Origin of the sequence: Phycicoccus mangrovi (genome assembly GCF_018729305.1) — a bacterium.
GTDB classification, from domain to species: Bacteria; Actinomycetota; Actinomycetes; order Actinomycetales; family Dermatophilaceae; genus Phycicoccus; species Phycicoccus jejuensis.
In genome coordinates this window covers 112,538-223,032 of record NZ_JAHHWP010000009.1, presented here as the reverse complement: position 1 = coordinate 223,032, position 110,495 = coordinate 112,538, and the positions used below count along the sequence as shown (strand labels likewise).

General features: G+C 73.9%; 117 protein-coding genes (2 of these 117 running past the window's edge). 58 read left to right on the top strand and 59 right to left on the bottom strand.

The window, feature by feature from the left end; translation table 11 throughout:
• Together KMZ30_RS07905 and zwf are read left to right on the top strand one after the other, a co-directional pair.
• Positions 1-874 carry the 3' portion of an HAD-IB family hydrolase gene (locus KMZ30_RS07905; RefSeq protein ID WP_215511859.1) on the top strand. 506 nt of this gene lie to the left of the window's left edge, so 874 of the gene's 1,380 nt are visible here — the last part of the coding sequence; its start codon lies off the left edge, out of view; its stop codon occupies positions 872-874.
• Positions 875-1,098: 224 nt separating this feature from the next.
• Positions 1,099-2,532 (top strand): glucose-6-phosphate dehydrogenase, encoded by a 1,434-nt coding sequence (gene zwf, locus KMZ30_RS07900; protein ID WP_215511860.1) that lies wholly within the window; start codon positions 1,099-1,101, stop codon positions 2,530-2,532.
• Between the two features lie 36 nt (positions 2,533-2,568).
• Here zwf and KMZ30_RS07895 read toward each other — a convergent pair whose 3' ends face one another.
• The gene (locus KMZ30_RS07895) at positions 2,569-3,696 is read right to left on the bottom strand and encodes a diacylglycerol/lipid kinase family protein (protein WP_215511861.1); all 1,128 of its coding nucleotides are present in this window, start codon (positions 3,694-3,696) and stop codon (positions 2,569-2,571) included.
• Positions 3,697-3,741: 45 nt separating this feature from the next.
• Between KMZ30_RS07895 and KMZ30_RS07890 the strand changes: the two genes are divergently transcribed.
• The 5 genes from KMZ30_RS07890 to serS all read left to right on the top strand — a co-directional run bounded on the left by KMZ30_RS07890 (position 3,742) and on the right by serS (position 8,377).
• Positions 3,742-4,287 carry a DinB family protein gene (locus KMZ30_RS07890; protein WP_215511862.1) on the top strand — a complete coding sequence of 182 codons (546 nt, stop codon included), beginning with the start codon at positions 3,742-3,744 and terminating at the stop codon, positions 4,285-4,287.
• Positions 4,284-5,636, top strand: a complete 1,353-nt coding sequence (locus KMZ30_RS07885; protein WP_215511863.1) for a cation:proton antiporter domain-containing protein — start codon at positions 4,284-4,286, stop codon at positions 5,634-5,636. Before KMZ30_RS07890 ends, KMZ30_RS07885 begins: the two co-directional genes overlap by 4 nt.
• Positions 5,626-6,348 (top strand): type 1 glutamine amidotransferase, encoded by a 723-nt coding sequence (locus KMZ30_RS07880; RefSeq protein ID WP_215511864.1) that lies wholly within the window; start codon positions 5,626-5,628, stop codon positions 6,346-6,348. Before KMZ30_RS07885 ends, KMZ30_RS07880 begins: the two co-directional genes overlap by 11 nt.
• 58 nt (positions 6,349-6,406) lie before the next feature.
• The gene (locus KMZ30_RS07875; RefSeq protein ID WP_215511865.1) at positions 6,407-7,042 is read left to right on the top strand and encodes a LysE family translocator; all 636 of its coding nucleotides are present in this window, start codon (positions 6,407-6,409) and stop codon (positions 7,040-7,042) included.
• Positions 7,043-7,108: 66 nt separating this feature from the next.
• Positions 7,109-8,377, top strand: a complete 1,269-nt coding sequence (gene serS / locus KMZ30_RS07870; RefSeq protein WP_215511866.1) for a serine--tRNA ligase — start codon at positions 7,109-7,111, stop codon at positions 8,375-8,377.
• A gap of 28 nt (positions 8,378-8,405) precedes the next feature.
• On the opposite strand, the gene KMZ30_RS07865 is transcribed toward serS, so the two are convergent.
• Positions 8,406-8,768, bottom strand: coding sequence for a YciI family protein (locus tag KMZ30_RS07865; protein ID WP_215511867.1), 363 nt, complete (start codon positions 8,766-8,768; stop codon positions 8,406-8,408).
• A gap of 117 nt (positions 8,769-8,885) precedes the next feature.
• The gene (locus KMZ30_RS07860) at positions 8,886-9,494 is read right to left on the bottom strand and encodes a GrpB family protein (protein ID WP_308279604.1); all 609 of its coding nucleotides are present in this window, start codon (positions 9,492-9,494) and stop codon (positions 8,886-8,888) included.
• Positions 9,495-9,579: 85 nt separating this feature from the next.
• Here KMZ30_RS07860 and KMZ30_RS07855 point away from each other — a divergent pair, with 85 nt between their 5' ends.
• The 11 genes from KMZ30_RS07855 to KMZ30_RS07805 all read left to right on the top strand — a co-directional run bounded on the left by KMZ30_RS07855 (position 9,580) and on the right by KMZ30_RS07805 (position 20,864).
• The gene (locus KMZ30_RS07855) at positions 9,580-11,001 is read left to right on the top strand and encodes a sensor histidine kinase (RefSeq protein ID WP_215511868.1); all 1,422 of its coding nucleotides are present in this window, start codon (positions 9,580-9,582) and stop codon (positions 10,999-11,001) included.
• Complete coding sequence (locus KMZ30_RS07850; RefSeq protein ID WP_308279606.1) at positions 10,998-11,693, top strand: response regulator; 696 nt, start codon at positions 10,998-11,000, stop codon at positions 11,691-11,693. Before KMZ30_RS07855 ends, KMZ30_RS07850 begins: the two co-directional genes overlap by 4 nt.
• 52 nt (positions 11,694-11,745) lie before the next feature.
• Complete coding sequence (locus KMZ30_RS07845) at positions 11,746-12,627, top strand: ABC transporter ATP-binding protein (RefSeq protein WP_215519991.1); 882 nt, start codon at positions 11,746-11,748, stop codon at positions 12,625-12,627.
• Positions 12,627-14,000, top strand: coding sequence for an ABC transporter permease (locus KMZ30_RS07840; protein ID WP_215519990.1), 1,374 nt, complete (start codon positions 12,627-12,629; stop codon positions 13,998-14,000). The genes KMZ30_RS07845 and KMZ30_RS07840 overlap by 1 nt, the downstream gene beginning before the upstream one ends.
• 43 nt (positions 14,001-14,043) lie before the next feature.
• Positions 14,044-15,099, top strand: coding sequence for an iron-siderophore ABC transporter substrate-binding protein (locus KMZ30_RS07835; protein ID WP_215511871.1), 1,056 nt, complete (start codon positions 14,044-14,046; stop codon positions 15,097-15,099).
• Complete coding sequence (locus KMZ30_RS07830; RefSeq protein ID WP_215511872.1) at positions 15,096-16,148, top strand: FecCD family ABC transporter permease; 1,053 nt, start codon at positions 15,096-15,098, stop codon at positions 16,146-16,148. The genes KMZ30_RS07835 and KMZ30_RS07830 overlap by 4 nt, the downstream gene beginning before the upstream one ends.
• Positions 16,148-17,215 (top strand): FecCD family ABC transporter permease, encoded by a 1,068-nt coding sequence (locus KMZ30_RS07825; RefSeq protein ID WP_215511873.1) that lies wholly within the window; start codon positions 16,148-16,150, stop codon positions 17,213-17,215. The genes KMZ30_RS07830 and KMZ30_RS07825 overlap by 1 nt, the downstream gene beginning before the upstream one ends.
• Positions 17,212-18,054 (top strand): ABC transporter ATP-binding protein, encoded by an 843-nt coding sequence (locus tag KMZ30_RS07820; RefSeq protein ID WP_215519989.1) that lies wholly within the window; start codon positions 17,212-17,214, stop codon positions 18,052-18,054. The genes KMZ30_RS07825 and KMZ30_RS07820 overlap by 4 nt, the downstream gene beginning before the upstream one ends.
• A complete protein-coding gene (locus KMZ30_RS07815) occupies positions 18,051-18,878 on the top strand; it encodes a siderophore-interacting protein (RefSeq protein ID WP_215511875.1) in 828 nt (275 codons plus the stop codon). Before KMZ30_RS07820 ends, KMZ30_RS07815 begins: the two co-directional genes overlap by 4 nt.
• 337 nt (positions 18,879-19,215) lie before the next feature.
• A complete protein-coding gene (locus KMZ30_RS07810) occupies positions 19,216-20,010 on the top strand; it encodes an HAD family hydrolase (protein WP_215511876.1) in 795 nt (264 codons plus the stop codon).
• A gap of 56 nt (positions 20,011-20,066) precedes the next feature.
• Positions 20,067-20,864: a DUF1206 domain-containing protein gene (locus tag KMZ30_RS07805; protein ID WP_215511877.1), complete on the top strand. Its 798-nt coding sequence runs from the start codon at positions 20,067-20,069 to the stop codon at positions 20,862-20,864.
• Here the strand turns inward: KMZ30_RS07805 and KMZ30_RS07800 are convergent.
• Entirely contained in the window at positions 20,849-21,577 is a 729-nt protein-coding gene (locus KMZ30_RS07800; RefSeq protein WP_215511878.1) for a phosphatase PAP2 family protein, read from the bottom strand. The two genes, KMZ30_RS07805 and KMZ30_RS07800, sit on opposite strands and share 16 nt — an antisense overlap.
• On the bottom strand, positions 21,577-22,344 hold the full coding sequence (locus KMZ30_RS07795) for a phosphatase PAP2 family protein (protein WP_215511879.1): 768 nt from the start codon (positions 22,342-22,344) through the stop codon (positions 21,577-21,579). Before KMZ30_RS07795 ends, KMZ30_RS07800 begins: the two co-directional genes overlap by 1 nt.
• Before the next feature lie 75 nt (positions 22,345-22,419).
• Between KMZ30_RS07795 and KMZ30_RS07790 the strand changes: the two genes are divergently transcribed.
• The 3 genes from KMZ30_RS07790 (at position 22,420) to KMZ30_RS07780 (ending at position 24,673) form a co-directional block, all read left to right on the top strand.
• A complete protein-coding gene (locus KMZ30_RS07790) occupies positions 22,420-23,226 on the top strand; it encodes a TrmH family RNA methyltransferase (RefSeq protein WP_215511880.1) in 807 nt (268 codons plus the stop codon).
• A 121-nt stretch (positions 23,227-23,347) separates the two neighbouring features.
• Positions 23,348-23,905, top strand: a complete 558-nt coding sequence (locus KMZ30_RS07785; protein WP_215511881.1) for a DUF4240 domain-containing protein — start codon at positions 23,348-23,350, stop codon at positions 23,903-23,905.
• A 132-nt stretch (positions 23,906-24,037) separates the two neighbouring features.
• On the top strand, positions 24,038-24,673 hold the full coding sequence (locus KMZ30_RS07780) for a VOC family protein (RefSeq protein ID WP_030527091.1): 636 nt from the start codon (positions 24,038-24,040) through the stop codon (positions 24,671-24,673).
• A 156-nt stretch (positions 24,674-24,829) separates the two neighbouring features.
• Here KMZ30_RS07780 and KMZ30_RS07775 read toward each other — a convergent pair whose 3' ends face one another.
• From KMZ30_RS07775 to KMZ30_RS07740, 8 genes are all read right to left on the bottom strand, one after another.
• Positions 24,830-27,148, bottom strand: coding sequence for a heavy metal translocating P-type ATPase (locus KMZ30_RS07775; RefSeq protein ID WP_215511882.1), 2,319 nt, complete (start codon positions 27,146-27,148; stop codon positions 24,830-24,832).
• Between the two features lies 1 nt (position 27,149).
• Positions 27,150-27,461 (bottom strand): metal-sensitive transcriptional regulator, encoded by a 312-nt coding sequence (locus tag KMZ30_RS07770; protein ID WP_215519988.1) that lies wholly within the window; start codon positions 27,459-27,461, stop codon positions 27,150-27,152.
• 55 nt (positions 27,462-27,516) lie between these two features.
• Entirely contained in the window at positions 27,517-27,921 is a 405-nt protein-coding gene (locus KMZ30_RS07765) for an MmcQ/YjbR family DNA-binding protein (RefSeq protein ID WP_215511884.1), read from the bottom strand.
• A 178-nt stretch (positions 27,922-28,099) separates the two neighbouring features.
• Positions 28,100-28,555, bottom strand: coding sequence for a GNAT family N-acetyltransferase (locus KMZ30_RS07760; RefSeq protein WP_215511885.1), 456 nt, complete (start codon positions 28,553-28,555; stop codon positions 28,100-28,102).
• 11 nt (positions 28,556-28,566) lie between these two features.
• On the bottom strand, positions 28,567-30,015 hold the full coding sequence (gene purB, locus KMZ30_RS07755; protein WP_215511886.1) for an adenylosuccinate lyase: 1,449 nt from the start codon (positions 30,013-30,015) through the stop codon (positions 28,567-28,569).
• A 73-nt stretch (positions 30,016-30,088) separates the two neighbouring features.
• Positions 30,089-30,604 (bottom strand): low molecular weight protein-tyrosine-phosphatase, encoded by a 516-nt coding sequence (locus tag KMZ30_RS07750; protein WP_215511887.1) that lies wholly within the window; start codon positions 30,602-30,604, stop codon positions 30,089-30,091.
• A gap of 53 nt (positions 30,605-30,657) precedes the next feature.
• The gene (gene bioD, locus KMZ30_RS07745) at positions 30,658-31,365 is read right to left on the bottom strand and encodes a dethiobiotin synthase (protein WP_215511888.1); all 708 of its coding nucleotides are present in this window, start codon (positions 31,363-31,365) and stop codon (positions 30,658-30,660) included.
• Complete coding sequence (locus tag KMZ30_RS07740) at positions 31,362-32,492, bottom strand: 8-amino-7-oxononanoate synthase (protein WP_215511889.1); 1,131 nt, start codon at positions 32,490-32,492, stop codon at positions 31,362-31,364. Before KMZ30_RS07740 ends, bioD begins: the two co-directional genes overlap by 4 nt.
• A 113-nt stretch (positions 32,493-32,605) precedes the next feature.
• Between KMZ30_RS07740 and KMZ30_RS07735 the strand changes: the two genes are divergently transcribed.
• On the top strand, positions 32,606-33,550 hold the full coding sequence (locus KMZ30_RS07735; RefSeq protein WP_215511890.1) for a hypothetical protein: 945 nt from the start codon (positions 32,606-32,608) through the stop codon (positions 33,548-33,550).
• The gene (locus KMZ30_RS07730) at positions 33,547-33,921 is read left to right on the top strand and encodes a GntR family transcriptional regulator (RefSeq protein ID WP_215511891.1); all 375 of its coding nucleotides are present in this window, start codon (positions 33,547-33,549) and stop codon (positions 33,919-33,921) included. The genes KMZ30_RS07735 and KMZ30_RS07730 overlap by 4 nt, the downstream gene beginning before the upstream one ends.
• Positions 33,922-34,028: 107 nt before the next feature.
• On the opposite strand, the gene KMZ30_RS07725 is transcribed toward KMZ30_RS07730, so the two are convergent.
• The 7 genes from KMZ30_RS07725 to KMZ30_RS07695 form a co-directional block, all read right to left on the bottom strand.
• The gene (locus tag KMZ30_RS07725; protein ID WP_215511892.1) at positions 34,029-35,348 is read right to left on the bottom strand and encodes a S53 family peptidase; all 1,320 of its coding nucleotides are present in this window, start codon (positions 35,346-35,348) and stop codon (positions 34,029-34,031) included.
• A 16-nt stretch (positions 35,349-35,364) separates the two neighbouring features.
• Complete coding sequence (locus tag KMZ30_RS07720; protein WP_215511893.1) at positions 35,365-37,512, bottom strand: hypothetical protein; 2,148 nt, start codon at positions 37,510-37,512, stop codon at positions 35,365-35,367.
• A gap of 113 nt (positions 37,513-37,625) precedes the next feature.
• Positions 37,626-38,942 carry an adenosylmethionine--8-amino-7-oxononanoate transaminase gene (locus tag KMZ30_RS07715; RefSeq protein ID WP_215511894.1) on the bottom strand — a complete coding sequence of 439 codons (1,317 nt, stop codon included), beginning with the start codon at positions 38,940-38,942 and terminating at the stop codon, positions 37,626-37,628.
• A gap of 115 nt (positions 38,943-39,057) precedes the next feature.
• Positions 39,058-39,612, bottom strand: a complete 555-nt coding sequence (locus KMZ30_RS07710) for an NADPH-dependent FMN reductase (protein ID WP_215511895.1) — start codon at positions 39,610-39,612, stop codon at positions 39,058-39,060.
• Between the two features lie 106 nt (positions 39,613-39,718).
• A complete protein-coding gene (bsaP, locus tag KMZ30_RS07705; RefSeq protein WP_226901863.1) occupies positions 39,719-39,931 on the bottom strand; it encodes a biotin synthase auxiliary protein BsaP in 213 nt (70 codons plus the stop codon).
• Between the two features lie 38 nt (positions 39,932-39,969).
• Positions 39,970-40,983 (bottom strand): biotin synthase BioB, encoded by a 1,014-nt coding sequence (gene bioB / locus KMZ30_RS07700; RefSeq protein WP_215511897.1) that lies wholly within the window; start codon positions 40,981-40,983, stop codon positions 39,970-39,972.
• A gap of 118 nt (positions 40,984-41,101) precedes the next feature.
• The gene (locus KMZ30_RS07695) at positions 41,102-41,827 is read right to left on the bottom strand and encodes an AIM24 family protein (RefSeq protein ID WP_215511898.1); all 726 of its coding nucleotides are present in this window, start codon (positions 41,825-41,827) and stop codon (positions 41,102-41,104) included.
• A gap of 119 nt (positions 41,828-41,946) precedes the next feature.
• Between KMZ30_RS07695 and KMZ30_RS07690 the strand changes: the two genes are divergently transcribed.
• On the top strand, positions 41,947-42,489 hold the full coding sequence (locus KMZ30_RS07690; protein WP_215511899.1) for a hypothetical protein: 543 nt from the start codon (positions 41,947-41,949) through the stop codon (positions 42,487-42,489).
• Between the two features lie 390 nt (positions 42,490-42,879).
• Here KMZ30_RS07690 and KMZ30_RS07685 read toward each other — a convergent pair whose 3' ends face one another.
• From KMZ30_RS07685 to KMZ30_RS07640, 10 genes are all read right to left on the bottom strand, one after another.
• The gene (locus KMZ30_RS07685) at positions 42,880-43,269 is read right to left on the bottom strand and encodes a GatB/YqeY domain-containing protein (protein WP_215511900.1); all 390 of its coding nucleotides are present in this window, start codon (positions 43,267-43,269) and stop codon (positions 42,880-42,882) included.
• The gene (locus KMZ30_RS07680; protein WP_215511901.1) at positions 43,260-44,102 is read right to left on the bottom strand and encodes a M56 family metallopeptidase; all 843 of its coding nucleotides are present in this window, start codon (positions 44,100-44,102) and stop codon (positions 43,260-43,262) included. The genes KMZ30_RS07685 and KMZ30_RS07680 overlap by 10 nt, the downstream gene beginning before the upstream one ends.
• Before the next feature lie 147 nt (positions 44,103-44,249).
• Positions 44,250-44,690, bottom strand: coding sequence for a BlaI/MecI/CopY family transcriptional regulator (locus tag KMZ30_RS07675; protein ID WP_036829083.1), 441 nt, complete (start codon positions 44,688-44,690; stop codon positions 44,250-44,252).
• Positions 44,691-44,692: 2 nt separating this feature from the next.
• The gene (gene cydC / locus KMZ30_RS07670; protein ID WP_215511902.1) at positions 44,693-46,333 is read right to left on the bottom strand and encodes a thiol reductant ABC exporter subunit CydC; all 1,641 of its coding nucleotides are present in this window, start codon (positions 46,331-46,333) and stop codon (positions 44,693-44,695) included.
• Entirely contained in the window at positions 46,330-47,919 is a 1,590-nt protein-coding gene (gene cydD / locus KMZ30_RS07665; protein ID WP_215511903.1) for a thiol reductant ABC exporter subunit CydD, read from the bottom strand. The genes cydC and cydD overlap by 4 nt, the downstream gene beginning before the upstream one ends.
• A gap of 16 nt (positions 47,920-47,935) precedes the next feature.
• Complete coding sequence (gene cydB / locus KMZ30_RS07660; RefSeq protein ID WP_215511904.1) at positions 47,936-48,967, bottom strand: cytochrome d ubiquinol oxidase subunit II; 1,032 nt, start codon at positions 48,965-48,967, stop codon at positions 47,936-47,938.
• 19 nt (positions 48,968-48,986) lie between these two features.
• Positions 48,987-50,444: a cytochrome ubiquinol oxidase subunit I gene (locus KMZ30_RS07655; RefSeq protein WP_215511905.1), complete on the bottom strand. Its 1,458-nt coding sequence runs from the start codon at positions 50,442-50,444 to the stop codon at positions 48,987-48,989.
• A gap of 132 nt (positions 50,445-50,576) precedes the next feature.
• Complete coding sequence (gene galE / locus KMZ30_RS07650; RefSeq protein ID WP_215511906.1) at positions 50,577-51,596, bottom strand: UDP-glucose 4-epimerase GalE; 1,020 nt, start codon at positions 51,594-51,596, stop codon at positions 50,577-50,579.
• A gap of 31 nt (positions 51,597-51,627) precedes the next feature.
• Positions 51,628-52,014 carry a phage holin family protein gene (locus tag KMZ30_RS07645; protein WP_215511907.1) on the bottom strand — a complete coding sequence of 129 codons (387 nt, stop codon included), beginning with the start codon at positions 52,012-52,014 and terminating at the stop codon, positions 51,628-51,630.
• A 58-nt stretch (positions 52,015-52,072) separates the two neighbouring features.
• Positions 52,073-52,915, bottom strand: coding sequence for an aldo/keto reductase (locus tag KMZ30_RS07640; RefSeq protein ID WP_215511908.1), 843 nt, complete (start codon positions 52,913-52,915; stop codon positions 52,073-52,075).
• Between the two features lie 162 nt (positions 52,916-53,077).
• Here KMZ30_RS07640 and hisC point away from each other — a divergent pair, with 162 nt between their 5' ends.
• Together hisC and KMZ30_RS07630 are read left to right on the top strand one after the other, a co-directional pair.
• On the top strand, positions 53,078-54,196 hold the full coding sequence (gene hisC / locus KMZ30_RS07635; RefSeq protein ID WP_215511911.1) for a histidinol-phosphate transaminase: 1,119 nt from the start codon (positions 53,078-53,080) through the stop codon (positions 54,194-54,196).
• Between the two features lie 370 nt (positions 54,197-54,566).
• Positions 54,567-55,628, top strand: a complete 1,062-nt coding sequence (locus KMZ30_RS07630; RefSeq protein ID WP_215511912.1) for an NAD-dependent epimerase/dehydratase family protein — start codon at positions 54,567-54,569, stop codon at positions 55,626-55,628.
• Positions 55,629-55,730: 102 nt separating this feature from the next.
• Here KMZ30_RS07630 and KMZ30_RS07625 read toward each other — a convergent pair whose 3' ends face one another.
• Complete coding sequence (locus KMZ30_RS07625; RefSeq protein WP_215511913.1) at positions 55,731-57,137, bottom strand: hypothetical protein; 1,407 nt, start codon at positions 57,135-57,137, stop codon at positions 55,731-55,733.
• 125 nt (positions 57,138-57,262) lie between these two features.
• On the opposite strand from KMZ30_RS07625, the gene KMZ30_RS07620 reads away from it, so the two are divergent.
• From KMZ30_RS07620 to KMZ30_RS07605, 4 genes are read left to right on the top strand one after another with little or no spacing between them, the layout of a single operon-like run.
• On the top strand, positions 57,263-57,934 hold the full coding sequence (locus KMZ30_RS07620; RefSeq protein ID WP_215511914.1) for a glycosyltransferase family 2 protein: 672 nt from the start codon (positions 57,263-57,265) through the stop codon (positions 57,932-57,934).
• The gene (locus KMZ30_RS07615; RefSeq protein ID WP_215511915.1) at positions 57,931-58,632 is read left to right on the top strand and encodes a TIGR04282 family arsenosugar biosynthesis glycosyltransferase; all 702 of its coding nucleotides are present in this window, start codon (positions 57,931-57,933) and stop codon (positions 58,630-58,632) included. The genes KMZ30_RS07620 and KMZ30_RS07615 overlap by 4 nt, the downstream gene beginning before the upstream one ends.
• Entirely contained in the window at positions 58,629-59,804 is a 1,176-nt protein-coding gene (locus tag KMZ30_RS07610) for a molybdopterin-dependent oxidoreductase (protein WP_215511916.1), read from the top strand. The genes KMZ30_RS07615 and KMZ30_RS07610 overlap by 4 nt, the downstream gene beginning before the upstream one ends.
• On the top strand, positions 59,801-60,226 hold the full coding sequence (locus KMZ30_RS07605; protein WP_215511917.1) for a hypothetical protein: 426 nt from the start codon (positions 59,801-59,803) through the stop codon (positions 60,224-60,226). The genes KMZ30_RS07610 and KMZ30_RS07605 overlap by 4 nt, the downstream gene beginning before the upstream one ends.
• Here the strand turns inward: KMZ30_RS07605 and KMZ30_RS07600 are convergent.
• Positions 60,193-61,986: an alpha/beta hydrolase gene (locus KMZ30_RS07600; RefSeq protein WP_215511918.1), complete on the bottom strand. Its 1,794-nt coding sequence runs from the start codon at positions 61,984-61,986 to the stop codon at positions 60,193-60,195. The two genes, KMZ30_RS07605 and KMZ30_RS07600, sit on opposite strands and share 34 nt — an antisense overlap.
• 157 nt (positions 61,987-62,143) lie before the next feature.
• Here KMZ30_RS07600 and pdhA point away from each other — a divergent pair, with 157 nt between their 5' ends.
• From pdhA to KMZ30_RS07580, 4 genes are read left to right on the top strand one after another with little or no spacing between them, the layout of a single operon-like run.
• Positions 62,144-63,343, top strand: coding sequence for a pyruvate dehydrogenase (acetyl-transferring) E1 component subunit alpha (gene pdhA / locus KMZ30_RS07595; RefSeq protein ID WP_308279608.1), 1,200 nt, complete (start codon positions 62,144-62,146; stop codon positions 63,341-63,343).
• Positions 63,340-64,311 (top strand): alpha-ketoacid dehydrogenase subunit beta, encoded by a 972-nt coding sequence (locus tag KMZ30_RS07590; protein ID WP_215511919.1) that lies wholly within the window; start codon positions 63,340-63,342, stop codon positions 64,309-64,311. The genes pdhA and KMZ30_RS07590 overlap by 4 nt, the downstream gene beginning before the upstream one ends.
• Positions 64,312-64,326: 15 nt before the next feature.
• A complete protein-coding gene (locus KMZ30_RS07585; RefSeq protein WP_215511920.1) occupies positions 64,327-65,805 on the top strand; it encodes a dihydrolipoamide acetyltransferase family protein in 1,479 nt (492 codons plus the stop codon).
• Between the two features lie 3 nt (positions 65,806-65,808).
• Positions 65,809-67,257 carry a Rossmann-fold NAD(P)-binding domain-containing protein gene (locus tag KMZ30_RS07580; protein WP_215511921.1) on the top strand — a complete coding sequence of 483 codons (1,449 nt, stop codon included), beginning with the start codon at positions 65,809-65,811 and terminating at the stop codon, positions 67,255-67,257.
• A 147-nt stretch (positions 67,258-67,404) separates the two neighbouring features.
• On the opposite strand, the gene KMZ30_RS07575 is transcribed toward KMZ30_RS07580, so the two are convergent.
• Positions 67,405-68,562: an RNA polymerase sigma factor gene (locus KMZ30_RS07575; protein ID WP_215511922.1), complete on the bottom strand. Its 1,158-nt coding sequence runs from the start codon at positions 68,560-68,562 to the stop codon at positions 67,405-67,407.
• Entirely contained in the window at positions 68,559-68,966 is a 408-nt protein-coding gene (locus tag KMZ30_RS07570) for a YciI family protein (RefSeq protein WP_215511923.1), read from the bottom strand. Before KMZ30_RS07570 ends, KMZ30_RS07575 begins: the two co-directional genes overlap by 4 nt.
• Before the next feature lie 211 nt (positions 68,967-69,177).
• Here KMZ30_RS07570 and KMZ30_RS07565 point away from each other — a divergent pair, with 211 nt between their 5' ends.
• Complete coding sequence (locus KMZ30_RS07565) at positions 69,178-70,395, top strand: DDE-type integrase/transposase/recombinase (RefSeq protein WP_215511924.1); 1,218 nt, start codon at positions 69,178-69,180, stop codon at positions 70,393-70,395.
• A 51-nt stretch (positions 70,396-70,446) separates the two neighbouring features.
• Here the strand turns inward: KMZ30_RS07565 and KMZ30_RS07560 are convergent, their stop codons facing one another.
• Complete coding sequence (locus KMZ30_RS07560) at positions 70,447-71,400, bottom strand: DMT family transporter (protein WP_215511925.1); 954 nt, start codon at positions 71,398-71,400, stop codon at positions 70,447-70,449.
• An 86-nt stretch (positions 71,401-71,486) separates the two neighbouring features.
• Here KMZ30_RS07560 and KMZ30_RS07555 point away from each other — a divergent pair, with 86 nt between their 5' ends.
• Both KMZ30_RS07555 and KMZ30_RS07550 read left to right on the top strand, forming a co-directional pair.
• The gene (locus KMZ30_RS07555) at positions 71,487-72,689 is read left to right on the top strand and encodes an acyl-CoA dehydrogenase family protein (protein ID WP_030527045.1); all 1,203 of its coding nucleotides are present in this window, start codon (positions 71,487-71,489) and stop codon (positions 72,687-72,689) included.
• 272 nt (positions 72,690-72,961) lie between these two features.
• Positions 72,962-74,173, top strand: a complete 1,212-nt coding sequence (locus KMZ30_RS07550; protein ID WP_051750232.1) for an MFS transporter — start codon at positions 72,962-72,964, stop codon at positions 74,171-74,173.
• Here the strand turns inward: KMZ30_RS07550 and KMZ30_RS07545 are convergent.
• From KMZ30_RS07545 to KMZ30_RS07530, 4 genes are all read right to left on the bottom strand, one after another.
• On the bottom strand, positions 74,154-75,998 hold the full coding sequence (locus KMZ30_RS07545) for an MDR family MFS transporter (RefSeq protein WP_215511926.1): 1,845 nt from the start codon (positions 75,996-75,998) through the stop codon (positions 74,154-74,156). The genes KMZ30_RS07550 and KMZ30_RS07545 overlap by 20 nt on opposite strands.
• Positions 75,995-76,471: a MarR family winged helix-turn-helix transcriptional regulator gene (locus KMZ30_RS07540; RefSeq protein WP_226901864.1), complete on the bottom strand. Its 477-nt coding sequence runs from the start codon at positions 76,469-76,471 to the stop codon at positions 75,995-75,997. The genes KMZ30_RS07545 and KMZ30_RS07540 overlap by 4 nt, the downstream gene beginning before the upstream one ends.
• 151 nt (positions 76,472-76,622) lie before the next feature.
• Positions 76,623-77,099 carry an SRPBCC family protein gene (locus KMZ30_RS07535; RefSeq protein WP_215511927.1) on the bottom strand — a complete coding sequence of 159 codons (477 nt, stop codon included), beginning with the start codon at positions 77,097-77,099 and terminating at the stop codon, positions 76,623-76,625.
• Positions 77,099-77,947 (bottom strand): maleylpyruvate isomerase family mycothiol-dependent enzyme, encoded by an 849-nt coding sequence (locus KMZ30_RS07530; RefSeq protein ID WP_215511928.1) that lies wholly within the window; start codon positions 77,945-77,947, stop codon positions 77,099-77,101. The genes KMZ30_RS07535 and KMZ30_RS07530 overlap by 1 nt, the downstream gene beginning before the upstream one ends.
• Positions 77,948-77,975: 28 nt before the next feature.
• Here KMZ30_RS07530 and KMZ30_RS07525 point away from each other — a divergent pair, with 28 nt between their 5' ends.
• The 5 genes from KMZ30_RS07525 (at position 77,976) to KMZ30_RS07505 (ending at position 83,230) form a co-directional block, all read left to right on the top strand.
• The gene (locus KMZ30_RS07525; RefSeq protein ID WP_308279609.1) at positions 77,976-80,000 is read left to right on the top strand and encodes a bifunctional copper resistance protein CopD/cytochrome c oxidase assembly protein; all 2,025 of its coding nucleotides are present in this window, start codon (positions 77,976-77,978) and stop codon (positions 79,998-80,000) included.
• 250 nt (positions 80,001-80,250) lie between these two features.
• Positions 80,251-81,057, top strand: a complete 807-nt coding sequence (locus tag KMZ30_RS07520) for a nitrilase-related carbon-nitrogen hydrolase (protein ID WP_215511930.1) — start codon at positions 80,251-80,253, stop codon at positions 81,055-81,057.
• Between the two features lie 167 nt (positions 81,058-81,224).
• Positions 81,225-82,604: an FAD-binding oxidoreductase gene (locus KMZ30_RS07515; protein ID WP_030527036.1), complete on the top strand. Its 1,380-nt coding sequence runs from the start codon at positions 81,225-81,227 to the stop codon at positions 82,602-82,604.
• Between the two features lie 87 nt (positions 82,605-82,691).
• A complete protein-coding gene (locus tag KMZ30_RS07510) occupies positions 82,692-82,871 on the top strand; it encodes a hypothetical protein (protein ID WP_215511931.1) in 180 nt (59 codons plus the stop codon).
• A 104-nt stretch (positions 82,872-82,975) separates the two neighbouring features.
• Positions 82,976-83,230 carry a DUF6458 family protein gene (locus KMZ30_RS07505; protein ID WP_215511932.1) on the top strand — a complete coding sequence of 85 codons (255 nt, stop codon included), beginning with the start codon at positions 82,976-82,978 and terminating at the stop codon, positions 83,228-83,230.
• A gap of 137 nt (positions 83,231-83,367) precedes the next feature.
• Here the strand turns inward: KMZ30_RS07505 and KMZ30_RS07500 are convergent, their stop codons facing one another.
• A complete protein-coding gene (locus KMZ30_RS07500; RefSeq protein ID WP_215511933.1) occupies positions 83,368-85,239 on the bottom strand; it encodes an acyl-CoA dehydrogenase in 1,872 nt (623 codons plus the stop codon).
• Positions 85,240-85,417: 178 nt separating this feature from the next.
• Between KMZ30_RS07500 and KMZ30_RS07495 the strand changes: the two genes are divergently transcribed.
• Both KMZ30_RS07495 and KMZ30_RS07490 read left to right on the top strand, forming a co-directional pair.
• A complete protein-coding gene (locus tag KMZ30_RS07495; protein ID WP_215511934.1) occupies positions 85,418-86,392 on the top strand; it encodes an ADP-ribosylglycohydrolase family protein in 975 nt (324 codons plus the stop codon).
• 51 nt (positions 86,393-86,443) lie between these two features.
• Positions 86,444-86,986 carry a hypothetical protein gene (locus KMZ30_RS07490; RefSeq protein ID WP_207024050.1) on the top strand — a complete coding sequence of 181 codons (543 nt, stop codon included), beginning with the start codon at positions 86,444-86,446 and terminating at the stop codon, positions 86,984-86,986.
• A 25-nt stretch (positions 86,987-87,011) separates the two neighbouring features.
• On the opposite strand, the gene KMZ30_RS07485 is transcribed toward KMZ30_RS07490, so the two are convergent.
• Both KMZ30_RS07485 and KMZ30_RS07480 read right to left on the bottom strand, forming a co-directional pair.
• On the bottom strand, positions 87,012-88,352 hold the full coding sequence (locus KMZ30_RS07485) for a D-alanyl-D-alanine carboxypeptidase/D-alanyl-D-alanine-endopeptidase (protein WP_215511935.1): 1,341 nt from the start codon (positions 88,350-88,352) through the stop codon (positions 87,012-87,014).
• A gap of 181 nt (positions 88,353-88,533) precedes the next feature.
• Positions 88,534-91,071, bottom strand: a complete 2,538-nt coding sequence (locus KMZ30_RS07480; RefSeq protein ID WP_215511936.1) for a glycoside hydrolase family 32 protein — start codon at positions 91,069-91,071, stop codon at positions 88,534-88,536.
• A gap of 431 nt (positions 91,072-91,502) precedes the next feature.
• On the opposite strand from KMZ30_RS07480, the gene KMZ30_RS07475 reads away from it, so the two are divergent.
• On the top strand, positions 91,503-92,759 hold the full coding sequence (locus KMZ30_RS07475) for a tyrosine-type recombinase/integrase (protein ID WP_215519987.1): 1,257 nt from the start codon (positions 91,503-91,505) through the stop codon (positions 92,757-92,759).
• On the opposite strand, the gene KMZ30_RS07470 is transcribed toward KMZ30_RS07475, so the two are convergent.
• The 17 genes from KMZ30_RS07470 to KMZ30_RS07390 all read right to left on the bottom strand — a co-directional run bounded on the left by KMZ30_RS07470 (position 92,756) and on the right by KMZ30_RS07390 (position 102,526).
• Positions 92,756-93,034, bottom strand: a complete 279-nt coding sequence (locus KMZ30_RS07470) for a hypothetical protein (RefSeq protein WP_215519986.1) — start codon at positions 93,032-93,034, stop codon at positions 92,756-92,758. The genes KMZ30_RS07475 and KMZ30_RS07470 overlap by 4 nt on opposite strands.
• 58 nt (positions 93,035-93,092) lie before the next feature.
• Complete coding sequence (locus KMZ30_RS07465) at positions 93,093-93,467, bottom strand: helix-turn-helix domain-containing protein (protein ID WP_215519985.1); 375 nt, start codon at positions 93,465-93,467, stop codon at positions 93,093-93,095.
• Between the two features lie 348 nt (positions 93,468-93,815).
• A complete protein-coding gene (locus KMZ30_RS07460; protein ID WP_215519984.1) occupies positions 93,816-94,619 on the bottom strand; it encodes a hypothetical protein in 804 nt (267 codons plus the stop codon).
• Entirely contained in the window at positions 94,616-94,777 is a 162-nt protein-coding gene (locus KMZ30_RS07455; RefSeq protein WP_215519983.1) for a hypothetical protein, read from the bottom strand. The genes KMZ30_RS07460 and KMZ30_RS07455 overlap by 4 nt, the downstream gene beginning before the upstream one ends.
• Entirely contained in the window at positions 94,774-95,232 is a 459-nt protein-coding gene (locus tag KMZ30_RS22295; protein ID WP_215519982.1) for a WhiB family transcriptional regulator, read from the bottom strand. Before KMZ30_RS22295 ends, KMZ30_RS07455 begins: the two co-directional genes overlap by 4 nt.
• Entirely contained in the window at positions 95,229-96,833 is a 1,605-nt protein-coding gene (locus KMZ30_RS07445) for a DNA cytosine methyltransferase (protein ID WP_308284316.1), read from the bottom strand. The genes KMZ30_RS22295 and KMZ30_RS07445 overlap by 4 nt, the downstream gene beginning before the upstream one ends.
• 88 nt (positions 96,834-96,921) lie before the next feature.
• Entirely contained in the window at positions 96,922-97,368 is a 447-nt protein-coding gene (locus KMZ30_RS07440; protein WP_215519981.1) for a hypothetical protein, read from the bottom strand.
• On the bottom strand, positions 97,365-97,718 hold the full coding sequence (locus KMZ30_RS07435) for a hypothetical protein (protein WP_215519980.1): 354 nt from the start codon (positions 97,716-97,718) through the stop codon (positions 97,365-97,367). The genes KMZ30_RS07440 and KMZ30_RS07435 overlap by 4 nt, the downstream gene beginning before the upstream one ends.
• Positions 97,715-97,987 carry a hypothetical protein gene (locus KMZ30_RS07430; RefSeq protein ID WP_215519979.1) on the bottom strand — a complete coding sequence of 91 codons (273 nt, stop codon included), beginning with the start codon at positions 97,985-97,987 and terminating at the stop codon, positions 97,715-97,717. Before KMZ30_RS07430 ends, KMZ30_RS07435 begins: the two co-directional genes overlap by 4 nt.
• On the bottom strand, positions 97,984-99,156 hold the full coding sequence (locus tag KMZ30_RS07425; RefSeq protein ID WP_215519978.1) for a recombination directionality factor: 1,173 nt from the start codon (positions 99,154-99,156) through the stop codon (positions 97,984-97,986). The genes KMZ30_RS07430 and KMZ30_RS07425 overlap by 4 nt, the downstream gene beginning before the upstream one ends.
• A 3-nt stretch (positions 99,157-99,159) precedes the next feature.
• Entirely contained in the window at positions 99,160-99,408 is a 249-nt protein-coding gene (locus KMZ30_RS07420) for a hypothetical protein (RefSeq protein WP_215519977.1), read from the bottom strand.
• Positions 99,409-99,497: 89 nt separating this feature from the next.
• Entirely contained in the window at positions 99,498-100,331 is an 834-nt protein-coding gene (locus KMZ30_RS07415; protein WP_215519976.1) for a DUF2303 family protein, read from the bottom strand.
• 3 nt (positions 100,332-100,334) lie between these two features.
• Entirely contained in the window at positions 100,335-100,733 is a 399-nt protein-coding gene (locus KMZ30_RS07410; protein WP_215519975.1) for a YfdP family phage-associated protein, read from the bottom strand.
• Between the two features lie 26 nt (positions 100,734-100,759).
• Complete coding sequence (locus tag KMZ30_RS07405; RefSeq protein WP_215519974.1) at positions 100,760-101,725, bottom strand: hypothetical protein; 966 nt, start codon at positions 101,723-101,725, stop codon at positions 100,760-100,762.
• Positions 101,722-101,967: a hypothetical protein gene (locus KMZ30_RS07400; RefSeq protein ID WP_215519973.1), complete on the bottom strand. Its 246-nt coding sequence runs from the start codon at positions 101,965-101,967 to the stop codon at positions 101,722-101,724. The genes KMZ30_RS07405 and KMZ30_RS07400 overlap by 4 nt, the downstream gene beginning before the upstream one ends.
• Before the next feature lie 128 nt (positions 101,968-102,095).
• On the bottom strand, positions 102,096-102,305 hold the full coding sequence (locus KMZ30_RS07395; RefSeq protein ID WP_215519972.1) for a helix-turn-helix domain-containing protein: 210 nt from the start codon (positions 102,303-102,305) through the stop codon (positions 102,096-102,098).
• Complete coding sequence (locus KMZ30_RS07390) at positions 102,302-102,526, bottom strand: helix-turn-helix domain-containing protein (protein ID WP_215519971.1); 225 nt, start codon at positions 102,524-102,526, stop codon at positions 102,302-102,304. The genes KMZ30_RS07395 and KMZ30_RS07390 overlap by 4 nt, the downstream gene beginning before the upstream one ends.
• Before the next feature lie 213 nt (positions 102,527-102,739).
• Here KMZ30_RS07390 and KMZ30_RS07385 point away from each other — a divergent pair, with 213 nt between their 5' ends.
• The 13 genes from KMZ30_RS07385 to KMZ30_RS07325 form a co-directional block, all read left to right on the top strand.
• Positions 102,740-104,287 carry a DnaB-like helicase N-terminal domain-containing protein gene (locus KMZ30_RS07385; RefSeq protein ID WP_215519970.1) on the top strand — a complete coding sequence of 516 codons (1,548 nt, stop codon included), beginning with the start codon at positions 102,740-102,742 and terminating at the stop codon, positions 104,285-104,287.
• A gap of 223 nt (positions 104,288-104,510) precedes the next feature.
• A complete protein-coding gene (locus tag KMZ30_RS07380) occupies positions 104,511-105,275 on the top strand; it encodes a hypothetical protein (protein WP_215519969.1) in 765 nt (254 codons plus the stop codon).
• A gap of 39 nt (positions 105,276-105,314) precedes the next feature.
• Complete coding sequence (locus KMZ30_RS07375) at positions 105,315-105,533, top strand: hypothetical protein (RefSeq protein ID WP_215519968.1); 219 nt, start codon at positions 105,315-105,317, stop codon at positions 105,531-105,533.
• Complete coding sequence (locus KMZ30_RS07370; RefSeq protein ID WP_215519967.1) at positions 105,530-105,886, top strand: hypothetical protein; 357 nt, start codon at positions 105,530-105,532, stop codon at positions 105,884-105,886. The genes KMZ30_RS07375 and KMZ30_RS07370 overlap by 4 nt, the downstream gene beginning before the upstream one ends.
• Entirely contained in the window at positions 105,883-106,086 is a 204-nt protein-coding gene (locus tag KMZ30_RS07365) for a hypothetical protein (RefSeq protein WP_215519966.1), read from the top strand. Before KMZ30_RS07370 ends, KMZ30_RS07365 begins: the two co-directional genes overlap by 4 nt.
• Positions 106,083-106,271: a hypothetical protein gene (locus KMZ30_RS07360; RefSeq protein WP_215519965.1), complete on the top strand. Its 189-nt coding sequence runs from the start codon at positions 106,083-106,085 to the stop codon at positions 106,269-106,271. Before KMZ30_RS07365 ends, KMZ30_RS07360 begins: the two co-directional genes overlap by 4 nt.
• Positions 106,268-106,576 (top strand): hypothetical protein, encoded by a 309-nt coding sequence (locus KMZ30_RS07355; protein WP_215519964.1) that lies wholly within the window; start codon positions 106,268-106,270, stop codon positions 106,574-106,576. The genes KMZ30_RS07360 and KMZ30_RS07355 overlap by 4 nt, the downstream gene beginning before the upstream one ends.
• 129 nt (positions 106,577-106,705) lie before the next feature.
• Positions 106,706-106,957 carry a hypothetical protein gene (locus KMZ30_RS07350; RefSeq protein ID WP_215519963.1) on the top strand — a complete coding sequence of 84 codons (252 nt, stop codon included), beginning with the start codon at positions 106,706-106,708 and terminating at the stop codon, positions 106,955-106,957.
• Positions 106,958-106,969: 12 nt separating this feature from the next.
• The gene (locus KMZ30_RS07345; RefSeq protein ID WP_215519962.1) at positions 106,970-107,293 is read left to right on the top strand and encodes a hypothetical protein; all 324 of its coding nucleotides are present in this window, start codon (positions 106,970-106,972) and stop codon (positions 107,291-107,293) included.
• A 173-nt stretch (positions 107,294-107,466) separates the two neighbouring features.
• Entirely contained in the window at positions 107,467-107,853 is a 387-nt protein-coding gene (locus KMZ30_RS07340) for a hypothetical protein (RefSeq protein WP_215519961.1), read from the top strand.
• On the top strand, positions 107,822-109,234 hold the full coding sequence (locus KMZ30_RS07335; RefSeq protein ID WP_215519960.1) for a terminase large subunit domain-containing protein: 1,413 nt from the start codon (positions 107,822-107,824) through the stop codon (positions 109,232-109,234). Before KMZ30_RS07340 ends, KMZ30_RS07335 begins: the two co-directional genes overlap by 32 nt.
• A gap of 11 nt (positions 109,235-109,245) precedes the next feature.
• The gene (locus tag KMZ30_RS07330) at positions 109,246-109,428 is read left to right on the top strand and encodes a hypothetical protein (protein WP_215519959.1); all 183 of its coding nucleotides are present in this window, start codon (positions 109,246-109,248) and stop codon (positions 109,426-109,428) included.
• Positions 109,425-110,495, top strand: partial view of a phage portal protein gene (locus KMZ30_RS07325; RefSeq protein WP_215519958.1) — the 5' portion only. Its footprint extends 201 nt past the window's final position; 1,071 of the gene's 1,272 nt are visible here — the first part of the coding sequence; the start codon lies at positions 109,425-109,427; the stop codon falls past the right edge of the window. The genes KMZ30_RS07330 and KMZ30_RS07325 overlap by 4 nt, the downstream gene beginning before the upstream one ends.

The following is a 110,495-nucleotide window of genomic DNA, read 5'->3' as shown; positions in this document are numbered from 1 at the left end:
CATCGACCTCGCCGAGTCCTTCGCCTACTCCGACTCGATCTACGACCTGCCGCTGCTCTCGGCGGTCGGCACGCCGGCCGCGGTCAACCCCGACCCGCGGCTCACCGTCTACGCGCTCGCCCGGGGGTGGCCCATCGTGCACTTCGACGTCTCGCCCGGAGTCGTCAAGATCCCGGTCCTCGGGGTCGAGCTCCAGCGGCTGCTGTTCCTCGCGAGCCCCCCGCTGCTCACGCCGTACGCGCGCTTCGACGTCGGCGGCACGGAGCACGTCCCGCGCACCGGGCCGGCGATCCTCGTCGGCAACCACCGCAGCTACTTCGACATCCCCGCGATGATCCAGATGATGCGCCGCACCGGACGCACGGGGCGCATCCTCGCGAAGAAGGAGCTCTTCGACGTCCCGGTCGTCGGGGCGCTCGCGACCGCCCTCGGCGGCATCCCCGTCGACCGCGCCGGCGGTGGTCAGGAGTCCTTCGAGACCGCGGCCGTCGCCCTCGAGGCCGGCGAGCTCGTCTGCCTCCTGCCGCAGGGCACGATCCCGCGCGGCGAGCGGTTCTACGACCCGGTCCTCAAGGGACGCACCGGCGCCGCCCGGCTCGCCGCAGCGACCGGCGCCCCCGTCATCCCCTTCGGGATCTGGGGCAGCGAGAAGGTCTGGCCGCGCAGCTCGGCGACCCCCCGGATGCTTGCGCTCACCGACCCCCCGACGGTCCGGGTGCGGGTCGGCGAGCCGGTCGAGGGGCTGGGGGGCACCCCCGCGGCCGACACGAGGAGGATCATGGCGGCGATCGTCGACTGCCTCCCGCCGGAGGCCCGCGAGCAGCGCACCCCGACGGCCGAGGAGATCGCGCTCGCGACACCGCGCGGCCGCTGACGACGCGTCGGGAGGGCCGGCGCCGACCGGTCCGCGAGCGCCTGACGCGGGAGGCGAGGCCACGCGGGCCCCTGCGCCGGCGCGGACCCGCCTCCGGTCAGGACGCCACCGACGGTCACCGCCGGCGGCGATGGGGACAACTCCCCTGGTGACGAAATATATTCCGCACCAATGGAAATGCGCAAACGCTGGTGTCGGGCGGCCTCGGGCGACAGGGTGGGACCATGACCGCGCCCACGACCGTCATCCTCTTCGGCGCCACCGGGGACCTCGCGCAGCGCAAGCTCATCCCCGGGCTGCTGCACCTCTTCCAGTCGCGCCTGCTCGACGACCTGCGCGTCGTCGGGACCTCGCTCGACGACAAGACGCCGGAGGAGTTCCGCGACTTCGCCCACACCGCGATCCGCGAGCACAGCACCCGCGAGATCGACGAGGCCGACTGGCGCGAGTTCGTCCAGCGGCTCGACTACGTCCCGCTGTCGGCCGGACCGGACGCGCTCGCCGATGCGGTCGGGCGGGCCGAGAAGGAGCTGCCCGGCGAGGTCGAGCTGCGGCTGCACTACCTCGCGGTCCCGCCCAAGGCGGCGCTCGCGGCCGTGCAGACCATCGCCGACGCCCGGCTCGTCGAGCGCAGCCGCGTCGTCATGGAGAAGCCGTTCGGCCACGACCACGCGAGCGCCGTCGCGCTCAACGCCCAGCTGCACGAGGTGTTCGACGAGGACCAGATCTTCCGGATCGACCACTTCCTCGGCAAGGAGCCGGCGCAGAACATCCTCGCGTTCCGTTTCGCCAACGGCCTCTTCGAGCCCATCTGGCACCGGAACAACATCTCCCACATCCAGATCGACGTCCCCGAGACGCTCGGCCTCAGCCAGCGCGCCGACTTCTACGAGGCGACGGGTGCCTACCGCGACATGGTCGTCACGCACCTCTTCCAGATCCTCGCCTTCACCGCGATGGAGCCGCCGACGGCGCTGGAGCCGCTGGCCATCAGCCGCGAGAAGAACAAGGTCTTCCGCTCGATGCAGCCGATCATGCCGTCCGACGTCGTGCGCGGGCAGTACACCGGCTACCACCAGGAGCCCGGGGTGGCGGCGGACTCCGACACCGAGACCTTCGTCGCGCTCAAGTGCTACGTCGACAACTGGCGCTGGGCCGGCGTCCCGTTCTACCTGCGCACCGGCAAGCGGATGGCCGAGGGCGCGCGCATCATCTCCATCGCCTTCAAGGAGCCGCCGCAGTCGATGTTCCCGAAGGGCTCGGGCGTCGGCGACCAGGGGCCGGACCACCTGACCTTCGACCTCGCGGACCGGTCCCGGATGTCCCTGTCCTTCTACGGCAAGCGCCCCGGGCCGGGCTTCCGGCTCGACAAGCTCTCCATGCAGTTCTCGATGCAGGAGACGAGCTGGGCCGGGGCGGTGCTCGAGGCGTACGAGCGGCTCATCTACGACGCGGCCCGCGGCGACCGGACCCTCTTCACGTCGGCGACCGGCATCGAGCGGCTCTGGGAGATCAGCCAGCCGATCCTCGACAACCCGCCGCCGGTGCACCCGTACGCGCAGGGGACGTGGGGCCCGAACCAGATCCACCAGCTCATCGCGCCGTTCACGTGGCGGCTGCCGTTCGAGCGCACCTGGCGCGAGCACACGAAGGGCTGAGCGCCGGCCGGCGCGGCCGGCGCCGGCGACCTCGGGTCAGGCGCCGGCCGGCCGCCCGTTCTCGGTGCGGACGACGAGCACACGCGGCTGCACCTCGACCGAGAGGCGGCTCGCCTCGCCGATGATGTCGCCGTCGACCTGGACCCGCTGCGGCTCGTCGACCTGCACGGTCGCCGTCTGGCACTTGTGCCGCGCGAGGTTGGCGTTGGTCCGGTCGCTACGGGTGATGACGCGCGCCGCGACCGACGCCCACGCGGCCACCCCGCGGGGCGCGAGGACGATGACGTCGAGCATGCCGTCGTCGGGCTCGGCGTCGGGGAGCAGGTCGATGCCGCCGGTGATCTTGCCGCAGTTGCCGATGACGACCATCCGCGCGCGCTGCGTGGCCGGCGGGCCGCCGTCGACGGTCAGCGTGACCTTGAAGCGCTCGGTGAGCATGTGGCGCAGGCCCGCCGGGACGTAGGCGCCCCAGCCGATGCGTGACTTCAGCTGCTCGGAGGTCGAGTCCATGATCGCGGCGTCGAGGCCCATCCCGGCCATGACGAAGAAGGCGTGCCGCTGCGCGCCGGCGCTCGAGCCCTCGCCGGCGCCCTCCTCCAGCTCGAGGTCCTCGGGGTCGAGGGTCAGCCAGGCGGCGTCGACGTGCCGGTTGCGCCCGGTGAGGGCAACGACCATCGCGCGCTCGAGGTCGTCGACGGGCATCTCGAGGTTGCGGGCCAGGAGGTTGCCGGTGCCGCCGGGCAGCAGCCCGAGCGGGACGCCGGAGCCGACCATCTCCTGGGCGACGGCGCGGACGGTGCCGTCGCCGCCCAGCGCGCAGACGAGGTCGACGCCGCTGTCGAGGGCCTCGCGGGTCTGGCCGAACCCGACGTCGTGGACGGTCGTCTCGTGCAGCTCCGGCGGGGCCCAGTCCTGCGCCTCGCAGACGCGGGCGAGGGTGGCGCGGACGGCGTCGAGGTCGTCGAACTTCGTCGGGTTGACGACGACGGCCACCCGCTTGCGCGGCGGCGGGGCGTCGTCGACCCCGCGGAAGCTGTCACGCGAGGGGCGCTGGGCCGCGACGTGCCGCCCCGGCTCGCGCGCGGACAGCACGAGGTAGACGCCGACGACGGCGAAGAGCACCGCCACCGCGACGCCGACCCAGGTCCACGCTTCGCCAGACACACACCGGAAGGTACAGGAGGCCCGGCACGCCCGTAGTCTGCGGGGATGACCGAGAACGCCGACGCCGCCCTGGTGCCCGACACCAAGGACTGGACGTGGGTGCTCGAGCGCCCGTGCCCCGACTGCGGCTTCGACCCGCGGGCCGTCGCCTCCGACGACATCGCCCGGCTCGTGACCGCCTTCACGGACCCGTGGGCGTCGGTGCTCGAGCGTCCCGACGCCGCCGTCCGGCCGGACCCGGCCACGTGGTCGCCGCTCGAGTACGCCTGCCACGTGCGCGACGTCTGCCGCCTCTTCGACCAGCGGTTGGAGGCCATCCTCGCGCAGGACGACCCGACGTTCGACAACTGGGACCAGGACGCCACTGCCGTCGCCGAGCGCTACGGCGAGCAGGAGCCGGCCCCCGTCTCCGCGGAGCTGCGGGAGGCCGCCGCCGGCCTCGCCGACCGGTTCGCCGGCGTCGAGGACGTCGCGTGGTCACGCACCGCCACCCGCTCGGACGGCGCCCGGTTCACGACCCTGTCCTTCGGCCGCTACGGCCTGCACGACCTCGCGCACCACCTCGTGGACGTCGGGGTCGCCCTCCCGTGAGTCCCGAGCTCGTCTACGTCCTGCTGGGTGGGGCGCTCCTCCTCGCGGCCGTCCTCCCGCAGGCCCTGCACCGCTGGGCCCTCTCGGCCCCGATGGTCCTCGTGGCGGTCGGGCTCCTCGTGGGGACGACCGCGGTCTCCGGCGACGTCGTCATCGACCCCGTCGCGCTGCGCCCGTGGATCGAGCACCTCGCCGAGTTCACCGTGCTCGTCGCGCTCATGGGTGTCGGCCTCGCCCTCGACCGCCCGCTGCGGCCGCGGCTGCGCGCGTCCTGGGCCTCCTGGGAGCCGACCTGGCGGCTGCTCGGCATCGCGATGCCGCTGACCATCGGCGCGGTCGCCCTCCTGGCCTTCGGTCCGCTCGGGGTGGCGTTCCCCGCGGCCCTGCTGCTCGGGGCGGCGCTGGCGCCGACCGACCCCGTCCTCGCCTCGGACGTCCAGGTCGAGGGGCCCACCCTCGAGGGGGACGACGACGACCTCGACGAGGACGACGAGGTGCGGTTCGCGCTGACGAGCGAGGCCGGCCTCAACGACGGCCTCGCGTTCCCGTTCGTCTGGGCGGCGGTCTTCCTCGCCGGCGCGGCCCCGGCCGGCGGCGTGCTGCGCTGGGTCGGCTGGGAGCTCGTGGGGAAGGTCGTCGTCGGCGTCGCGGTCGGCTGCCTCGTCGGCTGGGTGCTGGCCCGCCTGGCCTTCCGGGCGTCGCGGCGCTCGCTGCGGCTGGCCGAGGTCGGCGAGCCGCTCCTCGCCCTCTCGGCCCTCCTGCTCGCCTACGGCGCGGCCGAGTTCGCGCACGGCTACGGCTTCCTCGCGGTGTTCGCGTGCGCGATGACCATCCGCTCCTTCGAGCGTCACGACCAGTACCACCGGCACATGCACGACGTCGTCGAGCGGCTGGAGACCCTGCTGACCCTCGTCATGCTGCTCGGGCTCGGCTTCGCCATCACGACCGGGCTGCTCGCCAACCTCGACTGGCGGGGCGTCCTCGTCGGGCTGCTCCTCGTCTTCGTCATCCGGCCGGTCGCCGGCTACGTGTCCTTCCTCGGCCACCGCAAGGGCACCCGCACCGCGTGCCTCAGCGTGCCGGAGCGACTCGTCATCGGCTTCTTCGGCGTCCGGGGCATCGGCTCCCTCTACTACCTTGCCTTCGCCCTCGGCCACGCGCGCTTCACCGAGGAGCGCTGGCTGTGGTCGGCCGTCGGGTTCACCGTGGCCCTCTCGGTCGTCGTCCACGGCGTCCTCGCCACCCCCGCCATGCGCTGGCTGGAGCGCCGGCGCGACGAGGCGGCCACCGAGGCCGGGGGGAGCCCCCGCGGGCCGGGCGGACCGGACGGGATGGCCCGTGCCGCCTGAGGTCCGTGACGGCCCGCTCGTCCTCGTCGTCGTCAACGACCCCGACAGCGGCCCCGGGCGCTTCGGGGCGTGGCTCGAGGAGGCCGGGGTGCGGCTGCGGGTCGTCGACGGCCCGTCCGTGCCGGCGACGACGGAGGGTCTCGACGGCGTGCTGCTGCTCGGCGGCGGCTTCATGCCGGACGCCGACGAGCGCGCCCCCTGGCTGCCGGCCGAGCGCCGGCTCGCGCAGGCGTGCCTCGACGACGGCACGCCGCTGCTCGGCATCTGCCTCGGCGCCCAGCTCCTCGCGCTCGTCGCCGGCGGCCGGGTCACCGCCGACTCGGGGCGCACCGAGCGGGGGTCGGTCGTCGTCCGGCGCACGCCCGAGGCCACCGGTGACGCGCTGCTCGGCGGCCTCCCGGACGCGTTCCCGGCGATCCAGAACCACCGGGACGAGGTGACGACGCTGCCCGAGGCGGCCGTGCACCTCGCCTCCTCCGACACCTGCCCGCACCAGGCCTTCCGGGTCGGCGCGGCCGCGTGGGGCGTGCAGTTCCACCCGGAGGCCTCGGCCGAGCGCCTCGAGCGCTGGGACGCCGGCCGGGTCGCGGCCGAGGGGTTCGACCTCGACGCGCTGCGGGTCGCCGCCCGCGCCGCCGAGCCCGCGTCCGAGGCGGCCGCGCGGGCACTGCTCGACGCCTTCGTGCGGGTCGTCGGGGGACGCCGCTGCTGACCGCCCGTCGTCGCGGAACACGGGTGCGTCCGTCGACCGGCAGCGCCACACTGGGCGCGTGCCGTCCGCCGCCACCGTCCTCGCCTTCGCCCTCGCCTCGGTCGTCATCGTCGCGATCCCGGGGCCGTCGGTGCTCTTCACCATCGGCCGCGCCCTCTCGGCGGGGCGCCGGGCCGCGCTGCTCACCGTGCTGGGGAACGCGGGCGGCATCCTCACCCAGATCGTCGCGATCGCCGTCGGCCTCGGTCCCCTCGTCGCCTCGAGCGCGGCCGTCTACACCGGGCTCAAGCTCGTCGGTGCCGGCTACCTCGTGTACCTCGGTGTCCAGTCGGTCCGCCACCGCCGCGACCTCGCGACGGCGCTGTCCTCCGGGCTGCCGGCCGCGCCGGCCTCGCACGCGGTCCGGGCCGGCTACGTCGTCGGCGTGACCAACCCCAAGTCGCTCGTGTTCTTCATGGCGCTGCTGCCGCAGTTCGTCGACCGCACGGGGCCGGTCGCGCTCCAGCTCCTCGTCCTCGGGGCGGTGTTCGCGGTCGTCGCCCTGGCGGGAGACGGCGCGGTGGCGCTCGCCGCCTCGCGGTTCCGCGAGTGGTTCGCCTCGTCCCCGCGCCGGATGGAGCGGGTCGGTGGCGTCGGCGGGCTCATGATGGTCGGCCTCGGCACCGGCCTGCTCGTCACCGGCCGCCCCGACTGAGCCGGGCGCGGCCGGTACCGGGAAACACGGAGGAGGCGGCCCCGACCGCGTCGTTAGACTCGCCGCGTGATCGACATCAGGCTGCTCCGGGAGGACCCCGACACGGTGCGCGCGAGCCAGCGCGCCCGCGGTGAGGACGACGGCGTCGTCGACGCCGTGCTCGCCGCCGACGAGCGCCGCCGTTCCTCGCTCACCGCCTACGAACGGCTGCGCGCCGAGCAGAAGTCGATGGGCAAGGACGTCGCCCGCGCCCAGGGCGACGAGAAGCAGGCGCTCCTGGCCCGCACCAAGGAGATCGCCGCCGAGGTCAAGGCGCTCTCGGCCGCGGCCGACGACGCCCAGACCGAGCTCGACGCGCTCATGCGCACGATGGGCAACGTCGTCGAGCCCGAGGTGCCGGCCGGCGGCGAGGACGACTACGTCGTGCTCGAGGAGGTCGGGACCCCGCGCGACTTCGCGGCCGAGGGCTTCGAGCCGAAGGACCACCTCGCGCTCGCCGAGGGCCTCGACGCGCTCGACATGGAGCGCGGCGCCAAGGTCGCCGGCTCGCGCTTCTACTTCCTCAAGGGCGTCGGCGCCCGGCTCGAGATGGGTCTGCTGCACCTCGCGATGCAGAAGGCGATCGGCCTCGGATTCGTCCCCCTCATCACCCCGACGCTCGTCAAGCCCGAGGTGATGGCCGGCGCCGGCTTCCTCGACCACCACGCCGACGAGGTCTACCGGCTCGAGGCCGACGACCTCTACCTGACCGGAACCTCGGAGGTCGCGCTCGCGGGCTTCCACGCCGACGAGGTCGTCGACCTCTCGGCCGGCCCGGTCCGCTACGCCGGCCAGTCGACGTGCTACCGCCGCGAGGCCGGCTCGTACGGCAAGGACACCCGCGGCATCATCCGCGTGCACCAGTTCAACAAGATCGAGATGTTCGTCTACTGCCGTCCCGAGGACGCCGCCGCCGAGCACGAGCGCCTGCTCGCCCTCGAGAAGGAGATGCTCGCGCTCGTCGAGGTGCCCTACCGGGTCATCGACACCGCCGCGGGCGACCTCGGCGGGCCGGCCGCGCGCAAGTTCGACTGCGAGGGATGGGTGCCCACGCAGGGCCGCTACCGCGAGCTGACCTCGACCTCGAACTGCACGACCTTCCAGGCGCGGCGGCTCAACACCCGCTTCAAGGGCGAGGCGGGCAACGAGGTGGCGGCCACGCTCAACGGCACGCTCGCCACGACGCGCTGGCTCGTCGCCATCCTCGAGAACCACCAGCAGGCCGACGGGTCGGTCGTCGTCCCCGAGGCGCTGCGGCCGGTCGTCGGCCTCGACGTCCTGACGCCCGTCCGCTGACCCGCCCCGCCCCGGCCACCCCGGCCGGTCAGGTCGGGAGGTCCGGGTTCCTGCCGAACCGCCGGATCTCGTGCGGCCAGCCGCAGGCCGCGGAGATGCGGGCGCCCCACTCCCGGGCGGCCGCGTCGTCGGGCACGTCGACGACCGCGAACCCGCCGAGGAACTCCTGCGTCTCGACGTACGGGCCGTCGGTGACGACCACCTCGTCGCCGATTGTCGGGTCCACGGAGTAGACCGGGGCGTCCTCCTCGAGGCCGCCGGCGAAGACGTAGACGCCGGCGGCGCGCATCTCGTCGACGACGGCCAGCGCGAGGGGCGCCCTCGACGCGAACCACTCGGCGGGGTGCTCCCCGACCCACTGCTGGTTGAAGTACAGGAGGTACTCGGCCATCACTCGTCCTTCCGTCACGGCGGCCCGCCGTCGAGCCGCCCCACGTCCCGATGACGAGCGGGGGCCGGCGGAATCGACACGCTAGCGGCCGGGGTCCCGCCGACGGCGGCACCGGCGTCAGCGCACGGGCAGCCCGGCGGCGGCGAAGGCCCGGCGCGCGATGTCGCGCAACACCTCCTGCTTGCGGGCGTTGTACTGCATCGCGTGCTCGCCGGCCCCGACCGCGGCGTCGGACGCCTCGCGCTTGGCGGCGGCGTAGCGGTCGCGGTCGTCGTCGTGCGTGCGCAGCCAGTCGCGGAAGACGCGGTCGCGCCACGGACCGGCGCTGTCGGGCCCGAACACGTGGAGGTTGGCCGCCGGGTCCGCGTGCCGCAGCAGGCGGTGGCCGTCCCACCACGGCTCGCGCACCCAGAGGACGAAGCCCACTGCCTCGAGCGCGGGCACGTAGTGGTCCTCGTCGTCGGGGTCCGCGACGACGAGGTCGAGGTCGATGACGGGCTTGGCGGGCAGGCCGGGGACCGACGTCGAGCCGATGTGGTCCAGCTGCAGGACCCGGGGCCCGAGGGCGTCGCGGACGAGCCCGTCGAGGCGCTCGAACCAGGTCGGCCACGCCGGGTCCGCGTCGACCACGGCGACCATCGGGGAGGGTCCGCCGGCGACCCACGGGGAGGCGCCGGGGGGCGGGGTGTCGTCGGGGAAGGAGGCGATCTCCTCGGCGGTGGCCACCGTCGCACCCTAGTCCGGTGGGCCGGGGACGGCTCCGCCTCGCGGGGGAGGCCGCGCGCGGCGGTCCCGACCTAGGCTGGTCGCCATGCCCAGCCCCGTGCGCCCCGCGCAGCCCGCGCGACCCGTCCTCGCCCGCGTCGCCGGGTGGTTCGGGGCCGACGAGACCTGGCAGCGGCCGCGACCGCCGGTCGGCCGCGCCGACGTCGTCTGGGCGGTCGCCATCGGGGTCTTCGGCCTCGTCGCGCTCGAGCTCGTCCGCAGCGTCGGCGTGCTCCGCGAGACCGGCGCCCCGTGGTGGGTGCAGTGGCTCGCCGTCGCCACCGGCGCCGGGCTGCTCGTCGGCCGGCGCCGGTGGCCGGTCACCGTCGCCGCGCTCGCCGCCGTCCACATGATCGTCGTCGGCGTGACGATGCCGATGGTCATGGGCCAGTTCACGATGCAGGTCATCTACTTCGTCGCCCTCATGTCGGGGGTGGCGTGGGCGCGCGACCGCCGCTGGATGCTCGTCGTCGTCGGGGTCATCGTCGTCGTGATGTTCACGTGGATCGCGCTCCAGTTCGCCCTCGGCAACGCGGCGCAGGACTACGTCGACGAGACCACTGCGGGCGAGCGCTACGGGGTCCTCGGGCAGATCCCCGCGGCGGTCCTGCTCACCCTCGTCATCAACGTCGTGTACTTCGGCGGGGCGGTCGTCATCGGCCAGCTGCAGTGGCGCTCGGCGCGCGACCGCGCGGTGCTCGAGCGGCAGGCGGCGACCATCACGGCCCAGACCGAGGCGCTGCGCCAGCGCGCCGTCACCGAGGAGCGGCTGCGCATCGCGCGCGAGCTGCACGACGTCGTCGCCCACCACGTGTCGGTCATCGGCATCCAGGCCGCGGCCGCCCGGCGGGTCATGGACCGCGACCCGGAGGCGACGCGGACGGCGCTCGCCGGCATCGAGGGGTCCTCGCGGGAGGCGGTGACGTCGATGCGCGGCCTCCTCGGCACCCTGCGCGAGGTCGAGCGGCCGAGCACCACGTCGGACGACGCCGGACCCGGGCGTGCGCCCCAGCCGGGCCTCGCCCAGCTGCCCGACCTCGTCGCGGCCTGCACGACACCGGGTCGCCGGGTGGCGCTCGACGTCGTCGAGGCCCGGCCCGGGGCCGCGTCCCGGCTCGGCACGCCGCTGGCCCACTCCATCCACCGCACGGTGCAGGAGGCGCTGACCAACGTCGAGAAGCACTCGACGGCCACCCGCGTCTCGGTCGTCGTCCGGCTCGACGACGTCGCCGGGTTCGCCGAGGTCGAGGTCGTCGACGACGGCCGCCCGCGCGCCGGCACCTCCGGCAGCGGCCTCGGGCAGCTCGGCATCCGCGAGCGGACGGCCTCGCACCGCGGCACCGTCGAGATCGGACCCCGACCGACCGGCGGCTACCGGGTCCGGGCCCGCTACCCGTGGCGCGAGGCCGCGCCCGGCGTCCCCGACAGCCCGGACGGCCTGCCCGACGCCGAGGTGGTGGAGCAGTGACCGGCGAGAGCGGCGCGACCGCGGCTGCCGCACCGCTGCGGGTGCTCCTCGTCGACGACCACGCGATGGTCCGCTCGGGCTTCACGATGATGCTCTCGGTCGAGGACGACCTCGAGGTGGTCGGCCAGGCCGCGAACGGGGCCGAGGCCGTCGTCGTCGCCCGCGAGACCCGGCCCGACGTCGTCCTCATGGACGTGCAGATGCCCGTGCTCGACGGCATCGAGGCGACACGGCGGATCGTCGCCGAGGACCTCGGCCGGGTCGTCGTCCTCACGACCTTCGACCGCGACGACTACCTCTTCGACGCGCTCGACGCCGGGGCCAGCGGCTTCCTCCTCAAGAACGCCGAACCGGAGCAGCTCGTCGAGGCCGTCCGCGTCGTCGGCTCCGGCTCGGGCATCCTCGCGCCGGAGGTGACGCGCCGGGTCATCGAGCGGATGACGAGCGAGCGCCCGGCCCCGCGCCGCCCCGACCCGCCCGGCCTGGACCGGCTGACCGAGCGCGAGCGCGAGGTGCTCGTCCTCGTCGGGCGCGGCCTGTCGAACGGCGAGATCGCGCGCACGCTCTTCCTCGGGGAGGCGACGGTCAAGACGCACGTGTCGAACTGCCTCGCCAAGCTCCAGCTGCGCGACCGCGTGCAGGCCGTCGTCCTCGCGCACGAGGCCGGCCTCATCACCCCGGCGGAGGGCTGAACCCACCCACGGGGGGATCCGCCGACGGCCGCGGGCGCCTAGCGTCGGAGGCATGTTGGAGATCAAGGGACTCACCCGGCGCTTCGGTGACACGACCGCCGTCGACGGCGTTAGCTTCGACGTCCGCGACGGCATCCTCACCGGCTTCGTCGGCGGCAACGGGGCGGGCAAGACGACGACCATGCGGATGGTCATGGGCGTCCTCGGCATCGACGGGGGGGAGGTGCGCTGGCGCGGCCGACCGGTGACCGCGCAGGACCAGCGGCGCTTCGGCTACATGCCGGAGGAGCGCGGCCTCTACCCGAAGCAGCGCGTCCTCGACCAGCTCGTCTACCTCGCCCAGCTCAAGGGGATGGAGGCGGCGGCGGCGCGCAGTGCGGCGCAGGAGCACCTCGAGCGGTTCGGGCTGGACGGCCGTGCGGGCGACCGGCTCCAGGAGCTGAGCCTCGGCAACCAGCAGAAGGTGCAGGTCGTCGCCGCACTGCTGCACCGGCCGACGGCGCTCATCCTCGACGAGCCGTTCTCCGGCCTCGACCCGACGGCCGTCGACTCGATGGCCGACATGCTGCGTGAGCACGCGAGCACCGGTGTGCCGGTGCTGTTCTCGAGCCACCAGCTCGACCTCGTCGAGCGCCTCTGCGACCGCCTCGTCATCCTCTCGCGGGGGCGCGTCGTCGCCTCGGGCGGCGCCGACGAGCTGCGCTCGCGCGGTCCCGTCCGCTACCGCCTGACCCTCGACCGTGACGCCGGCTGGGTGCGCGAGGTGCGCGGCATCCACGTCGTCGACGTCGACGGACGCACCGCCCTCGTCGAGGTCCTCGAGGAGGGCGCCGAGCAGGCGGTCCTGCGCGAGGCGGCGGGACGCGGCGCCGTCCACGAGTTCGCCCCCGTCCGACCGGCCCTGGCCGACATCTACCGAGAGGTGGCCGCCTGATGACCACGACGCTGACGCCCCCCCAGACCTCCGTCACCGACGAGCCGGTCGCCGGCCGCGCGGCGTGGACGCTCGTCGCCCGCCGCGAGGTCGTCGTCAAGCTGACCGACCGCGCGTTCGTCATCGGCACCGTCGTGACCCTCGTGCTCATCGCCGCGTTCATGGGCTGGCAGGCCTGGAGCGCCGAGCGCACGAGCACCTACACGGTCGCCGCGACGAGCGCCGACCGGGCGATGGCCGACCGGCTCGCGTCGTCCGCGACCGGCATCGACGACGGCGTGGAGGTGAGCGTCGACCCCGTGGCCGACGACGCCGCCGCCCGCGCGCTCGTGACGTCCGGTGACGCCGACGCGTGGCTGCACCGCGTCGGCGGCGGGTGGGTGCTGACCTCCGACACCGAGTCGCAGGACGGCCTGACGCGGGTCACGCAGGAAGTGGTCCGGCAGGCGACGCTCGAGCAGCAGGCCGGCGAGCTCGGGACGAGCGTCGAGCGGCTCGAGGCCGGCAGCCGGGTGACGACCTCGCTGCTCACCGGCGACGCCGAGAAGGCCGGCCTCGCGCAGGGCGTGGCCTTCGCGTTCGCCTTCCTCTTCTACATCGCGACGCTGACCTTCGGCATCACGCTGGCCAACAGCGTCGTCGAGGAGAAGCAGTCGCGCATCGTCGAGATCATCGCGACCTCGATCCCGGTGCGGCAGCTGCTCATCGGCAAGATCGTCGGCAACAGCGTGCTCGCCATCGCCCAGATGCTCCTCTACGCCGGGGTCGGGCTCGTCGGGCTGTCGCTCACGCCGTACGCGTCGCTCGTGACGGCGGTCAGCGGGCCGGTCGTCTGGTTCCTCGTGTTCTTCGTCGCCGGCTTCGTCGCCCTCGCCGCGCTGTGGGCCGTCGCCGGGGCGCTCGCCTCGCGGACCGAGGAGGTCCAGAGCACCGCGACCCCGCTGACCATGCTCGTCATGGCGGTGTTCTTCGGGTCGCTCTTCCTCGACGGGACGGCGAAGGTCGTCGCCTCGTACGTGCCGCCGTTCTCGGCCGTGCTCATGCCGACGCGCGTCCTCGAGGGGACGGCGCAGTGGTGGGAGGCCGTCGTCGCCCTCGCCGTGCTCGTGGCCACGGCGGTGCTCGTCCTCCGGGTGGCCGAGCGCCTCTACCGACGGGCGTTGCTCCAGACGAGCGGCAAGCTCTCGATGAAGCAGGCCTGGGTGGCCCCCGCGTCGCCCCCCCCCCCGTCGCGTCACCAGACCCCGCCGTCCGTGGTCCGCCGCGCACGGCGTGTTCTGTTCACTCGACGGGGTCACTGCCGGGGAGGGGCGCATGCGCGGTCCCGATGGCGGGGGAGGTTGACGGCGGCACAGCGCCGGCCGCTAAGGTGAGGCTCACCTAAGTAAGGCAAGCCTCACCCGACTGGAGTCCATCGTGCCCTCGCGTCGCCGGCTGCTCACCGCCGCCCCCCTCGCCGCAGCCGCCCTCGTCCTCGCCGCCTGCTCGACCGGCCCGACCGGGGCCTCGGCCCCGAGCGCGTCGACCGCCGCCACCGCCGACGCGGCCGCCTTCCCCGTGACGATCGAGCACGCCTACGGCTCGACGACGGTGACGAAGGCCCCGACCCGCATCGCGACCGTCGGGTGGGCCGACGCCGACACCCTCGCCGCCCTCGGCATCGTCCCGGTCGGCGCCCCGAAGATCACGTGGGGAGGCAACGACGCCGGCTCGACCGACTGGTTCGACGAGCAGGTCGAGGAGATCGGCGCCGACACCTCCGGGATGACCCGCTACGACGACTCCGCCGGCCTCCCGTTCGACGACATCGCGGCCACCACCCCGGACCTCATCCTCGGCCTCAGCTCCGGTGTGACGCAGGAGGACTACGACAAGCTCTCCAAGATCGCCCCGACCGTGCCGTGGACCGAGAAGGCGTGGGGGACGCCGTGGCAGGACCAGGTGGCGGCGATCGGTCAGGCGGTCGGCAAGCCGTCGGAGGCGGCCGCGCTGACCGCGAGCACCGAGAAGACCATCGCCGACGCCGTCGCCGCCAACCCCGAGATCAAGGGCAAGACCGCCGCCTGGGCCTGGTTCACGCCCACCGACCTCAGCACGATCGGCCTCTACACGACCTCCGACCTGCGCCCGCAGATGCTGCGCGAGTTCGGGTTCGCCGACTCCCCGACGGTCGCCGAGCTCAGCGCGAAGGACCCCTCCGCGTTCACCGCCAACCTCAGCGCCGAGAAGGCGTCGAGCCTGCAGGCCGACGTCGTCGTCTTCTACGCCGAGCAGGGCGCCGGCGCCGATGAGCTGCGCAAGAACGCGCTCATCGGCCGCATCCCGGCGCTCGAGGACGGCCACTACGTGGCGAGCGCCGACAACGAGGTCGCCCTCTCGATGTCGCTGCCCAGCCCGCTGTCGGTCCGCACGGCCGTCGAGGACTTCCTGCCCAAGCTCGTCTCCGCGGTCAAGGGCGAGCCGTCCGCGTGACCACCACCGCCGCGCCGCCGACCCGGCCCGCCCCCGCAGGGGGGTCGCGGGGCGGGTCGGCACGCGTCGCGCTCCCGTGGGCCCTGGCGGGGTCGGCGCTCGTCGTCCTCGCGGCGGTCGCGGCCTCGCTCCTCCTCGGGGTGCAGCACCTCGCGCCCGGTGCCGTCCTCGAGGCGCTGACCGGGGGTGGTGCCGACCCCGAGACGGCCGCGATCGTCGACTCGCGCGTCTCCCGCACCGTCATCGGCCTCGTCGTCGGTGCGGCCGTCGCGCTCTCGGGCGTCGTCCTCCAGGGCCTGAGCCGCAACCCGATCGCCGAACCGGGCATCCTCGGCCTCAACTCCGGGGCCGCGCTGGCGGTCGTCCTCGGCATCCGCTTCCTCGGCCTCGACTCCGTCGGCGGCTACGTCGTCGCCGCGATCGTCGGCACCCTCGTCGTCGCCGTGCTCGTGCAGTCGCTCACCCTCATGGCGCCGCGGGCCGGCGCACCGGTCTCGATGGCGCTCGCCGGTGCGGCGGTGATGGCCTTGGCGCAAAGCCTCATCGGCGCCGTGCTCGTCACCGACCGCGGCTCGCTCGACAGCTTCCGGTTCTGGCAGGTCGGCTCGGTCGCCGGCCGGGACGCCGGCCAGGTGCTCGACGTCCTGCCGTTCCTCCTCGTCGGTGCCGTGCTCGCCCTGACCTCCGGGCCGACCCTCGACGCCGTGGCGCTCGGCGACGACCTCGCCCGCGGTCTCGGCCAGAACGTCGTGCTGCACCGCGGGCTCGCCGCGGCCGGCGCGGTGCTGCTCGCCGCCACCGCCACGGCCCTCGCCGGGCCGATCGCCTTCGTCGGGCTCGTCGTGCCCCACCTGGTCCGCGTCCTCGTCGGGGTCGGGCACCGGCGCGTGCTCCTCGTCTCGGCCCTGCTCGGCCCGACCTTCGTCGTCCTCGCCGACGTCGTGGGGCGCCTGGTGGCCCCGCCGTCGGAGGTCCAGGTCGGCATCGTCTGCGCGGTGCTCGGCGCGCCCGTCCTCGTTCTCGTCGTCCGCCGCGTCAGGGGGCTCTGATGTCGACCGCTCTGCGCGAGAACGAGGTCCGTGACCCCGCCGCGACCGCCGGCGCCCTGGCCCGGGCCCGTCGCGGCCCCCGGCGTCGCCGTCGTCTCGTCGTCGGCGTCCTCCTCCTGCTCGTCGTCGCGCTCGTCCTCGTCCGGGCCCTGCTCGGCGACTACCGTGTGTCGTTCGTCGACGCCGTCCGCATCATCGGCGGCGAGCCGATCCCCGGGGCGTCCTTCGTCCTCCTCGAGTCCACGCTGCCCCGCGCCCTCATGGCGGTCCTCGCCGGCGCGGCCTTCGGGTCCGCCGGCGCCGCGTTCCAGACGATGCTGCGCAACCCGCTGGCCAGCCCGGACGTCCTCGGCATCACCCTCGGTGCCAGCGCGGGCGCGGTGCTCGTCGTCGTCGCCTTCGGGGTGCGCGGTACGCCCGTCACGCTCGCGGCCCTCGCCGGGTCGGTCCTCGCGGCGCTGCTCATCCTGTCCCAGGCCGGGGGGCGTGGCGGGGCCACCGGCCGGATGGTCCTCGTCGGCGTCGCCCTCGCGGCGGGCCTGTCGGCGCTCGTGCACTGGCTGCTCGTGCGCGCCAGCATCTACCAGGCGCAGGACGCCCTGGTCTGGCTCAGCGGCAGCCTCAACACCGTCACGTGGGCCGACATCCTGCGCCTGCTCGCCGTCGACGCCGTGCTCCTGCCCCTGCTCCTCGTCGCCACCGGGCGGCTGCCGGTGCTCGGCCTCGGCGACGACCTCGCCGCCGCCCTCGGGGTGCGCGTCGCGCGCCTGCGGGTCGGCGTCACCGTCCTCGTCGTCGGGCTCGTCGCGGCGGCCACGGCGGTCGTCGGGCCGGTCGCGTTCGTCGGGTTCCTCAGCGGCCCCATCGCCCGCCGGCTCGTCCCCGGTCGGCCGTCGGTCGGGGTCGCCGCCCTCGTCGGCGCCGTCGTCGTCGTCGCAGCCGATTACGCCGCCGCCTACGCCGTCCCCGGCACCGCGCTGCCGGTGGGACTGGTCACCGGCCTGCTCGGTGCCCCGGTCCTGCTCTGGATGCTCCACTCCCGTCCCACGTCCCAGGAGGGCCGATGACCGTGACCGAGACCGCACCCCGCGTGCCCCAGCACCCGGCGGAGGCGCCGGCCGGCTCCCGCCTCGCCGCCCGCGACCTGCGGCTGGCCTACGACGACCGGGTCGTCGTCGACGGCTTGACCCTCGTGGTGCCGACCGGCCGCACGACGGCCGTCGTCGGACCGAACGGCTGCGGCAAGTCGACGCTCCTGCGGGGGCTCGGCCGCCTGCTGCGGCCGCGCGGCGGGCAGGTGCTCCTCGACGGCGACGAGATCGGGTCGCTGCCGACACGCGAGGTCGCGCGTCGGCTCGGGCTGCTGCCGCAGCAGCCGATCGTCCCCGAGGGGGTCACCGTCCTCGAGCTCGTCGAGCGCGGGCGGCATCCCCACCACGGGCTCTTCCGCACGTGGGGCCGCGACGACGAGGTCGCCGTGGCCGACGCGCTCGAACGCACCGACCTCGTGCACCTCGCCGGTGTGCCCGTCGACAGCCTGAGCGGCGGTCAGCGGCAGCGGGTCTGGCTCGCGATGGTCCTCGCGCAGCGGACGCCCGTCCTCCTTCTGGACGAGCCGACGTCGTTTCTCGACATCGCCCACCAGCTCGACGTCCTCGACCTCGTGCGCCGGCTGTGCGACGACGACGGGACGACCGTCGTCATGGTGCTGCACGACCTCGCGATGGCCGCCCGCTACGCCGACCACCTCGTCGCGATGCGCGACGGCCGGGTCGTCGCCGAGGGCACGCCGCACGAGGTAGTGACCCCCGCGGTCGTCGAGACCGTGTTCGGGGTGTCCGCGCGGGTCATCGAGGACCCGGAGACCGGGACGCCCGTCGTCCTGCCGCGCCGGAGGGTGTCGTGAGCGCCGTGGCCCGCGAGCGCCGCACGGACGCCTCGACCGGCATCGTTCGCGCCGACTTCCCGCAGTTCGCGGCGACCGTCGCGGAGGTGCACGACCTCGGGGCCGGGATGCGTCGGCTCGTGTGCGAGGCAGCGGGACTGCGCGACTTCGTGCCGTGCGGCCCGGACGAGTACGTCGGGCTGCTCATGCCGCCGCCCGGCGCGCCGCTCGTCCTGCCCGACCCCGAGCCGGTCAACGTCCGTGCCACCGTCGCCGCGCTGCCGCCCGCCTGGCGGCCCGCGCTGCGCTGGTACACGATCCGCGAGCACGACCCCGTCCGCGGACGGGTCGACATCGACGTCGTGACGCACGGCGACAGCGGCCCCGGCTCCTCGTGGGTCTCGCGCGCGCGGCCCGGGGACGCCGTCGGCATCCGGGCGAGCGGGGCGCTCTACCGCGGGTTCGAGGCGGGCGGCCGTCAGGTGCTCGTCGCCGACGAGACCGCGGTGCCGTCGGTCGCGGCCATCCTCGACGCGTGGGGCGGCGCCGACGACGCCCGCGACCACGGGGTCGAGGTGCACGTCGAGGTCGCCGACCCGCGCGTGCTCGACGCCTACGACCTCGGCGAAGCCCGCGTCCACGTGCGCCGGGGCCGGCCCGGGAGCGCCGTGCTGTCGGCCCTCGACGCCGAGCTCACCCGACGACCCGGCCCGGTCGCCTACGGATGGGCGTGCGGCGAGGCCTCGCTCGCCGCCGGCGCCCGGCGCGTCCTCGTCCGCCACGGCGCCGACCGGCGCGACGTGTTCTTCTGCGCCTACTGGAAGCTCGGCCGCCCCCGCCCCTGACGGAGAAGCCCGCACGTGCGGGGTTGTCGCGGTCGGAAACGGGCGCCGGCCTCGCCAAGCCCGCACGTGCGGAGTTATCGCGGTCGGAACAGGGCCCGGGCTCGGGAAGCCGGCACCTGCGGGATTATCGCGGTCGGAAGCGGGTGCCGGCCCCGCCAAGCCCGCACGTGCGGGGTTATCGCGGTCGGAACAGGGCCCCGGGCTCGGAAGCCGGCACGTGCGGGGTCATCGCTGTCGGGATGGCGCGACGGGCTCGGAAAGCCCGCACGTGCGGGGTCGTCGCCGGTCCGTGACGCGGACACCCGCCGTTCACGCCACGTCGGTAGCGTGGGCGGCGATGAGAACTCCACACCTCGTGTGCCTCGACATCGACGGCACGACGGTCGACCACGACGGCCGCCTCCACGACCCCGTCCGCAGCGCGGTGCGCGCCGTCCTCGACGCCGGCCACCACGTGACGATGGCCACCGGCCGCGGCGTCCTCGGCACGCTGCCGGTCCTCGACCAGCTCGGCCTCGTCGACGGGTACGCCGTCTGTGCCAACGGCGCCATCACCCTGCGCCTCGACCCCGCCCTCCCCGACGGCTACGAGGTCCTCGAGGCGGTGACCTTCGACCCCGCCCCCGCCCTGCGCGTCCTGCGCGAGGAGTTCCCGAGCGCGCTCGTCGCGGTCGAGGAGCTCGGCGTCGGCTTCAAGGTCTCCGCCCCGTTCCCCGACGGCGAGCTCGACGGCACGCCGCAGGTCGTCCCCTTCGAGGAGCTGATGGCCCACCCGGTGACGCGCCTGACCATCCGCGACCCCGAGAGCTCGAGCGAGGAGTTCCTCGCGGGCACCGAGCGCATCGGCCTGCACGGCGTCGAGTACGCCGTCGGCTGGAGCGCCTGGCTCGACATCACGCCGGAGGGCGTCTCCAAGGCCGCCGCGCTCGAGGTGGTCCGGCGTCGCCTCGGCGTCGAGCCCGGCGCCACCGTGGCCGTCGGCGACCAGCGCAACGACCTCGAGATGCTGCGCTGGGCGGCCCGCGGGGTCGCGATGGACAACGCGCCCGACGAGGTCAAGGAGGCGGCCGACGAGGTCACCGGCCACGTCGACGAGCACGGGCTCGTGGCGGTCCTCGACTCGCTCCGCTGACATCCGAGGGGGCGGATCTCGACGCCGGCTCCCCGGGAGTGGCAGGGTGGCCTGCCATGAGCAGCGCCGACGTCTCCCGTGTCACCCGTGAGGCCAACGAGAGTCCTGTCGTCGAGTGGGGCGCACGGGTGGGGTACGCCGTCCTCGGGGTGCTGCACCTCGTCATCGCCTACCTGGCCGTCAAGATCGCCTGGGGCATCGGCAGCTCCGGCTCGCAGAGCGCGGACCAGTCCGGGGCCCTCTCGACGGTCGCCGGCTCCACGACCGGACCGTTCCTCCTCTGGGTCGCCGTCGTCGGCTTCGCCCTCCTGGGGCTCTGGAACCTCACCGAGGGCGCCATCAGCCACGGCGAGGTGACCGACCGGCTCAAGCTCGCCGCCAAGGGCGTCATGTACCTGTTCTTCGCCTGGACGGCGTTCAAGGTCGTCGCGCTCGGGTCGAACGGCTCGAGCGAGAAGGACACCGAGGACGCCACCCAGGTGCTCATGGGCAGCCCCGCCGGCCAGGTCCTCGTCGGGGCGCTCGGTCTCGTCGTCCTCGGCATCGCCGGGTACCACGTCTACAAGGGCTGGAAGAAGAAGTTCCTCGGCGACCTCACCGAGCACCCCGGGGACTGGGCGGTCCAGGCCGGCCGCGCGGGCTACGTCGCGAAGGGCGTCGCGCTCGTCGTCGTCGGCGTGTTCTTCCTCGTCGCCGCGGTGCAGCACGACGCCGACAAGGCGCAGGGCCTCGACGGGGCGCTCAAGTCGCTCAAGGACATGGCCGGTGGGCCGGTGGTCCTCACCGTCGTCGCGCTCGGCATCGCCGCGTACGGCGTCTACTCCTTTGCCCGCGCGCGCTACGCGCGGCTCTGAGCCTGCCGGTCGCGCGACCCGTCCGCCGACGTCCCGGTGTCGCGACGCAGGTAGCCCCACGCGAGCGCGGCGCACACGATCCCGTTGGCCAGCCCGACGACGATGTCGGTCACGTGGTGCGCGCCCCGGTAGAGGCGCGCGAACGACACCGCGAGCGGCACGAGGACGCACACGGCGATGACCGCCCGGCGCACGGCGAGGTTCGGGATGCGGGTGGCCATGAGGACGAACGAGACGTACAGCGCGGTCGACGCGCCGACGTGCCCGCTGGGGTAGCTCGACGTCGGCGGCGTCGGGTCGAGGCGCTCGACCGTGGGGCGGGGGCGCCCGACGACGGCCGTCGCGATGACGAAGATCGTCGCCTGCAGCGAGATCGCGAGCAGCGGGACGACGGCGAACCACCACTGCCGGGTGCGCCACAGCACGACGAGCGCCACGAGCACGGCGACGGCGATGACGTACTCGGTGTTGCCGATCATCGACATGACGTTGGTGATGCTCTCGCCGACGGGGGTGCGGCGGTCCTGGAACCAGCGGCTCACCGCGTTCTCGCCCTCGAAGCCGCGCAGCGGGCCCATGATGACCAGCCCGATGGCGACGATGACGGCGAAGACGCCGACGCCGGGGAGGACGGCGCGGACGGCCGCGTCGCGCAGGGCCGAGCCGAACGTGGGGCGGGACGTGTCGTCGTCCCAGCGGGTGAGGAAGGACATCAGGGCTCCTGGCGAGAGGCGGAACGGTCGGAGGCGACGTCGGTGTCGGCCGGGTGGCGCGTCGTGTCGGGGTCGCGGGCGTCGTCGGGGTCGCGCGGGTTCCAGCCGGTGTAGCCCGCGTACGAGGCGAGGACGAGGCCGGTCCCGGTGAGGACGCCGACGGTCACGTCGCTCGGGTAGTGCACGCCGAGGAACATCCGGTCCAGCGCCGTCACGACGACGACGGCCGCGCCGAGGACGACGGCGACCGTGCGGGAGGCCCGGGTCCGCAGGAGCGGCCACAGCAGGATGAGCAGGACCGCCACCCACGCCGCCGAGTTGACGGCGTGCCCCGACGGGAAGGAGTACCCCGGCGCCTCGGAGACCGGGTCCTCGACGACGGGCCGGGCGCGCTGGAAGACGTACTTGGCGACGAGACCGACGAACCACGACAGCATGAGCGTCGCGAACGCCCACCAGGCCCGCGTCCGCATTCCCTTGCGCAGCCAGACCCAGAGGCAGACGAGGGTGCCGACGACGTGGAGGTTGACGGGCTGGCTCACGGCCTGCCACACGATGAATGCCTCGCGCAGCCCGGGGTGGGCCCGGGTGACGTCGGTCAGCCGCGTGATGACGTCGTCGTCGAGGCTGATCAGCGGGTCCCAGCGGCTGCGGACGAGGAACCCGACCCCGAAGAGCACGAGCCCGGTGACCAGCGCGTAGAGGGCGGCCCGCCCGAGGCGGCGGGTGCGCGTGCGGGACGGGGCCGCCTCGTCGGTGCTGGTCATCCGGCATGTCTACCGCACCCGGGGCGGGCCGCGGTGGGCGCGGGCCCCGCCGGCGCGTGGGATGCTGGGCGCGCCATGGCCGAGCTCCACGTCACCTCCGCGACCAACCCGCGCCTCAAGGCCGTCGCCGCGCTCCGGCGCCGCCGGGCCCGCGAGGCCGAGGGGCTGACCGTCGTCGACGGCTACGACGAGCTGCTGCTCGCCGTCGACGCCGGCGTGCGGCCGCGCACGCTCCTGTACTGCCCCGAGCTGATGCTCGACGCCGACGCGCAGCTGGCGCTCGTCGAGCGGGTCCGCGACCTCGGGGCGAGCACGATCCGCTGCGGGCGCGCGGCCTTCGAGAAGGTCGCCTACCGCGAGGGGCCCGACGGCTTCATCGCCGTCGTCCCGGTCGCCGGCACGCCGCTGCGGGCCCTCGACCTGCCCGAGGACCCGCTGGTCGTCGTCCTCGAGGGCCTCGAGAAGCCGGGCAACCTCGGCTCGGTCCTGCGCAGCGCCGACGCCGCCGGGGTCGCGGCGGTCGTCGCGGCCGACCCCGTCACCGACTGGGGCAACCCCAACGTCGTGCGCGCGAGCAAGGGCACGGTCTTCTCCGTGCCGGTCGCCTCCGCCCCGCTGCCCGAGGTGCTCGCCTGGCTCGCCGACCGGGGCATCCGGCTCGTCGCGACGACTCCCGACACGGAGATGCTCCACACCGAGTGCGACCTGACCGGCGGGGTCGCCGTGGCCGTCGGCACCGAGAAGACGGGCCTGACCGACGCGGCGCTCGCGGCCGCCGACGCGCGCGTGCGCATCCCGATGGCGGGGACGGTCAACTCGCTCAACGCGGGTGTCTCCGCCGCGGTCGTGCTCTACGAAGCGGTGCGTCAGCGCCAGGGCTGAGTCGCCGTTCGGCCGACGCCGCGACGGCGGAACGGCCCGACGTCGCCGTCGGGTCGTGACCCGGGCAGACCCGCGAACCTAGGGTCGGCAGGGCGGGGACTCCTCTGGAAGGTGGACCGACATGGACCGGGACCGGATGTGCGAGATCGTCGACGGCGTGCGCGCGCGAGGTGGCGGTGACGTCGACCGGATGGCGGTCGAGCTCTTCGACACCCTCTGCGCGCGGGGCCCCGACGAGGTCGTCGCCTTCCAGCGCGAGTGCGGGCGCCAGCACCGGCGGATGTTCGTCCACCCGCTGTGGTGCGCCGGCGACTTCGCCATCGGCCCGATGGGCGACGACCTCTTCGCGGACCTGCGCGTGCACCTGCTCTTCCACGGTCTTGAGGTCGTGGACGAGGTCCTCGCGGAGCCCGACGCCCTTGCGGGGTACCTGCCGGCGGACCGCGACGAGGTCCGCCTCGCGCACGAGCTCGCGGCCGCGGCGCCCGACGCCTACCAGTACCTCACCGGGGTCGACCTCTACGAGGCGTACCCCCGGCTCGCCGCGTCCGACCTGCCCGACGGGCATCCCCTCGGCGCCGTCCTCGCCCCGGCGCGGTACGAGGAGGTGCTGCCCCGGCTGGCCCGCTGGCGGCGTCGGCGGACACCGTCGGGCTCCCGGCGGCGCGGTGGCTTCTGAGCCGCCGCGGCCCGGGCGTCCCCGGCGGTGGTCATGCGACGCGATGGGGCTGCTGTGGCCGGTGGGACGTCTGAGCCGGTACCCTCCGACCCCGGTCAAGAGCACCCCCGCGCGTGTGCGACCATGAACGGCATGCGAGTTGACCACGTCGTCTACGCGGCCGAGCACGATGGCGTGCACGCGACGGCCGAGCGTCTCGCGAAGCTGATCGGCGTCGAGCCGGTCGACGGGGGAGTCCACCCGCGCTTCGGGACGCGCAACGTCATCCTGCCGCTCGCCCACGAGCGGTACGTCGAGGTCGTCGAGGTCCTCGACCACCCCGCCAGCGACAAGGCGCCCTTCGGGCAGGTCGTCCGGGCGCGCTCCCAGGCCGGCGGTGGCTGGCTGGGCTGGGTCGTCCGCGTCGACGACATCGCCGAGCAGGAGCAGCGCCTCGGCCGCGAGGCCGTCAACGGCAACCGGCACCGCCCCGACGGGGTCGAGCTGCGCTGGCGCCAGCTCGGGGTCAAGGGTCTGCAGGCCGACCCCCAGCTCCCCTTCTTCATCACGTGGGAGGAGGGCACGCCGCACCCCTCCGAGGACGCCGACACCGAGGTGACCATCGAGTCGCTGACGATCGCCGGTGACCCCGACCGCGTCCGCGACTGGCTCGGCCTGCCCGCCGACTACACCTCGTCGGTTATCGAGTTCTCCTTCGTGGCGCCGCACGGCACCCCCGGGCTCATGGCCGTCACGTTCGACACCCCGCAGGGCGAGGTCGTCGTCTGACGCCCCGCACCCGCGACGACGAGGCCCCCGCCGGACCATCCGGCGGGGGCCTCGTCACGTCCTCGGGCCGACTTCTTGCGAGTTCCGCCGCCCGACACACCGCTGGGCGGCGCGTCGAGCGGCGGAACTCGCAATCAGTGCGGAAGGGCGGGCGGGTCAGCCGCGGGGGGTCCAGCGGCGCAGACGCAGGCTGTTGGTCACGACGAGGACGCTCGAGGCGGCCATCGCGGCGCCGGCGACCATCGGGCTGAGCACCCCGGCGATGGCGAGCGGGATCGCCGCGACGTTGTAGCCGAACGCCCACCCGAGGTTCTGGCGGATGGTCCGCAGCGTGGCCCGCGAGAGGTCCATCGCGTCGACGACCGCCGGCAGCTCCGAGCGCAGGAGGACGATGTCGGCGGCGTCGGCCGCGACGTCGGTGCCGCTGCCCATCGCGATGCCGAGGTCGGCCTGCGCGAGCGCCGCCGCGTCGTTGACGCCGTCGCCGACCATCGCGACGACCCGCCCGCGGCGCTGGAGGTCGGCGACCATCGCGTGCTTGTCCTCGGGCCGGACGTCGGCGACGACGCGTCCGACGGGGATGCCCACGTCGCGCGCCACGGTGAGCGCGGCCCGGTCGTGGTCGCCGGTCAGGAGGTAGCAGACCAGCCCGGACTCGTCGAGGGCACGCACGGCCCGCCCGGAGCTGCGCCGCACGGTGTCGGCGACGGTCAGCGAGGCCCGGGCCCGGCCGTCCCACCCGACCCAGACGCAGGTGCCCTCCGCGGCGGGGGTCGCGATCTCGCGCGGCACCTCGTCGAAGAGGTCGGCGCGCCCGACGACGACCTCGGTGCCCTTGATGCTGGCTCGCGCGCCGGCGCCCGGGAGCGCCTCGAAGTCGGAGGCCTCCGGCACGCCGAGGGCGCGGGAGCGGGCGGCCGCGACGACGGCCCGCGCCACCGGGTGCTCGCTGCCCTGCTCGACGGCCGCGGCGGCCCGCAGCGCCTGGTCCTTCGGCAGCCGGCCGGCGGTGGCGACGTCGACGAGCGTCATCTCGCCGGAGGTGACGGTGCCGGTCTTGTCGAGGACGACGGTGTCGATGCGCCGGGTGTCCTCGAGCACCTCGGCGCCCTTGATGAGGATGCCCATCCGCGCGCCGCGCCCCGTGCCGACGAGCAGGGCCGTCGGCGTCGCGAGGCCGAGCGCGCAGGGGCAGGCGATGACGAGGACCGAGATGGCGACCTCGAGCGCGCGGGCGGGGTCGCCGGACCCCAGCCACCAGCCGACGAAGGTGAGGGCCGCGACGGCGAGGACGACCGGCACGAACACCGCCGACACGCGGTCGGCCAGGCGCTGCACCGGCGCCTTGCTCGTCTGCGCGCGCTCGACCATCCGGGTGATGCCCGCCAGCGTCGTCTCGGCGCCGACGCGCGTGGCCTCGACGACGAGCCGGCCGGTCGTGTTGACCGTGCCGCCGGTGACCTCGGCGCCCGGCGCGACGTCGACCGGTACCGACTCGCCGGTGACGAGCGAGGCGTCGACGGCGCTGCGCCCGTCGCGGACGACGCCGTCGGTGGCGACCTTCTCGCCGGGGCGGACGACGAAACGGTCGCCGACGCCGAGCCGGTCGACGGGGACGCGCTCCTCGACGGTGGCCCCGGACGCGGTGTCGGTGCGCAGGACCGCGACGTCCTTGGCGCCCAGGTCGAGCAGGCCGCGCAGCGCGTCGCGGGTGCGGTCGGTGGCGCGCGCCTCCATCCAGCGTCCGACGAGGAGGAACGTCGTGACGACGGTGGCGGTCTCGAACCAGACGTGCGCGCCGTCGCCGTCCATCCCGCCGGCGCGGCCGGTCACGGTGACGACGAAGGACGAGAGGTAGGCGGCGAGGACGCCGAGGGAGACGAGGGTGTCCATCGTCGAGGCGCCGTGCCGGGCGTTGAGCGCGGCGGCCCGGTGGAACGGCCAGCCGGCCCACGCGACGACGGGGGTCGCGAGGACGAGCTGCACCCACGGTGAGGCCGTGAAGTGCAGCCCGGGGACCATCGCGAGGACGACGACCGGGACGGTGAGGAGGGCGGCCACCTCGGCGCGCCGGCGCAGGTCGTCCTGGCGGGAGACCTGGTGGTGGGTCGACGGTGCGACGGCCCGCTCGACCGCGGCACCCGGGTCGGCGGCGGGCGGCGCCGGTGACGCAGTGACGTCGGTGGACGCGTCGTCCGAGGTGGTGGCGGCCGGGGCGTCAGCGGCCGGGGCGTCGCCGAGGACCTCGGCGCCGTACCCGGTGCGCTGCACGGTCGCGACGATGTCGGCGACGGTCAGCGGGCCGGTCCAGCGGACGGTGGCCTTCTCGGTCGCGAGGTTGACGACGGCGTCGACCCCGTCGAGGCGGCCGAGCTTCTTCTCGATGCGCGCCGAGCACGAGGCGCAGGTCATCCCGGAGATCGCGAGGTCGACCTCGTGGACCTCGTCGGCGGGGCGGTCGGCGGTCTGCGTCATCTCAGCTCCTCACGAGGCGCGTGACGGCGGCGATGACCTCGTCGACCTTCTCGGTCGCGGCCTCGTCCGACTCGCGCGCGGCGTCGACGACGCAGTGGGCGACGTGCTCCTCGAGCAGGCCGAGGCTCACGGCCTGCAGCGCGCGGGTCACGGCGCTCACCTGGGTCAGGACGTCGATGCAGTAGGTGTCGTTCTCGACCATCCGGGCGATGCCCCGCACCTGGCCCTCGATGCGCTTGAGGCGGCGCAGGTGGGCGTCCTTGGTCTCGGAGTAGCCGGGCACGACCGGCTCGGCCGCGGGGGAGGTGGTCATGCCTCGATGATACCCCCATGGGGTATCGACCGGCCATTCGGGGGTGCGGCCCGGGTCAGCCCAGGTGCTCCTTGACGAGCTTCTTCGGCGCCCTGGTGGCCCAGGCGTCGGTGATGATCTCGGCGAGCTCGAGGTAGTCCAGCCGTCCGAGGTCGCGCTCGCGGACGAGGACGGCGTCGTAGCCGTCGAAGTGCGGTGTCGTGAACCAGGGCTCGCCGAGCTGGAGGATCGACTCCTTGTCGTCCGGGCCGGGCACGACGATGCAGATGACGTCGTCCATCCGCTCCCCGGTGTCGGGGTCGACCGCGTCCTTGCGGGGGCCGCGCCACGTGACGAAGCCCTTGCCGCGCACCGCGTAGGACGGGTGGCTCTCGGTGCCCTCGCGCGTGACGTCGGGCAGGGCCATCGCGATGCCGTCGACGTCGTCGCGGTCGACGGGGCGCGGGTCGGTGCTGGACACGGCCCCACCCTCCCACGCCCGCCGTCCCCCCGCGACCGCCTCCATCTTCCGCGGCTCCTCCGCTCCTCCCGCGAACGTGTGTGAAGAACGTCGGTATGACGACTGTTCTTCACACACGTCCAGGGAAGGGGGAGCGGAAGGAGTCGGCGGGGTACGGGGGCGGGGGACGCTGGGAGGGTCAGAGGGGGCGGGTGAGGAAGGTGCTGTGGCGGTCGGGGCGGTAGTCGCCGAACGGCTCGCAGTCGACGAACCCGTGCGCCCGGTAGAGGCCGCGCGCCGGGGCGAAGACGTCGCCGGACCCGGTCTCCAGGCTGACCCGCGTCGCGCCGGCCGCGCGCGCCTGCTCCAGCGCGTGGTCGAGCAGCCGCCGCCCGAGGCCGGAGCCCCGCAGCGAGGGCGCGACCCGCATCGTCTTCAGCTCGAGGTGGCCGCCGCCGAGGTCCTTGAGCGCCACCGACCCGACGAGCGCGCCGGCCGACTCGGCCACCCACAGCCGCACGGCGGGGTCGCGGAACTGCTCGAGCGAGAGCGCGTGGCGGCTGCACGCCGGCGCGGTGGGCTCCATCTCGGCGAGGTGCTCGGCGACGAGCCCGGCCAGCCGCGGGTCCTCGAGCCGCGCCGGGACGATGGCCACCGCCGCCGTGCTCACGGCAGGTGCCGCACCAGGGTCGGGGCGAGGCCGACGTAGGTCGCCGGCGTCATCGCGGCGAGGCGCTCCTCGACGTCCGCCGGCAGGCCGAGGCCGCGGACGAACGCGACGAGGTCGTCCTGGCCGATGCGCCGGCCGCGGGTCAGCTCCTTGAGCCGCTCGTACGGCTCCTCCATCCCCGGCACGCCGCGGGCGCCGAGGGCGCGCATCGCGGACTGCACCGGCTCGCCGAGGACCTCCCAGTTGGCGTCGAGGTCGGCGGCCATCGCGGCCGGCACGGCGTCGAGACCGTCGAGACCGCGGTGCGCGTTGTCGATGGCGAGGAGGCTGTGCCCGAACGCGGTGCCGATGTTGCGCTGCATCGAGGAGTCGGTGAGGTCGCGCTGCAGGCGGCTCTGGACGAGCGTCGAGGCGAGCACGTCGAGCAGGGCGTTCGAGACCTCGAGGTTGGCCTCGGCGTTCTCGAAGCGGATCGGGTTGACCTTGTGGGGCATCGTGCTCGACCCGACGGTGCCCTGACCACGCACCTGGGCGAAGTAGCCCATCGAGATGTACGTCCACACGTCCGTGCACATGTTGTGCAGGACGCGGTTGAAGCGGGCGACGTCGGCGTAGAGCTCGGCCTGCCAGTCGTGGCTCTCGATCTGGGTGGTCAGCGGGTTCCACGTGAGGCCGAGGTGCTCGACGAAGGTCCGGCTGATGTCCTCCCAGTCGGCGTCCGGCACCGCCGCGAGGTGGGCGCCGTACGTGCCCGTGGCGCCGTTGAGCTTGCCGAGGTACTCGGCGTCCTCGATGCGGCGCAGCTGGCGGCGCAGGCGCCAGGCGAGGACGGCGAGCTCCTTGCCCATCGTCGTCGGGGTCGCCGGCTGGCCGTGGGTGTGCGCGAGCAGCGGCACGTCGGCGAGCTCGGTGGCCATCGACGTCAGCTGCTCGACGAGGGCGGTCGCGCGCGGCAGCCAGACCTGCCGCACCGCGCCCTGGACCATGACGCTGTAGCCGAGGTTGTTGATGTCCTCGCTCGTGCAGCAGAAGTGGATGAGCTCGGCGAGGCCGGCGTCCTCCGGGGCGGGGGCGATGTCGCGCAGGCGCGCCTTGAGGAAGTACTCGACCGCCTTGACGTCGTGCTGGGTCACCCGCTCGGTCGCCGACATCTCCTCGATCTCGTCGGCGCCGAAGGTCGTGACGACGGCGCGCAGGCGGGCCTTCTCGTCGTCGGTGAGGCGGCGCACGCCGGGCACGACCTCGCGGTCCGTCAGGTGCAGCAGCCACTCGACCTCGACGTGCACGCGGGCGCGGTTGAGCGCCGGCTCCGACAGGTGGTCGACGAGCCCGGCGACGACCCCGCGGTACCGGCCGTCGAGCGCACCGAGCGCGATGGGCGGGGCGACGTCGACGAGGGACTGGGCGGCGTGGAGCCCGGACGCGGCCGGGGGCGTGCTCGACATGGCCCCCATCCTCCCAGAGCGCGCGCGGGCGCCGTCCCCGGCGTCCGGTCGCCGCCGGGTGCCGGGCCGGCGGTCAGGCGTCGAGGGCGCGACGGACGTGCTCGACGATGCCCGGCACGGCGGCGCGGATCTCGTCGTAGGTCTGCTCGTACTCGGCGTCGCCGCCGTACCAGGGGTCGTCCATCCCGAGCTCGTCGGCGGCCACGGCGTCGGGGTCGAAGGAGCGCACCAGCCGGACCTTCGCGGCGTCGTCGTCGTCGCGGGCCAGGCGGCCGAGGCGGTCGGCGTGCGGGTGGTCGGCGGCGAGGACGAGGTCGGTGTCGTCGAACCAGTCGGCGCGGAACTGCCGTGCGCGGTGGGCCGACCACCCGACGTCCGGGTGGCCGTGTCGGCGCAGGGTGGCGATGGTCCGCGGGTGCGCCGGGTTGCCGAGCTCCTCGGCGGAGGTGCCGGCCGAGTCGACCTCGACGCGGTCGCCGAGGCCGGCGTCGTCGAACGCCTCGCGCAGGAGCATCTCCGCCATCGGCGAGCGGCAGATGTTGCCGTGGCAGACGACGGTGACGCGGTAGGGGCGGTCGCTGGCGCTCATGCCCCCATCATCGCCGGGCCCCTCGCCGGCGCGGCGCCCGCCCCGGCCCGTCGTCAGGAGATGTCGAACCAGCCCGGTGCGGCGGCGCTGAAGTCCTCCGCGGTCATCGACCCCGCACCCGCGGGGATGCGTCCCCAGAGCGGCGCCCCGGTGACGCGCGGGAGGTCGACGAGGTTCTCGGTCTCGGCGAGCCCGGGGTCGGCCGGCCACGAGCCGACGACGATCCCGAGGAGCGGCAGCGAGCGGGCGGCGAGCGCCTCGGCGGTGAGCTGGGCGGTGCTGAGCACGCCCAGGCCCGGCGACGCCACGAGCACCACCCCGCACGAGACGCCCTTGTAGCGCAGGGCGGTGCCGAGGTCGGCGAGCGTGCCGCCGCGGGAGTCGAGGCGCACGAGCAGCCCGCCGGCGCCCTCGACGATGGTGACGTGGGCCTGCGCCGCGAGCTCGCCGATCTGCTTGGCGTGCAGGGCGACCGGCGGAAGTGTCACGCCCTCTCGGCGGGCCGCGGCCTCCGGGGAGAGCGGGTCGCGCAGCCGGAGGAGCTCGTGCGTCACGAGGTCGTCGCCGACGAGGCGGCGCACCTCGTCGACGTCGCCGGGGTCGCCCGGGCCGACGCCGGTCTGGGTGGGCTTGACGACCTGCACCTCGGAGCCCCGGCCGCGGACGAGGGCCGCGAGGGCGGCGGTGGCGACGGTCTTGCCGACGTCGGTGCCGGTGCCGGTGACGAGGACGACCGAGGGGAGCGCGCGGGGGTCGCTCACTGCTCGCGCCCGGGGACGATCTCGGCGAGGACGGCGGCCGCGCGGTCGAGGTCGTGTGCGGTGTGGTGGGCGTGCGCCGTGATGCGCAGCCGCGACGTGCCGTCGGGAGTCGACGGCGGACGGAACGCGCCGACCCGCACCCCGAGCGACAGCGCCCGCTCGACGGCCTCGACCGTCTCGTGCGGGCCGGGCATCGGCACGGACATGACGGCCCCGGTCGGCGCCTCGACCCCGACGGCCTCGGCGAGGCGAGCGGCGTTGGCGTGCAGGCGGGCCGGGAGCTCCGGATGGTCGCGCAGGACCTCGAGCGCGGCGAGCGCCGCGCCGGCCGCCGCCGGGGCGAGGCCGGTGTCGTAGACGAACGGTCGTGCCGTGTTGACGAGGTGCTCGCGCACCTCGGGGGCGGCGAGGACGGCGCCGCCCTGGGCGGCGAGCGACTTGGAGAGGGTCGTCGTGACGACGACGTGCTCGGCGCCCATCGACCCCGAGGCCGCCACGAGCCCGGCACCGCCCGGCCCGACGACCCCGAGCGCGTGGGCCTCGTCGATGACGAGCAGGGCGCCGGCCTCGGCGGTCAGCGCGACGAGGTCCTCGACGGGCGCGGCGTCGCCGAGCACCGAGTAGACCGACTCCGCGACGACGACCGCGCGCGGGGTGTCGCGGCGGGCGAGGAGCTCGGCGACGTGCTCGAGGTCGTTGTGCCGCGAGACCGTGACGGCGGCCCGGGCGAGGCGGCAGCCGTCGATGAGCGAGGCGTGGGCGTGCTCGTCGCTGACGACGAGGGAGCCGGCGTCGGCGAGGGTCGTGAGGACCGAGAGGTTGGCCGCGTAGCCGCTGGAGAGCACGAGGGCCGAGGGGGCGCCCGTCATGGCGGCGAGCGCGACCTCGAGCTCCTCGTGGACGTCGAGCGTGCCCGTGACGAGCCGGGAGGCGCCGGCGCCGGTGCCGTAGGTCTCGACGGCCGCGACGGCCCCGGCGACGACGGCGGGGTGGTGCCGCAGGCCGAGGTAGTCGTTGCCTGCGAGGTCGAGGACGTCGCGCGCCTTGGTCGTCACGAGACGCCGGGTCAGCCCCACGGCGTCGCGGGCCGCGGCGGCGTCCCTGATCCAGTCCAGCGGGCTGCTCATCCCTCGATCCTGCCATGCCCCGCCATCGGCACTTGTGACAAGTCCTTGACACAAGAGTCGCGAACGGCCATCCTCCTTGTGTCAAGCATCCGGTACAAGCAAAGGAGACGACCGTGCTCGTCAGCATCCTCGCCCTGCCGCTCGCGCTCGTCGCCTTCGGCGTCGCCCTGGCGCGTCGCCACGTCGTCACCGTCGGGGTGAACGAGCACGCCGACGTCGCCCGCATCGCCGCCCGCACCCGCGGATGGCGGCTCGTCGGCCTCGCGCTGGGGCTCCTCGCCGGCGCGCTGCTCCTCGTCCTCGGCCAGCGGGCCGACGCGCTTGGCCGGCTGACGGCGCTCGCCCCGGCCGCCGTCGGCGCCGGGGTGCTGCTCGGCACGGTCGTCGGCGAGCTGACCGCACGGCCCTCCGTCGGGATCCGCCGCACCGCGGTCGTCGAGACGCGGACGGTGCGCTCGGTGCTGCCCCGGGGGCGGGCGACCCTCCTCACGCTCGCCACCGTGGCGCTCGGCGGGGTCCTCGCCGCCGGAGCCGCCTGGGGCTCGCCGGACGACCTCGGCCGCGCGGGCCGCGCCCTCTCCGAACGGTGCACGCTGCTCGTCGACGGGGTCGCCACGCAGGTGGCGGGCTCGCGCGGGCCCTGGCCCGGGTCGTTCTACGCCCTGCCGCTCGCGGCGACGTCCGGCGTCCTCGCGCTGCTGACGGTGCTCGCCCTGCGGGCGGTCGTGCGCCGACCCCGCCCCGACCCGCACGGTCTCGGCCTGGACTCGGTGCTGCGCCGGTGGTCGGCCGGGACGGTCCTCACCGCCGCCCTCTTCGCCGTGCTCGGGACCCTCGGGCCGGTCGCCTCGCTCATGGTCGCGCCGCTCGCCGACCTCGACTGCGCCACCCCCGCCCAGGCCGCCGGCCGCTGGGTCGTCACGGTCCTCGGTCCGCTCGCGGTCGTCGGGGCGGCGGCCGCGCTCGGCGCGCTGCTCGTCACCCCGCGCGTGCGCGTCGACGACCTGCCGCGCCCGCTGCCGGGGGACGCGGCGCCGGTCGGGGCGCCGCGGCGATGACGCTGCAGTCCGTCACGGTCGACGTCCTCGACCCGACGCCGCCCTACGAGCAGCTCCGGCGCCAGCTGGCCGACCTGGTCGGCGCCGGGGTGCTGGCCCCCGGCGACCGCCTGCCCCCGGTCCGGCAGCTCGCCGCCGACCTCGGGCTCTCGCCGGGCACGGTGGCCCGCACCTACCGCGAGCTCGAGCAGTCCGGCCACGTCCGCTCGCGCCGGGGCGGCGGGACCCGGGTGGCTGCGCACCCCCCGACCACCTCGACGCCCGAGCAGGCCCTCGAGGAGGCGGCGCTCGCCTACCTCGAGCGGGCCCGCGTCCTCGGCCTCGGCCCCGCCGACGCCGCCGCGGCCCTCGACCGCGTCACCCCCCGCTGACCCCACCCGCCTCACCTTTTCGGGGTCACCCCGAAATGTCCACGAGACCCCGGCTCGGAGCCGGGGTCTCGTGGACGAACCCTTGGGTCGCGGTCGCGGACGCGGACTCAGCCGGTGAACACCCGCAGCCCGCGCGGCGTCCCGATTCCGCTCGGGGCGTCGTAGCCCTTGAGGCCCCGGCAGAGGTAGTCCCCGCCGCAGAAGCCGTTGGTGCCGCCGACGACGTCGTTGACGAAGGCGGACCGGCCGTAGAGCGCGTTCGTCCGCAGGGTCCGGCCGGCGCGCGCCGCCCCGACCATCCCCGCGACGAGCGGCGCCGAGGTGCTCGTGCCCCCGAGGACGACCCAGTCCTCGCCGAACGGGTTCTCCCACGTGTCGTAGACGGCGACACCGGTCTGCGGGTCGGCGACGGCCGAGATGTCCGACACCGTGCGCATCGCGCAGTTGCGGTCCTTCTGGGCCGCCGGCTTGGCGAAGTACGCCGAGCAGCCGCTGCCCGCGAAGTCCCAGACCTTCTCGGTCCAGCCCCGGGCGTTCGTGCTGCGGCGCAGCGACGTGCCCCCGACCGCGATGACGTTCGGCAGGGCCGCGGGGAAGCTCGCGGTCGTGAAGCCGAAGTCGCCCGAGGAGACGACGCTGATCATCCGGTCGCTGCGGTAGGGGTACCTGACGGTGAGCGCGAAGGCGGACTCGTCGGCCCCGTAGCTGTGGGAAGCCACGGTCGCGCCGAGGCGGCGAGCCGTCTCGGTCGCCGCGGCGAGGTTGACGAGCGAGGGGTCGTCGGCCTCGACGAGGAGGATGCGGCAGGTCGGGCAGGCGGCCGAGACCATCTGGACGTCCATGGAGCCCTCGAGCGCCCATCCGGGGTCACCGGGCGGGAGCGGCGCGGCACGGCCCTGCTGGTTGACCTTGCGGAAGCAGCCGGTCGACGACCGGCACGGCGGCAGCTTGTACGTCGCGCGGTAGACGGCCAGGTCCGCCTCGGCGTGGGGCACGTCGCCGGCGATGAGCACCGCGACCGTCGCCGTGCTGCCCGTCGCGGGGAGCCCGTAGGCCTTGCGCAGCTGGTCGGCGCCGTAGCCCGGGGGCCGGGTGGCCGCCGTGGCGAGGGCGCCCGTGCCCCGGGCTCCGACGAGGCGGTCGGTCGCGGCGCTCGCCTCGAGGCCGGCCTGCCGGGCGACCCGGTCGACCCGGCCCTCGGCCAGGCAGCGCGCATGGCCCGGACGCGCTGTCGCGCAGGCGTTCCGGACGACCGCGGGCGCGGTGAGCGTGCCGTCGACCGGCACCGGCACCGGGGCGAGCGGGGTCGCGCTCGACGGGGCGGCGACGAGGGTGGCCCCCACGACGGTGGCGGCGACGAGAGCGCCGGCGGCCCGCAGGAGGCGGCGGCCGGGGCGGAGGGTGGCGGGGGTGCGCTGAAGGATCATCGTGGTCTCCGTGGTCTCAGGGCGCGACGGTCCAGGCGCGGGTGATCGTCTGGCTGACGGTGCTGCTCGCGGAGTCGTTGGCGCGCACCCGGAGCGAGGCGGGACCGCCCGAGCGCGGGACCTGCACGTCGAGCGCGAAGGTCGTCGGGCCGGTGCGGCGGTAGGGCACCGTGGTCCACGGTCCCGAGCCGTAGCGGACGTCGACCGCGAGGCTCGTGATCTCGGTGTTGGACAGGAACGGTGCGATCGTCAGGGTGCCGGTGTGACGGCCGGAGGACATGGCTCCCGTGACCCCGATCGGCAGTCGGTACCGCGGCTCGAGCATCCCGAGCGAGCGGCACGGGCCGACGCCGTCGGGGCACTGCGCGCCGGGCACGGCACTGCCGGCCTTCCGCGGGACCTCCCAGCGCGTCGTCGTCGTGGAGTCGGGGAAGCCGATCCGGCGCATGCGCTCGCGGTGCTCGACGACGACCGGCGCCGTGCCGCGGGGGAGCCTGAGGTAGTCGACGAGCGGACCGTCCGACGTCCGCAGGACGGTGCCCCCGGTCGAGACCGACCAGGCGACGCGCGACGGGTCGTCGACGAGGCCCCAGTGGTCGGGGTCGTTGTCGGAGAACGACGGGACGACGAGGGAGAGGTAGCCGGCCTGGAGGCAGGCGCCGCAGACGGGGAACGCGCCGCTCGGCCGGAGGATGCTCGGGTGGGACGGGCGGCGGTTCCACTCCTCGCTGCGCGAGGTGCCGGGGACGACCGGGCGGTCGGCGGACGTGAGGTACTCGGAGCCGGTGAACGTCTCCCAGTCGAACGACGCGGTGAAGGCCGACGACACGGTCACGCCGGGGTCGCCGCCGCTCCAGACGGTCATCCGGGTGGGGACCGACCGGAAGAAGCCGACCCCGATGCCGGTCCCGGTCGGGAGCGTGACGCCGTTCTCGACGAGGGAGGGGAGGTGGCTGCGGCTCGTGCTGCCGCGGTAGCTGTGCGTCACCTGCATGAGGTCGGTCGGGGCGGGGTCGAGACGGATGGACGCGGGCAGCTCGCCGGGGTAGGCGGTCCCGAGCTCGTACAGGTACGACGGGGTGGCGGGCTGCCCCCGTTCGGCCCCCATGAACGCGTAGGCGCTGTCGAGGCTGCCGTGGACGACCGCGCCGGCCCGGACCGGGGAGTACAGCGGCTGCTGGCCGTCGAAGCCCAGCATCCCGAGCGAGAGGCTGCCGTTCTGCTTGGCGTCGACACGGCTCACGTCGAGCGAGGTGAAGGTGCCGTCGGTCGGCTGCGGGGTCGTCACGCTCGGCCGGGCGGTCGCGGCGCGGGTGTCGAGCCGCAGCGTGCCGGGTCCGGAGACGAGCGCCTCCGGCTGGACGACCAGGCCGCTCGTCGTCTCGTCGCCGAAGAGCGCGGCCGCCTGGTAGTGGCCGGCCGGGACGCTGACCCGGGCCTCGCCGCCGACGGCGACGCCGAACGTCACGGCCTTGCGCATGTCGTCGACGTTGGCGAGGATCACGAGCCCCTCGACGGGCGCGCCACCGGCGCCGACGAGGCGGACCTTGACGGTGTGCATCGGGAAGGTCGGCCGGACCGTCGGCGCGGCGGCGGTGATGCCCGCGACCCCGCGGAACACGGAGGCGGCCGAGCGGGTGCGCAGGGCCTTCGCGAGCGCGGCCGAGGACGCGGGGGTGACGACGCCGGTCGCGGTGCGCCCCGTTCGCTTGGTGATGCTCACGCCCGGGACCGCGGTCGGGGTCGAGGTGGAGTCGTAGGTGACGGTGACCGGCGTGCGGGCCGGCGTCGCGGCGAGGGCCCGGGCGTCGAAGAGCGAGAGGTCGAGGCGGCCGACGAGCGGGCGGACCGCCGAGGGGACGACGTAGGTGTGGTCACCCGTCCGCACGACCGAGAAGGACGAGCGCGACCCCGGGCTGCGGGTGACCGTGAGCGGCCGCCCGGCCCCGGGCAGCGTGACGACGTCACCGGTGATGAGGCGGACCCGCTGCGGCGCCGAGAAGGTCGCGGCGTCGACCGCGGGCGGGGCGACGGCGGCCACCCGCGGCGCGGCCACCGGTGGTGACGCCGCGCTCGCCGGGATGGTCGCGCCGGCGGCCGCGAGGGCCGCGGCGGTGGTGACGGCAGCGGCGCGAACCGCCTCGGAGGTCAGGCGACGGCGCATGGTGTTCTCACCTTCAGGAGGCCCCGGCACTGCTGTGGTGAGCGATGTCTACTCGGTATGCGACCGGCTCCACAAGAGTCTTGCGAGAACTCGCAACCGGCGAGGGTGCGCGGTCAGCCGTGGACGTCGGCGACGGCGCCGACGAGACCGGCCGTCAGGGTGCGCAGGTCCTCGTCGGAGGTGACGTAGGGCGGCATCGTGTAGACGAGGTCGCGGAACGGCCGCACCCAGACGCCGCGGGCGATCGCTGCGGCGGTGACCTCGGCGACGCGCACCGGTTCGGCGAGCTGCACGACCCCGACCGCGCCGAGGACGCGGACGTCGACGACCGTGGACAGCGCTGTCGCAGAGGCGAGCCCGTCGCGCAGGCCGCTCTCCAGACGGGCGACCTCGGCGGCGGTGTCGCGCCGGGCGAGGAGGTCGAGGTTGGCGACGGCGACCGCGCAGGCCAGCGGGTTGGCCATGAACGTCGGCCCGTGCATGAGCCCTCCGCCGGCGCCGCGGCTCACACCCTCTGCGACCTCGCGCGTGCAGAGCATCGCCGCCAGCGTGAGGTACCCGCCGGTCAGCGCCTTGCCGACGCAGAGGATGTCCGGGGCCGTCGGGACGCGGTCGCCGGCCCAGCGCGGGCCGGTGCGGTGGAAGCCCGTCGCGATCTCGTCGTGGATGACGAGGGCGCCGTGCTCGCGGGCCAGCCCGTGCAGCACCTCGAGCACCCGCGGTGGGTAGACGTGCATGCCGCCGGCGCCCTGGAGGACCGGCTCGAGGATGACCGCCGCGATGTCGGCAGCGTTCTGCGCGAACAGCTCTCGCGTGGCCGCCTCCCACGCGACGAGGGCAGGGTCGTCCGCGGCGAGGTCGAGCCCGGCGGGCGGCCTCGGGGCGAAGACGTGCTCGGGCAGGACGCCCCGGAAGAGCGTGTGCATCCCGCCGTCGGGGTCGGTGACGGACATCGGCGAGAAGGTGTCGCCGTGGTAGCCGCCGCGGACGGTGAGGAAGCGGGTGCGTCGGCGGCCGGCCGCCAGGTGGTACTGGAGGGCGGCCTTCATCGCGACCTCGACCGAGACCGACCCGGAGTCGGCGAGGAAGACGTGCTCGAGCCCGGCGGGGGCGAGGGCCAGGAGGCGCCGGGACAGCTCGACGGCCGGCTCGTGGGTCAGGCCGCCGAACATCACGTGGGCCATGCGGCCGAGCTGCTCGGTGACGGCGGCGTCGAGCTCGGGCACCCGGTAGCCGTGGACCGCGCACCACCAGGAGCTCATCGCGTCGACGACCTCGTGCACGTCGCCCGCGGCGTCACGCAGGCGCAGGCGCACGCCCTCGGCGGACTCGACGACGTACGGGTCGGTCGGCGTCAGCGCGGAGGAGTAGGGGTGCCACACGTGCGCGCGGTCGAAGGCGCGCAGGGCGGCGAGGGCGGCGGCATCCATCGCGGCCCATCATGCCGGGCGGTTGCTGCGCCCCCCTCACGGCGAACGCGTGTGAGCTCGCCGGGGGACCGGCGTGCTCGCACGCGTTCGCGGGAGGGGCTGGGGGGTGGGCGCCTCAGGCGGCGTCGCGGGCGCGCTCGACCTTGGCCGCGAGCGAGTGGACGAGGTCGCGCAGGGCGGCGTCGAGGTCGGCGTCGGCCAGGCGGCCCTCCTCGAAGGCCTGGAAGGCGGAGCCCACGCCGACGGTGTCCTCGAGGACGTCGGCGCCGGCGACCGTGAGGACCTTGACGCCCTCCTCGCGGGCCCACTGGGCGGCGCGCGGCGAGCCGCTCGCGCCGAGGACCGCGGCGGGCTTGTCGGCGACGGCCGCGGCGCCGCGGGGGCGCGAGACCCAGTCGACGGCGTTCTTCAGCGCGCTCGGGAGGGAGCCGTTGTACTCGGGGGTGACGAGCAGGATCGCGTCGTGGTCGGCGACGGCGTCGCGCAGGTCGCGAGCGACCTCGGGCAGCGCGTCGTCGTGGTCGAGCTCCTCGGAGTAGTGCGGGAGGTCGGCGAGGCGCTCGAAGACGGTCGTGCGGACACCGGAGGGCAGGTGGGCGACGGCGGCGTCGGCGAGCTGGCGGTTCGTGGAGCCGGCGCGCAGGCTGCCGACGAGGACGAGGACGTTCACGGTGGTGTTCTCCTGGTCGTGGCGATGGGCGGATCGGACAGGGCGATCGACGCTGATCAGGTCGTTGAACACGCAACGATCCCCGGCTATTCCGCCCGGACGCCCATCAGCCCCACGTCGCGCGCTCGACGCTGCCGTGCGCGACGCACGTCGCGGTCCACGCGGCCGGGGTGACCTGCACCTTCATCCGACGGGCGCAGTGCACGCAGAAACGCGGTGGGTCGAGCTCACCGCGGCGCTCGCACACGGCGTGGTCGCCGTCGGCCAGCGCGAGCCCGCACTGGCCGCACCACGTGCCGGGCTCGTCGCCCCGGGCCACCGGTTCGTGCGCCCCTACATCCGCGAACACCATCGGCGTCAGAACGTCTCGTTGAGCGCCTTGATGGGCATCTCGAGCTCGTCGAGGAGGGCGAGGTCCTCGCGCGGGTCGCGCCCCAGCGTCGTCAGGTAGTTGCCGACGATGACCGCGTTGATGCCACCGAGCAGGCCGTCGCGCGTGCCGAGGTCGCCGAGGGTGAGCTCGCGGCCGCCGGCGTAGCGCAGGATCGTCCGCGGCAGCGCGAGGCGGAACGCGGCGATGGTGCGCAGGGCGTCGCCCGTCCCCATCGGCTCGAGGTCGCCGAACGGGGTGCCGGGTCGGGGGTTGAGGAAGTTGAGCGGCACCTCGTGGGGCTCGAGCTCGCCGAGCTGCGCGGCGAGCTCGGCACGCTGATCGAGGGTCTCGCCCATCCCGACGAGCCCGCCGCAGCAGAGCTCCATCCCCGACTCCTTGACCATCCGGCACGTGTCGAGACGCTCGTCGAAGCTATGGGTCGTGACGACCTGCGGGAAGTAGGAGCGTCCCGCCTCGAGGTTGTGGTTGTAGCGGTGCACCCCCATGTCGACGAGCTCGTCGACCTGGTCCTGCGTGAGCATCCCGAGCGAGGCGGCGACCTGGATGTCGACGGCGGCCCGGATGGCGGCGACGCCCTCGCGCATCTGCTCCATGAGCCTCGCGTCGGGGCCGCGGACGGCGGCGACGATGCAGAACTCGGTGGCCCCCGTGGCGGCGGTCTGCTTGGCCGCCCGCACGAGCTCGGGGATGTTGAGCCACACCGAGCGCACCGGGCTCGTGAACTGGCCGCTCTGGGAACAGAAGTGGCAGTCCTCGGGGCAGCCGCCGGTCTTGAGCGAGACGATGCCCTCGACCTCGACGGCCGGCCCCTGGTACTTCATCCGCACCTCGTGGGCGAGGGCGAGGAGGTCCTGGAGGCGGTCGTCGCCGGTGCGCAGCACCTCGAGGACCTGCTCCTGCGTCAGGGGGACGCCGCGCTCGAGCACCTGCTCGCGGGCGACGTCGAGGATGTCGGTGCCGGTGGCCTGTGCGGTCATGCGGGCGATTGTTGCAGCCGCTGCGGGGTGGGGTGCGCCGCCGACCGCACGGACGGACCCCCGGGGACGCGTGGGTGCGTCGGCCCGGGGGTCCGGTGGGGTCGTCCGAGGACCGGGGTCAGCTGAGGAACTGGCCGAGCATCCCGCCCTGCTGGCCGCCGCCGCCCTGGTGGCCGCCGTCGACGACGTTCTCGCAGGGCTGCACGAGCACGTAGCCCTGGCCGCCGAAGGCCATCTGGAGCAGCTCGCCGGTGCCGCCGCGGATCATCGAGCCGAAACCGCCGGTGTCGACGCGGACGTCCATCGAGACGCCGGAGGTCCACAGGACGACGGCCTGGGCGTCGGCGAAGGTCGGGGAGGAGGCGACGTCGAGGGCGATGGGGTCACCCTTGGTCGTCACCGCGACGTAGCCGGTGCCGCGCAGCGAGACGTTGTAGAGGCCGCCGGTCATCGCGGCGCCGCGGGCCTGGATGCGGTGGATGTCCCACTGGATCGAGCTGGAGAACGCGAGGACGTTGTTGCCGTTGACCGAGATCATGTCGTTCTCGAGGTACATGACCTGGATCTCGGCGGCCTCGTCGGCGACGAAGAGCTCGCCCTGGCCGGTGCACTCCATCATCTTGACGCCCTCGCCGGTCATCGCCGCCTTGAACATCTTGCCCATGCCGCCCGAGCCCTTGTTCGCGAAGCGCACGTCGCCCTGGTAGGCGACCATCGAGCCGGTCTTCGCCTGGACGGGCCCATAGCGCATGTCGATGCGCAGGAGCTTCTTGTTCTGGAGGGAGAACGGGTCCTGGCTCTCCTTCTCGCGGAAGTCCTGGAACAAGGAGCCGTGGATCGTCATCGTGCCGCCTTCTCGTGTCGTCGGGGACGGCGTCCCCGCTGTCGTCAACGCTAGAAGAGACGAGGGGGTCGGCACTATGGTTCCGGGGAGTCCCGAGGGTCAGGTCAGGGAGGTCCCGGATGAGCTTCTTCGAGCGGGCGAAGGCGGCGGCGAGCGACCTCGCCGCCAAGGCCGACGTCGCGATGTCCAACGCTGGCGTCAACGTCCCGGGGATGGGGGGTGACCGCGCGCTGCGCGACCTGGGGGTGCTGGCGTGGCTCGAGGCCACCGGCCGGCCCGTCGACGCCGCCGACCGCGAGCGGGTGATGGCGACGCTGCGCGAGCTGGAGACCGCCGGGCGGCTCGGGCCGCTCACCGTGACGCCCGCCCAGCCCTACGGTGCGCCGCCGCCCCCGCCCGGGTCCGCGGGTGCGCCGCCGCCGCCCGGGGCGAGTGCGCCGCCGGCGCCCGGGGCGAGTGCGCCGCCGCCTCCGCCGCCGGCGCCCGGGGCCGGTGCGCCCCCGCCGCCCCCGCCGGGTGGGGTCGCGCCCGCGGGTGACGCGCCCGCCGGCCCGCCGCCGGGCGCCGCCCCGGACCCGCGCCCGCCGCTGCCCGACACCGACGAGCAGCCCCCGGCGTCCTCCACCCCGCCACCGCCGCCTCCGCCGCCCAGCTGGGCCTGAGCGGGGCGGCCGCGGGGGCCGCGCCGACCTGGCGCGCCCACGCAACGCCCCATCGCGCATCGAGACGGCAGGGTTTCCTGAGAACCGGGGGGCCGTGGTGTGCTCTCCCGGGATCCATGCGCCGCGGAAGGTTTACCTTCCGCGAGCAACCATCCGAGTGCGCCGCGGAAGGGAAACCTTGCGCGGCGCAAGGGACACCTTGCCGGGAGGAACGGAAACCTTGCCGGAGGCAAGGGAAACCTTCCGCGGCACGAGGAGTCTCGCCGGCTGAGTCCGCAGGTGGTTGCGCGGGAAAGGTAAACCTTCCGGAGCGCATGGAGGCTGGGAGTGCACACCTCTGCCCGGCGCGGCGGAGACCGCCCGGTCGCCGATGAGGGGAGCGGGCGCCGGTCAGGCCCGGCGACGGGCGGCGTCGAGGAGCCCACGGAGCACTGCGGCCTCCGCCGCGGGACGCTCGGCGTCCTCGCTGCGCCCCAGGGCACGCAGCCGGTCCGCCGCCTCGACCCGCTCCGCCACCTCCCGCTCGACCACCGCTCGCACCTCGTCCTCGGAGAGCTCCCGCCGCGGGACGTCGGCCGCCCCCACCCCGAGGGCGGCCTCCTCCGCCGCACCCGCCCGCGGGTGTCCGTCCGACGGGACGGCCTCGGCGTTGCCCAGCGCGGCGAGGGCCGAGCGCAGCGCCGAGACGGTCACCGCGTCCCGGGCCCGCATCGCCGGCACGAGACCGGCCGACAGGGCCGCCCGCACGTCGCCCGACGCCGCCCCACCGGTCACGACCACGCCGCGACGAGGAGCACGAGCGGCGCGGTGAGGGCCACCGCCGCGATGGCGTAGGCGGCGGCGGCCAGGCGGGGGTGCGGCCCCAGCGCGAGCAGCTGCATCCGCACCGGTGCCGACGTCCCCGCGCCCATCGCCTCGTCGGGGTAGCGGCTCTGGGCGATGGCCACGAGGGCCCGCGCCGTCGCCACCTCCCCGCTGCGACGCACGGCGGCCCGGTCGGCCAGCGCCTCGACGAGCAGCCGCACCTCGGTCAGCGCCCGGTGCGAGCGCAGCGCCGACGGCACCGACTCGTGAAGCACCGTGAAGAACTCCAGCAGCAGGTCGTGCCGGGCCCGTAGGTGCGCCTTCTCGTGCGCGACGACGGCCGCGAGCTGCTCCTCGGGCAGGGTGTCGAGCACCCCCTGCGACAGCACGACCCGCGACGATCGCCCGGGGATGCAGTACGCCGTCGCGGTGGGGTGCTGCAGCACGCGCAGGCCGTCCCGGTCGTGCTCGGCGACGATGTCGACGATCTCGCGGTGCCGCGCCCGGGCGGCGCGGATGCGGGTGCCGACCCGGTGCCCCGACACGAGCACCCGGACGATGAGGGCGGCGCTCACGCAGGCCGCGACGACCACGAGCACCGGGTGCTGCCGCAGGTCGTCGGCTCCCGCGAAGAGCGGCAGCGCGGCCGGCGCCACGAAGAGCGCGGCGAGCACCCCGCCGAGCGAGACCGCCTGCCAGGCCACGAGAGCGGCCCGCGGCGCACGCCGGAAGCGCGGCTGGCGGGCCAGCAGCCCGGGCGCCACCCACACGAGGGCGACGGCCAGCCCGGCGAGGACGAGCGGGAGCACGCCCCCATGGTGGCAGGGGAGCCACCCCCGCGTCAGCCCGCCGCGGGCAGCGTCACCTCGGGCGCCCGGGCGGCCGGAGGACGCAGCGGGGGGAAGGGTGGCAGGAGGGCCGTGGGGCCGGGCGAGGGAAGGTCGGTCTGCACGGGGTCAGCGGCGCAGCCGACCGCGTAGACCCCGCGGGCTGCTCGCCCTCTCCTCGGCCTTGGCCTCGACCTCGGCGAGCACCGCCTTGATGTCGGCGATCTCCTCCGAGCTCGCGCCGTCGAAGAAGTGCAGAAGGGCGGCCCGGCGGTCCGTGACCTCCATGTCGTCGAGGGTGCGCCGCATCGTCTGCGCGGTGAGGGCCTCGCGGGAGTCGGCGGGGAAGTAGCGCCAGGCGCGTCCCTCCCGGACGCGCGTCACGAGCTCCTTCTTCGCGAGCCGGTCGAGCACGGTCATGACGGTCGTGTAGGCGATCTCGCGGTCGCGCTCGAGGATCTCGAAGACCTCGCGGACGGTCGCGCCGTCGGTGTGGCCGGCCTCCCAGAGGCGCTCCATGACCACGCGCTCGAGGTCGCCGAGTCGGGGTGCGGAGGTCGAGTGCGGCATGGCTACTCCTGGGGGCCGGGACGGACGGAGAGGTCGAGGACGGTGTCGAGACGGTCGAGCGCCTCGGGGCGGTGGCTCACGAGGACGACGGCGCGGTCGCGGGTCGCGTCGAGGACATCATCGAGCACGGCCGTGGCCGTCGGGTGGTCGAGGTGCGCGGCGGGTTCGTCGAGGAGCACGACCGGGCGGTCCGCGAGCACCGCGCGGGCGACGCCCAGGCGGGTGCGCTCGCCGCCGGAGAGCCCGCGGCCGCCGGTGCCGAGCCGGGTGTCGAGGCCGTCCGGCAGGCCGTCGAGCCAGCCACGCAGGCCCGCGAGGTCCAGCGCGCGGCGCAGCGCGGCGTCGTCGCAGCCCGGCCGGGCCAGGCGCAGGTTCTCGGCGAGGGTCGTCGCGAAGACGTGGGGCTCGTCGTCGACGACCGCGACGTCGCCGCGGGTGTCGGCGAGGGCCAGCCCGCGGACGTCGGCGCCGCCGACGGTGTGCCGGCCGCCGCTGACGTCGAGGCTGCGGGCCAGCACGGCCAGCAGGGTGCTCTTGCCCGACCCGTTGGGCCCGACGACGGCGACGTGGCGGCCGGGCACGAGCTCGAGGTCGGTCGGGGCGAGGTCCTCGCGCGCCCCCGTCCACGAGGCGCTCGCGGACTCCAGCCGGACGGTCGTCCCACCGGCGGCGGAGGCGTCGGCGCGGGCCCCCGGGTGCACGGGCTCGTGCACGGCGGGGTCCTGGTCGAGGAGGCGCTCGAGGCGCGCGCGGCTGCCCTGGGCGCGGGCGAGGGCGCGCATCGTGTCGACGAGCGGGGCGAGGGCCTCGCCGACCGCGACCGGCACGAGCACGAGCAGCGCGGCGACGGGGCCCCCGGTGGCGCCTGGGTCGACGACGGTGGCGGCGGCGACCGTCGCGGCGGCCGTGCCGAGCAGCAGGAGCGCGGCGACGAGCGCGCGGCCCCGGCTCTGCCGACGGACGGCGGCCCGCAGCGTCGCGTGGGCCGCGTCGAGCCAGCCGAGCGCGGCGTCCTCGGCCCCGATGGCCCGCAGCTCCCCGGCCTGGCGGGCGACGAGGTCACCGACACGGGCGGTCTCGGCGCGGGCGGCGAGCAGCTCGTCCCGGGAGCGGGACTCGAACCACCACGCGAGGACGCACCCGAGCGCGACGACGACGAGCAGCCCCGCGACGACGAGCCCGACGGCCGGCGCGAAGGCCGCCGTCAGCGCGGTCGCGAGCAGACCGGCCATTGCGCTGGAGACGAGCGGCACGGTGACCCGGACCTGTGCCTCGACGACGTCGGTCAGGTCGTCGACCACGCCGGTGAGCACGGCCGAGCGCGACCGGCGCCCGAGGCGCGCCGGGGTCAGGGGCACGAGCGCGCGGTACACGGCGCCGCGCCGGTCGGCGAGGTCGGCGAGCGCCGCGTCGTGCGACACGATCCGCTCGAGGTAGCGGAAGAACGGCCGGGCCATCCCGAACGCGCGCACGGCGACGATCGCGGCCAGCAGCGTGAGGATGACGGGCCGCTCGCTCGCGCGGACGACGAGCCAGCCGGACGTCGCCGTGAGGGCGATGCCGGCCGAGGTCGCGGCGCCGCCGAGGAGCCCCCCGAGGACGGTGGTCCGGGTGGGGCGCAGCACGGTCGTGGTGTCGCTCACCGGTGCACCTCCGTCCCGGTCGCCGTGACGACGACGTGCCGGTCGGCGAGGCGCACCAGCTCCGGGCGGTGCGTGACGACGACGACGGTGCGCCGTTCGGCGAGCTCCTGGAGCAGCGCGTGCACCTGCGCGCTCGCGTGCTCGTCGAGGTGGGCGGTGGGCTCGTCGACGAGCAGCACGGGCGCGGTCGACAGGGTGGCGCGGGCGATGGCGACGCGCGATCGCTGGCCGGCCGAGAGCCCGACGCCGTCGTCGCCGAGCGGCGTGGCCAGCGCGTGCGGCAGGCCGGCGACGAAGCCCTCGAGCCCGACCCGGCGCAGCGCCTCCCAGAGCGCGTCGTCGGGGGCGTCGGTGCCCAGGCGCAGCGCGTCGCGCAGGGTGCCGGCCGGGAGGAAGGGGCGCTGGGTCACGAGGTGGGTGCGCCCGGCCGAGACGACCCCGGAGGACGGGGTGCGCAGGCCGGCGAGCAGCTCGAGGAGCGTCGACTTGCCGACGCCCGAGGGGCCGGTGACGACGGTGAGGCCGGGGCCGGCGGACAGCGTCACGTCGCGGACGACCGGCTCGGGGCTGCCCGGGTAGGCGTACGAGACCTCCCGCAACTCGGCCCCGACGAGGTCACCGCTCCCGTCCGCGGGCTCGGGCGCCGGCGGGTCGGCCGTGAGGTCGTCGAGGACGGCGGCCACCGCCTCCGCCCCGTCGGCCGCGTTGTGGAACTCGGCGCCGACCCGGCGGATCGGCCAGTAGGCCTCCGGCGAGAGGAGGATGGCGAGCAGGCCGGTCTGCAGCGCGACCGTCCCGTGCGTGAGGCGCAGGCCGACCGTGACGGCGACGATGGCGACCGAGATCGACGCGAGCAGCTCGAGCGCCGCGGAGCTCATGAAGGCCAGGCGCAGCGTGCGCATCGTCGCCGTGCGGTGCCGACGGCTGACGTCGCCGACGACCTCGACCTGGCGCTCGGCCCGGCCGTACCCGACGAGCGTGGGGAGGCCGCGCATGACGTCGACGAAGTGGCCGGAGAGCTGCGAGAGGGCCTGCCACCGGCGGTCGGTCTCGTCGCGGGTGGCGGCGCCGATGAGCGCCGCGAAGAAGGGGAGGAGGGGCAGGGTGAGGACGACGACGAGGGCGCTCAGCGGGTCGACCCAGAGGAGGGCCGCGACCGCCATCACGGGGACGGCCGCCCCGGCGACGAGGGCCGGCAGGAAGCGGGCGGCGTACGGCTCGACCGCGGCGACCCCCTGCGCCGCGAGGGTGGCGGCGCGGTCGGGGTCCGGGCGCTGCTCCGCGGGGACGGTGAGCCAGCGCCGCAGGAGGGCGCTGCGCAGGGCGGCGGTCACCTCGACCCCGGCGCGGGCGGCGACGCGCTCGGAGGCCCAGCCGAGGCCGGCGCGCCCGACGAGCAGCCCGGCGAGCCAAGCCGCGGGACCGACGATCCCCGCGCCCTCGACGACCGCCACGACGAGCGCCGCGAGGGCGAACGCCGTACCGATCGTGGCGGCCCCCTGAAGCACGCCGACGACCGCCAGGAGCAGGACGGGTCGGCGGGCCGCGGGGGCGACCGCGAGGACGCGGGGGTCGAAGGGCCTCATCGAGGGGTCAGGGTCCTCACTTGACCGCGACCGGGGCGGGGATGTGGTGCGTCCCGATCCGCTTGCGGAAGGTGTAGTAGGTGTACGCGGTGTAGAGGAGCACGATCGGCGTGAAGACGAGCGCCGCGCCGGTCATGATCTTCAGGGTGAGCGGGCTGCTCGACGCGTTCTCGATGGTCAGCGACCGACCGCCGGCGAGGCTCGTCGGCATGACGTCCGGGTACAGGGCCAGGAAGTACGTGGCCACCGCGGTCGCCGCCGTGACGGCCGTCCCGATGAACGCCCAGCCCTCGCGGCCCTGCGTGTTGGCGTAGATCGCTGCGAGGAGCGCGACGGCGGCGACGACCGTGGTCACCCACGACCACACCGAGCCGGTCGCGACGTTGAGCCAGAGCAGCGTGACCACGGCGAGGCCGGCCGTCACGAGCCCGAGGACGGTGCCCATCCGACGGGCGTCCTCGCGGATCGACCCGCTGGTCTTGAGGGCGAGGAAGAACGCGCCGTGGGTGAGCGAGAGCGCCAGCACGGTGAGGCCACCGAGCAGGCTCAGCGGGTTGAGCAGGGTGAGGAGGTTGCCCGCGTACTCCGAGTCGCCGTCGAGCGGGACACCGCGCACGACGTTGGTCAGCGCGACCCCGACGAGGAGCGGCGCGGCGACCGAGCCGCCGATGATCGCGATGTCCCAGCGCTTGCGCCACGTCGCGTCGTCGCGCTTGCCGCGGTACTCGAAGCCCATGTTGCGCACGATGAGCGCGACGAGGACGAGCAGGAGCGGCAGGTAGAACGCGGAGAACATCGTCGCGTACCACTCGGGGAAGGCGGCGAAGGTGGCGCCGCCGGCGGTGAGGAGCCAGACCTCGTTGCCGTCCCAGTGGGGACCGATCGTCGTGAGCATCACGCGGCGGCGCTTCTCGGTGTCCTCGGCGTCCGCGCCGGCGCCGAGCGAGGGGAGCAGGGCGCCGACACCGAAGTCGAAGCCCTCGAGGACGAGGTACCCCGCCCAGAGGAGGCCGATGAGGCCGAACCAGAGCAGCTGAAGAGTGTCCATGGTGTGCGAGTCCCTGTGGTCAGTAGGCGAACTGGAGGGGAGCGTCCTCGGGGACGTCCGTGTGGTCGGCCGGGTCCTCGAAGGGCTCGGCGCCACGGCGGACGTAGGTGAGGAAGAGCTTGACCTCGACGACGGCGAGCGCCGCGTAGAGGAGCGTGTAGACGACCATCGACACCCAGACCTCGCCGACGCTGACCGAGGGCGAGACGCCGGTGGCGGTCGTCATCAGGCCGTAGACGAGCCAGGGCTGGCGGCCCATCTCGGTGAAGATCCAGCCGAAGCTGTTCGCGGCGATCGGCAGGAGCGGGGTGAGGATGGCGACCGCGGTCCACCAGCGGGCCTGCGGGACACCGTTCTTGCGGGTGACCCAGAGCGCCGCGGCGGCGAGGAGCATCGTGAGGAAGCCGGCGCCCATCATGAGGCGGAAGGTCCAGTAGGCGACCGGGATGATCGGCGCGTAGTCGTCGGCCCGGACGAGCGCGGCGACGTCGGGGCCGTACTGCTGCCCGACCTTCTCGGCCATCGCGCGCTCGGAGACCTTGAGGTCGTTGATGCCCTCGACGGACCCGTTGAAGTCGCCGGTGCCGAGGAAGGAGAGCAGCCCGGGCACCTGGATGACGCGGGTGGCGCTGCTGCCGTCGAGCGGGCCGATCGACAGGACCGAGAACGGTGCGTTGCTCGTGGTGTCGTAGAGCGCCTCTGCCGCAGCCATCTTCATCGGCTGGACCTCGGTCATGATCTTGCCCTGGACGTCGCCGGAGACGATGACGCCGAGCGAGGCGACGAGGGAGACGACGGCGCCGACGCGGACGGCCTTGCGGTACATCGGGGCGTCGTCGGTGGCGTGGTCGCGGCGCAGCAGCCAGAGCGCGACCCCCATGATCACGGCGCCGCCGACCATGTAGGCCGAGAGGACGACGTGGGGGAAGGTGACGAGCTGGACCTTGTTGGTCAGCACGGCGAGGAAGTCGGACATCTCGGCGCGGCCGGTCTCGGGGTTGAACGTGTAGCCCACGGGGTGCTGCATGAACGAGTTGGCCGTGAGGATGAAGTAGGCCGACAGCACGGTGCCGACGTGGGTGAGCCACATCGAGCTCGCGTGGAGCTTCTCGGGGATGCGGCCCCAGCCGAAGATCCAGACACCGAGGAAGGTCGACTCGAGGAAGAAGGCGAGCAGCGCCTCGAAGGCGAGCGGCGCGCCGAAGATGTCGCCGACGAAGCGGGAGTAGTCCGACCAGTTCATCCCGAACTGGAACTCCTGGACGATGCCCGTGACGAGACCGAGCGCGAAGTTGATGAGGAAGAGCTTCCCGAAGAACTTCGTGAGGCGGTAGTACTCGGGGCGGTGCGTGCGGACCCACTGGGTGTGGAAGTACGCGACGACACCGGACATCCCGATGGTCACCGGGACGAAGAGGAAGTGGTAGACCGTCGTGATGGCGAACTGCCACCGGGCGACGTCGAGCGAAGATCCCATGCCTTGCTCCTGGAGCGCGTGTAGTACGACGTGACGTAGTACAAACTACACAACGTCGTAGATCGCGCCCAGCCGTCCCGGTGTGAGGCGGGCCACGCAGGCCTGCCTCACCTCACGCGGTGGGGCCGCCGCTCAGGCGTCGGGGTAGCCGTGCGGGTTGCGCGACTGCCAGCGCCAGGTGTCGGCGCACATGTCGTCGACGGTGCGCGTCGCGCGCCAGCCGAGCTCGGCCTCGGCCCGCGACGGGTCGGCGTAGGACGCGGCGATGTCGCCGGGCCGGCGGTCGACGACCTCGTGCGGCAGCTCGTGGCCGCAGGCCCGCTCGAACGCGTGGAGCAGCTCGAGCACCGACGTGCCGTGGCCGGTGCCGAGGTTCCACGTCGACACCGCGTCGTCGGTGCTCCCGAGGCGCGCCAGCGCGGCGACGTGCCCCGCGGCGAGGTCCTCGACGTGGATGTAGTCGCGCACGCCCGTGCCGTCCGGCGTCGGGTAGTCGCCGCCGAAGACGAGGAGCTTGTCGCGGCGGCCGACCGCGACCTGCGCGATGTACGGCATGAGGTTGTTCGGCACGTCGGACGGGTCCTCGCCGATCGTCCCCGAGGCGTGGGCGCCGACCGGGTTGAAGTAGCGCAGCAGGGCGACGCGCCACGTGGGGTCGGCGGCGGCGACGTCACGCAGCACCTGCTCCTGCATCACCTTGGTCCAGCCGTAGGGGTTGGTCGCCGAGGTGGGCAGGTCCTCGTGCATCGGCACCGGCGCCTCGGCCCCGTAGACGGTGGCCGAGGACGAGAACACGAGTCGGCGCACGCCGTGGCGGCGCATCGCCCGCACGAGCGAGAACGTCGAGCCGAGGTTGTTCTCGTAGTACTCCAGCGGCTTCTCGACGCTCTCGCCGACGGCCTTGAGCCCCGCGAAGTGGATGACCGCGTCGAACGGCTCGTGCGCGAAGAGGTGCTCGGTCTTGTCGTGGTCGGTCAGGTCGAACGAGCGGACGTCGAGCGGCTGCCCGGTGATCGCCTCGATGCGCCCGACGACGGTGGGCTTGGCGTTGGCGAAGGAGTCGACGACGACGACGTCGTGCCCCGCGCCGACCAGCTGGACGACCGTGTGGGACCCGATGTAGCCGGCACCGCCGGAGACGAGGACGCGCATGGCGTCGACCCTAGCGCCGCGGGCGTCGCGCTCAGTCGTCCTCGGGGAGGACGACGCTCAGCACCCACGAGACGAGGGTGATGACGATGGCTGCGAGCACCGCGTCCCAGAAGAAGTGGTCGATGGTGAACGACAGCCCGAGGCCGTTGCTGATCCACTCGGTGATCTGGAGCATCAGCGCGTTGACGATGAACGTGAACAGGCCGAGGGTCAGGACGATGAAGGGGAACGAGAAGAACTTCGCGATCGGCTTGATGACGGCGTTGACGAGCCCGAAGACGAGCGCGACGAGGACGATCGTGAGGATCTTGCGGCCGGTGGACACCTGGTCCTCGGCGAGGTCGACCCCCTGGACGACGAGGGCGGCGACCCAGAGGGCGACGGCGTTGATCCCGACCCGGATGAGGAAGTTCGTCACCGCTCGATCATGACAGGTCGCGGGCCCGGGGTGACGGACCCGCGAGGGCGCATCCGGCCTACATCTCCTCGTGCGTGTCGGGGTCGCCGTCGAAGAGACGTCCGTCGGGCCGGCCGAGGCCGGTGATGGCGGCCATCTCGTCGTCGGTCAGCGCGAAGCCGGTGACGTCGAGATTCTCGCGCTGCCGCGACGGCGTCGCGGACTTGGGCAGCGGCATCGAGCCGAGCTGCACGTGCCAGCGCAGGATGACCTGCCCGGGGGAGACGTCGTGCGTCGACGCGGCGGCGGCGACGGGGTCGGCTCCGAACGGCGCCTGCCGCTTGCCGAGCGGGCTCCACGCCTGGGTGAGGATGCCGAGCCGCGCGTGCACGGCCCGCATCTCCTCCTGGGGGAAGAGCGGGTGCAGCTCGACCTGGTTGAGCGCCGGGGTCACACCGGACTCCTCGATGACGCGGGTCAGGTGCGCCTCGGTGAAGTTGCTGACGCCGATGGTCTCGACGAGGCCCTCCCGCTGCGCCTCGACGAGCGCCTGCCACGCCTGCGGGTAGAGGTCGCGGCTCGGGTTCGGCCAGTGGATGAGCGCGACGTCGATCCGCTCGAGGCCGAGGGTGCGCGCCGAGTCGCGCAGCGAGGTGAGCGCGAGGTCGCGCTCGTGGAAGCGGCCGGGGACCTTCGTCGCGACGCGCACCTCCTCGCGCGGGACGCCGCTGCGGCGCAGGGCCTCGCCCACCTCGGCCTCGTTCTCGTAGTTGACCGCCGTGTCGAGGTAGCGGTAGCCCGCCTCGAGCGCGGAGACCATCGCCTCGATGCCCTCCTCGCCGCGCAGCGGGTAGGTGCCGAAGCCGACGAGGGGCGCGGTCGTGCCGTCGGAGAGCCGGTGCGGGGTGGGGTCGGAGGCCATGCGCCCACGCTAGCCGCGAGGCGTCCCCGCACCGGTCCCACCCGTCGAGTGAACAGGACACGCCGTCGGGGCCGACGGTCGCACGGCGCGTCCTGGTCTCGCGGAGGGGGGCGGGACCGGCGGGGGGCGGCGGCGGGCGCGGGCGGTCCTACAGTGGTGGCCATGACCGACGACCTCACCGCCGAGGCCGCGGCGCGCCCCACCCCGGTGCGCCTGCGCGACGCCCTCGGCTCCCTGCCCGCGTACGCCCCCGGCAAGCCGGCGACGGCTCGCGAGGGGCTCGTGACCTACAAGGCGAGCAGCAACGAGAACCCGTTCCCGCCGCTGCCGTCGGTCCTCGACGTCGTGCGTGACGCGGCGGGCGGCATCAACCGCTACCCGGATATGGCGGTGACCGCGCTCACCGAGGCGATCGCCGCGCGGCTCGGCGTCCCGGCCGCGCGCATCTCGACCGGTCCGGGGTCGGTCGGCGTCCTCGACCAGCTCGTCCGCGCGACGTGCGACGACGGCGACGAGGTCCTCTTCGCGTGGCGCAGCTTCGAGGCCTACCCGATCCTCACGACGCTCGCCGGCGCGACGCCCGTCATGGTGCCGCTGGCGCCCGGCGAGCGCCACGACCTCGACGCGATGGCCGACGCCGTCACCAAGCGCACGCGGCTCGTTCTCGTCTGCACGCCGAACAACCCGACGGGCACGACGGTCGGCGCCGACGAGCTCGAGGCGTTCCTCGCGCGCGTGCCACGCGACGTGCTCGTCGTCATCGACGAGGCCTACCTCGAGTTCGTCGACGCCCCGGACGCCCCGGACGCGATGGCCGTCCACGAGGCCCACCCCAACGTCGTCGTGCTGCGGACCTTCTCGAAGGCCTACGGGCTGGCCGGCCTGCGGGTCGGGTACGCCGTCGCGCACGAGCCGGTGGCGCAGGCGCTGCGCAAGTCGGCGCTGCCGTTCGGGGTCAACTCCCTCGCGCAGGTCGCGGCCCTGGCGTCGCTCGACGCCGCGGACGAGCTCGACGTGCGCGTCAAGGAGCTCGTCGCCGAGCGCGAGCGGGTCGTCGCGGCGCTGCGGGAGCAGGGCTGGGACGTGCCGCAGCAGCAGGCGAACTTCGTGTGGTTCCCGCTCGGGGACGACACCCCGGCCTTCGCGGCGGCCTGCGACGAGGCCGGGCTCACCGTCCGGCCGTACGCCACCGACGGGGTGCGCGTCACGGTCGCCGAGCCCGAGGCCAACGACCGCCTCCTCGAGGTCGCCGGCCGCTGGCGCGCGGCCCACCCCGCCTGACGCCGCCCCTCCTCCCTCCCTCCTCCCCACGAACGTGTGTGAAGAACGTCGGCATACCGACGTTCTTCACACACATCCGCATCAGCTGACCGTGACCGACGACCCCGCACGCGCGGGGTCGTCGCGTCCCGTCCCCCCGCCGGGGGCGCGGGTGGTGGCGCAGGAGCTGGGGTGATCGCCCCACGTCCGGCGCCATCAGCGACGCCACCGACCCCGCCGTCCGCGGTCCCCGCCGCCGTCCGCTCGCGCTGCAGCCCGCGGCCACCCACCAGCTCCTCCACGTGCTCCTTCCCGCGAACGCGTGTAAACCCGCCGGGGTCGCCCGGCGGTTTCACACGCGATCGCGGATGGTCGAGCGCGGCAGGGCAGGATGGCGCGCGTGCGCATCCTCCTGACCGGCGCGGCCGGGTTCATCGGCACGGCGACCTGGCGCGAGCTCGTGGCCGACGGCCACGACGTCGTCGCGGTCGACCTGCTCCTGCCCGAGGCCCATGCGGCCACGACGCGCGACGACCCGCCGGCCGGTGTCCACGTCCTCGACGTCCGGGAGGCCGGGGGATGGGCCGACCTCCTGCAGGGCTGCGACGCCGTCGTCCACCTCGCCGCGATGGTCGGCGCCGGCGCGACGGCGGCCGACCTGCCCCTCTACGCCGGCCACAACGACCTCGGCACCGCCGCGCTGCTCGCCGCGATGCACGCCGAGAGGGTCGGCCGGTTCGTCCAGGCGTCCTCGATGGTCGTCTACGGCGAGGGTCGCTACTCCTGCCCGCAGCACGGCCCGCAGGCGCCCGGGCCGCGCACCCGCGAGGCGCTCGACGGCGGCGAGTTCGACAACCCCTGCCCGGTCTGCGGCGGCCCGCTCGACTGGGACCTCGTCCCGGAGGACGCCCCGTTCGACGCCCGCAGCAGCTACGCGGTGAGCAAGGTCGCGCAGGAGGGGTACGCCGCCGCGTGGGCGCGCCAGGCCCCGGGCGCCGCCATCTCGCTGAGGTACCACAACGTCTACGGGCCGGGGATGCCCCGCGACACCCCCTACTCCGGCGTCGCCGCGATGTTCCGTTCGTCGCTCGAGCGCGACGAGCCGCCGACCGTCTACGAGGACGGGCGGCAGATGCGCGACTTCGTGCACGTCGCCGACGTCGCCCGCGCCAACCTCGCCGCGGTCCGCGGGGTGCTGGACGCCCCGGCCGCCAGCCACCGCGCCTACAACGTCTGCTCGGGCACGCCGATCGCCATCGCCGACGTCGCGCGTCACGTGGCCTCCGGCTCCGGCCGCGACCTCGAGCCGCGCATCACCGGCCAGTACCGGATCGGGGACGTGCGCCACGTCGTCGCGTCGCCGGAGCGGGCGCGCGAGGAGCTGGGGTTCACGGCGACCGTCACGCCCGAGGAGGGCCTCGGCGCCTTCGCGACGGCCCCACTGCGCGCCTGACCAGCCCGCGCCCCACCTCCGCCGCGCGCTCAGGCGCGGGCTACACCGCAGTACGTGGCGCCACAGCGGCACGTACTGCGGTGTAGCGAGCGACGGCTGCGGTCACCAGACGGTGCGGACGAGGTGCTGGACGAGCAGCGCGAGCACCCCCTGGCCGACGAGCGCCGGCCGCCGCCAGCGCTCGGGCAGCCACAGCGTGCCGAGGAGCATCCACGGCACGAACGGCAGCCAGATGCGCTCGACCTCGGCCTTGCTCATGAGCGAGAGGTCGGCGACGGCGACCATCCCGACCCCCGCGGCGACGAGCGGGCCGGCGGCGCGCTCCCACGTGGCCGCCGACGCACGACCGGCCGCGGTCACCAGCCGCACCACGGGCCGCGACGCCGCCGCGACCCCCGCGGGCAGGGCGAACCCGGCGCAGATGACGAGGGCGCCGAGGTTGCCGACGACCCAGTACCAGGCCGGCCGGCGGCTCGCGACGTCGCCGGGCGCCCAGTAGCGGTCGTGGAGGACCGGGAAGGCCTCCCACCAGGCGAAGCCGAGCGCCGCGAAGGTGAGCACCACCCCGAGGGCCACGAGCGCCGCAACCCCGGCCACGCGCACCCCCTCGGCCCACGTGGTCCGCGCGGCGAGCAGCACCCCGACGGCGAGCAGCCCGGCGAGGACGAGCCCGTAGGACTCCATGACGCACCAGCCGAGCAGCAGCCCGGCGACGACGGCGAGCACCCAGCGACGAGGGCCACCGGCCCGCAGCGCGGCGGCGAGCGCGGCCATCCCCCAGGCGACGGTGGCGGCGAAGACGGCGTCGGCCGAGACCGCGGCGATGACCGCCGACGGGCCGACGACGAGGAAGGGCAGCGCGCGGCGGGCGGCGTCGCGGGCGCCGAGGCGGTCGAGGGTCACGGCGACGGCGACCGGGGTGGTGGCGGCGACGGCCACGACGATCGGACCCGCCACCTGCCAGGCGCCCAGGCCGATCCGGTCGAGCCCGATGAACATGAGGACGGCCCCCGGCGGGTGCCCGGCCAGGTGCACCGCCCAGTGCCCGGGCGCGTCGAGGGGGATGCGCGAGACGTAGACGCGCAGCATCTCGCCGACGTCGTCGATCTTGCGGGCGCTCTCGAGGTACTCGGTGCCGTGGTCGAGGACCCGGCCGAGGCCGGCGTACCCGTCGACGAGCGCGAGCGAGACCATCCAGACGGCGCCGACCACCCACGACGCGAGCAGCAGCCGCCGCCACGGCACCCGTTCGACGAGCGACGGCAGGCGCGGGTGCGCGAGCGCCACGACGACGAGGACCGCGACGACGCTGCTCGGGCCGTACCGCAGGACCCAGTCGCCGATGAGGGGAGCCGCGCCCCCGGCGACGACGTCGACGCCGGTGAGCACCGGCACGAGGACGGCGAAGCCGACGACGAGCGCGCCCACGAGCAGCCCCCACCCGGCGCGCCGGCCGGCGCCGTCGACCCGCGGCGCGGGCGGTCGGGTCGTCACGGGCGCGGAGGTCATGGCCCCAGCATGCCCTGCGCGCCCCGGCCGCCCGGCCTCCGCGACCGACCCCCACCTACGACGTCGCACCCAGCAGGCCGGACGCTCGGCGCGTGCGGAGGTTCGCGACCACCTAGGCTCGCGCCGTGACCACCTGCGACCTCGTGCTGCCGTGCCGTGACGAAGCGGCGGCCCTGCCCGGCGTGATGGCGCGCGTGCCCGAGGGCTTCGCCGTCATCGTCGTCGACAACGGCTCCCGCGACGGCACCGCCGAGGTCGCCCGCGGCCTCGGCGCCACCGTCGTCGAGGAGAGCCGGCCGGGCTACGGCGCCGCGGTGCACGCCGGCGTCGAGGCGGCCAGCGCCGAGTACGTCGCGGTGCTCGACGGCGACGGGTCGATGGACCCCGCCGAGCTCGTGCCGCTGCTCGAGGAGGTCCGGCGCGGTGAGGCCACGATGGCCGTCGGCCGTCGCCGCCCGGGCGCCCGCGGCGTCTGGCCGTGGCACGCCCGTACCGGCAACGCCGTCGTCCTCGCGTGGCTGCGCCGGCGCACCGGCCTCGCCGTCCGCGACATCGCGCCGGCACGCGTCTGCCGGCGCACCGACCTGCTCGACCTCGGGGTCCAGGACCGCCGCTTCGGCTACCCCGTCGAGCTGCTCGTCCGGGCCCAGCGGGCCGGCTGGACCATCACCGAGCACGACATCACCTACCTGCCGCGCGCGGCCGGCACCAGGTCCAAGGTCTCCGGCTCGGTCCGCGGCACGCTGCGGGCGGGACGTGACTTCGCCCGCGTCCTCGCGACGGAGGCGGGCCGATGAGGGGCAGCATCCTCGTCATGGCCAAGGCCCCGGTGCCGGGTCTGGCCAAGACCCGCCTCGCCGCCCGCGTCGGCGACGAGGCCGCGGCCGACCTCGCCGCCGCAGCCCTCCTCGACACCCTCGACGCCGCCGCGCAGGTATGGCCGCGCGGTCGCCGCGTCCTCGCGCTCGCCGGCGACCTCTCGCAGGCCCTGCGGGAGAAGTCGATCCGTCGGATGGCCGCCGACTGGCACGTCGTGCCCCAGGGCGGCGTCACCTTCGCCGAGCGCCTCGTCGACGGCCACCGCCAGGCCCACCGGCTCGCCGGCGGGCCGGTCGTCCAGGTGGGGATGGACACGCCGCAGGCCCACCCGGACCAGCTGCGCGCGGTCGCCGACGCCGCCCACGACCACGACCGGCCGGTGCTCGGCCCCGCGCTCGACGGCGGTTGGTGGGTGCTCGTGACGACCCACCCGCACCAGGCGCGCGTGCTCGCCGGGGTGCCGATGAGCCGCGACGACACCGGCCGCCTCACGGCCGCGGCGCTCACCGAGGCAGGTCACCCGCCGGTCGAGGGCCCGGCGCTGCGCGACGTCGACGAGGTCGAGGACGCGCAGGCCGTCGCTCTCGAGGCGCCGGGCACCCGGTTCGCCGAGAGGTGGCGCTCGCTCGTGCTCCTGCCCGAGGCCGACCGCGGCAGCACCGGCGCGAGCCGATGAGCGAGCGGGCGCTGCGCGGGCTCGCCGCGCGCCTCGACGCCCGGATCCCCCGGCCGGAGGACTTCGACGACACCCTGCGCGGCCCGCGCACGGCGGCCCGCATCGGCGTCTGGCTCGGGCCCGCGTTCGTGCTCTGCTTCCTCACCGGCCTGTTCAGCCACGCCCTCCAGCACCCCGGCTCCTTCCCGCTGCCGACCGGTCCGACCCGCCTCTACCAGGTGACCCAGGGCCTGCACGTCGCCGCGGGGACGGCGGCCGTGCCGTTGCTGCTCGTCAAGCTGTGGGCGGTCTTCCCGCGCTTCTTCGAGCGCCCTCCGCTCGCGCCGCGGCGGCTCGTCCTGCACCTGCTGGAGCGCGTCTCGGTCTTCCTCCTCGTCGGGTCGGCGGTCTTCCAGCTCGCGACCGGGCTGGCCAACTCGGCGCAGTGGTACCCGTGGCGCTTCGACTTCATCCGCTCGCACTTCGCGATCGGATGGGTCGCCGTCGGGTCGGTGATCCTCCACGTCGCCGTCAAGCTGCCGCAGGTGCGCGCGGCCTTCGGTGCGCCGCCGGAGGTCCGTCCGGCGCGGGCGGGCACGCCGTCGCGCCGCTCGCTGCTGCGCACGACGTGGCTGGCCTCCGCCGTGGCGGTCGTCGCGACGTCTGCCGTCGAGCTGCCCGGGTTGCGTCGGGTCGCGCTGCTCGCGGTCCGCTCCGGCGACGGTCCGCAGGGGATCCCGGTCAACCGCAGCGCGGTCGGGGCGCTCGTCGCCGACCTCGCCGTCGACCCCGCGTGGCGGCTCAAGGTCACCGGGCCGTCGGGCACGGTCGAGCTGTCGCGGGACGACCTCCTCGCGATGCCCCAGCGGTCGGTCGTCCTCCCCATCGCGTGCGTCGAGGGCTGGAGCGCCAGCGGCACGTGGGGCGGCGTGGCGGTGCGCGACGTCGTCGCGCTCGTCGGCGGCACGACGTCCGACGACGTGACCGTCCGCTCGATGCAGCCCCGCGGCGCCTACCGCGAGTCGACGCTGCCGTCGGCCTGGGTGGCGCGGACCGACTCCCTGCTCGCGCTGTCGCTCGCCGGCGAGCCGCTGGACCCCGACCACGGGTACCCCTGCCGCCTCATCACCTCGGCGAGGCCCGGTGTGTTGCAGACCAAGTGGCTGGGCGAGGTCGAGGTGGTCCGGGCATGAGGGCCGCTCGGCTCGCGCTCGGTGCCGTCGGCCTGGCCGCGCTCGCGTGGGGGCTGCTCCTCGTCGCCGACCTCGGCCCGCAGGTCGTCGACGTCCTCGTGTGGGTCGTCGGCGGCGTCCTCGCCCACGACGCCGTCCTCGCGCCGGTCGTCGTCGGGCTGGGCGCGCTGCTCGCGCTCGTCGCCCCGCGGTGGCTGCGCCCGCCGCTCGTCCGGCTGCTCGTCGTCCTCGGGCCGCTCACGCTCGTCGCCGTCCCGGTGCTCGGACGGTTCGGCGCGCGGCCCGACAACCCGACACTGCTCGACCGCCCCTACCGCACCGGGTGGCTGGCCATCGCGGCGGTCGCGGTGCTGCTCACCGTCGTCGGCGCGCTGCGGGCCCGGCGGGCTCAGCTCGTCGACGAGACCGAGCCGCGTCCGTAGGGGTGCGGGCGCTTCGCGACGACGTCCGAGAGCCGGGCGAGTCCCGCGGCGTCCCAGCCCTCCGGGCGGGTGATGGCCACCCAGGCGCGCAGGTTGGCCGGTGCCGAGTAGAGGTGCCCGTAGCCCATCGGGACGCTGCCGGCACCGGGCAGGTCGAGCAGCACCTGGACCATCGTCACGAGCGGGAACCAGCCCATCCGTGGTGACACGTCCGGACCCCGCTGGTCGGCCCGCAGCCACGCCGGCGGGGTGAACGCGAGGTCGGTGCTGAAGAAGACGACCGGGTCGGACGCGTGCTGGAGGTAGACGACGCGGGTCGGCCCCCACTGCCCGGCCGTGCGGTCGACGTCCCGGGTCTCGGACGCGAAGCGCACGGTGCGTCCGCCGCCGTACACGGGCAGCGACGCGGGGCTGCCGGCATCCCGCTCGGCGACGAGCTGGGCGTGCACCGGCGAGACGAACGGCGGCCCGACGAGGAGCGCGCCGTCGATCGGCTCGTTGATGAGGTTGAAGGAGCCGAGGATGCTCTCGACCCCGTACGCGCCGAGCGAGAGGCCGTAGAGGTAGAGGCGCGGTCGGCTCTCCTCGGGCAGCGTCGACCAGTAGCGGTGCACGGCCGAGAACACCGCCTGCGAGGTCTCGCGCGCCGAGTCCTGGTCGGCGAGCAGCGAGATCCAGCTCGGCAGGTACGAGTACTGCACCCCGGCGATGGCGGTGTCACCGTTCCACAGGTACTCGAGCGGGTCGGTGCCGTTGCGGTCGAGGTACCCGGTGCCGGTCGTCGTCGCCAGGACGAGCACCTTGCGCTCGAAGGCCCCGGTCCGCTGGAGCTCGCGCAGGACGAGCTGCGCCCGTTCCTCGGCCGTCTCGGCGCTGCGCAGCCCGACGTAGACGCGCACCGGCAGGCGGGCGCCGCCGCCGGTCACCGCGTTGATGGCGTCGATGCTCGGCCCGCCGGACACGAAGCCGCGCCCCTCGGCGCCGAGGTCGGCGAAGTCGACGAGCGAGCCCGGGCCGCCGGAGCGCACCGGCGCCGTCGGGGCGCGCGAGCCGCTGGAGACGACCTGGTCCGACGGGGCGAAGAGGGCGTTGGCGCCCGCGAAGAAGGCGTTGACCAGCACCCCGGTGAAGGCGGCCCACAGACCGACGACGACGAGCGTGCCGCCGAGCAGCGCCGAGACGCGTCGCGGCATCCGGCGGTTCAGTCGGCGGCGCACCGCGAGGAAGGCCCAGGCCACGGTGCGCGTCACGAGCAGGAGCCCGACCGCCGCCAGGACCGTCACCGCCGCGACGAGCGGCCAGCCGTCCGGCCCGATCGGCGGCATCCCGTAGAGGATCCGGATGTCGTTCTGCCAGCCGACCTGCTTCCACGCGGCGAGGACGAGCGCGGCGACCGCGACCGCGGCGGCCGCCCCGACGACGGCCTCGTGCAGGCGGCCGCGCAGCCGCGGGATGCCGAGGTAGGCGCGCAGGGCCGAGAGGGTCGTTCCGGCCGCGTAGCCGAGGAAGAGGCTCACGCCCGAGATGGCGCCCTGGACCACGGACGGGCGCGGCAGCAGCGAGGGGGCGAGGGAGGCCGCGGTGAAGACCGCCCCGAGCAGCAGCCCCGGCCCGGAGAAGCGGGCGTCGGTGATGCGCGACGGCGCGCCGAGGGGCGGTTCGAAGCGCTGCAGGCGCGCGCCGGTGGCCGCGAGGCGGGCGACGAGCGGGACGGCCCGGCCGCGCCGGTCACCCGGCCGTGCGCGCGTCTGCAGGGTCATCGTCCTCGTCCCGTGGGTCCCGTCGCGGCGTCGGACCGCCGCACCGGTCAGGGTACGGTGGCCCCGACACCGGCCGTGACCCCTGCCACACCCCGCAGCGACGTCGCGACGCCCCCGAGAACGGCCCCCCACACCGGGGCCCGAGAAGGAGTGCCCAGTGAGCGACAACGAGGTCGCCCCCCTCGAGACCGCCTTCGGCGTCGACCACCACGTGACCACCGCGGAGGCCCCCGAGCGCCCGGCGCACGAGGGGGGCCCCGAGATGGTCCAGCTGCTCAGCCCGGAGGGTGAGCGGGTCCCGAACGCCGAGCTCGACGCGCTCGTCGACGAGCTGTCCGACGAGGCCCTGCGCGGCCTCTACCGCGACCTCGTCCTCGTGCGCCGCTTCGACGCCGAGGCCACCGCGCTCCAGCGCCAGGGCGAGCTCGGCCTGTGGGCCAGCCTGCTCGGCCAGGAGGCGGCCCAGGTCGGCTCCGGCCGCGCGATGCGCCGCCAGGACTACGCCTTCCCGACCTACCGCGAGCACGGCGTCGCCTGGACCCGCGGCGTCGACCCGGTCAACCTCCTCGGGATGTTCCGCGGCGTCAACCACGGCGGCTGGGACCCCAACGAGAAGAACTTCCACCTCTACACGATCATCATCGGCGCCCAGACGCTCCACGCGACCGGCTACGCGATGGGCGTGCAGCGCGACGGCGACGTCGGCACCGGCGACGAGCGCCGCGACACCGCCGTCATCGCCTACTTCGGCGACGGCGCGACCTCGCAGGGCGACGTCTCGGAGGCGCTCGTCTTCGCCGGCGTCAACAACAGCCCGGTCGTCTTCTTCTGCCAGAACAACCAGTGGGCGATCTCCGAGCCCAACGAGAAGCAGACCCGTGCGCCGCTGTGGCACCGCGCCCGGGGCTTCGGCTTCCCCGGCATCCGCGTCGACGGCAACGACGTCCTCGCGGTCTGGGCGGTCACCAAGCAGGCGCTCGACGCCGCCCGCTCCGGCCAGGGCCCGACCTTCGTCGAGGCCTTCACCTACCGGATGGGCGCGCACACGACCTCCGACGACCCGACGAAGTACCGCGTCTCGGCCGAGGTCGAGGTGTGGAAGCACCGCGACCCCATCGAGCGCTACAAGCGCTGGCTGACGACCACCGGCAAGGCCGACGCCGACTTCTTCGACGCCGTCGACGCCGAGGCCGACGAGCTCGGCACCTCGGTGCGCGAGCGCTGCCTCGCGATGCCCGACCCGCAGCCCTCGGAGATGTTCGACCACGTCTACGCGACCGAGCACCCGGTCACCGCGCGCGAGAAGGAGTGGTTCGCCGGCTACCACGCGTCCTTCGAGGAGGAGGGGGCCCGATGAGCACCACGACGATCGCCAAGGGCATCACCTCGGGCCTGCGGGCCGCCATGGAGAAGGACCCCAAGGTCGTCCTCATGGGCGAGGACATCGGCAAGCTCGGTGGCGTCTTCCGCGTCACCGAGGGCCTCCAGAAGGACTTCGGCGAGGACCGCGTCATCGACACCCCGCTGGCCGAGGCCGGCATCATGGGTACCGCGATCGGGATGGCCCTGCGCGGCTACCGCCCGGTCGTCGAGATCCAGTTCGACGGCTTCGTCTACCCGGCGTTCGACCACATCGTCAGCCAGGTCGCCAAGCTGCACGCCCGCTCGCTCGGCTACGTGACGATGCCGCTCGTCATCCGCATCCCGTTCGGCGGTGGCATCGGCGCGGTCGAGCACCACAGCGAGTCGAACGAGACCTACTTCGCGCACACCGCCGGCCTGCGGGTCGTCGCGTGCAGCAACCCGCACGACGCGCACTGGATGATCCAACAGGCGATCGAGTCCGACGACCCCGTCGTGTTCTACGAGCCCAAGCGGCGCTACTGGGACAAGGGCGAGGTCGGCGAGGGCCCGGACGGCGCGCTCGGCTCGGCCCGCGTGCTTCGCGAGGGCACCGACCTCACGCTGCTGGCCTACGGCCCGATGGTCAAGACCTGCCTCCAGGCCGCGCAGGCGGCGCAGGAGGAGGGGCGCTCGCTCGAGGTCGTCGATCTGCGCTCGCTCTCGCCGCTCGACGAGGGGGCCATCCTCGCGTCGGCGCGCAAGACCGGCCGGGTGGTCGTCGTCCACGAGGCGTCGACCTTCCTCGGCATCGGCGCGGAGATCTCGGCGATGGTCACCGAGCGCGCGTTCTACGAGCTCGAGGCGCCCGTGCTGCGCGTCGGCGGCTACAACGTCCCCTACCCGCCGAGCCGTCTGGAGGAGGAGTTCCTCCCCGACCTCGACCGGGTCCTCGACGCCGTCGACCGTTCGCTCGCGTACTGAAAGGCACTGCCGCAGATGGCTCTTCGTGAGTTCAAGCTCCCCGACCCGGGCGAGGGTCTGACTGAGGCCGACATCGTCACCTGGCACGTCGCCGTCGGTGACACCGTCAAGGTCAACGACGTCGTCGTCGAGGTCGAGACGGCCAAGTCGCTCGTCGAGCTGCCCGTGCCGTTCGCCGGCACCGTGTCGGCGCTGCACGTCGCCGAGGGCGACACCGTCGAGGTCGGCACGCCGATCATCACCGTCGACGACGGGGTCGGCGGTGCGGCTGCCCCGGCGGCGCCCGCCCCGGCGCAGGAGCCGGCGTCTCCGGCCGCTCCTGCTCCTGACGGTGAGGAGATCGGCGAGGGGCTGATCGGGGGCACGACCTCCACCGGCCGCACCGCCGTCCTCGTCGGCTACGGCGTCAAGCAGACCGAGGCCGTCCGCCGTCCCCGCAAGGGGGCCGCGACCCCGGCCCCGGCCGCATCGCCGGCCGCCGCTCCCGTGCACCAATCGACGAATGTGTCGACTTCTGTACGGTCGGACGCCCGGCCGGACGCTCCAGGCGTGCAGGAATCGTCGAATGTGTCGACTTCTGCACGGCCGCAGGCGGCGACGGGCGCCCGCGCGCTGGCCAAGCCGCCGGTGCGCAAGCTGGCCAAGGACCTCGGCGTCGACCTCGGCTCCGTGACGCCCACCGGTGACGGCGGCGTCGTCACCCGCGCCGACGTCGAGTCCGCCGCCTCCGGTGCCTCGCAGCCCGCTGCCGCGGCCCCCGACCGCTCGGTGGAGCCGGGCGCCCGCGAGACCCGCGTCCCGGTCAAGGGTGTCCGCAAGATGACGGCGCAGGCGATGGTCGGCTCCGCCTTCACGGCCCCGCACGTCACCGAGTGGGTCACCGTCGACGTCACCGCGACGATGGACCTGGTCGAGAACCTCAAGCGGGACAAGGAGTTCCGTGACGTCAAGGTCACGCCGCTCCTCGTGCTCGCCAAGGCGATGTGCGTGGCGGTGCGTCGCAACCCCGAGATCAACGCGAGCTGGGACGAGGCCGCCCAGGAGATCGTCCTCAAGCACTACGTCAACCTCGGCATCGCGGCGGCGACGCCGCGCGGCCTCGTCGTCCCCAACATCAAGGACGCCGACCGGATGACGATGCGCGAGCTCGCCGACGCGATCGCCGGCTTGACCGCGACCGCCCGCGAGGGCCGTACCCAGCCGGCCGACATGTCCGGCGGGACGCTGACGATCACCAACGTCGGGGTCTTCGGGGTCGACGCGGGCACGCCGATCCTCAACCCCGGCGAGTCGGCCATCCTCGCGTTCGGCTCGGTCACCCGCCGGCCGTGGGTCGTCGGCACCGGGGCCGAGGAGCGCATCGAGCCGCGGTGGGTCACGACCCTCGCGCTCTCGTTCGACCACCGCCTCGTCGACGGCGAGCTCGGCTCGCGCTTCCTCGCCGACGTCGCGGCCCTCCTCGCCGACCCCGCCCGCGGGCTGGTCTGGGGCTGACCGGTGGCCACTGGGGAGCACGGCGTCGTCTTCCCGACGGCCGGTGACCGGCGCTCGACGTCGGCCACCGGCCGCGGGGTCGTCGCGGACGCCCTGCGCCCGGTCGACCCCGTCGGCGCCGGCGCTGCCGAGCGCGAGACCAACTGGCGCAGTGGGTATCTCACCCACTTCCGCCGTCTCGTCGAGGCCGGGCTCCCCAGCTACTCCGACGCCCGCTCGGTCGCGGAGGCCGGGCTCGCGTCGGTCCACCAGCGGATGCGCTGGAGCCCCGACGGCGCCGAGGAGCACCCGCTGTCGGCGGCCGTGGCCGGTGGCACCGCGCCCGGCGTCGAGACGCTGGCGGGAGGTGGCCGCGCCGACACCGCGCTGACCATCCCCTACCGCGGGCGCCGGCTCGCCGGTGACGACCTGCGCCGCCAGCTCGACGCGTGGGTGGACGCGGACGTCGTCGAGCCGAGCCTGCGCGACGCCGTCACGGCCGTCCTCGAGAACCCGGAGTGGCTGCGGCTCGACGGGCGCGCGGTCGTCGTCCTCGGCGCCGCGGCCGAGATGGGCCCGCTGCGCTCGCTCCTGCGCTGGGGTGCCACCGTCGCCGCGCTCGACCTGCCGCGCCCCGAGCTGTGGACCCGCTTGCTCGACGACACCCGCGGCCTGGCCGGCACCCTCGTCGTGCCGGCGCGCCCGGGTGACGGCGACCTCGCGCACCGCGCCGGCGTCGACCTGCTGCACGACCTGCCGGACGCGACGGCGTGGGTCGGCGGTCTCGAGGGCCGTCTCGTCCTCGGCAACTACGTCTACGCCGACGGCGCGACAAACGTCCGGGTCAGCACCGCCCTCGACGCACTGACGCAGGCCGTGCTCGCCCAGCGCTCCGACACCGCGCTGTCCTTCCTCGCGACGCCCACCGACGTCTTCGCGGTGCCCGGCGAGGCGGTCGACGCGTCCGTCGAGGCGTACGCGACCCGGCGCACCTCGAAGGTCCTGCGGGTGCCGCTGCGCACGCTGTCGGGCGGGCGCCTGCTGCGGCGCAGCTACGTCCCGGGCTCGGAGCCCGGCATCAACGACTCCGTGGTGCTCCAGCAGGGGCCGAACTACCTGCTGGCCAAGCGGATCCAGCGCTGGCGCGCGACCGCGGCCCGGGCCGCCGGCACGACGGTGTCGTTCAAGGTCGCGCCGCCGACCCGCACGCGCTCGGTCGTCAAGAACCGGGCGCTGGCGGCGGCGTACTCGGGGGCGCACCGGTTCGGGGTCGAGGTCTTCGAGCCCGGCACCGCGAACACCCTGATGGCGGCGCTGCTCGTCCACGACCTCGTCCAGGGCCCGCCGGCGCACGACCACCCGTGGCAGGACGAGGCGTACGCCGCGGCCCACGGCGGTCTCTGGCGGACGGCCTACGACCCGCGCAGCGCGCTCGGGCTCGCGGCCCTCCTCGGCGCCGCCTCCGCCCGCTGACCCACCCGTCCGCCGTCCGTCTCGTCTGCCCCCGGCGCCCTCCTTCTCCCCGAACGTGTGTGAAATCGCCGGTGGACCCCGGCGATTTCACACACGTTCGCGATGAGGGAGGCGCTGGGAGGGGAGCCGGGAGCCCGGGAGCCGCGGTCAGGGGTCGCGGCGGTGGGGCGCGAGGCGGGCGGCCTGCCGGGTCAGGTGGTCGCGCTCGTCGGTGCGCGTCGCGGCGGCCGCGGCCTCCGCGTAGAGGCGCGCCGCGTCCGCGAGGTCGCCGGCCCGCTCGTGGAGATGTGCGGCCACGGCGGCGTACCGCGGCAACGAAAGGTCGAGCTCGCGCAGGGCCCGCAGGCCCGCCGCCCCGCCGTCCGCCTCGCCGACCGCGACCGCCCGGTTGAGCCGGTGGACGGGGCTGCCGGTCAGCGCGACGAGCTCGTCGTACCACTCGACGACCTGCACCCAGTCGGTCTCCTCCGCCCGCAGCGCGTCGGCGTGCAGCGCCGCGACGGCCGCCTGCGCCTGGTACTCGCCGAGCCGGTCCCGCGCCAGCGCGTCCTGGAGCAGGTCGATGCCCTCCGCCGCCAGCCGCCGGTCCCAGAGCGCCCGGTCCTGCTCGGGCAGTGGCACGAGCCGGCCCTCGGCGTCCCGCCGCGCCGCCCGCCGGGAGTGGTGGAGCAGGAAGAGCGCGAGCAGCCCGCGCACCTCCGGCTCGTCGGTGAGCGCGACGAGCCGCCGGGCCAGCCGGATGGCCTCCGCCGCCAGGTCGACCTCGCCGGCGTAGCCCTCGCTGAACACGAGGTAGAGCACCCGGAGCACGGTCGCGAGGTCGCCGGGGACCTCCAGCGGCACGTCGGCCAGGGTGCGCTTGGCCCGGCTGATGCGCTGCGCCATCGTCGCCTCGGGCACGAGGTGGGCCTCGGCGATCTGACGGGTCGTCAGCCCGCCGAGCGCCCGCAGCGTCAGAGCAGTTGCGGCAGAGGGCGACAGCGACGGGTGGGCGCAGAGGAAGTACAGCCACAGGGTGTCGTCGGACGCCGCGGCCGGGCCGGGCGGGGGCTCGTGGTGGAGCCGCTCCTCCCGGGCCCGGCGCGAGGCGTCCGAGCGGACGAGGTCGACGTGGCGCCGCCACGCGACCGTGACGAGCCAGGCCCTCGGGTCGTGGGGCGGCTGCTCGCCCCACTGCTCGTGCGCGGCCAGCAGCGCCTCCTGCACGGCGTCCTCGGCCGACGCGAAGTCCGCTCCGCGCCGGACGAGGACGCCGATGACCTGCGGCGCGAGCTCGCGCACGAGCGTGGGGTCGAGCGCGCTCACTCGACGGCGTTGGGCCGGGTGTCGAGGAACGGCCGCAGCTCGAGCCACTCGCCGATCGGGACGCCGCCCGCGCCGGGCGCCGACGAGAGGACGGACGCGACCTCCAGCGCGCGCTCCTCGGACTCGACGTCGATGACCATCCAGCCGGCGATGAGGTCCTTGGTCTCCGCGAACGGGCCGTCGACGACCGGTGGCCGGCCCTCGCCGTCGAACCGGACCCACGTGCCGCCCGGCGAGAGCGCCTGCGCGTCGACGAACTCGCCGCTCTCGCGCAGCTCGTCGGCGAGGTCGTCCATGAAGCGCACGTGCGCGTCGACCTCCTCGGGCGTCCACCGGTCCATCGGCACGTCGTGCACCGCGGTCTTCGGGCCGCGGTAGTGCTTGAGCATCAGGTACTTCGCCATCGGTCTCTCCTCGGTGTGGTGCGGCCCATTCTGGCCGCGCTCACCCCTGGGTCGGAGCCGCCGACGGCTTCTCGACATCTCCGCCCCCTCCTTCTCCGCGAACGTGTGTGAAGAACGTCGGCACACCGACTGTGGTGTGCCAGGACATGCCTGACAGGTGATGTGACAGGACATCGCTGACACTCGAGCGCTGGTGGCTGGATGATCGGCCATGGCGGATCTGGTGGTGGCGATGGATGTCCGGATGGCGATCGCGTTCGCGTGCTGCTCGCCGGAGCCGTTGAACGTGTCGGCGTTCTGCCTCGAGCACGGCATCTCGCGGCAGACGTTCTACCTCTACCGTCGCCGCTTCCAGGCCGAGGGCGTGCAAGGGGTGCTGCCCCGCTCGCGCCGGCCCGGCACCAGCCCGGGCGCGACCAGCGACAGCCTCCGCGAGGCCGTACTGGCCATGCACGACCGGCTCCGGGCCGAGGGCTGGGACGCCGGGGCGCGCAGCGTGCGGGACCGGCTGCTGGCCCACGGCCTGGAAGTGGTGCCCAGCGACCGCACGATCCACCGGATCCTGGCCGCTGCCGGGCGGGTGAAGACCTCACCCAGGAAACGTCGCCGGGATAGCTACCACCGCTTCGAAAGCACCGCTCCGAACGGGATGTGGCAGCTGGACGGCACCCAGACCCGCCTGTCCGACGGCACCGTGGTGCACATCCTGCGGGTGCTGGATGACCACTCCCGGATGCTGCTGGCCACCCTGGCCGCGCCCGCCGAGGACTCCGCCGCCGCGATCACGGTGCTGAGCACCGCGATGCAGCGCCACGGCCGCCCGGCCGCGCTGCTGCACGACGGCGCGTTCGCCTACAGCGGTCGCCGCTCCGGGCGTGGCCACGTCACCGAGGTCCAGTGGTGGCTGGCCCGCCTCGGGATCCACCAGATCGTCTCCTCGCCCTACCACCCCCAGACCTGCGGCAAGAAGGAACGCGAGTGGCAGGGCCTGCACCGCTGGCTCAAGGCCCACCCCACCCCCGCGACCCTGCCCGAGCTGCAACGCCTCCTGGACGCCTACGACGCCGTGTTCAACCACGAACGCACCCACCAGGGCATCGGCCGGGTCACCCCCGCCAGCCGCTACACCGCCACCCAAAAAGCCGCACCCGACCCCGCCATCAGCCCCCCGCTGCCGATCGCCACCTTCCACCACGACGTCATCGCCAGCAGCCGCGGCGAGGTCCCTCTGGGCACCAACCACAGCCTGCGCCTGGGCCCGCAGTGGGCCCACGCCCACCTCAGCGTCCTGCGCCACGACCTCGACGTCATCATCTTCGACGGCCAGCAGATCATCCACCAGCTACGCATCGACCCCAGACGACGCCGACAACCCGGCACCAACCCTCCCGGCCGCCCCAGAAAGTCCCTACTGTCAGGCCCACGATGATACTTGTGTCAGCGATGTCCTGGCACATGACAGTCGGCACACCGACGTTCTTCACACACGTTCGCGGGAGGAGGGAGTGGCGGTGGGGGCGCGGCGACGGCCGGCGACCCCGGTCGCGATGCCGACGCCGACCACCGCGACGACGATGCCGAGCACCTCGCGCAGCGTCAGGGTGTCGCCGAACGCCGCCCACGCCATGAGGGCGGTGACCGGCGGGCAGACGAAGAACAGGCTGGACGACGCCCCGGCGCCGCCCCGGCGGACGAGCAGCCCGAGGAGCAGCAGGCCGGCGACGGAGTTGACGAGCGCCAGCCACCCGACCGACACGAGTGCCGCCACGGGGTCGGCGACCGACGGAACACCTTCGAGGAGCGGCGCGAGCAGCGCCAACGGCGGCACGCACACGGCGAACTGCACGGTCGCGGCCCACAGCGGGTCGGGCGGGTCGTCCTCGAGGTGGAACCAGCGCTGACCCAGGGTGCCGACGCTCAGACCGACGAGGCTGAGCAGCCCGAGCGCGACCCCGAGCGCGCCGCCGGCCTCGTCGACGTCCGGCCCGAGCACGACGAGCACTCCGGCGACGCCGAGCACGAACCCCAGCACCTGCAGCCGCCCGAGCCGCTCGCCGAGCACCAGCCCGGCGAGCACGGCGGTCAGCACCGGGCTGAGCGCGTGCAGCAGAGACGCGAGCGTGGCGCCCATCCCGGCGTCGAAGGCGAGGTACATGAGCGCGAAGACGACGCCGTTCATCATCAGGCCGACGACGGCGATGCGGCCGAGCACCGAGCGCCGGATGCGCAGCGGCCCGCGCAGCCGCCACGCCAACGCGGCCGTCACCGCCGCGGCCACGACGAAGCGCAGCAGCAGCGCCCAGAAGGGTGACACCGCGCGCACCGCCGCGGGCCCGGCGACGTAGCCCGAGCACCAGACCACGACGAACGCGGCCGCCGGCAGCAGGGGCAGGGCGCCGGCCCGAGCCGGCGCAGCGGTCGTCGTCGAGGCCATGCCCGGCCCAACCGAGGCCCCGGGGCCGTTGTTCCGAGGCGGAGGTCACACCGGCGGCCCGTACCGTGCCCCGGCATGATGGGCTCATGAGCTCGTCGACGATGCCGAAGCGCCCCTCCGACCCCCTCGACGTGATCGACGTCGACTCGATGCTCACCGACGAGGAGAAGGCCATCCGGGCCACGGTCCGGCAGGTCTGCGACGACCTCGTCGACCCGCACGTCATGGGCTGGTACGAGGCCGGTGACCTGCCCGTCGCGCGCGAGCTGGCCCGCGAGTTCGGCAAGGTCGGCCTGCTCGGGATGCACCTCGAGGGCTACGGCTGCGCCGGGATGTCGTCGGTCGACTACGGCCTGGCCTGCCTCGAGCTCGAGGCGAGCGACTCCGGCATCCGGTCGCTCGTCTCGGTGCAGGGCAGCCTCGCGATGTACGCGATCCACGCGTTCGGCTCCGAGGAGCACAAGCAGGAGTGGCTGCCGCGGATGGCCGCCGGCGAGGCGATCGGCTGCTTCGGCCTCACCGAGCCCGACCACGGCTCGGACCCCGCCTCGATGCGCACGCGCGCCCGCCGTGACGGCGACGACTGGGTGCTCGACGGCTCGAAGATGTGGATCACCAACGGCACGCTCGCCGACGTCGCGGTCGTCTGGGCCAACGCCGGCGAGGAGCACGGCGGCATCCGGGGCTTCGTCGTCCCGACGGACACGCCGGGGTTCGAGGCGCACGTCATCAAGAACAAGATGTCGCTGCGGGCGTCCGTGACCGCCGAGCTGACCTTCAGCGGGCTGCGCCTGCCGGCCGACGCCGTCCTGCCCGAGGTGCGCGGGCTCAAGGGGCCGCTGTCGTGCCTGTCCGAGGCGCGCTACGGCATCGTCTGGGGGTGCCTCGGCGCCGCCCGCTCGGCCCTCGACTCCGCCCGCCGCTACTCGATGGAGCGCACGCAGTTCGACCGGCCGATCGCCGGCTTCCAGCTGACCCAGGCCAAGCTCGCGCACATGTCCACCGAGCTCCAGCTCGGCCGGCTCCTCGCGCTGCACCTCGGCCGGCGCAAGGACGCGGTCGGGCTGCGGCCGGAGCAGGTCTCGGTCGGCAAGTACAACAACGTGACCAAGGCGATCGAGATCTGCCGCACCGCGCGGACCATCCTCGGCGGCAACGGCATCAGCGGCGAGTACCCCGTGATGCGCCATGCGAACAACCTCGAGTCGGTGCTGACCTACGAGGGCACCGTCGAGATGCACACGCTCGTCATCGGTCAGGCGCTGACCGGCGAGGCCGCCTTCCGCTGACCCCCACCGATGCGGGCTACACCGCAGTAAGTGCTGCTGTGGCGACACGTACTGCGGTGTAGCCGGCACCGGCGTCGGCTCGTGCTCCTGGCGGCCGTCGTGGCGCCGGAGGTGGGGCGATCACCCCCGCTCCGGCGCCATCGAGCGCGCCACGAGCCCCGCCGGAACCGGTTTGTCCCCTCTCGCCTCCCGGGAGCACACTGGAGGGGACCTGTTCCAGAACGCTCGACCCGGCCGGGTGCCCCGGCGGTCGCCCGACCGACGAGGCCCCTGTGCTCGCCCCCTACCGCCCCCTGTTCGCCGTCCCCGGTGCCCTGCCCTTCATCGCCGGGACCGCCCTCTCCCGCACCGGCGGTGCGATGTTCGGTGTCGCCGTCATCGTCATGGTCAGTGAGCGGCAGGGCTCCTACGGCCTCGCCGGGGCGGTCAGCGCCGTCGGGCTCGCGGTGCTCGCGGTCGCCGGCCCGGTGCTCGGGCGGCTCATCGACCAGTACGGCCAGCGCCGGGTCGCCCGGCCCTTCATGGTGCTCTCGGCGGTCGCCGGCCTGGGCACCGCGCTCGCGTCCGGGTTCGGGGCGCCGGTCTGGACCCTCTTCGTCCTCTACGGCGTCAGCGCCTTCCTGCCCGAGCCCGGGCCGATGTCGCGCGCCCGCTGGGCCCACATCTTCCGGGACGACCCGGACCGCCTCCACACCGCGATGTCCTTCGAGCAGGTCGCCGACGAGGCGTCGTTCGTCATCGGTCCGGTCATCGCGGTGCTGGTCTCGACGCTGTGGTTCCCCGAGGCCGGGCTCGTCCTCGCCGAGGTCCTCTTCACCGTCGGCGTCCTCACCTTCCTCGCCGCCCGGGCGACCGAGCCGCCGGTCGTGGCCCGCGCCGACCGCCCGAGCGGGCTCGCGATCCGCCGACCCGGCCTGCTCGTCGTCGCGACCGCGCTCGTCATGACCGGCGTGATCTTCGGCGCCAACGAGGTCGTCGCGGTCGCCTTCGCCGAGGCCGACGGCAACGCCAGCCTCTCGAGCCTCGTGCTCGGCGGCTTCGCGGTCGGCTCGACGCTCTCGGGGCTGTGGTTCGGCGCCCGGACCTTCCGCTCGACGCTGACGAAGCGCCTCCTCGTCGCCGCCGCGGCGATGCTCGTCCTCGAGGTCCCGGCGCTCCTCGTGGCGAACACGTGGCAGCTGACCGCCGTCATGGTCGTCGCGGGCTCGGCCACCGCGCCGATGCTCATCACCAGCCTGTCGCTCGCGCAGCGCCTCGTCCCGGCAGCCCTCGTCACCGAGGGGATGGCCGTCGCGGTCACCGGCATCCTCATCGGCATCTCGGCAGGGTCGGCGGTCGGCGGCTGGGCCGTCGAGGCCCTCGGGCCCCAGCGCGCCTACGCCGTCCCCGTGCTCGCCGGGGCACTGGCCCTAGCGATCGTCGCGGTCCGCCGTCGGCACCTCGAGGGTGCCGAGGCGGCCCGCGTCAGCTCGCCGGTGCCGTGACCGCCGCGTCGTCGGAGCGTGCCGCGCCCGGGCGCGGCCCCTCCCCGGTCGACCCGCTTCCGGCGTTCGCGCGCTCGGTGTAGGCGGAGCCCTTGCGCAGCTCGACCTGCGGGAGGAACGCCAGCACGACGACGGCGAGCACCATGACGATCGAGCCGACGAGGAAGACCACGTCCATCGCCTCCGAGAAGCCCATGAGGAACGGCTTGGCCAGTGCGGGGTCGAGCCCGTTGAGGAACGAGCTGTCCTGGAGGACACCGCTGGAGGCGGCGGCGGACCCGCCGGCCTGGCTCTGCTGGAGCTGCTGCGCGAAGGCCGCGTTGGCCGGGTCGCGCAGGGCGCTCTGGAACTCGGCGGTGGGGGCCACGGTACGGAACGCGGACGAGATCCGGTCCGGCACGAGGGAGAACAGCACCGTGAGGAAGACCGCGGTCCCGATGGTGCCGCCGATCTGCCGGGTGAAGGTGGCGGTCGAGGTCGCGACACCGATCTGCTGCGGCGGGACGGCGTTCTGCACGGCGAGGGTCAGCGGCTGGAAGTTGAAGCCCAGGCCCAGGCCGAAGAAGACCATGATGACCATCGTCTGCCACAGCGGGGTGTCGAACGCGGTGTAGTGCAGCGCGAACAGCGAGCCGGTCAGCAGCACGGCGCCGGTGACCGGGAAGAGCCGGTACTGCCCCGTGCGGCTGATGATCTGGCCCGACGAGATCGACCCGGACATGATGCCCAGCGTCAGCGGCAGGAGCAGCAGGCCGGCCTCGGTGGGCGAGGCACCCTTGACGATCTGCAGGTAGAGGGGCAGGGCGGCCAGCCCGCCGAACATCCCCATGCCGATGATGATCGAGGCGGCCGAGGACACCCCGACGGTGCGGTTGCGGAAGATCTTCAGCGGCAGGATGGCCTCGTCGCCCATCCGGCTCTCCTGGAGGACGAAGAGCACGGCCGCGATGCCACCGACGACGTAGGCGGCGATCGAGCGGCCCGAGCCCCAGCCCCACTCGCGGCCCTGCTCGGCGACGAGCAGCAGCGGCACGAGCGAGACGGACAGGAGCGCGGCGCCGAGCCAGTCGATGCGGTGGTCGAGGCGCTGGTGGCGCAGGTGCAGCGTCTTGGTGACGAGCGCGAGGGCGACGATGCCGATCGGCACGTTGACGAGGAAGACCCAGCGCCACCCGGTGACCCCGAAGATGGCGTCGGTGCCGGCGAAGAAGCCACCGATGACCGGGCCGAGCACCGAGGAGGTGCCGAAGACCGCGAGGAAGTAGCCCTGGTACTTGGCGCGCTCGCGGGCCGGGACGATGTCGCCGACGATCGCCAGGGCGAGCGAGAACAGGCCGCCGGCGCCGAGGCCCTGGACGGCGCGGAAGAACGCCAGGCCGGTCATCGAGGTCGACAGGGTGCACAGGACCGAGCCCACGACGAAGATCGAGATGGCCGTGACGAACAGCTTCTTGCGGCCGTAGATGTCGCCGAGCTTGCCGTACAGCGGCGTGACGATCGTCGACGTGATGAGGTACGCCGTCGTCGCCCACGCCTGGTGGTCCAGACCCTTGAGGTCGTCGGCGATCGTGCGGATGGCGGTGGCGACGATCGTCTGGTCGAGGGCGGCCAGGAACATCCCGGCCATGAGGGCGATGAGGATGGTGACGATCTGGCGGTGCGAGAGGTCGCCGTCGCCGGTGGGGGCGGAGGGGCCGCCGGCGGTCGCGGTGCGGGGGGCGCCGGCGGCGTGGGCGCCGCCGCTGCCGGCGACGTGGCGGCCGGGGCCGCGCGAGCCCGAGTGGCTCGTCGGCTGGTCGGGGTCCGCGTGGCGGGGTGAGCTCATCGGGTGCTCCTGGCGGTCGGGTCGGTGAAGGAGGCCTCGAGGTCCGCGGCGAGGCGGGCCAGGTGGCGGGTGAGGGTGCGGACGTCGTCCTCGCTCCAGTCGGCGAGCAGGCCCTGGAGCCAGCGGTCGCGGCCCTCCCGGATCGCGACGAGGAGCGCGGTGCCCTCGGCGGTCACGGCGAGGACGTGGGCGCGCCCGTCGTCGGGGTCCGGCTCGCGGACGACGAGGCCGTGCTCGACGAGGGTGCTGACCTGGCGGCTGACCGTCGAGACGTCGGAGTGGACGGCCTCGGCGAGCTCGGAGACGCGCAGGGGGGTGCGGACGAGGTTGAACAGCAGCGGGTAGGCCATCGGGTCGACCTGCTCGTGCATGCGGGGGGCACGGGCCCGGGCGACGTGCATGAGCTTGAGCACGCGGACGAGCTCGTCGCCGAGGACGGCCGTCGGCGTCGACGACGCGGCGCTGAAGGACATCGGACCTCCTCGGGGGTGGGGGCGGACGCGGACGTCCGAGCGGGCAGTTGTTTGCAGCATACAACTAGATCTGGGGATGCAGGAACGCGTCAGGACCGACCTTCGACAGAGCGGGCCGACGGTGCCCGGGGCCGACCGGGGCCGGCGTGCCTCAGAGCGCGCGGGCGCCGAGGTGGTTCAGCAGGTTCTGCGAGAACCGCTGGCCCATGAGCGTCACGACGCCCTTCATCGCGGTGTTGACCGCCGGCTTGGTGAGGGCGGGGAACGGCAGGTCCACCGAGATCGTCATCGACGTCTCGAGATGCGTTCCGCCGGAACGCGGTTGCAGCGCGTACCAGCCCTCGACCCCGGCCGACTCCTCGGCGAGCGCGGCGTCCGGGTCGTGCGCGAACTCGATGCGGTGGGGCTCGTCGAACGTCATCCGCTCGGTGAACGAGAACGAGAAGCTCTTGCCGAGCACCGGGACGCGGGTCATCTCCCACACCCAGTGCTCGCCGTGCTCGGTGACGCGCTGGAGGAACGGGGTGAGCCGGGCGATCTCGTCGGGGTCGGTCAGCGTGGCCCAGACGGCGTCGGGCTCGGCGCTGACCGTCGCCGCGGACCGGGTCGACGTCGAGAAGCGCGCCATCAGGGGGTGATGGCCAGGGCCGCGAGGACGGACCGGGCGACGCCCTCGTCGCCGTGCACGGTGACCGGCAGCTCGTCGGGGGAGCGCCGGCCGCCGGCCAGCCGCATTGCCACCCGCGTCGACATCGACAGCGAGGTCGTCACGACGTCGGGGTGGTCGGCGTCCTCGCCGGTGAAGAGGGGGATGCCGACCGCGCGGTCGCCGTCCTGCTCGACCCGGACACCGGCGCGGCCGACCGTGGGGCCGGTGAGGTCGAGGACGACGGCCTGACCGGGGGCGACCCGCGCGTCGCGCGCGACGACCCGGGGCAGGACGGCGAAGAGGCGGCTGACGCTCAGCGCGGCCGCGGGGGTGTCGAGGCCGCCGGGACGGTCGAGGGCCTCGCGCAGGTCCTGCTCGTGCATCCAGACGTCGAAGGTGCGGATGCCGACGAGGTCGGCGAGCGTCGTGCGGCCGAACGGCCCGCGGACCTCCTCCTCGCCGGTGACGCCCTCGGACCGGTAGACCGCGAGGCGCTCCTCGAGCCGCCAGTCGAGCTCGTCGACGAGGTCCTCCGGCGAGCGGCCGCGGCGGGCCTCGACGAACTTCTCGTGCCGGGTGCCGAAGTCGTGGCGCAGGTAGTCGTAGCCGCTGACGTCGACGTCCGGGTCGGGGTCGCCGGCCACCATCGACTCGCCGCCGAGGACGTGGGCGAGCTGGTCGGCCACCGTCCAGCCGGGGCAGTCGGTGGGGCGCTCGGCGTCGCCGGGGCGCAGCGCGCGGCCGAGGTCGGTGACGCAGCGGACGGTGTGCGCCCACGCGTCGACGACCTCGGCGAAGCCGGTCGGGGCAGGTGGGTGCAGGGACATGTCGACCACAGTACCTACGCTGGGGGGTGTGACCTCCCTGCCGAGCAGCCGCCCCGCGGCCCGTGACGCGACGGGCGACGGCACCGACACCGCCCGCTGGCTGCGGCCGCTGCTGCTGACGCTCGCGGCCGGCCTCGTGGCCCTCGTGCCCGCCGCGCTGCTGACCGGGGCCGCCGACCCGCTCGCGCTCGCCGACCCCGGCCCGGCCGTCCGGTGGGGCGTGCCGGTCGTCGCGACCGTCGGCAACATCGCCTCGTCCACGACCCTCGGCCTGCTGCTGCTCGCCGTCTTCCTCGCGCCCGAGCGCGCCCGCACCGACCGCCGCGGCACGGCCCGGCGGCTGGCCGGCGCCACCGGTGTCCTGTGGGCGGTCGCCGCGCTGCTCGAGGTCGTCCTCACCTTCGCCGACCTGTCCGGGACGCCGCTCACGTCGCCGGACCTCCTGCCCCAGCTGCTGTCGTTCGCCTGGGCGCTCGAGACCACCCGCGTCCTCGTCATCGCCGCCGGGGTGGCGGTCGTCGTCGCCGCGACGGTCGGTCTGGCCCGCAGCCGCGCCGCGACGGCGTGGCTCGCCGCGCTGACGCTCGTCGCGATCGTCGTCCACGCCCTCAACGGCCACTCGGCCGGCTCGGCGAGCCACGAGGACGCCGTCAACGGCCTCGCCGTGCACCTGCTCGGGGTGAGCGTCTGGGTCGGCGGGCTCATCGCGCTCGTCATGATGCGGCGCGCCCTGGGCCGCGACCTCGGGGCCACGGTCGGGCGCTTCTCGGTGCTCGCGACGTGGGCCATCGTCGCCGTCGGCCTCTCGGGGCTCGTCCAGGCGTGGATCCGCATCGGCTCGCTCGACGGCCTGACCACGACGTACGGCATCGTCCTGCTCGGCAAGGTCGTCGCCATCGCGGTGCTCGCCGTGCTCGGGGTGCAGCAGCGCCGCATCCTCGCGGCCCGCCTGAGCGCGGACCCGTCCGACGGCCGGGCCTTCGCGCGCCTCGCCGTCACCGAGCTCGCGGTGATGGGCGTCGCCGTCGGGCTCGCCTCCGTGCTCGCGCGCAGCATCCCGCCGGTCCCGGACGCCCTGCCCGACCCCGGCATCGTCCTCGAGCTGACCGGCTACCCCGACCCCGGGCCTTTCGGGGGCGCCGACTGGCTGCTGGCGTGGCGGATGGACTGGCTCTTCGTCGCCGTCGCGGTGCTCGCGGTCGGCCTCTACGTCGCGGGCTTCGTGCGGCTGCGGCGGCGCGGCGACGCGTGGCCCGTGCTGCGGGTCGTCACGTGGACCCTCGGCTGGGCGCTGTTCGTCTGGGCCACGTGCGGGGCGCCGGGCATCTGGGGCAGGGTGCTGTTCAGCGCCCACATGGTCATGCACATGGCCGTCGCGATGATCGTGCCGCTGCTCCTCGTGCCGGCGGCCCCGGTGACCCTGGCCCTGCGGACGCTGGCCGCCCGGCGCGACAAGACGTGGGGACCGCGCGAGCTGCTGCTCCAGGTCGTGCACTCCCGGGCGATGCGGGTGCTGGCCAACCCGGTCGTCGCCGCGGCCGTGTTCTTCTTCAGCCTCGCGGCCTTCTACTACACCGGACTGTTCGAGCTGGCGCTGACGACCCACACGGGCCACCTGCTGATGATGGCCCACTTCCTGCTGTCCGGGTACCTGTTCGTCTGGGTGATGATCGGCATCGACCCCGGGGTCCCGCGCTGGTCGCCGCTCATGCTGCTCGTCATCCTCTTCGCGACCGTGTCGTTCCACGCGTTCTTCGGGGTCGCGCTGACCGGCAGCTCGACGCTGCTCGCGCCGGACTTCTTCACGGCCATCAACCTGCCGTGGGGCCCCGACCCGCTCGCCGACCAGCACACCGCCGGCGAGATCGCGTGGGGCATCGGTGAGGCGCCGACGCTGACGCTGGCCGTCATCGTCGCCGTCCAGTGGTTCCGCAGCGAGATGCGCGAGACCGCGCGCCTGGACCGCAAGGCCGACCGCGACGGCGACGCCGACCTCACCGCCTACAACGCGCGCCTGGCCCGGCTGCGCGAGGAGGCCGACCAGCTCGACTGACCTCCTGCCCGGGGGGAGGGGCGTGCAGCAACTGACGAATGTGTCGATTTCTGTACGGTCGGCCGTCGGCGTGCAGGAACTGACGAATGTGTCGATTCCTGTACACCGCACCGGGCGGTCGGCGTTCGGCGTGCAGCAACTGACGAATGTGTCGATTCCTGTACACCGCACCGGGCGGTCGGCGGTCGGTGGGCAGTAACTGACGAATGTGTCGATTCCGGTACACCGGCGGGTGCGCGAGGATGGGGCGATGCGCATCGCCCTCCTCCAGCTGGCCTACGGCGACGACGAGCCCGCGGGCGCCCGCATCGACCGGGCGGCGGACCTCGTCGCGCAGCAGCGCGGGCACGACCTCGTGGTGCTGCCCGAGCTGTGGGCCCCGACCGGCTTCGACTACACCCGCTGGGACGGCGAGGCCGAGCCGCTGGACGGCCGCTTCGCCGCGGCGATGGCGGATGCCGCCCGCGCGGCCGGCGCCACGCTGCACGCCGGCTCCTTCGTCGAGCGGCTGCCCGAGCCGGGGCCCGACGGCAACACGCTGTCCAACACCTCGCTCCTCTTCTCGGGGGAGGGCGAGCGCCTCGCCGTCTACCGCAAGATCCATCGCTTCGGGTTCGGCGCCGGCGAGCCGAAGCTCATGGAGGCAGGGGAGGACGTCGTCGTCCTCGACCTGCCGGACGGCGCCGGCGGCACGGTACGCACCGGCCTGACCACCTGCTACGACCTGCGCTTCCCCGAGCTCTACCGGCGTCAGCAGGAGGCGGGGGCATCCCTCCTGCTCGTGCCGGCCGCGTGGCCGCTGGCCCGCGTCGCGCACTGGACGCTGCTCGGGCGTGCGCGCGCGGTCGAGAACCAGTGCGTGCTCGCGCAGGTCAACACCGGCGGCACGCACGCCCGGACGCCGATGGGCGGCCACAGCCAGGTCGTCGCGGCGAACGGCGAGGTGCTCGGCGAGCTCGCGCACACCGACGAGGCCGTGCTCTCGGTCGACGTCGACCTCGCCGGGACGGCGGCCTACCGCGAGGCGTTCCCCGTCCTCGCCGACCGCCGCCTCTGACCCACCCCGGACGCGACTCCCGGCACACCGCCCACGCAGGACCTCCCGCGGCACCCGGAAGCTCCGCGGCGGCGCGGGAGCTTCCGGCAGAGGGGCGGGGCGGGAGGACGGCGAACCCGGGAGGTGCGGGGGCGCGGGGTGGGCGACGCCGTGCGAAGGTAAGGGGCATGGACGCCGCCGTCACCGCAGCCGCCGTCGCCGAGCTCGCGCAGGCCCTCCCGCCGGGGGTCGTCACCACCGACCCCGCCGCGCTCGAGAAGTACCGCCACGACTGGACGCACGACGCCAGCGCCGGCACGCCGCTGGCGGCCGTTCGCGTCGAGGACGCCGCGCAGGTGCAGCAGACCCTGCGCTGGGCGACCGAGCACCGCATCGGCGTCGTCCCCCGTGGCGCCGGCACGAGCCTGTCGGGCGGCTCGATGGGCGTCGACGGCACCATCGTCCTCAGCCTCGAGCGGATGCGCGCCGTCGAGATCGACACCGCCGCGCGCGTCGCGGTCGTCGAGCCCGGCGCGCTCAACGTCGAGGTCAAGAACGCCGCTGTCGCAGAGGGCCTCTGGTACCCGCCGGACCCCAGCTCGTTCGAGATCTGCTCGATCGGCGGCAACATCGCGACCAACGCCGGTGGCCTCTGCTGCGTCAAGTACGGCGTGACGACCGACTACGTCCTCGGCCTCGACGTCGTCCTCGCCGACGGCACCCTCGTGACGCTCGGCGGCAAGCGCGTCAAGGACGTCGCCGGCCTCTCGCTGCTCAAGCTCTTCGTCGGCTCCGAGGGCACGCTCGGCATCGTCACCCGGGCCATCCTGCGGCTCGTGCCCGCGCAGGCTCCCCGCTCCACCGTCGTCGCGCTCTTCCCGACCGTCGCCGACGCCGCGGCCGCCGTCATCGAGCTCGGCCGCACGGTCCGCGCCTCGATGGTCGAGCTGATGGACCGCGCCTCGATCAACGCCGTGGAGGACTACCAGCCGATGGGGCTCGACCGCGACGCCGGCGCGCTCCTCCTCATCCAGTCGGATGCCCCGGGCGCCTCGCGCGCCGAGGAGGTCGCGGCCATCGTCGCGGCCTGCGAGGTCACCGGCGCCAAGGAGGTCGTCGCCACCGACGACCCGGACGAGGCCGAGATGTTCGTCCAGGCCCGGCGCGTGCACTTCACCGCGCTCGAGCCGCGCGGCGCGGTCCTGCCCGAGGACGTCGGCGTGCCCGTGCCGCAGCTGCCGGCGCTGCTCGCCGAGATCGAGGCCATCGGCCAGCGCCACGGGGTCGAGATCCCCGTCGTCGCGCACGCCGGCGACGGCAACACCCACCCGGCGATCGTCTACGACGCGACGGACGCCGATTCCGAGCGTCGGGCCCGCCTCGCCTTCGGCGACATCATGGACGCCGCCATCGGCCTCGGCGGCACGATCACCGGCGAGCACGGGGTCGGCCGGCTCAAGAAGGGCTCGCTGGAGGCGCAGCTCGGCCCCGAGGTCATGGACCTCAACCGCCGCGTCAAGGCCGCGCTCGACCCGCAGGGCATCCTCAACCCCGGCTCCTTCGTCTGACCGGATGCCTCGACAGCCGCGCCGGCTCGTGCGACCCTGACGGCACGGCAGCCCGGAGGCACCGGACGCCGGAAGGGGAGTGGCGCCATGTGGTGGATCATCGGACTCCTGGTCCTGGTCGTCGTGCTCGGGGTGGTCCTCGAGCGCCGGCGCCGCGGCACGGGCACCCGTTCGGAGTTCACCGGCGACGCGCCCTACGGCGCCGAGGCGGCAGCCTCCCGGATGACCCACAACGGCCCGGGCCTGGGTGGTGGCGGCGGCCAGTAGCCCGTTGCCCGTCGTCGACAAAGTCTGCACAAACCTTCGACGGCGCAGGTCGGAACAGGTACGGTCGGGATGACCGTCCGCCGACCCCTGCCCCAGGAGACCCCATGTACATCGGACTCGGCATCTTCCTCCTCGTCCTCGGCGCCATCCTCACGTTCGCCGTCGGCGACCAGAGCGTGGCCGGCCTGAACCTCGAGATGATCGGCTACATCCTCATGGCGGGCGGCGTCCTCGCCATCCTCCTGTCCTTCGTCATGCAGGCCGGCAGCCGCCGCGGACGCGTGACGACGACCCGCGAGAGCCACGTCGACCCCAACACCGGCACCCGCGTCGACCGCACGGAGATCGACCCGCGCTGACGCGCCGCACGCCGCACGCCCGACGGGCCCGCCCCTCCAGCAGGAGGGACGGGCCCGTCGTCGTGTGGGTCCGGGCGCGGCGCGTGCTCCGGGCAGGCGCGCCGGGCCCGGGGTCGGGGGACCGCCGGGCGGGCGGGTCAGAAGGCGGACTCGGGCACGTCCATGAGGTCGTTGTCGCTGGCCTCGGCCATGGCCCGCTCGGCGGAGAGGCGGGGCAGGACCTGGCGGGCGTAGAAGCGCGCCGCGGCGACCTTGCCCTCGTAGAAGTCCTTCTCCTTGCCCTCGGCGCCGGCCTCGAGCGCATCGAGCGCGACGGCGGCCTGGCGCAGCAGGAGCCACCCGACGACGAGGTCGCCGGCGCCGAGCAGCAGACGGGTGGTGTTCTGGCCGACCTTGTAGAGGTTCGGCAGCTCGCCGCCCTGGCGCGGGTCGGACTTCATGAGCTCGCCGACCATGTAGCCGAGGATGGCCTGGACGTCCTCGACGCCCTGGCCGAGCAGCTCGCGCTCGCGGTCGAGGCGCCCGCCGTTGAGGCCGAGGTCCTTGGCGAACTCCTGCATCTGCGTCGCGAGGTGGGTCAGCGCCTGGCCCTTGTCGCGGACGATCTTGCGGAAGAAGAAGTCCATGCCCTGGATCGCGGTCGTGCCCTCGTAGAGCGTGTCGATCTTCGCGTCGCGGACGTACTGCTCGACGGGGTAGTCCTGGAGGAAGCCGGAGCCGCCGAAGGTCTGCAGCGACTCGGTGCCGAGCAGCACCCACGCCCGCTCCGAGCCCAGGCCCTTGACGATCGGCAGCAGCAGGTCGTTGACGCGGTTGGCGACGTCGGCGGCCGAGCCCTTCTCGAAGGTCTGCTCGCCGGTGGTCAGCACGTGCTGGTCGACGACGTCCTGCTGGCTCGCGGTGAAGAGCACGAGCGCGCGCAGGCCCTCGGAGTACGCCTTCTGGAGCATGAGCGAGCGGCGCACGTCGGGGTGGTGCGTGATGGTGACGCGCGGCGCCGACTTGTCGGTCATCTGCGTGAGGTCGGCGCCCTGGACGCGCTGCTTGGCGTACTCGAGCGCGTTGAGGTAGCCGGTCGAGAGCGTGGCGATCGCCTTGGTGCCGACCATCATCCGCGCGTTCTCGATGACGTGGAACATCTGCGCGATGCCGTCGTGGGCGTCACCGAAGAGGGTGCCGACGGCCGGCTTCTCGCCGCCGAAGGTCAGCTCGCAGGTCGTCGAGACCTTGAGGCCCATCTTCTTCTCGACGTTCGTGACGTAGACGCCGTTGCGCTCGCCGAGCTCACCGGTCTCGAGGTCGACGGCGTACTTCGTGAGGATGAACAGGCTGAGGCCCTTGGTGCCGACGCCGGCGCCCTCGGGGCGGGCGAGGACGAAGTGCACGACGTTGTCGACCATGTCGGACTCGGCGCTCGTGATGAAGCGCTTGACCCCGCTGATGGTCCAGGTGCCGTCCTCGTTCTGGGTGGCCTTGGTGCGGCCGGCGCCGACGTCCGAGCCGGCGTCGGGCTCGGTGAGCACCATCGTGCAGTGCCAGCCCTTCTCGACGATCCAGCGGGCGAGCTTCTTCTGGTCGTCGTTGCCGATGAGGTACAGCAGCTTGGCGAAGGAGTAGGACGCGGCGAACATCGCGAGGGCGGGGTTGGAGCCCAGCAGCATCTCGTTGGCCGCCCAGCGCAGGCTCGGCGGGGCGACGGTGCCGTCGAGCTCGGCCGGCAGGTCGATGGCCCAGAAGCCGCTCTCGCGGTAGGCCTCGACGGACTTCTTGAACGACTCCGGCATCGTGACGGCCTGCGTCTGCGGGTCGTAGACCGGCGGGTTGCGGTCGGCGTCGGCGAAGGACTCGGCGAGCTCGTGCTCCGAGAGGCGCGAGATCTCCTTGAGCATCTCGCGGGCGGTGTCGGCGTCGAGGTCGGCGTAGGGGCCGCTGCCCAGGACCTCGCCGCGGCCGAGCACCTCGAAGAGGGTGAACTCGATGTCGCGGAGGTTGCTCTTGTAGTGACCCATCGTGGTCCTCCCGGGGACGTCGCAAAGTGAGCGCTTGCTCACCAGTGTGCTACCAGCGGGTAACCGGCGCAACCACCGGGTGGGTGAGGGCCGTCTCGCCCGTTCGACGGACCCCGTCGGCCTAGGGTGGCGAGACTACGCGGCCGCCCGGAGCCGCCCGGCGCCGGAGGGAGCGCGGATGGTCACGGCCGAGGAGGACGCGGGCCGGCTCGACCACGCCGTGGGAGCGCTGCTCGGGGTGCACGCCGGGGACTCCCTCGGCGCGGCGGTCGAGTTCTCCTCGCGCGAGGAGATCCGGGCCCGGTACCCCGACGGGCTGTGGGACATCGTCGGCGGCGGACCGTTCGACTGGCCGGCCGGCCACGCGACGGACGACACCGACCTGACCCGCGCGGTGCTGCTGGCCCACCTCGACCGACCGGATGACGTCGTGCGCGCCGCGGCCGACCACATGCTCGACTGGTTCGAGGGGCGCTGGCCCGGCCGCACGCCAGGCATCCCGCCGCGCGACGTCGGCGGCGCCACCCGCACCGGACTGACTCGTTACCGCGCGTCCGGCGACCCGCGACGGGCCGGGTCGGGCCCGGGGCAGGCCGGCAACGGGTCGCTGATGCGCTGCCTCCCGACGGCCCTCGCCGAGCGGGATGCCGCACGCCGCGTCCGCCTGGCCGTCGAGATCTCGGCGGTGACGCACGACGACCCGCGGTGCACGGCGGCCTGCGCCGCGTACGTCGAGGTGGCGGCCGCGCTCGTCGAGGGCGCCGGGGCCGCCGACGCGGTGGCCGCGGGCCTCGCCACTGCGCAGGGGCTCGGCGTCGGCGAGGTCGTCGAGGCGTTCGCGGACGACCGGCGTCCGACGGTGGCGGACCTCGTCGAGGGGCGCGAGCGGCTGGCCGGTGACGGCGGCGGGTACGTCCTCGACTCGCTGCGCATCGCCCTCGTCGCCGTCCTCGACCCGCGTCCGCTCGAGCCCGTGCTCGTCGACGTCGTGCGCATGGGCCGCGACACCGACAGCAACGCCGCGATCGCCGGCGGGTTGCTCGGCGCGCGCGACGGAGCCGCCGCCGTGCCGGCGCGCTGGGTCGGGCTGCTGCAGTTCGCCGACGAGTTCGCCGACGGCGCAAGGGAACTCTGGGTGGACCGTCGCGGCTGACGCCTGCGCGCCAGCGGCGACAGCGCAGGGCTGCGGGGCATACTCGGGGGCGTGAGCACTGCGGACGTCCTCGCCGAGGCGCGCCGGCTCGTCGACGACGGCCAGGCGTGGAAGGCCCGTGACCTCCTGCTCGAGCACGCCGAGACGGACGCCGACCCCGAGCTCCTCCGCGTCCTCGGTCACGTCCTCCACGGGATGGGCGACCTGCCGCGGGCCGGGGCCATCTGGTTCGCCGCCGGCGTCAAGGGCCCGGAGGCCGACGACGCCGTCGCCGCGTGGCGCGAGCAGTCCGGCGACGACTTCGTCGCGATGTGGCGCGCGCTGCCGGAGCCGGTGCGCGAGGAGCCGCGCGCGCCCCGCATCGAGGCGCTGCGCACCAAGGCCCTCGTCGCCGACCCGAAGCTCGACGCGCCGCCGGAGCCGCTCGTGCGCCCGGGCGAGCTGACCGCGCCGGACGCCGAGAAGACCTCGGACGCCGACGAGGCCGGCGGCGTGGACGGCGCCCAGGTCATCGGCTGGATCCTCGCGGCGCTCTTCGTCGTGTGCGCCGTCATCGGCATCGTCACCGTGCTCGGCTGGGTCGTCCCCAGCTGACCTCGTGCCCCCGGGCCCGGCGGCGTCAGTAGCAGCCGTTGACCGTGGCGGCGAGCATGTCGAGGTTCTGCTTGAGGGACGTCGTCGACTGGCGGCCGTTGACGACGAACGCGAAGACCTTGAGACGTCCGTCGGTGCCGTAGGTGTAGCCCGCCAGGGAGGCGACGTCGCCGAGGGTGCCCGTCTTGGCCCAGACCTTCCCCGCCGCACACCGGGAGCGGCTCGTGACGAAGCGGTCGTACTTGGTGGCCAGGGTGCCCGTGCGTCCTGCCGTCGGCAGGCTGCTCGTGCTGCGCATGGCCGCGAGCTCCGGACGGGACCGGTCGACGGCGCGGTCCACGATGGTCGCGAGCTGCAGGGAGCTGATGCGGTTGGAGCGCGAGAGCCCCGAGCCGTCGTACACCGCGCCGTAGGAGAGGCCGGCCCTCAGGATGGTGCGGGTCTGGGCCGAGCGGGCGCCGCTCCACGTGGCGTCGTAGCCGGCGGCGCGTGCGACGACCCGGTGGAGCATCTCGGCGACGTCGTTGTCGCTCGTCAGGAGCATTCGCCCGACCATGGCCGCGACCGTCCAGCCGTCGCTCGACGCGAGGGTGGCCGCGCCCGAGCGCACGTTCCCGCGTCCCCAGTAGCGGACGCTCGCGATGCCGTGGGCCTTGAGCCGCGCGGCGAAGTACGTGCCGACGTCGGCGCTCGTGTCGGACACGTCGCGCTGGTCGCGCACCAGCGCCCGGACCGGCGTGACCGAGTCGGGGACGTAGCTCGCCTTCCAGCCGGTCGCGAGGGAGGGCTTGGGGAAGATGTCGTCGTCGACGTAGACCCGGACGGTCCTCGTGCCGCGGGCCTTGAGGGTGCGGGCCGTCGTCGCCGCCATCCGGTCCAGTGCACTGCTCCTGAGCATCGGGTCCCCGCCGGCCTGGATGATCACCCGGTCCGAGCTCGAGCCCTGACGGACGGTCGTCCGGATGCGTCGGTCGGGGCCGAGGACGGTGAGGGCGTTGTGGGCCGTCACGAGCTTCGTCGTCGAGGCCGGGATCTTCGTCGAGGTCCCGTTCCGCGACCACACCCGGGTGTTGGACGCGGCGTCGAGGACCGTCCCCGAGAACGAGGTGCCGAACGCCGCCGTCGTCACGCGGTTGCCCAGCGCCCGGCGGATGCGCTCGTCGGCGGTCTCGGCCGCGACCGCGGCGACGGGTCGGGCGGCTGCCGGCGAGGACGAGGCGGCGAGCGCCGGGGCGGCCACGGCGGGCGCGGCGAGTGCGGGTGCGACCGGGGCGGTCAGGAGGGCCGCGGTGAGGGTCGCGGCGGCCGCGAGGCGGGTGGGGCGGCGGACGGTGCGCATCGCGCTCTCCATCGGACGGGCGGTCATGGACGGCCGCGAGCCCCTGCGCCGCGGTCGGGAGGAGGCTAACCCGCTGGGTTGCCGGGTGTCCTGTCGACCTGGCGGACGCCGCGTCGCCCGACCCGGAGTACGGCAGGCCCGCACGTGCGGGGTTATCGCTGTCAGACCGAGCAGCCGGCCGCGACAACCCCGCACGTGTGGGGGTACCTCAGTGGCGCAGCGGGGTGACCGTGACGTCGACGGCCTTGGCGCGGCCACCGACGGCGTAGGCGGCGATGCCGTCGGCCGACGCGGGCGGGTAGACGAGGTCGGTGACCGAGACCGTGCCGTGCGCGGCGAGCACCTCGACCGAGCTGCGGTCGAGGTGGACCGTGAAGGTGGCCTTGCCTCCGCGCACCGTGACCGGCGCCTCCTCGAGGCTCGCGAAGAGCCGGTTGAAGGCGACGTCTCCGCTGTGCGTCCGGTCGACGAGCAGTGTGCCGTCGCGCCGGACGCCGATGCGGGTGCCGATGGACCCGTCCGCGCTGCGCCGCAGCACGACACCGGCCTCCCGGGCCGACCCGAGGTCGACGCGCACCTCGACCTGGGCGACCGTGGCGTCCATCCGCGTGTCGTGCTCGCCGGGGCGGAGCGACCGAACCCGGGCGCGCTCCTGGTGGCGGCGGTCGAGAAGCCGGTCGACGCCGCGCACCGGCTCCTGACGCAGGCGCAGGCCGTCCGGCGTCGAGACGAGGGAGAGCCGGCGCGGCATCGTCATCTGGCCGCGCCACGGGTCGGTCGGCACGTCGCCGGCGTACTGCCAGTTGCTCATCCAGCTGATGGAGGTGCGCTGGTCGTCGGGCAGCCCGTTGAAGGTGACGCCGGCGTAGTTGTCGCGGCCGTAGTCGACCCAGTGGGCGCGCTCCGTGCCGTTGCGCGCCGGCGCGGAGGCGAGCATGAACTGGTCGGCCAGCACGTGCCCCCATCCGCCGGAGCTGTGGTCGATGATGCGGATCTGGGCGCTGCGGCCGCGGAGGTCGGCCACGTCCCACGAGGCCCAGTCGAGCGCCTCGCTGTCCGCGCCGGTGCTCGAGCGCACGACCTGGCCGTCGACGACGAGGTTGACCGTCGTCTGCGTGTCGCGCGGCCCGGCCGCGGTGTCGGAGAACCGGATGTCGTCGACCATGAGGTGGCCCCAGTCGCCTCCGCCGTGCTCGTCCCGCACGACGATGCGCGCCTGGCGGCCGACCACCGAGCTCGCGTCGATGGAGCGCCAGTCCATCTCGCCGGAGCTGTTGCCGGTGACCGACTCGACGACGCTGCCGCCGGAGACGAGCTCGACGACCGTCGGGCCGCTCGTGCCGAGCGGGTGGTCGCCGCCGGCGACGAGCAGGTTCACGTGCTTCTTCGTGACGGTGAACTCGGGCGAGACGAACGTGCCGACCGCCGGGTCGCACTTGTCCGGCACCACGCAGGTGTCGAGCACCTTGTCGCCCTGGTGGTTTGGCAGGCCGGAGCTGGTGGCGCCGTAGCCGACGAAGTCGCCCGTGGCGCTCCATCCGGCGGGGAGGCGGGTCGCGGGGTCGAGGTCCTCGAAGTCGGTGAAGACCTCACCTCCGGGGTCGCCCTGCGTCGCGCCGGGGACGGCCGGGTGGTTGCCGCCGCCGACGAGGAAGTTGAGGTAGCGCTGGTCGATGACGAACTCCGGGGACGTCAGCTCGCCCTGGGCGGCGTCGGCGTCGACGAAGCTGTTGGCGAGGTGCTCGCCGACGTAGCCGCTGACGGCCTGCTGGCCGGGCAGGGTGCCGGCGACGGGGGCATCGCCGAAGGCCGTGCCGGTCGGGGTCCAGCCGGCATATCCGTCCTCGAAACCCTGCAGCAGACGGCCCTTCGGCGGCTCGTACGTGGCGGGGCCGTCGGGGGTGAAGGTCGTGCCGTCGAAGTCGCCGACGAAGTACTGCGTGCCCGACCCGCCGGCGATCCCGCCCGGGTTGAGGCTCACGAGCATGACCCACTTGGTCTGCTTCTTCCCCCTGGCGCCCTCGACGGTCAGCGGGAAGAGATCGGGGCACTCCCACACGCCTCCCGTGGCGTTGCGAGGACCGAACTCCGACAGCCTGGTCCACTCCTTGAGGTCTTTGGAGCGCCAGATGAGCACCTTGTGCTCGCTGGCGACGACCGCGACCATCCGCCACTCGCGGGCGGGGGCGTACCAGAACACCTTCGGGTCGCGGAACTCGCGCGAGCCGATGTCGATGACCGGGTTGCCGGCGTACTTCGTCCAGGTCCGGCCGTCGTCGGTCGAGTAGGCGAGCGACTGCGCCTGGATGCCCTCGCGCCCGCTCGCCGCCGTGTAGGCGCTCGTGTACATCGCGACCATCGGCGGGTTCTTGGCCGTGCCGAGGCCGGAGGTGTTGCGTTCGTCGACGACCACCGAGCCGGAGAAGACGCCCTCGGTCGCGTCGAACGGGATGGCGACCGGCTGCTCCGTCCAGTGCACGAGATCCGTGCTCGTCGCGTGGCCCCAGGACATGTTGCCCCAGACGTTGCCGAGCGGGTTGTGCTGGAAGAACAGGTGGTAGACGCCCTGGTGGAAGACGAGCCCGTTGGGGTCGTTCATCCAGTTCTGCGCCGGGCTGAAGTGGTGGACCGGCCGGTGCTCGGGGGTGTCCGCCGACGCCGGCGCGACCCCGAGGGTGGCGACGAACGCGACGACACAGAGCACGACGGCCTGCCAGCGGTGGGTGGTGGACGGACGCTTCAGCATGATGTTCCCCCGGTGATGACAACGTTGTCAGCGATCTGCGACATCACGCTACCCGCGGATTCCGCAGGGCGCTCGTTGAGCGGTCGCCGGGGGCGGCCGACCCCGTTGTCGCACCCGACCGGCCGTACCGACCCCGCACGTGCGGGGTTGTCGCTGTCAGACCGAGCGGCCGGCCGCGATAACCCCGCACGTGCGAAGTGATCGCTGCCCGGAGGACGAAGGAGGCCCGGACGCTGTCGCGCCCGGGCCTTCGTTCCGAGCCGATGACGGGAATCGAACCCGTCCTCCGCACCCGTCCTGACGTGGTCGTTTGTGCGTTTCTGCACGTCAACGGGGGTGTTGGTCATGGGTCCATCGTACTCCGTCCCGGTCTGTGTGACAATATTTGTGCACATACGCACATTCGATCGTCTGATGACGGGAGCCTGGACATGGGTCGCCGCCCGAATCCCACCCCGAAGCGGTACGTCGCGAAGGACGGCACCGTGTCCTACGTCGTGCGCTACCGCAACGGGAAGGTCCAGTCGACCGAGACCTTCCACGTCAAGCGCGCCGCCGACGACTTCTGCGCCGACATCCGCGACTTCGGGGTGCCCGAGGCCCTCGTCCGGCTCGAGGCCCGCCTCTCCGCCGTCGGTGCCCGCGGCGTCGAGCCCACCCTCCGCGAGGTCTTCGAGGCCTTCATCGACTGGAAGCGACCCCGCGTCCGCTCCTCCCGCACGATCGAGGGGTACGAGACGATCTGGGAGCTCGCGATCGAACCGACCCTCGGCGACCGGCCGGTCTCGTCGATCACCGACGCCGACGTCCAGGAGTGGGTCGACGAGCAGGTCGCCGGCCGCCTCGCCGTCCGCGTCGTGCACGGCGAGGGCCGGGCCGCCTCGGCGAAGACCATCGCGAACCGGCACGGGCTCCTACACTCCGTCTTCGACTACGCCTCGCACCCCGCGCGCCGCCTCGTCCCGACGAACCCCTGCTCGCGCACCGACCTGCCGAAGGTCCGCAAGGGCGCCCCGAAGGGCCTCCGCCCCGGCGAGTGGGCCGCGCTCCACGCCGCCCTCTCGCAGCTCGACCCGGACGCCGCCGACCTCGCCCTCGCGCTCTACGCGACCGGCGCCCGGTTCGGAGAGGTCACCGCCCTGACGACGTGGGACGTCGAGGACGACGGCGACCTCGTCGTCGTCACCATCGGGTCCGTCCTGCGGCGCGAGGCCGGCGGGATCTTCGTCCGCGTCGACGACACGAAGTCCGAGGCCGGGTTCCGCGCGGTCGCGCTCGACGTCGACGCCTCCGACGTGGTCCGGCGCCGGGTCGCCGCGGCGTCCCCCGGCGGCTACGTCTTCCTCAACCGGCACGGCCGGACGTGGCGGCCCGCGACGTTCCGGGTCGTCTGGGTGAAGGCCTGTGAGGTCGCCAACCTCTCGCGCCGGCCGACGCCTCACTGGCTCCGGCACACACACGTCGCCGACCTCCTCCGCGAGGGCGCCTCGCTGCCCGAGGTCCAGGCACGCGTCGGCCACGAGCACATCGAGACGACCGTCGGGACGTACGCGCGCACCATCGACGGCGTCAACCGCGACATCCTGCGGCGGCTCCCGGCTCGTCGACGAGCTGGCGCGGTCGGCGCGGGCCTCGTCCGGCCGGAGCCGCTCGAGGCGGGCGACGTCGTGCCCGGCGAGGTCGTCTAGCCGACGACGTGCAGCTCGACCCCGCCGTCGTCGTCGGCTTCCTCGCGGGCGGCGCGGACGCCGTGGTGGTAGCCGGCGACGTAGGCGAGGCCCGGGTCGTTGACGGTCCTCATCCACGCGCCCACGACGACGCCGGTCGCGAGCGCGGCGAGCACGAGCGCGCCGAGGAGGACGAGGTGGATCGGCTGGGCGATCTTCGGTGCCATGACGGCCGCGGCGAACGCTGCGGCCCAGGCGACGACGGCGACCGTGCTCGCGGCGATGATCTTCTTCAACGGGCGACCTCCCCGAGTCCTGCGGTCCGCGACCCCTGCGTCCCTACTCGGCGGGACGCTACCTCTTCGCGCGCTTCCGCGCAGGAGGTTGGACGGTCTCCATCGCGGCCTCGACCTGACGGCGCCCGGCCGGGGTCATCCTCGATAGGGCCTCCTCGGCGGGGTCGTCGCCGGCGGCCTCACGGATCGCGAGGGCCTCCCGGAGGAGTTTCGCCGGGGCGACGCCGAGAGCGATAGCGCACCTGTCGAAGGTGTCGAGATCGAACTTGTCGACTTGGCCGTTCAACTTGCGCCAGAGTGTGACCTTCGGCACCCGCGGATCACCTGGGCGGCGGGTCTGCTCAATGCGTCGGAGAAGGTCGCCGGAATCCCACCCGCGCTCGTCCATCCTGAGCCGAATCGCTTCTGCCGCAGCGTTTCCGAGAGTCATCATGTCGACGGCTCCCCTTCCCGTGGTAGTCCGCATAAGCACAAGATGGAGCATTCCGGCGCACGTCGCATCCCGAGCAGGGTACTACTACCCAGATTTCACTTATGAATCGCCGAAGGGATTACAGGTCGAGACCCAAACGGCGGAGATCCCTACGCGTCTCGCGGTGACCTCCCGCCGTTCCTCCGGTCGACGGGCCGAAGAACACGGCCCCCGACGGGAGGGTGACGCGGATGTGGTTGGACCGGCACTTCACGACCGTGCACCCGGCGTCGACGGCCGCCGCGTAGACCGCGCGCAGCTCCCGCGGCCGGATCGACCCGCGGACCTTCGACCAGGGCGCGGCCTGTCTCATGCCGCGCCGTCGCGGGCGTTGCGCTCGAGGAGGTCGATGATGTCCTGCCGGTCGGACTTCCGGAGGGCGGAGTTGATCCCGGAGGCGGAGATGCCCATCCGCAGGCCGAGGAGCTCGGCGGTGAGGGTGCGGTCGGCCTCGAGCAACCAGAGGATCTCGGCGGTGCGCTCCTCGTGGGGCATCCCGCGGCCGAGGACGGGGTCGGTGCTCGTGTCGGGCTGGCCGTCGATCCGGTCGATGACGTCGTCGTCCCAGGCGAGCGGGGGGAGCCACCCCTTCGCCCTCGCGGTCGCGGCGAGGCGCCGGTCGGGGCCGGGCGTCATCGACCACCGGTCGTAGAGGTCGCGAACGGCGCGCGCGGCGCCGGCCGAGCATCGACGGGTCCGGTGCATGAGGGTGCCTACCGACTGACGGCGGATGCCGAGCTCGTCGCCGATCTGGCGGGTGGAGTACCCGAGGGCGGCGAGGGCGCGGAGGCGGCGGCTCGTGCCGGCGACGTCGACGAGAACGGAGTCGGGGAGGCGGTCGAGGTCGAAGCGGGCGGCGAGGATCTTCTCGGCGGTCTCGCGGCGGATCTTCTGGACGCCGAGCGCGGGGAAGACCACCCGGTCGAAGGTGACGGTCGGCAGGCCTGAGAGGGCGGCGACGGCGTCGTAGGAGAGGCCGTAGGCGTTGCGGAGCGCGTGGACGTGCTCGACGGCGGGGGCGGGGTCGACGAACGGCTGCCACCGGCCGTAGGCCTTCGCTCGCCTCATCTGGCGCTGCCACTCGGTCTTCCCGGCGGGAGTGCTCGTGTTCACGGCTCGGTCCTCTCGTCGTCGTGGCGGGGGTAGGTGTCTCGGATGGCCGCGTGCCGGGCGTGCACGACGGCGAGGGTGTCGGTGAAGTAGGAGCGGGCGGTGTCGTCGTCGTCCCAGGCGTCGCGGATCTGCGCGGGGTCGGTGACGTGGCCGGTCACGACGCGCGCTTCTTCCGGAGCCGGGCGCGCTGCCCGGTGGTGAGTCCGCCCCAGATGCCGTGGCGGTCGTCGATCTGGAGGGCGTAGGTGAGGCAGTCGGCCCGGACCTCGCACGGCCGGCAGATCCGGCGGGCGGCGGCGATGGCCGCCTTGTCCCCCGTGCCGGCGTAGAAGAGCTCGGGGTCCTCGCCGCGGCAGGCGGACCGCTCCATCCACTCCGGCTGGGTCGGGACGAGCGCGAGCTCGCGCGCGTTCGCGCGGCTCGACGCGCCCCGGGTCTGGGTGGGCCGGTACTGGAGGAAGTCGCGGGCGTGGAGGCCCGCCTCGCCGAGGCGGTGGTAGATGAGCGACGTCGAGCACCCGAACCGGTCGGCGATGGCCGGGCACGTCTCGCCGGCGCGGAGGAGAGGGAGGATCTCCTCGAGCGGGGCCATGCCGCTGCGGGGGCAGCTCACGACGCGCCCAGGAAGGCTTCGATCCCGACCGAGATCAAGTCGCGGGCGGCCGGCGGCGTGACGGCGTTCCCGGCGAGCCGGACCTGCTCGCGCCGGTTGCCGAGCATGACGTACTCCTCGGGGAAGGCCATCGCCTTCTTGGCCTCGGTCGGCTCGAGCATCCGGAAGAGGACGTCGTCGACCTGGGCCTCGGCCGCGGCGATGTCGCCCGGCGTGAGGAGCGACTGGTGCGCGGCCGTGGTGATGGTCCGGAGCACCTCGCCGGCGGGGGTGACCATCTCGGCGCCGCCGGAGTTGTTCCGCATGATGAGGGCGTGCCGGTCGGTCGTCGTCACGGTCGGCAGGGCCGACGTGACCGGCAGCGCGCCGTCGTTGTTCCCGTAGTAGGACGTGACGAGCGCGTGGTGGTTGCCGCCCGCCGCGATGGTGTGCATCGGGTCGAGGACGGGGGAGTGCGCGCCGGCGATCTGGGAGTCGGACGAGCCCTTCAAGTGGGCGATGAACGCGAGGCCGGTCTCGAGCCGGGTCGTCTGGGTCCGCAGCGGCCGGTCGGTCGGCTGGGCGGTCTTCCCGTCGCGTCCCTCGACGGGGACGGCGAGGGCCTTCGACTCGATCGTGTGGAGGGTGCGGAGCGGCTCGTCGACGCTCCAGGCGCGGTAGTAGCTGTTCGGGTTGCCGTGCTGCGGGTGCTTCGGGTCGGCGGCGTCGTAGGTGTTCCCGGCGGCTTCGAGGTGCATCGGGTTGCCCCAGTACCGGGCGATCCCGGCGGCGATCCGGCGGCGGGTCTTCTCGGCGAGCGGCTTCGACCGGTCCCCGATCCGCTGGCCGCGGAGGGACCAGTCGATGATCGAGGAGGCAGGGAGCCATGCGGGCTCGACGATCTGGTTGCGGCAGGCGACGCGGGGGCAGCGGTAGACGTACTGGCTGCGGTACCGGCCGATCGTGCTCCCGGCCTTCTTGAACGCCTGGATCGCGTCGACGACCTCGTCGCACCCGGGGCAGTAGGCGCGGGGCCGGAACCGGCCGGCGAAGTCCGGCTTCGGGTCGCCCTTGCGGTGGAACACGATGTAGAGGCGGTCCCGCGACTGCGGGGCGGGCAGGCCGTAGGCCTGGGCGTGCATCGAGTTGAGCGAGACGGTCTGGTGGTTGTACCCGAGGGACTCCATCGCGAGGAGCCACGAGCGGAACGGGAGCCAGTCGGCGACCTCGACGACGTTCTCGACGAAGACCATCCGGTACCGGTGGACCTCGGCGAAACGGACGACGTCCCACATCGTCGCGCGGGAGCGCTCGGCGGCTTCATCGGGCAGGCTCTCGCCCCAGAGGCCGTTCTGGAGAGTGTCGAGCTTGCGGCCCTTGGCCCTGGAGTGATTGGTGCACTCGGGGGAGGCCCAGAGGAGGTCGGACGACGGGAAGTAGCGGGGGTCCGTCGTGGAGAGGTCGGCCTGGATGTGGTCGGCGTCGGGGTGGTTGGTGTTGTGGGTCTCGATCGCGAGGGACCAGTGATTCGAGGCGACGCGGACCTCGACGCCGGGGACGGAGACCGCTCCGGTCGAGGATCCTCCGGCGCCGCAGAACATGTCGGTGAGGGTGAGGGTCACGGGGTCGTTCTCCTTGGTGCGAGGGCGGGCGGGATGGGTGGCTGCTCGAGGCCGAGCTCGGCGATGGCTTGCATGTGCTCGACGACGGTCACGGCGTGAGTCCCTCGAGCTCGTCGCCCCACCCAGCGGAGCGGAGGACGGTCACGAGGTCGGCGACGGTGAGCATCACGGGGCCGGCGCCGTGCATCGGGAGGTCGCCGCCGAGGAGGGAGCGGAACCGCCACCCGTCGATGTAGGCGAACCACCGGCCGGGGTCCTGCGTGCCGCGGCGCTTGACGACGAGGAAGGCGACGTCGTGGCGGCCGTTCTCGGCCTCCCGCTCGGTCTGAGCCATCCACTCGTAGAGCTGCCCGGCGGTGGGGACGACGAGCGGGAGGTCCCAGGCCTTGACCTCGGCCATGACGCCGGGGCAGAGGAGGACGTCGCCCTCGTCGCGGTGACCCTTCTTCGGGATGCGGTCGGCGTGACCGAACCCGTTCTGGTGGAGCCACCGGACGAGGCGGGTCTCGTTGCGCGTGCCCTTGTCGTTCGTCATCGCGCGGCCTTCGGGGTGTCGTCGTAGTTGATGCACGCGGGCCACCAGAGGCGGAGGTCGGTCCCCGGGCCGTTGGTGACGGGGACGAGGTCGCACTTCTGGTAGCTGCGGGAGTTGTGGCGGTGGGTCTGCCGGTGCGAGCAGGTCCCACAGGTGAAGGGCAGCGGCCGGCCGCCGGGGGCCGGGTCGGTCGGTGCCTGGGCGTGCAGCGGGGCGCCGGCGAGCGGGTGGCGGCCGTTCGCGATCTCGGCTCGCTGGCGCAGGGTCCGGCGGCGATCGGCGCTGAGCTCCTCGGCGGGCTCGTCGTGCTCGACGAGGAACGGGCCGGCGTCGAACAGGGCCTCGGTCATCGCGCACCGTGCCGGGTCGGGCGGGCGTCCTCCGCCTGCCACGCGAGCGGCCGGTGGTCCTCGTCGACCTGCTCGACGGGCCGCGTGACCCACCACAGGCCCCCGCCGGCGGCGCCGAGGCCGAGGACGACGAGCGCCCACCCGTTCGCGGCGGGGTGCGACAGGCCGAACCACACCGCGGCCACGACGACGGCCCACACGCCGAGGCCCGCGGCCATCGCTCCCGCGACGACGGTCGTCGTGCGGAAGCGGCGCCGCTCGCCGGTCACGACAGCACCTCGGCGATGAACCGGCCGAACATCTCGGCGTCGCCGTCACCGACCGGGACCGCGGCCCACTGCTCGAAGGAGTCGGTCACCTGCTCGGTCGTCCACCCGCGCGCCCCGGCGGCCATGAGGACGTTCGTCCAGGCGGCCTCGGCGGCGGGGTCCGGTCCCTCGACGACCTCGGCGTCGACGGGCTCCTCGAGCGGGGCCGGGGCCTCGTCGGGGACGGCCGCGAGCGCGGGCTCCTCGGCCGGGTCGGGCGCCTGGGCGTTCGTGAGCTCCGACAGGCGCGCCGTGAGGAACGCGGCGACGGCCTCGTTCATCCGGCCGTGCCCGGCGAGGGACCGCCAGAGGGACCGGATCTCGTCGGGGTCGTTCGTCGCCCCGGCGGCCGCGCGGACGTCGTCGGGGACGCCCGCCGGGGGCGCGGCGGGCGGCGCCTGCTGCGGGGCCGGAGCGGCGGGGAGCGCGGGCATCTGCGGGGCGGCGTCGAGCTCGAGGGACGGGCCGCGGCCGGCGGCGGTGTCGGCGATCTCCCGGAGCCGGTCCTTCGTCACGAGGAGGTCGAGCTGCGGCACCATGAACCGCTTCGTCTCGCCGCCGGAGCGCGAGACGCGCTCGACGACGCGCAGGACGGCGGGGACGAGGTCGCCGACGTGCTGGGCGAGCTCGGCCACCATCGGGATCTCGGCGGCGGCGTTGTACCCGTGGGACTCGAGGCGCCAGACGCCGATCGACTCGATCTCGGGGAGCATGACGGACAGGCGGGTCGTCGCGCGGGCCTCGCGGTGCTGCGGGTCGTCGGGGTCGCACAGGTTGCCCTCGACGTCGCGGACGCCGTCGCAGCGGTGGACGCACCCGCCGCCGCTCCACGTCTCCATCCACTGCGTGACGCCGTTCTTCACGACGAAGACGGGGACGACGTTCGCGGGGGTGATGACCTCCCACTGCTGGAGGTTCCCGTTGGCCCAGGGCTTGACCTCGCCGCCGTAGACGGCCGCGACGGCGTCGACGAGCTCGCGGGAGGCGGAGGTGAAGCGGAAGGTCTCGAGCTTCGCGGGGCGGGTGACCGCGCGGCCGTTCCGCTTGCGGCCGGTGTCCTGCTGGACGCCGAGGCGGATCCTGCCGACCTCGGCGTGGCGGCGCTGGAGAACGATGGGGTCGATCGGCATCGGTCAGGCCTCCGTCCGGGCGCGACGGGTCTTGCGGCCCTTGCGGGACGTCCCGACCGGAACGCCGAGCAGGTCGCGCTCGACGTCGCCGACGAACGACCCGAAGACGGCGGCGCGGCCGTTCTTCACGCGGCGGGTGCGGAGCAGGCCGCGGAGGCGCACGGGGACGGAGCGGTGCGGGTTCCAGGCGAGGACCGCGCGCGGCTCGGGGGCGTCGAGGACGCTCCGGGGGGTGTTCTGGTGGTGGGCCATCGCTGGCGCTCCTTCGGCTCGAGGGGGGAGAGGGGGTGACGGGGCGGCCCGCCCGCGGAGGGGGGAAGGGGGGCGGGCCGCCCCGCCGGTCAGGGGGTGTTCCAGACCTGACGGCCGGTCGCGCCCACGACGGCGGCGACCTCGTCGAACGCGTGCCGGCGGACGTCGTCGATCCGGGTCAGGCGGTAGGCGAGGGTGAGGTTGCCGCCGTTGATCCGGTACCGGAACCGGGCCTGCACGCGGTACACGGGGCCGCGCTCGTGCACCTGGAGGGCGAGCTCGAAGGTGTCGGGGATCGTGAGCGCGCCCTTCGTCCCGGCCTTCGCGTTCGTCGTCTCGACGTAGGCGAGGGACGTCTCGCCGGACTTGAGCCGCTGCGAGGACTCGAAGTCGACCGTCGAGGTCGCCTGGAACGTCTGGGCGAGCTCGAGCATGTCGGCGCCGGAGGGGGTCACGAAGTTGGGGAGGTGGTCCTCGATGAACTCCGCGAACGTCGCCTGCGGCATCCGCTGACCGTCGGCCGCGACCCACTCCGTCCAGTCCTTCGAGAAGGGCAGGCGGAGCGTGACGGTGTGGTCCTCCCACCCGGCCCACGGCTCCTCGTTGCTCGTGTGGGCGTTGATGACGGCGCGGATCGTGCCGGCCTTGTCGTTGGCCCACAGCTCCGTGTGGTCCTCGCCGTGCTTCGCGAGGTACTCGACGAACGCGGTCACGTCGGTGACGGCGTAGGTGCCCTTCTTCCGGTCCGGGTTCTCCCGGTGCTTCTCGAGCTCGTCGCGCAGGTCGACGGTCTTCCCGGTGTGGAGGAGGTACAGGCCGTCCTCGACCTTCACGGGCTCGACGGCCTCGCGGGCGAGCTCGGCGACGACGTCGTTCTCGAGGCGGCCGTCCGGGGCGTAGATCTCGGGGGGGATGCTGGTCATCGGTCAGGCCTTCCGGCTCGTGGGGATCGGGTAGTCGTCCGGGACCTCACCGGTCACGGCGTCGATGCCGGGCGGGGCCGGGACCTCGCGGAGCGTCTCGAACGGGAGCTGGTCCGGGTCGTCGCGCTGGAGGTTCCCGTCCTCCCCGATGAACCACGCGTTCGACGGGCGGTCGTGCTCGGGGAGCCGGATCTTGATCTGGTCGGAGACGACGACCATCCGGTCGTCCTTCTTCATGGGCTCGACGACGACGGTCAACGTGACCGACCCCTTCTTGCCGGTGTCCTTCACCCGGGCGATGAGCGTGTGCAGCGTCTCGCTGAGCTCGTCGTGGGTGCGGCCCTTCCCGTGCTCGCGGAGGAAGTCCGCGAACGGTCGGGCGTGCTGCTCCTCGTCGGACATGGAGGCGATTCCCTTCTCTCGGTTGGTCACTGCTCGGCCGTCTTCCGCTGCCGCTTCGGGGTCGGCGCCCCGGACGGCGTCATCGGCCGGTAGTCGTAGTCCCCGGGCCACACGTCGTGGACCCACCGCGTCATCTCGAGCACCCGCAGGAACGTGCGCATCTCCTGGGTGCGGGAGGGGAGCGGGATCACCGCGTACCGGTTCGCGCGGAGCTGGATCGTGCCGGTGCCGGTGATGCCGGTGACCATCGGCGCCGTGGTGTCGTCGGGGAGGACGAGCCGCTTCGCGTGGCGCAGGGCGGTCACCTGGAGGACGTTCTCCGGGTAGGACTGCGTGACACCGCGCTTGCGGGAGGTCTTGATGTCGAGGAGGAACCGGCCGCGCTGCTCCGGGTCGGTCACCTTCCGGGTCTTCCCGAGGCGGGGGACGCCGCCCTTGTCGGCGGTGAACGTCCACCCGTCGAACGGGAGCCGCAGGATCACGTCGAGGGTCCCCGCGTAGCCGGCGTGCTCGTCGAAGACCGTCATCTCGGTGGCGACGACGTCGCGCTCGAGGTCGACGTCGAAGTCCTCCAGGAACCGGATGTATTGCGCGACGTAGAGGCCGGCCTCGTCGTCGCCGGGCATCTCGTCGATCGGCCGGCCGAGGACGTGCGCCTCGGCGAGGTCGTGGACCCGGGACCCGAGAGCGGACGCGGAGTCGCGAGAGGCCTCCGCGGCGCCCTTGATGTCCCGGGTGACGCAGTCGCGGCACACGCCGCACCGGTCGTCGGTCGTCGAGGCCTCGCAGAGCTGCCGGCGCAGCGCGTAGGCCATCCGGGGGAGGTTCGACCACGCGGCGTCGGTCGCGAGGTTCGCGTACCAGAGGGGGAGGCCGTACTTCGCCAGGGCGACACTGTTCGCGTTCGTCACCGACACGAGCTGCCGGTCGACGCCGGGGATCTCGTAGTAGCGGCCGTTCTCGGTCTCGCGAGCGTGCCTCGGGTTGGTCACAGGACGTCACCACCGATGACGAGCAGGCCCGGCGCGGCGACGCGAGGGACGGCCCCGTAGAACATGAACGCGGCGCGGTCGATGAGGAAGGCGCGGTGGACCGGCTCGCCCGGCTTCGGGCCGACCGGCTCCCCGAGCCACTCGAGGATCTCGGCCATCCCGTGACGCACGATCCGGCGGGCGTCCTCACCGTCGGTCGGCGGCCGCGATGTGCCGTTGTCGCTGACGATCACGTCAAGCATCCGTTACGCTCCTGGTTGGTGTTGGTGCCCCCTCCGGCGTGCTGCGCGACAGATGCCGGAGGGGGTCCTTCTATGTCTGGGACCGGGCGGCCCGCCCGCCGCAGGAAGTCAGGCGGGCCACCCGGCGGTCAGGTGATCGACGAGGCCCGGCCCCGACGACGCGTCGCACGGCCCGTGACCGTCTTCGACTGGAGGTAGCGGTCGACGTCGGCCTTCGCCGCCGTCCACCGGCCCCCCACGAACGCCGCCGGGATCGTGCGGCCCATGTACCGGCGCGCCGTGTCCGGCGACACCCGCAGGTACGCCGCGAGCTCCTCGGTGGTCAGGCGGTCGCTCATGCCCCGATCACCTCGGGCAGGTCGACGCCGAGCACACGCGCCGCGCGCTCCACCTCGCGGAACTTCCACGTGACCTTCTGGGTGCGCTTGCGCCACGAAGTCGTCTTCGACCAGCCCATGCCGGCCTCGAAGTCCTCGAGCGTCACGCCCCGCTCGTCCATGAGCCGGGCCACGTTCGCGCACACGACGGCGTCGGTGCTCTGGGTGGCTGCTGGGTTCATAAACGGAATCGTAGACCCCCGCCCCCGGGTTTCGCAAGAGGAACCCGAAGGGTTTCGGAAACGGAACCCGACGGAGTATCGTCGGGATCCGCCAGCACCCCACCACCAGACGAACGGACACCCCATGCACACGCCGCCGTCGCCCCGCGCAGGACGAAACACGCTGCGAGACAACGGAATCCGCGACACGTGCGGGGCGGGGGAGCGCGACGCATGACGTCGACCCTCATCGAAGGCGCGTTCGGCGAACCACCGCCCCCGCCCGAGGACGACCACAACGGCGGACGCACCCAGCCCCACGACCGCAACGCCGAGATGGCCGTCCTCGGCGCCATGCTCCTCGACCAGACCGTGATCGACGACGTCTGGGACGTCATCACCGGGGCCGACTTCTACATCCCCGCCCACGAGACCATCTACGAGGCGATCTACGCCCGCAAGGCCCGCACCAAGCCCGTCGACACGATCCTCGTCACCGACGACCTCCGCGCCCTCGGCCAGCTCGCCCGCGTCGGCGGCGCCGCCTACCTCCACGCCTGCACCCAGGCCGTCGCCTCACCCCAGAGCGCCGGGCACTACGCCGACATCGTCCGCAAGACCTCCATCCGCCGCCGCGTCATCGCCGCCGGCCTCCGGATCGTCCAAGACGGCTACGCCCCCGACAGCGACGACACCGACCGCCTCCTCGAGCAGGCCGCGACCTACGTCCACGACGCCCGCCACTCCGTCCCCGGCATCGACGACCAGGACCAGCCCCACCCGTGGGCACCCGTCGACCTCTCCGCCGTCCTCGACGGCGACTTCCAGCCACCCGTCGCGACCGTCCTCACCCGCCGCGACGGCAAGGCCCTGCTCTACCCCTCCTGCGTCCACTCCATCTCCGGCGAGCCCGGGTCCCTCAAGACGTGGGTCGCCGAAGTCGGCATCATCCAAGAGCTCGACGCCGGCCACTCCGCCGCCATGATCGACTTCGAGGACCGCGCCGACGCCGTCGCCGCCCGCCTCCTCCAGCTCGGCGCCAACCCCGACCACCTCCGCGACCCGCAGCGGTTCCGCTACCTCCGCCCCGACACCGCCCTCGACGCCGCCGCAGCGGCCCGGCTCGACTCCGCCGTCGCCGGGTGCTCCCTCGTCGTCATCGACGGCGTCACCGAGGTGATGAGCCTCCACGGGATGTCGATCAACGACAACGACGACGTCGCCCGCTTCCAGCACCTCCTCCCGCGCCGGATCGCCGACCAGGGACCCGCCGTCCTCCAGATCGACCACGTCACGAAGGACTCCGAGACCCGAGGCCGCTACGCGATCGGCGGCCAGCACAAGCTTGCCGCCATCACCGGCACCGCGATGAAGGCCGTCGTCATCCGCTCCGGCGGCAAGGGCGAGCACGCGATCGTGAAGATCGTCATCGACAAGGACAAGCACGGCGACGTCGGCCCCGCGGGGATGACCGTCGCGGAGTTCCACCTCGACGCGACCCACCCGGACGAGACCTTCGCCTGGCTCGACCACCCGACCTCGAGCCACGACGAGGCGGGCAACTTCCGGCCGACCACCCTCATGCAGCGCGTCTCGGACTACCTCTACGCGACGCCCCACCCGGCCACGCTGAACGAGATCAAGAAGAACGTCACGGGCAAGTCCGCGTCCATCGCCGACGCCGTCGACGCCCTCGTCCGCGAGGGCCACGTCATCACCGAGCCGGGGCCGAACCGCACCACCCTTCACCGCCTCGTGACCGTCTTCGAGGGGGCCTCGTGAGTGAGTCCCGAGTGAGTCCCCAAGTGAGTCCTGAGGGGTCCGGCCGCAGCGGTGGTTCCCGGTTCCCTCTCCCTCCGGGAACCGGAACCACTGCGGGTGAGTCCTGCACCGAGTCCCCCGGCGAGTCCCGAGGCGGCTACCGCTCACCCGTCTGCGGCTACACCGCCGTCGTCGGCGTCCTCGTCAACGACCACCTCAAGAAGCACCACCCCGGGACCACCCGATGAACACCCCCCGCCCCACCTGGGACGAGATGAGCCACGCCGACCGCGCCGGCCACATCCGCCGCCAGCTCGCCACCATCACCAAGGCCCTCCCGTACCTCGTCGACGTCGTCGGGTCCGGCGGGCGCACCTCGAGCAGCGGCTACGGCTCCCGCCTCCCCCTCAACCTCCCCGCCTTCTCCCTGCGCGCCGAGATCGACCGCGACCTCGTCTTCTGGGCCGGGTCCATCCGCCGCGAGCACCCCGACCACCCCACCCCGCTCGGCGGCGACCTCATCGGCTACATCCGCCGCCACGCGTTCTGGGCCGCCGAATGGACCTACGGCCGCCGCCTCGCCTACGAGCTCGAAGACCTCGCCCAGGACGCCCGGAACCTCGCATGGCCCCGCTCCGACCAGATGAGCCTCGGCGCCTGCCCGAACACCATCGGCGCCGACGGAGAGGCCGTCGTCTGCGGCGCCCCGATCCGGGTCCGCGAGGACAAGCCCGGCGAGATCCGCTGCCCCGGGTGCGGCCTCACCGACACGATCGACGGCTGGCTCGCCCGGATCGTCCCCGACGCGTCGAAGCCGCTCACCGCCGAGCAGCTCGTCCCCCTCCTGCGCCGGCGCCTCGGCGTGACCGTCGCCCCCTCGACGATCCGCCAGTGGAAGCGCCGCGGGGAGATCGTCGCGATCGGCGTCGACGAGCAGGGCCGCGACCTCTTCGACCGCCACCACGCGTTCCTCGTCGTCACCCGGCGAGACGGACGCCGCGAAGCCTGACCCACCACCAACACCACCACCACGAAGGAGCACCACCAGATGAGCAACACCACCAGCACCGGGACCACGATCACCGTCGAGGACGCCCACGGCGACCGCGTCGTGATCCTGTCCAACCCCAACGTCGACGTCCAGCGCGTCGAGGCCGGGCGCCTCATCCTCGGTGGGTTCCAGCCGGCCGCGCTCTCCGTCATCGGCTACACCCCCGAGACGCTCCGGATCATCGCCGACCTCGCCGAGCAGGAGGCCCGGTCGTGAGCCGGACCCGACTCGACAAGCCGCACGTCTACCGCTGCGACACCATCGACGACGTCAAGGAACACCTCCTCACCTCCACCGCCGGCCACGCCCGGTGGGACACCGCGACCACCGTCGGCTACGACCGCCACGGCGTCTCCGTCGAGATCCACCTCTGGCGCGACGGCGGCGGCCCCGATGACGGCTACGTCATCATCACCACCCCCCTCGGCACCCGCCCCCTCGCGACCCTCGCCCTGCCCGTGATCCTCCTCCAGGCCGTCGCCTACCGCGGAGCGACCGTCGACCACACCGCCGTCGTCATCCACCGCCCGGCCCGCTGGCGCCGCCTCCTCCGGCTCGGCACCCGATGACCATCGCCGACCTGAGCACCCTCACCGTCGGCCAGTGGCGCGAGGCGATCACCCTCGCCCTCCGCGACCACAACGTGACGGCCGTCGCCCACCTCCTCGGAGCGATGGCCGTCTACCACCCCGACGAGGCGGAGGCCATCCGGCAGGAGCTCCTCCTCGATGCCGCCATCGCGAACGCCCGGGACGAGGCGCGGTCGTGATCGTCCCCGCAGCGTGCGTCGCCGCCGGCGACACCGTCGACCAGCTCGGCACCATCCGCGCCGTCCACAACTCCACCCCCCGCCCCGGCCTCATCACCTGGGACCACGACGGCGGCCCCACCACCATCTCCGCCGTCCAGAACGTCACCGTCACCAACACCACCACGAAGGAGCACGACCGATGAACACTCACACCACCACGACCACCCTCAACGTCCGCCACGCCGCCGAGATCGTGATCGACGCCGTCGAGAAGATCCGCCAGATCAAGACCGCCGAGGCCCAGCCCCAGCCCCCCGGCATCGTCGGCGCCGTCCACCGCGCCCACCTCAAGCTCCGCCTCGACGAGCACATCCGGACACTCGCCTTCTGGGGCGTCCTCATCGGCTTGGGCGACTTCCCCGAGGGCACGAGCCAAGACGTGTTCCTCGAGACCCTCGCCGCCACCGCCCAGAACGTCCTCGACGGCCACCCCGTCGTCATCGCCTGACGGTTCCGATTGCGGAACCCACACCGCCCGTGCACACTGTGACACGACGGGGCACCACTGTGCCCAGGCAGCGGAGGTTCACGGGACCTCGAAGGGCCTCCTCGACTCCGGACGAGGAGGCCCTTCCCCGTGCCCGACTACGGCCACGCCCACCGCAAGCTCCGCGCCGAATGGGAGCCGATCGTCGCTGCCGGCCGCGTCACCTGCGCCCGCTGCGGCGAACCGATCGAGCCCGGCCAACCCTGGGACCTCGGCCACGCCGACGACGACCCCGACCAATACAACGGCCCCGAACACGAGAGCTGCAACCGCCGAGCCGGCGGCGAGAAGCGCGCCCAGATGTGGGGCCGACCCGCAGACCACGAACGCTGGACCCTCTGACCAGGAGGACCGATGGCCGACACGACCACCGCCCGCACCCTCGCCGCCATCGACCGCAACATCGCGACCTGCCGCGCAGCGCTCGGCCGATCCGACACCCCCCTCTCCCAGCGCGCCGTGATCAAGTCCCTGATCGACGACCTCCTCGCCGAACGCGCAGAGCGGAACATCCACTGCTCCCTCTGCCGAGGCGAGGGCAAGCTCCTGCCCGGCGGGTCCTGCTCGATGTGCGACCGGCGGCGCTGCCTCCACGAGCTCGAGCACGACCAGCGGTGCGGCGAGTACGTCCTCGACCCGTACACCCGGCGATGCCCCGCCGGTCACGTACTCGGCTGAGCGACAACGAAACACGCACGCGAAAAACGTTGCAGCGCAACGGAACCCGCAGAGCGCGCGCGCGTTTTTCAAACGGCGCGCGTCGACACGACATCTGTCAACAGCGTACATAAGGGGCATTTTTTCCACGGGGCGGCCCGCGGGGACCCGTTGCGGGACAACGGTTTTCGCGCGTGAGTCTGCCTGTCCGACAACGGTATTCGCGCGAGGAGGTCGTCGTGCCTCGGAAGGAAGTCCGGCAGCGCGCGGCTGCCCGTGGTGCGCTGCGCGCGGTGAAGCCGGGGGAGGCTGCGCCGCCGAAGAAGCCGGCGCCTCCGAAGACGGTCGTCCAGGCGGCGGCGTCGGGGGACCAGCTCGCGCTCCTCGAGTCGATGCAGACGCGGATCGCGAAGACGGTCGACGACCCTCACACCCCGGCGCGGGACCTCGCGGCGCTGACCCGGCGACTGCACGAGATCGCGAAGGACATCGCGGCGATCCGTGCGGCAGCGGAGGGCGACGAGGTCGCGGACGCGGCGGACACTCCCGATGAAGACTTCAACGGCACCGACGGCGTCTGACGACCGGCCGCTGTCGGAGGTCGCGAAGCGGCTCATCCGGCCGGCGGGGATCGTCTCGACGGCGTGGCCGTCGGTGCGTGACACGTGCTCGCGGCTCGGGCTCGGGTTTGATCGGTGGCAGGACGGGGCGGGCCGGCTGATCCTGGCGAAGGGTGCGGACGGGCTGTACGCGACCGACACGGTCGTGATCTCGATCCCGCGGCAGGTCGGGAAGACGTACCTCATCGGCGCGATCATCTTCGCCCTGTGCATCGCGAAGCCGGGGACGACGGTCCTGTGGACGGCGCACCGGGTGAAGACGTCGAACGAGACCTACTCGTCGCTCAAGGCTCTGGCGCGGCTGCCGAAGATGGCGGCGCACGTCCTCGCGACGCCGGGCGGGAACGACAAGGCGATCGTCTTCCGGAACGGGTCGCGGATCCTCTTCGGGGCGCGCGAGCACGGGTTCGGTCGAGGGTTCGCGAAGGTGTCGATCGTCGTCTTCGACGAGGCGCAGATCCTCACGGAGAACGCCGTCGACGACATGGTCCCGTCGACGGCCACGGTCGAGAACGCGCTCGTGATCTACATCGGCACGCCGCCGCAGAAGACCGACCCGTCGGAGCACTTCACGTCGATGCGGCGCGAGGCGATCGAGGCGGGCGACGGGGCGTCGGAGACGCTCTACATCGAGATCGGCGCGCCGGACGGTGCGGACCCGAGCGACGTCGCCGGATACCACCTGTTCAATCCGTCGTTCCCGCGGCGCACGTCGCTGCGGGCGATCAACCGGATGAGGAAGAACCTCGGGCCGGAGTCGTTCCTGCTCGAGGGGATGGGCATCTGGCCGGGCGACGGGCCGTCGGTGATGCCGGAGTGGGAGGAGCGCGCGGTGCCGGGCGGTGTCCCGTCGACGCGGCGCCTCGTGCTCGGTGTCGCGACGGCGGCCGACGGGTCGCGCGGGTCGATCGCTGCGGCGGTGCGGACCTCCCTCGGCGTCCAGGTGGGCGTCGTGGACCGGCGGCCTGGCACGGGCTGGCTCGTCGACGAGGTGAAGCGGATCCAGCGGGAGCAGCGCGCCGTGGTGACGGTGCGGGCGAAGGGCGCGATCTCGGACCTCGTGGACGACCTCGTCGACGCGGGCGTGACGGTCGACGAGCTGTCGGAAGAGGCCTACCTCGACGCGTGCGCGGAGACGCGGCGGATGGTCCGCGAGGGCGGGCTCGTGCACGCCGGTCACCCGGCGTTGACCCGGGCGGTCCGGGCGGCGCGGTGGCAGAAGGTCGGGCAGCGGGGACGGTTCTCCGCGGCGGCCGGGACGGACATTTCCATGCTCGAGGCGGCGGTCGTCGCGGCGAGCAACATCGAGGCGGACTACGACCTCCTCGGTTCGGCGTACTGATGGGAGACGACGTGGTTCGCGACGTGGTGACGACGGCCTTCGAGGTGGTGGCGCTCGTGCTGATCGTGGCGGGTGCCGGCCTCGAGGTCGCGCGCGCGACGGGGCACACGGGCGTCGGCCTCCTCGTGGCCGGTGTGCTCGCGATGGGCGCGGCCTGGGTCGTCGGCCACGAGCAGAAGGGTGAGCGTCGATGAGCCTCATCGTGAACCGGCGCGCGGCCAAGCTGGACGCGTTCCACCCGCCCGCCCCCGGTGGTGGCGGGCTCCTGGACGGGTCGGGTGCGACCCCGGACCAGGCTCTCCGCGTCGGCGCGGTGTGGGCGTGCCTCCGACTCCGCGCCGACTTGATCTCCACCCTCCCCGTCGACCTGTTCCGCGACGTGCAGGGCCGCCCCGTCGAGGTGCCGAAGTCGCCGTTCTTCCGGGACCCGGCCGCCGGGCAGCTGTGGAACGAGTGGATGTACGCGACGCAGTTCGACCTCGACCGGTTCGGGAACGCCTTCGGGTTCGTCGTGGCGCGCGACGCCGCGATGCGGCCGGCGCAGATCGAGCTCACGGAGGCCGGCGACTGGTCCTTCTCGAAGGAGCAGGGCCGGTGGCGGTACCGGTACAAGGGGAAGATCGTCGAGAACGAGGCCGACATCTGGCACGAGCGGCAGTACGTCGTCGCCGGTCTGCCGTGGGGTCTGTCGCCGCTCGCGTACGCGGCGTGGTCGACGGGCCACTACCTGTCGGCGCAGCAGTTCGCGCTCGATTGGTTCACCTCCGGTGGTGCCCCGTCGGGGACGCTCCAGAACACGGCGCAGGAGGTCGACCCGGGCGCGGCGGCCGAGATCAAGCGGCGGTTCCGGGCGGCGACGAGTAAGCGTGACGTCTTCGTGCACGGCAAGGATTGGGTCTTCACCCCGGCCCAGGGTGCGGCCTCGGATGCGAAGTTCCTCGACGCGATGAAGACGTCCGTCCCCGACGTGGCTCGGTTCCTCGGCGTGCCGGCCGACATGATCGACGCGGAGTCCTCGAGCGGGTCGATCACCTACGCGAACGTCACGCAGCGCAACCTCCAGCTCCTCACGATGAATCTCGGCCCGGCTATCAAGCGTCGTGAGGACCGGTTCTCCCACGACCTCGTCGCGGCGCCGCGCTTCGTGAAGATGAACACCGACGCGATCCTGCGGATGGACCCGCAGGGCAAGATTGCCGCCCTCGCTGCCGGCGTCGCCGCGAAGATCTACACCCACGACGAGGCCCGCGGGTACCTCGAC

Bases quoted from the DNA above. Each gene is read 5' to 3' on its own strand.
- KMZ30_RS07570 (WP_215511923.1), bottom strand. From the start codon at position 68,966: ATGGCGAAGTACCTGATGCTCAAGCACTACCGCGGCCCGAAGACCGCG.
- KMZ30_RS07845 (WP_215519991.1), top strand. From the start codon at position 11,746: ATGTTGGAGATCAAGGGACTCACCCGGCGCTTCGGTGACACGACCGCC.
- KMZ30_RS07615 (WP_215511915.1), top strand. From the start codon at position 57,931: ATGAGGGGCAGCATCCTCGTCATGGCCAAGGCCCCGGTGCCGGGTCTG.
- KMZ30_RS07345 (WP_215519962.1), top strand. From the start codon at position 106,970: ATGGCCGACACGACCACCGCCCGCACCCTCGCCGCCATCGACCGCAAC.
- KMZ30_RS07725 (WP_215511892.1), bottom strand. From the start codon at position 35,348: ATGATCCTTCAGCGCACCCCCGCCACCCTCCGCCCCGGCCGCCGCCTC.
- KMZ30_RS07675 (WP_036829083.1), bottom strand. From the start codon at position 44,690: ATGCCGCACTCGACCTCCGCACCCCGACTCGGCGACCTCGAGCGCGTG.
- zwf (WP_215511860.1), top strand. From the start codon at position 1,099: ATGACCGCGCCCACGACCGTCATCCTCTTCGGCGCCACCGGGGACCTC.
- KMZ30_RS07785 (WP_215511881.1), top strand. From the start codon at position 23,348: ATGGACCGGGACCGGATGTGCGAGATCGTCGACGGCGTGCGCGCGCGA.
- KMZ30_RS07610 (WP_215511916.1), top strand. From the start codon at position 58,629: ATGAGCGAGCGGGCGCTGCGCGGGCTCGCCGCGCGCCTCGACGCCCGG.
- KMZ30_RS07590 (WP_215511919.1), top strand. From the start codon at position 63,340: ATGAGCACCACGACGATCGCCAAGGGCATCACCTCGGGCCTGCGGGCC.
- KMZ30_RS07495 (WP_215511934.1), top strand. From the start codon at position 85,418: ATGGTCACGGCCGAGGAGGACGCGGGCCGGCTCGACCACGCCGTGGGA.
- KMZ30_RS07625 (WP_215511913.1), bottom strand. From the start codon at position 57,137: ATGACCTCCGCGCCCGTGACGACCCGACCGCCCGCGCCGCGGGTCGAC.
- KMZ30_RS07380 (WP_215519969.1), top strand. From the start codon at position 104,511: ATGAACACCCCCCGCCCCACCTGGGACGAGATGAGCCACGCCGACCGC.
- KMZ30_RS07425 (WP_215519978.1), bottom strand. From the start codon at position 99,156: ATGCCGATCGACCCCATCGTTCTCCAGCGCCGCCACGCCGAGGTCGGC.
- galE (WP_215511906.1), bottom strand. From the start codon at position 51,596: ATGCGCGTCCTCGTCTCCGGCGGTGCCGGCTACATCGGGTCCCACACG.
- KMZ30_RS07375 (WP_215519968.1), top strand. From the start codon at position 105,315: ATGAGCAACACCACCAGCACCGGGACCACGATCACCGTCGAGGACGCC.
- KMZ30_RS07655 (WP_215511905.1), bottom strand. From the start codon at position 50,444: ATGGGATCTTCGCTCGACGTCGCCCGGTGGCAGTTCGCCATCACGACG.
- KMZ30_RS07485 (WP_215511935.1), bottom strand. From the start codon at position 88,352: ATGACCGCCCGTCCGATGGAGAGCGCGATGCGCACCGTCCGCCGCCCC.
- KMZ30_RS07555 (WP_030527045.1), top strand. From the start codon at position 71,487: ATGAGCTCGTCGACGATGCCGAAGCGCCCCTCCGACCCCCTCGACGTG.
- KMZ30_RS07520 (WP_215511930.1), top strand. From the start codon at position 80,251: ATGCGCATCGCCCTCCTCCAGCTGGCCTACGGCGACGACGAGCCCGCG.
- KMZ30_RS07820 (WP_215519989.1), top strand. From the start codon at position 17,212: ATGACCGTGACCGAGACCGCACCCCGCGTGCCCCAGCACCCGGCGGAG.
- KMZ30_RS07855 (WP_215511868.1), top strand. From the start codon at position 9,580: ATGCCCAGCCCCGTGCGCCCCGCGCAGCCCGCGCGACCCGTCCTCGCC.
- KMZ30_RS07395 (WP_215519972.1), bottom strand. From the start codon at position 102,305: ATGAGCGACCGCCTGACCACCGAGGAGCTCGCGGCGTACCTGCGGGTG.
- KMZ30_RS07365 (WP_215519966.1), top strand. From the start codon at position 105,883: ATGACCATCGCCGACCTGAGCACCCTCACCGTCGGCCAGTGGCGCGAG.
- cydB (WP_215511904.1), bottom strand. From the start codon at position 48,967: ATGGACACTCTTCAGCTGCTCTGGTTCGGCCTCATCGGCCTCCTCTGG.
- KMZ30_RS07565 (WP_215511924.1), top strand. From the start codon at position 69,178: ATGGCGGATCTGGTGGTGGCGATGGATGTCCGGATGGCGATCGCGTTC.
- KMZ30_RS07515 (WP_030527036.1), top strand. From the start codon at position 81,225: ATGGACGCCGCCGTCACCGCAGCCGCCGTCGCCGAGCTCGCGCAGGCC.
- KMZ30_RS07640 (WP_215511908.1), bottom strand. From the start codon at position 52,915: ATGGCCTCCGACCCCACCCCGCACCGGCTCTCCGACGGCACGACCGCG.
- KMZ30_RS07715 (WP_215511894.1), bottom strand. From the start codon at position 38,942: ATGGATGCCGCCGCCCTCGCCGCCCTGCGCGCCTTCGACCGCGCGCAC.
- KMZ30_RS07410 (WP_215519975.1), bottom strand. From the start codon at position 100,733: ATGTCCGACGAGGAGCAGCACGCCCGACCGTTCGCGGACTTCCTCCGC.
- KMZ30_RS07480 (WP_215511936.1), bottom strand. From the start codon at position 91,071: ATGCTGAAGCGTCCGTCCACCACCCACCGCTGGCAGGCCGTCGTGCTC.
- KMZ30_RS07790 (WP_215511880.1), top strand. From the start codon at position 22,420: ATGGCCGAGCTCCACGTCACCTCCGCGACCAACCCGCGCCTCAAGGCC.
- KMZ30_RS07805 (WP_215511877.1), top strand. From the start codon at position 20,067: ATGAGCAGCGCCGACGTCTCCCGTGTCACCCGTGAGGCCAACGAGAGT.
- KMZ30_RS07840 (WP_215519990.1), top strand. From the start codon at position 12,627: ATGACCACGACGCTGACGCCCCCCCAGACCTCCGTCACCGACGAGCCG.
- KMZ30_RS07535 (WP_215511927.1), bottom strand. From the start codon at position 77,099: ATGGCGCGCTTCTCGACGTCGACCCGGTCCGCGGCGACGGTCAGCGCC.
- KMZ30_RS07400 (WP_215519973.1), bottom strand. From the start codon at position 101,967: ATGCTTGACGTGATCGTCAGCGACAACGGCACATCGCGGCCGCCGACC.
- KMZ30_RS07605 (WP_215511917.1), top strand. From the start codon at position 59,801: ATGAGGGCCGCTCGGCTCGCGCTCGGTGCCGTCGGCCTGGCCGCGCTC.
- KMZ30_RS07770 (WP_215519988.1), bottom strand. From the start codon at position 27,461: ATGACCACCTCCCCCGCGGCCGAGCCGGTCGTGCCCGGCTACTCCGAG.
- KMZ30_RS07510 (WP_215511931.1), top strand. From the start codon at position 82,692: ATGTGGTGGATCATCGGACTCCTGGTCCTGGTCGTCGTGCTCGGGGTG.
- KMZ30_RS07560 (WP_215511925.1), bottom strand. From the start codon at position 71,400: ATGGCCTCGACGACGACCGCTGCGCCGGCTCGGGCCGGCGCCCTGCCC.
- KMZ30_RS07505 (WP_215511932.1), top strand. From the start codon at position 82,976: ATGTACATCGGACTCGGCATCTTCCTCCTCGTCCTCGGCGCCATCCTC.
- KMZ30_RS07600 (WP_215511918.1), bottom strand. From the start codon at position 61,986: ATGACCCTGCAGACGCGCGCACGGCCGGGTGACCGGCGCGGCCGGGCC.
- KMZ30_RS07810 (WP_215511876.1), top strand. From the start codon at position 19,216: ATGAGAACTCCACACCTCGTGTGCCTCGACATCGACGGCACGACGGTC.
- cydD (WP_215511903.1), bottom strand. From the start codon at position 47,919: ATGAGGCCCTTCGACCCCCGCGTCCTCGCGGTCGCCCCCGCGGCCCGC.
- KMZ30_RS07750 (WP_215511887.1), bottom strand. From the start codon at position 30,604: ATGAGCGCCAGCGACCGCCCCTACCGCGTCACCGTCGTCTGCCACGGC.
- KMZ30_RS07390 (WP_215519971.1), bottom strand. From the start codon at position 102,526: ATGAACCCAGCAGCCACCCAGAGCACCGACGCCGTCGTGTGCGCGAAC.
- KMZ30_RS07385 (WP_215519970.1), top strand. From the start codon at position 102,740: ATGACGTCGACCCTCATCGAAGGCGCGTTCGGCGAACCACCGCCCCCG.
- KMZ30_RS07720 (WP_215511893.1), bottom strand. From the start codon at position 37,512: ATGCGCCGTCGCCTGACCTCCGAGGCGGTTCGCGCCGCTGCCGTCACC.
- KMZ30_RS07415 (WP_215519976.1), bottom strand. From the start codon at position 100,331: ATGACCAGCATCCCCCCCGAGATCTACGCCCCGGACGGCCGCCTCGAG.
- KMZ30_RS07335 (WP_215519960.1), top strand. From the start codon at position 107,822: ATGAAGACTTCAACGGCACCGACGGCGTCTGACGACCGGCCGCTGTCG.
- purB (WP_215511886.1), bottom strand. From the start codon at position 30,015: ATGTCGAGCACGCCCCCGGCCGCGTCCGGGCTCCACGCCGCCCAGTCC.
- KMZ30_RS07420 (WP_215519977.1), bottom strand. From the start codon at position 99,408: ATGGCCCACCACCAGAACACCCCCCGGAGCGTCCTCGACGCCCCCGAG.
- KMZ30_RS07780 (WP_030527091.1), top strand. From the start codon at position 24,038: ATGCGAGTTGACCACGTCGTCTACGCGGCCGAGCACGATGGCGTGCAC.
- hisC (WP_215511911.1), top strand. From the start codon at position 53,078: ATGACCGACGACCTCACCGCCGAGGCCGCGGCGCGCCCCACCCCGGTG.
- bioB (WP_215511897.1), bottom strand. From the start codon at position 40,983: ATGACCGCACAGGCCACCGGCACCGACATCCTCGACGTCGCCCGCGAG.
- KMZ30_RS07500 (WP_215511933.1), bottom strand. From the start codon at position 85,239: ATGGGTCACTACAAGAGCAACCTCCGCGACATCGAGTTCACCCTCTTC.
- KMZ30_RS07740 (WP_215511889.1), bottom strand. From the start codon at position 32,492: ATGAGCAGCCCGCTGGACTGGATCAGGGACGCCGCCGCGGCCCGCGAC.
- KMZ30_RS07585 (WP_215511920.1), top strand. From the start codon at position 64,327: ATGGCTCTTCGTGAGTTCAAGCTCCCCGACCCGGGCGAGGGTCTGACT.
- KMZ30_RS07630 (WP_215511912.1), top strand. From the start codon at position 54,567: ATGGCGCGCGTGCGCATCCTCCTGACCGGCGCGGCCGGGTTCATCGGC.
- KMZ30_RS07545 (WP_215511926.1), bottom strand. From the start codon at position 75,998: ATGAGCTCACCCCGCCACGCGGACCCCGACCAGCCGACGAGCCACTCG.
- KMZ30_RS07825 (WP_215511873.1), top strand. From the start codon at position 16,148: ATGTCGACCGCTCTGCGCGAGAACGAGGTCCGTGACCCCGCCGCGACC.
- KMZ30_RS07865 (WP_215511867.1), bottom strand. From the start codon at position 8,768: ATGGCCGAGTACCTCCTGTACTTCAACCAGCAGTGGGTCGGGGAGCAC.
- KMZ30_RS07775 (WP_215511882.1), bottom strand. From the start codon at position 27,148: ATGACGCAGACCGCCGACCGCCCCGCCGACGAGGTCCACGAGGTCGAC.
- KMZ30_RS07355 (WP_215519964.1), top strand. From the start codon at position 106,268: ATGAACACTCACACCACCACGACCACCCTCAACGTCCGCCACGCCGCC.
- KMZ30_RS07730 (WP_215511891.1), top strand. From the start codon at position 33,547: ATGACGCTGCAGTCCGTCACGGTCGACGTCCTCGACCCGACGCCGCCC.
- KMZ30_RS07440 (WP_215519981.1), bottom strand. From the start codon at position 97,368: ATGACGAACGACAAGGGCACGCGCAACGAGACCCGCCTCGTCCGGTGG.
- KMZ30_RS07890 (WP_215511862.1), top strand. From the start codon at position 3,742: ATGACCGAGAACGCCGACGCCGCCCTGGTGCCCGACACCAAGGACTGG.
- KMZ30_RS07540 (WP_226901864.1), bottom strand. From the start codon at position 76,471: ATGTCCTTCAGCGCCGCGTCGTCGACGCCGACGGCCGTCCTCGGCGAC.
- KMZ30_RS07465 (WP_215519985.1), bottom strand. From the start codon at position 93,467: ATGATGACTCTCGGAAACGCTGCGGCAGAAGCGATTCGGCTCAGGATG.
- KMZ30_RS07690 (WP_215511899.1), top strand. From the start codon at position 41,947: ATGAGCTTCTTCGAGCGGGCGAAGGCGGCGGCGAGCGACCTCGCCGCC.
- KMZ30_RS07530 (WP_215511928.1), bottom strand. From the start codon at position 77,947: ATGTCCCTGCACCCACCTGCCCCGACCGGCTTCGCCGAGGTCGTCGAC.
- KMZ30_RS07695 (WP_215511898.1), bottom strand. From the start codon at position 41,827: ATGACGATCCACGGCTCCTTGTTCCAGGACTTCCGCGAGAAGGAGAGC.
- KMZ30_RS07795 (WP_215511879.1), bottom strand. From the start codon at position 22,344: ATGACCAGCACCGACGAGGCGGCCCCGTCCCGCACGCGCACCCGCCGC.
- KMZ30_RS07800 (WP_215511878.1), bottom strand. From the start codon at position 21,577: ATGTCCTTCCTCACCCGCTGGGACGACGACACGTCCCGCCCCACGTTC.
- KMZ30_RS07435 (WP_215519980.1), bottom strand. From the start codon at position 97,718: ATGACCGAGGCCCTGTTCGACGCCGGCCCGTTCCTCGTCGAGCACGAC.
- KMZ30_RS07475 (WP_215519987.1), top strand. From the start codon at position 91,503: ATGGGTCGCCGCCCGAATCCCACCCCGAAGCGGTACGTCGCGAAGGAC.